117 protein-coding genes and 2 tRNA genes (2 of these 119 running past the window's edge) are annotated in these 110898 nt (G+C 59.1%); 76 read left to right on the top strand and 43 right to left on the bottom strand.

What is annotated here, in order from left to right:
- On the top strand, nucleotides 1–783 hold the 3' portion of the coding sequence (locus J2129_RS06620; RefSeq protein ID WP_209630113.1) for an NDP-sugar synthase. Its footprint begins 396 nt before the window's first position; 783 of the gene's 1179 nt are visible here — the last part of the coding sequence; its start codon lies beyond the left edge, outside the window; it ends in the stop codon at nucleotides 781–783.
- A gap of 724 nt (nucleotides 784–1507) precedes the next feature.
- Here J2129_RS06620 and J2129_RS06615 read toward each other — a convergent pair.
- Both J2129_RS06615 and J2129_RS06610 read right to left on the bottom strand, forming a co-directional pair.
- A complete protein-coding gene (locus tag J2129_RS06615) occupies nucleotides 1508–2296 on the bottom strand; it encodes a CBS domain-containing protein (RefSeq protein WP_209630112.1) in 789 nt (262 codons plus the stop codon).
- A gap of 92 nt (nucleotides 2297–2388) precedes the next feature.
- Entirely contained in the window at nucleotides 2389–2853 is a 465-nt protein-coding gene (locus tag J2129_RS06610; protein ID WP_209630111.1) for an Hsp20/alpha crystallin family protein, read from the bottom strand.
- Nucleotides 2854–2978: 125 nt separating this feature from the next.
- On the opposite strand from J2129_RS06610, the gene J2129_RS06605 reads away from it, so the two are divergent.
- Both J2129_RS06605 and J2129_RS06600 read left to right on the top strand, forming a co-directional pair.
- Complete coding sequence (locus J2129_RS06605) at nucleotides 2979–3680, top strand: hypothetical protein (protein WP_209630110.1); 702 nt, start codon at nucleotides 2979–2981, stop codon at nucleotides 3678–3680.
- A gap of 41 nt (nucleotides 3681–3721) precedes the next feature.
- Entirely contained in the window at nucleotides 3722–4009 is a 288-nt protein-coding gene (locus J2129_RS06600) for a thioredoxin family protein (protein WP_209630109.1), read from the top strand.
- 1151 nt (nucleotides 4010–5160) lie between these two features.
- On the opposite strand, the gene J2129_RS06595 is transcribed toward J2129_RS06600, so the two are convergent.
- Nucleotides 5161–5742: an HVO_0476 family zinc finger protein gene (locus tag J2129_RS06595; protein WP_209630108.1), complete on the bottom strand. Its 582-nt coding sequence runs from the start codon at nucleotides 5740–5742 to the stop codon at nucleotides 5161–5163.
- A 32-nt stretch (nucleotides 5743–5774) separates the two neighbouring features.
- Here J2129_RS06595 and J2129_RS06590 point away from each other — a divergent pair, with 32 nt between their 5' ends.
- Nucleotides 5775–6203 (top strand): DUF371 domain-containing protein, encoded by a 429-nt coding sequence (locus J2129_RS06590; RefSeq protein ID WP_209630107.1) that lies wholly within the window; start codon nucleotides 5775–5777, stop codon nucleotides 6201–6203.
- Here the strand turns inward: J2129_RS06590 and xseB are convergent.
- On the bottom strand, nucleotides 6190–6375 hold the full coding sequence (xseB, locus tag J2129_RS06585) for an exodeoxyribonuclease VII small subunit (protein ID WP_348632303.1): 186 nt from the start codon (nucleotides 6373–6375) through the stop codon (nucleotides 6190–6192). The genes J2129_RS06590 and xseB overlap by 14 nt on opposite strands.
- Nucleotides 6341–7624, bottom strand: coding sequence for an exodeoxyribonuclease VII large subunit (gene xseA / locus J2129_RS06580; RefSeq protein ID WP_245320664.1), 1284 nt, complete (start codon nucleotides 7622–7624; stop codon nucleotides 6341–6343). The genes xseB and xseA overlap by 35 nt, the downstream gene beginning before the upstream one ends.
- Between xseA and J2129_RS06575 the strand changes: the two genes are divergently transcribed.
- The 21 genes from J2129_RS06575 to rsmA all read left to right on the top strand — a co-directional run bounded on the left by J2129_RS06575 (nucleotide 7624) and on the right by rsmA (nucleotide 21049).
- Complete coding sequence (locus tag J2129_RS06575; protein ID WP_209630106.1) at nucleotides 7624–8445, top strand: sugar phosphate isomerase/epimerase family protein; 822 nt, start codon at nucleotides 7624–7626, stop codon at nucleotides 8443–8445. The two genes, xseA and J2129_RS06575, sit on opposite strands and share 1 nt — an antisense overlap.
- A 98-nt stretch (nucleotides 8446–8543) precedes the next feature.
- Entirely contained in the window at nucleotides 8544–9818 is a 1275-nt protein-coding gene (locus tag J2129_RS06570) for a hemolysin family protein (RefSeq protein ID WP_209630105.1), read from the top strand.
- 25 nt (nucleotides 9819–9843) lie between these two features.
- Nucleotides 9844–10455: a phosphoribosylglycinamide formyltransferase gene (gene purN / locus J2129_RS06565; protein ID WP_209630104.1), complete on the top strand. Its 612-nt coding sequence runs from the start codon at nucleotides 9844–9846 to the stop codon at nucleotides 10453–10455.
- A 445-nt stretch (nucleotides 10456–10900) separates the two neighbouring features.
- On the top strand, nucleotides 10901–11224 hold the full coding sequence (locus J2129_RS06560) for a ribonuclease P protein component 4 (RefSeq protein WP_209630103.1): 324 nt from the start codon (nucleotides 10901–10903) through the stop codon (nucleotides 11222–11224).
- Nucleotides 11211–11459: a YhbY family RNA-binding protein gene (locus J2129_RS06555; protein WP_209631281.1), complete on the top strand. Its 249-nt coding sequence runs from the start codon at nucleotides 11211–11213 to the stop codon at nucleotides 11457–11459. Before J2129_RS06560 ends, J2129_RS06555 begins: the two co-directional genes overlap by 14 nt.
- A 137-nt stretch (nucleotides 11460–11596) precedes the next feature.
- Nucleotides 11597–12046, top strand: coding sequence for a 30S ribosomal protein S19e (locus J2129_RS06550; protein WP_209630102.1), 450 nt, complete (start codon nucleotides 11597–11599; stop codon nucleotides 12044–12046).
- Between the two features lie 17 nt (nucleotides 12047–12063).
- Nucleotides 12064–12393, top strand: a complete 330-nt coding sequence (locus tag J2129_RS06545; RefSeq protein ID WP_209630101.1) for a DNA-binding protein — start codon at nucleotides 12064–12066, stop codon at nucleotides 12391–12393.
- Nucleotides 12394–12987 carry an alpha hydrolase gene (locus tag J2129_RS06540; protein WP_209630100.1) on the top strand — a complete coding sequence of 198 codons (594 nt, stop codon included), beginning with the start codon at nucleotides 12394–12396 and terminating at the stop codon, nucleotides 12985–12987.
- A gap of 11 nt (nucleotides 12988–12998) precedes the next feature.
- Nucleotides 12999–13151, top strand: coding sequence for a 50S ribosomal protein L39e (locus J2129_RS06535; protein ID WP_209631280.1), 153 nt, complete (start codon nucleotides 12999–13001; stop codon nucleotides 13149–13151).
- Between the two features lie 4 nt (nucleotides 13152–13155).
- A complete protein-coding gene (locus J2129_RS06530; RefSeq protein ID WP_209630099.1) occupies nucleotides 13156–13419 on the top strand; it encodes a 50S ribosomal protein L31e in 264 nt (87 codons plus the stop codon).
- A 1-nt stretch (nucleotide 13420) separates the two neighbouring features.
- Nucleotides 13421–14086 carry a translation initiation factor IF-6 gene (locus tag J2129_RS06525; RefSeq protein ID WP_209630098.1) on the top strand — a complete coding sequence of 222 codons (666 nt, stop codon included), beginning with the start codon at nucleotides 13421–13423 and terminating at the stop codon, nucleotides 14084–14086.
- Nucleotides 14087–14097: 11 nt separating this feature from the next.
- Nucleotides 14098–14280, top strand: coding sequence for a 50S ribosomal protein L18Ae (gene rpl18a / locus J2129_RS06520; RefSeq protein WP_348632302.1), 183 nt, complete (start codon nucleotides 14098–14100; stop codon nucleotides 14278–14280).
- Nucleotides 14273–14722, top strand: a complete 450-nt coding sequence (gene pfdA / locus J2129_RS06515; RefSeq protein ID WP_348632301.1) for a prefoldin subunit alpha — start codon at nucleotides 14273–14275, stop codon at nucleotides 14720–14722. The genes rpl18a and pfdA overlap by 8 nt, the downstream gene beginning before the upstream one ends.
- A 5-nt stretch (nucleotides 14723–14727) precedes the next feature.
- A complete protein-coding gene (gene ftsY / locus J2129_RS06510; protein ID WP_209630096.1) occupies nucleotides 14728–15900 on the top strand; it encodes a signal recognition particle-docking protein FtsY in 1173 nt (390 codons plus the stop codon).
- A gap of 8 nt (nucleotides 15901–15908) precedes the next feature.
- Complete coding sequence (locus J2129_RS06505; RefSeq protein WP_209631278.1) at nucleotides 15909–17225, top strand: signal recognition particle protein Srp54; 1317 nt, start codon at nucleotides 15909–15911, stop codon at nucleotides 17223–17225.
- Nucleotides 17226–17232: 7 nt separating this feature from the next.
- A complete protein-coding gene (trmY, locus tag J2129_RS06500; RefSeq protein ID WP_209630095.1) occupies nucleotides 17233–17799 on the top strand; it encodes a tRNA (pseudouridine(54)-N(1))-methyltransferase TrmY in 567 nt (188 codons plus the stop codon).
- Nucleotides 17800–19032, top strand: a complete 1233-nt coding sequence (locus J2129_RS06495; protein ID WP_209630094.1) for a tRNA pseudouridine(54/55) synthase Pus10 — start codon at nucleotides 17800–17802, stop codon at nucleotides 19030–19032.
- 1 nt (nucleotide 19033) lies between these two features.
- Nucleotides 19034–19327, top strand: a complete 294-nt coding sequence (locus J2129_RS06490) for a 50S ribosomal protein L21e (RefSeq protein ID WP_209630093.1) — start codon at nucleotides 19034–19036, stop codon at nucleotides 19325–19327.
- A 19-nt stretch (nucleotides 19328–19346) separates the two neighbouring features.
- A complete protein-coding gene (locus J2129_RS06485; RefSeq protein WP_209630092.1) occupies nucleotides 19347–19697 on the top strand; it encodes an RNA polymerase Rpb4 family protein in 351 nt (116 codons plus the stop codon).
- A 9-nt stretch (nucleotides 19698–19706) separates the two neighbouring features.
- On the top strand, nucleotides 19707–20270 hold the full coding sequence (locus J2129_RS06480) for a DUF655 domain-containing protein (RefSeq protein WP_209630091.1): 564 nt from the start codon (nucleotides 19707–19709) through the stop codon (nucleotides 20268–20270).
- Nucleotides 20267–21049: a 16S rRNA (adenine(1518)-N(6)/adenine(1519)-N(6))-dimethyltransferase RsmA gene (gene rsmA / locus J2129_RS06475; RefSeq protein WP_209630090.1), complete on the top strand. Its 783-nt coding sequence runs from the start codon at nucleotides 20267–20269 to the stop codon at nucleotides 21047–21049. The genes J2129_RS06480 and rsmA overlap by 4 nt, the downstream gene beginning before the upstream one ends.
- A 692-nt stretch (nucleotides 21050–21741) precedes the next feature.
- Here rsmA and J2129_RS06470 read toward each other — a convergent pair.
- Entirely contained in the window at nucleotides 21742–22527 is a 786-nt protein-coding gene (locus J2129_RS06470) for a winged helix-turn-helix transcriptional regulator (protein ID WP_209630089.1), read from the bottom strand.
- Nucleotides 22528–23306: 779 nt separating this feature from the next.
- Here J2129_RS06470 and J2129_RS06465 point away from each other — a divergent pair.
- Nucleotides 23307–24266 (top strand): PD40 domain-containing protein, encoded by a 960-nt coding sequence (locus tag J2129_RS06465; RefSeq protein ID WP_209630088.1) that lies wholly within the window; start codon nucleotides 23307–23309, stop codon nucleotides 24264–24266.
- A 754-nt stretch (nucleotides 24267–25020) separates the two neighbouring features.
- On the opposite strand, the gene J2129_RS06460 is transcribed toward J2129_RS06465, so the two are convergent.
- On the bottom strand, nucleotides 25021–25809 hold the full coding sequence (locus J2129_RS06460) for a winged helix-turn-helix transcriptional regulator (protein ID WP_209630087.1): 789 nt from the start codon (nucleotides 25807–25809) through the stop codon (nucleotides 25021–25023).
- 46 nt (nucleotides 25810–25855) lie between these two features.
- Nucleotides 25856–26449, bottom strand: coding sequence for a hypothetical protein (locus tag J2129_RS06455; protein ID WP_209630086.1), 594 nt, complete (start codon nucleotides 26447–26449; stop codon nucleotides 25856–25858).
- 1264 nt (nucleotides 26450–27713) lie between these two features.
- Between J2129_RS06455 and J2129_RS06450 the strand changes: the two genes are divergently transcribed.
- The gene (locus J2129_RS06450; protein WP_209630085.1) at nucleotides 27714–28850 is read left to right on the top strand and encodes a hypothetical protein; all 1137 of its coding nucleotides are present in this window, start codon (nucleotides 27714–27716) and stop codon (nucleotides 28848–28850) included.
- Between the two features lie 81 nt (nucleotides 28851–28931).
- Here J2129_RS06450 and J2129_RS06445 read toward each other — a convergent pair whose 3' ends face one another.
- Nucleotides 28932–29342, bottom strand: coding sequence for a helix-turn-helix transcriptional regulator (locus tag J2129_RS06445; RefSeq protein ID WP_209630084.1), 411 nt, complete (start codon nucleotides 29340–29342; stop codon nucleotides 28932–28934).
- Between the two features lie 141 nt (nucleotides 29343–29483).
- Between J2129_RS06445 and groES the strand changes: the two genes are divergently transcribed.
- The 12 genes from groES (at nucleotide 29484) to J2129_RS06385 (ending at nucleotide 39775) form a co-directional block, all read left to right on the top strand.
- Entirely contained in the window at nucleotides 29484–29765 is a 282-nt protein-coding gene (groES, locus tag J2129_RS06440; protein WP_209630083.1) for a co-chaperone GroES, read from the top strand.
- A 5-nt stretch (nucleotides 29766–29770) separates the two neighbouring features.
- Nucleotides 29771–31381 carry a chaperonin GroEL gene (groL, locus tag J2129_RS06435; RefSeq protein WP_209630082.1) on the top strand — a complete coding sequence of 537 codons (1611 nt, stop codon included), beginning with the start codon at nucleotides 29771–29773 and terminating at the stop codon, nucleotides 31379–31381.
- Nucleotides 31382–31941: 560 nt separating this feature from the next.
- A complete protein-coding gene (locus tag J2129_RS06430; RefSeq protein ID WP_209630081.1) occupies nucleotides 31942–32280 on the top strand; it encodes a dihydroneopterin aldolase family protein in 339 nt (112 codons plus the stop codon).
- Nucleotides 32267–33094 (top strand): TatD family hydrolase, encoded by an 828-nt coding sequence (locus J2129_RS06425; protein ID WP_209630080.1) that lies wholly within the window; start codon nucleotides 32267–32269, stop codon nucleotides 33092–33094. Before J2129_RS06430 ends, J2129_RS06425 begins: the two co-directional genes overlap by 14 nt.
- 44 nt (nucleotides 33095–33138) lie before the next feature.
- Nucleotides 33139–33429 carry a DUF424 family protein gene (locus J2129_RS06420; RefSeq protein ID WP_209630079.1) on the top strand — a complete coding sequence of 97 codons (291 nt, stop codon included), beginning with the start codon at nucleotides 33139–33141 and terminating at the stop codon, nucleotides 33427–33429.
- Between the two features lie 2 nt (nucleotides 33430–33431).
- Nucleotides 33432–34472, top strand: coding sequence for a 60S ribosomal export protein NMD3 (locus J2129_RS06415; RefSeq protein ID WP_209631277.1), 1041 nt, complete (start codon nucleotides 33432–33434; stop codon nucleotides 34470–34472).
- 2 nt (nucleotides 34473–34474) lie between these two features.
- Nucleotides 34475–35344 (top strand): methyltransferase, encoded by an 870-nt coding sequence (locus J2129_RS06410; RefSeq protein ID WP_209630078.1) that lies wholly within the window; start codon nucleotides 34475–34477, stop codon nucleotides 35342–35344.
- The gene (gene coaBC / locus J2129_RS06405; protein ID WP_209630077.1) at nucleotides 35341–36483 is read left to right on the top strand and encodes a bifunctional phosphopantothenoylcysteine decarboxylase/phosphopantothenate--cysteine ligase CoaBC; all 1143 of its coding nucleotides are present in this window, start codon (nucleotides 35341–35343) and stop codon (nucleotides 36481–36483) included. The genes J2129_RS06410 and coaBC overlap by 4 nt, the downstream gene beginning before the upstream one ends.
- Nucleotides 36465–37325 (top strand): pantoate kinase, encoded by an 861-nt coding sequence (locus tag J2129_RS06400; RefSeq protein WP_209630076.1) that lies wholly within the window; start codon nucleotides 36465–36467, stop codon nucleotides 37323–37325. Before coaBC ends, J2129_RS06400 begins: the two co-directional genes overlap by 19 nt.
- The gene (locus tag J2129_RS06395; RefSeq protein WP_209630075.1) at nucleotides 37322–38068 is read left to right on the top strand and encodes a 4-phosphopantoate--beta-alanine ligase; all 747 of its coding nucleotides are present in this window, start codon (nucleotides 37322–37324) and stop codon (nucleotides 38066–38068) included. The genes J2129_RS06400 and J2129_RS06395 overlap by 4 nt, the downstream gene beginning before the upstream one ends.
- On the top strand, nucleotides 38055–39053 hold the full coding sequence (locus tag J2129_RS06390) for an AAA family ATPase (RefSeq protein WP_209630074.1): 999 nt from the start codon (nucleotides 38055–38057) through the stop codon (nucleotides 39051–39053). Before J2129_RS06395 ends, J2129_RS06390 begins: the two co-directional genes overlap by 14 nt.
- Nucleotides 39050–39775, top strand: a complete 726-nt coding sequence (locus J2129_RS06385) for a class I SAM-dependent methyltransferase (protein WP_245320660.1) — start codon at nucleotides 39050–39052, stop codon at nucleotides 39773–39775. The genes J2129_RS06390 and J2129_RS06385 overlap by 4 nt, the downstream gene beginning before the upstream one ends.
- Before the next feature lie 696 nt (nucleotides 39776–40471).
- Here J2129_RS06385 and J2129_RS06380 read toward each other — a convergent pair.
- A complete protein-coding gene (locus J2129_RS06380) occupies nucleotides 40472–41800 on the bottom strand; it encodes an AIR synthase-related protein (protein WP_209630073.1) in 1329 nt (442 codons plus the stop codon).
- A gap of 128 nt (nucleotides 41801–41928) precedes the next feature.
- Between J2129_RS06380 and J2129_RS06375 the strand changes: the two genes are divergently transcribed.
- From J2129_RS06375 to J2129_RS06335, 9 genes are all read left to right on the top strand, one after another.
- A complete protein-coding gene (locus J2129_RS06375; protein WP_209630072.1) occupies nucleotides 41929–42165 on the top strand; it encodes a type II toxin-antitoxin system HicB family antitoxin in 237 nt (78 codons plus the stop codon).
- Nucleotides 42162–42422 carry a type II toxin-antitoxin system HicA family toxin gene (locus J2129_RS06370; RefSeq protein ID WP_209630071.1) on the top strand — a complete coding sequence of 87 codons (261 nt, stop codon included), beginning with the start codon at nucleotides 42162–42164 and terminating at the stop codon, nucleotides 42420–42422. The genes J2129_RS06375 and J2129_RS06370 overlap by 4 nt, the downstream gene beginning before the upstream one ends.
- Before the next feature lie 1313 nt (nucleotides 42423–43735).
- Entirely contained in the window at nucleotides 43736–44530 is a 795-nt protein-coding gene (thiD, locus tag J2129_RS06365; RefSeq protein ID WP_245320659.1) for a bifunctional hydroxymethylpyrimidine kinase/phosphomethylpyrimidine kinase, read from the top strand.
- 419 nt (nucleotides 44531–44949) lie between these two features.
- A complete protein-coding gene (locus J2129_RS06360) occupies nucleotides 44950–45366 on the top strand; it encodes a type IV pilin N-terminal domain-containing protein (protein ID WP_209630069.1) in 417 nt (138 codons plus the stop codon).
- 37 nt (nucleotides 45367–45403) lie between these two features.
- Nucleotides 45404–45796 (top strand): type IV pilin N-terminal domain-containing protein, encoded by a 393-nt coding sequence (locus J2129_RS06355; protein ID WP_209630068.1) that lies wholly within the window; start codon nucleotides 45404–45406, stop codon nucleotides 45794–45796.
- An 80-nt stretch (nucleotides 45797–45876) separates the two neighbouring features.
- Nucleotides 45877–46509 (top strand): hypothetical protein, encoded by a 633-nt coding sequence (locus tag J2129_RS06350; RefSeq protein ID WP_209630067.1) that lies wholly within the window; start codon nucleotides 45877–45879, stop codon nucleotides 46507–46509.
- 848 nt (nucleotides 46510–47357) lie between these two features.
- The gene (locus J2129_RS13045) at nucleotides 47358–49121 is read left to right on the top strand and encodes a glycosyltransferase family 39 protein (RefSeq protein ID WP_245320657.1); all 1764 of its coding nucleotides are present in this window, start codon (nucleotides 47358–47360) and stop codon (nucleotides 49119–49121) included.
- 62 nt (nucleotides 49122–49183) lie between these two features.
- A complete protein-coding gene (locus J2129_RS06340) occupies nucleotides 49184–49387 on the top strand; it encodes a hypothetical protein (RefSeq protein WP_209630066.1) in 204 nt (67 codons plus the stop codon).
- A gap of 1 nt (nucleotide 49388) precedes the next feature.
- Nucleotides 49389–49661 (top strand): hypothetical protein, encoded by a 273-nt coding sequence (locus tag J2129_RS06335; RefSeq protein ID WP_209630065.1) that lies wholly within the window; start codon nucleotides 49389–49391, stop codon nucleotides 49659–49661.
- A 3-nt stretch (nucleotides 49662–49664) separates the two neighbouring features.
- On the opposite strand, the gene J2129_RS06330 is transcribed toward J2129_RS06335, so the two are convergent.
- Genes J2129_RS06330 through J2129_RS06320 form a run of 3 tightly spaced genes read right to left on the bottom strand, consistent with a single transcriptional unit; the run spans nucleotide 49665 to nucleotide 52151 of the window.
- Nucleotides 49665–50234, bottom strand: a complete 570-nt coding sequence (locus J2129_RS06330) for a DUF447 domain-containing protein (protein ID WP_209630064.1) — start codon at nucleotides 50232–50234, stop codon at nucleotides 49665–49667.
- A complete protein-coding gene (locus J2129_RS06325) occupies nucleotides 50222–51043 on the bottom strand; it encodes a triphosphoribosyl-dephospho-CoA synthase (protein ID WP_209630063.1) in 822 nt (273 codons plus the stop codon). The genes J2129_RS06330 and J2129_RS06325 overlap by 13 nt, the downstream gene beginning before the upstream one ends.
- On the bottom strand, nucleotides 51015–52151 hold the full coding sequence (locus tag J2129_RS06320; protein WP_209630062.1) for a methanogenesis marker 9 domain-containing protein: 1137 nt from the start codon (nucleotides 52149–52151) through the stop codon (nucleotides 51015–51017). The genes J2129_RS06325 and J2129_RS06320 overlap by 29 nt, the downstream gene beginning before the upstream one ends.
- A 1187-nt stretch (nucleotides 52152–53338) precedes the next feature.
- On the opposite strand from J2129_RS06320, the gene cfbA reads away from it, so the two are divergent.
- From cfbA to ilvE, 5 genes are read left to right on the top strand one after another with little or no spacing between them, the layout of a single operon-like run.
- Nucleotides 53339–53743, top strand: coding sequence for a sirohydrochlorin nickelochelatase (gene cfbA, locus J2129_RS06315; protein WP_209630061.1), 405 nt, complete (start codon nucleotides 53339–53341; stop codon nucleotides 53741–53743).
- Nucleotides 53744–54925, top strand: a complete 1182-nt coding sequence (gene cfbE / locus J2129_RS06310; protein ID WP_209630060.1) for a coenzyme F430 synthase — start codon at nucleotides 53744–53746, stop codon at nucleotides 54923–54925.
- A gap of 1 nt (nucleotide 54926) precedes the next feature.
- Nucleotides 54927–55997: a Ni-sirohydrochlorin a,c-diamide reductive cyclase catalytic subunit gene (gene cfbD / locus J2129_RS06305; RefSeq protein ID WP_209630059.1), complete on the top strand. Its 1071-nt coding sequence runs from the start codon at nucleotides 54927–54929 to the stop codon at nucleotides 55995–55997.
- A 4-nt stretch (nucleotides 55998–56001) separates the two neighbouring features.
- Entirely contained in the window at nucleotides 56002–57390 is a 1389-nt protein-coding gene (gene cfbB, locus J2129_RS06300; protein WP_209630058.1) for a Ni-sirohydrochlorin a,c-diamide synthase, read from the top strand.
- A gap of 34 nt (nucleotides 57391–57424) precedes the next feature.
- Nucleotides 57425–58291: a branched-chain-amino-acid transaminase gene (gene ilvE / locus J2129_RS06295; protein ID WP_209630057.1), complete on the top strand. Its 867-nt coding sequence runs from the start codon at nucleotides 57425–57427 to the stop codon at nucleotides 58289–58291.
- 553 nt (nucleotides 58292–58844) lie between these two features.
- Here ilvE and J2129_RS06290 read toward each other — a convergent pair.
- Nucleotides 58845–59228 carry a PRC-barrel domain-containing protein gene (locus J2129_RS06290; protein WP_209630056.1) on the bottom strand — a complete coding sequence of 128 codons (384 nt, stop codon included), beginning with the start codon at nucleotides 59226–59228 and terminating at the stop codon, nucleotides 58845–58847.
- A gap of 139 nt (nucleotides 59229–59367) precedes the next feature.
- Between J2129_RS06290 and J2129_RS06285 the strand changes: the two genes are divergently transcribed.
- Nucleotides 59368–59440, top strand: a tRNA-Glu gene (locus tag J2129_RS06285).
- 386 nt (nucleotides 59441–59826) lie between these two features.
- On the opposite strand, the gene J2129_RS06280 is transcribed toward J2129_RS06285, so the two are convergent.
- On the bottom strand, nucleotides 59827–60018 hold the full coding sequence (locus tag J2129_RS06280; RefSeq protein WP_209630055.1) for a hypothetical protein: 192 nt from the start codon (nucleotides 60016–60018) through the stop codon (nucleotides 59827–59829).
- A gap of 139 nt (nucleotides 60019–60157) precedes the next feature.
- Entirely contained in the window at nucleotides 60158–60454 is a 297-nt protein-coding gene (locus tag J2129_RS06275; protein WP_245320655.1) for a hypothetical protein, read from the bottom strand.
- Between the two features lie 462 nt (nucleotides 60455–60916).
- On the opposite strand from J2129_RS06275, the gene J2129_RS06270 reads away from it, so the two are divergent.
- Nucleotides 60917–62746 carry a hypothetical protein gene (locus tag J2129_RS06270; RefSeq protein ID WP_209630053.1) on the top strand — a complete coding sequence of 610 codons (1830 nt, stop codon included), beginning with the start codon at nucleotides 60917–60919 and terminating at the stop codon, nucleotides 62744–62746.
- Nucleotides 62747–62788: 42 nt separating this feature from the next.
- Here J2129_RS06270 and J2129_RS06265 read toward each other — a convergent pair whose 3' ends face one another.
- Nucleotides 62789–63037 (bottom strand): hypothetical protein, encoded by a 249-nt coding sequence (locus tag J2129_RS06265; RefSeq protein ID WP_209630052.1) that lies wholly within the window; start codon nucleotides 63035–63037, stop codon nucleotides 62789–62791.
- A 162-nt stretch (nucleotides 63038–63199) separates the two neighbouring features.
- On the opposite strand from J2129_RS06265, the gene J2129_RS06260 reads away from it, so the two are divergent.
- A complete protein-coding gene (locus J2129_RS06260; RefSeq protein WP_209630051.1) occupies nucleotides 63200–64414 on the top strand; it encodes a PAS domain S-box protein in 1215 nt (404 codons plus the stop codon).
- 158 nt (nucleotides 64415–64572) lie between these two features.
- Entirely contained in the window at nucleotides 64573–64788 is a 216-nt protein-coding gene (locus tag J2129_RS06255) for a hypothetical protein (RefSeq protein WP_209630050.1), read from the top strand.
- Between the two features lie 751 nt (nucleotides 64789–65539).
- Here J2129_RS06255 and J2129_RS06250 read toward each other — a convergent pair.
- The 4 genes from J2129_RS06250 to hisD all read right to left on the bottom strand — a co-directional run bounded on the left by J2129_RS06250 (nucleotide 65540) and on the right by hisD (nucleotide 70030).
- Nucleotides 65540–65950: an acylphosphatase gene (locus J2129_RS06250; RefSeq protein ID WP_245320653.1), complete on the bottom strand. Its 411-nt coding sequence runs from the start codon at nucleotides 65948–65950 to the stop codon at nucleotides 65540–65542.
- Between the two features lie 87 nt (nucleotides 65951–66037).
- A complete protein-coding gene (locus tag J2129_RS06245) occupies nucleotides 66038–67105 on the bottom strand; it encodes an ABC transporter ATP-binding protein (protein ID WP_209630048.1) in 1068 nt (355 codons plus the stop codon).
- A complete protein-coding gene (locus J2129_RS06240) occupies nucleotides 67092–67904 on the bottom strand; it encodes an ABC transporter permease (protein WP_209630047.1) in 813 nt (270 codons plus the stop codon). Before J2129_RS06240 ends, J2129_RS06245 begins: the two co-directional genes overlap by 14 nt.
- An 869-nt stretch (nucleotides 67905–68773) precedes the next feature.
- Nucleotides 68774–70030: a histidinol dehydrogenase gene (gene hisD, locus J2129_RS06235; protein ID WP_209630046.1), complete on the bottom strand. Its 1257-nt coding sequence runs from the start codon at nucleotides 70028–70030 to the stop codon at nucleotides 68774–68776.
- Between the two features lie 114 nt (nucleotides 70031–70144).
- Here hisD and wtpA point away from each other — a divergent pair, with 114 nt between their 5' ends.
- Both wtpA and J2129_RS06225 read left to right on the top strand, forming a co-directional pair.
- Nucleotides 70145–71269, top strand: coding sequence for a tungstate ABC transporter substrate-binding protein WtpA (wtpA, locus tag J2129_RS06230; protein WP_209630045.1), 1125 nt, complete (start codon nucleotides 70145–70147; stop codon nucleotides 71267–71269).
- Between the two features lie 707 nt (nucleotides 71270–71976).
- A complete protein-coding gene (locus tag J2129_RS06225) occupies nucleotides 71977–72138 on the top strand; it encodes a hypothetical protein (RefSeq protein WP_209630044.1) in 162 nt (53 codons plus the stop codon).
- A 604-nt stretch (nucleotides 72139–72742) separates the two neighbouring features.
- Here J2129_RS06225 and J2129_RS06220 read toward each other — a convergent pair.
- The 5 genes from J2129_RS06220 to fdhF all read right to left on the bottom strand — a co-directional run bounded on the left by J2129_RS06220 (nucleotide 72743) and on the right by fdhF (nucleotide 77802).
- Nucleotides 72743–72931 (bottom strand): hypothetical protein, encoded by a 189-nt coding sequence (locus tag J2129_RS06220; protein ID WP_209630043.1) that lies wholly within the window; start codon nucleotides 72929–72931, stop codon nucleotides 72743–72745.
- 232 nt (nucleotides 72932–73163) lie between these two features.
- Complete coding sequence (locus J2129_RS06215) at nucleotides 73164–73619, bottom strand: PAS domain-containing protein (RefSeq protein WP_209630042.1); 456 nt, start codon at nucleotides 73617–73619, stop codon at nucleotides 73164–73166.
- A gap of 197 nt (nucleotides 73620–73816) precedes the next feature.
- Nucleotides 73817–74218, bottom strand: a complete 402-nt coding sequence (locus J2129_RS06210) for a TspO/MBR family protein (protein WP_209630041.1) — start codon at nucleotides 74216–74218, stop codon at nucleotides 73817–73819.
- A 270-nt stretch (nucleotides 74219–74488) separates the two neighbouring features.
- Nucleotides 74489–75733 carry a Coenzyme F420 hydrogenase/dehydrogenase, beta subunit C-terminal domain gene (locus J2129_RS06205; RefSeq protein ID WP_209630040.1) on the bottom strand — a complete coding sequence of 415 codons (1245 nt, stop codon included), beginning with the start codon at nucleotides 75731–75733 and terminating at the stop codon, nucleotides 74489–74491.
- 2 nt (nucleotides 75734–75735) lie between these two features.
- On the bottom strand, nucleotides 75736–77802 hold the full coding sequence (fdhF, locus tag J2129_RS06200; protein ID WP_209630039.1) for a formate dehydrogenase subunit alpha: 2067 nt from the start codon (nucleotides 77800–77802) through the stop codon (nucleotides 75736–75738).
- A gap of 198 nt (nucleotides 77803–78000) precedes the next feature.
- Between fdhF and J2129_RS06195 the strand changes: the two genes are divergently transcribed.
- Complete coding sequence (locus J2129_RS06195) at nucleotides 78001–78627, top strand: transposase family protein (RefSeq protein ID WP_209630038.1); 627 nt, start codon at nucleotides 78001–78003, stop codon at nucleotides 78625–78627.
- 50 nt (nucleotides 78628–78677) lie between these two features.
- Here the strand turns inward: J2129_RS06195 and J2129_RS06190 are convergent, their stop codons facing one another.
- Both J2129_RS06190 and J2129_RS06185 read right to left on the bottom strand, forming a co-directional pair.
- On the bottom strand, nucleotides 78678–79610 hold the full coding sequence (locus J2129_RS06190; RefSeq protein ID WP_209630037.1) for a hydantoinase/oxoprolinase family protein: 933 nt from the start codon (nucleotides 79608–79610) through the stop codon (nucleotides 78678–78680).
- Nucleotides 79607–80497, bottom strand: a complete 891-nt coding sequence (locus J2129_RS06185; RefSeq protein WP_209630036.1) for an ATP-grasp domain-containing protein — start codon at nucleotides 80495–80497, stop codon at nucleotides 79607–79609. The genes J2129_RS06190 and J2129_RS06185 overlap by 4 nt, the downstream gene beginning before the upstream one ends.
- Nucleotides 80498–80582: 85 nt before the next feature.
- Here J2129_RS06185 and surE point away from each other — a divergent pair, with 85 nt between their 5' ends.
- Both surE and rpiA read left to right on the top strand, forming a co-directional pair.
- Entirely contained in the window at nucleotides 80583–81362 is a 780-nt protein-coding gene (gene surE, locus J2129_RS06180; protein WP_209630035.1) for a 5'/3'-nucleotidase SurE, read from the top strand.
- Between the two features lie 1160 nt (nucleotides 81363–82522).
- Nucleotides 82523–83239 (top strand): ribose-5-phosphate isomerase RpiA, encoded by a 717-nt coding sequence (rpiA, locus tag J2129_RS06175; RefSeq protein ID WP_209630034.1) that lies wholly within the window; start codon nucleotides 82523–82525, stop codon nucleotides 83237–83239.
- On the opposite strand, the gene J2129_RS06170 is transcribed toward rpiA, so the two are convergent.
- The 3 genes from J2129_RS06170 to acs form a co-directional block, all read right to left on the bottom strand.
- Entirely contained in the window at nucleotides 83208–83582 is a 375-nt protein-coding gene (locus J2129_RS06170) for an ArsR family transcriptional regulator (protein WP_209630033.1), read from the bottom strand. The two genes, rpiA and J2129_RS06170, sit on opposite strands and share 32 nt — an antisense overlap.
- A 223-nt stretch (nucleotides 83583–83805) precedes the next feature.
- On the bottom strand, nucleotides 83806–84366 hold the full coding sequence (locus J2129_RS06165) for a TATA-box-binding protein (protein WP_209630032.1): 561 nt from the start codon (nucleotides 84364–84366) through the stop codon (nucleotides 83806–83808).
- A gap of 42 nt (nucleotides 84367–84408) precedes the next feature.
- Nucleotides 84409–86304, bottom strand: coding sequence for an acetate--CoA ligase (gene acs / locus J2129_RS06160; RefSeq protein WP_209630031.1), 1896 nt, complete (start codon nucleotides 86302–86304; stop codon nucleotides 84409–84411).
- Nucleotides 86305–86802: 498 nt separating this feature from the next.
- Here acs and J2129_RS06155 point away from each other — a divergent pair, with 498 nt between their 5' ends.
- Together J2129_RS06155 and J2129_RS06150 are read left to right on the top strand one after the other, a co-directional pair.
- The gene (locus J2129_RS06155) at nucleotides 86803–88866 is read left to right on the top strand and encodes an acetate--CoA ligase family protein (RefSeq protein ID WP_209630030.1); all 2064 of its coding nucleotides are present in this window, start codon (nucleotides 86803–86805) and stop codon (nucleotides 88864–88866) included.
- An 842-nt stretch (nucleotides 88867–89708) separates the two neighbouring features.
- A complete protein-coding gene (locus tag J2129_RS06150) occupies nucleotides 89709–89969 on the top strand; it encodes an RNA-binding protein (protein WP_209630029.1) in 261 nt (86 codons plus the stop codon).
- A gap of 565 nt (nucleotides 89970–90534) precedes the next feature.
- Here the strand turns inward: J2129_RS06150 and J2129_RS06145 are convergent.
- The 3 genes from J2129_RS06145 to J2129_RS06135 are packed head-to-tail and all read right to left on the bottom strand — an operon-like array spanning nucleotide 90535 to nucleotide 91543.
- On the bottom strand, nucleotides 90535–90867 hold the full coding sequence (locus J2129_RS06145) for a hypothetical protein (RefSeq protein WP_209630028.1): 333 nt from the start codon (nucleotides 90865–90867) through the stop codon (nucleotides 90535–90537).
- 11 nt (nucleotides 90868–90878) lie between these two features.
- Entirely contained in the window at nucleotides 90879–91238 is a 360-nt protein-coding gene (locus tag J2129_RS06140) for a hypothetical protein (RefSeq protein ID WP_209630027.1), read from the bottom strand.
- Nucleotides 91239–91240: 2 nt separating this feature from the next.
- Nucleotides 91241–91543, bottom strand: a complete 303-nt coding sequence (locus J2129_RS06135; RefSeq protein WP_209630026.1) for a winged helix-turn-helix domain-containing protein — start codon at nucleotides 91541–91543, stop codon at nucleotides 91241–91243.
- Nucleotides 91544–91932: 389 nt separating this feature from the next.
- Here J2129_RS06135 and J2129_RS06130 point away from each other — a divergent pair, with 389 nt between their 5' ends.
- Complete coding sequence (locus J2129_RS06130) at nucleotides 91933–92289, top strand: hypothetical protein (RefSeq protein WP_209630025.1); 357 nt, start codon at nucleotides 91933–91935, stop codon at nucleotides 92287–92289.
- Nucleotides 92290–92636: 347 nt separating this feature from the next.
- Here J2129_RS06130 and J2129_RS06125 read toward each other — a convergent pair whose 3' ends face one another.
- Together J2129_RS06125 and J2129_RS06120 are read right to left on the bottom strand one after the other, a co-directional pair.
- Nucleotides 92637–92885, bottom strand: coding sequence for a hypothetical protein (locus tag J2129_RS06125; protein WP_209630024.1), 249 nt, complete (start codon nucleotides 92883–92885; stop codon nucleotides 92637–92639).
- Nucleotides 92886–92985: 100 nt separating this feature from the next.
- Nucleotides 92986–93204 carry a hypothetical protein gene (locus J2129_RS06120; RefSeq protein ID WP_209630023.1) on the bottom strand — a complete coding sequence of 73 codons (219 nt, stop codon included), beginning with the start codon at nucleotides 93202–93204 and terminating at the stop codon, nucleotides 92986–92988.
- 266 nt (nucleotides 93205–93470) lie between these two features.
- Here J2129_RS06120 and J2129_RS06115 point away from each other — a divergent pair, with 266 nt between their 5' ends.
- Together J2129_RS06115 and J2129_RS06110 are read left to right on the top strand one after the other, a co-directional pair.
- Entirely contained in the window at nucleotides 93471–93953 is a 483-nt protein-coding gene (locus J2129_RS06115) for a phosphotransferase (RefSeq protein ID WP_209630022.1), read from the top strand.
- A 135-nt stretch (nucleotides 93954–94088) separates the two neighbouring features.
- The gene (locus J2129_RS06110) at nucleotides 94089–94637 is read left to right on the top strand and encodes a phosphotransferase (RefSeq protein ID WP_348632300.1); all 549 of its coding nucleotides are present in this window, start codon (nucleotides 94089–94091) and stop codon (nucleotides 94635–94637) included.
- A 752-nt stretch (nucleotides 94638–95389) separates the two neighbouring features.
- Here the strand turns inward: J2129_RS06110 and J2129_RS06105 are convergent.
- Nucleotides 95390–95474: transfer RNA gene (locus J2129_RS06105), tRNA-Leu, on the bottom strand.
- A gap of 54 nt (nucleotides 95475–95528) precedes the next feature.
- Nucleotides 95529–95843, bottom strand: a complete 315-nt coding sequence (locus J2129_RS06100) for a transcription factor S (protein ID WP_209630021.1) — start codon at nucleotides 95841–95843, stop codon at nucleotides 95529–95531.
- 129 nt (nucleotides 95844–95972) lie between these two features.
- Here J2129_RS06100 and artA point away from each other — a divergent pair, with 129 nt between their 5' ends.
- On the top strand, nucleotides 95973–96779 hold the full coding sequence (gene artA / locus J2129_RS06095) for an archaeosortase A (protein WP_209630020.1): 807 nt from the start codon (nucleotides 95973–95975) through the stop codon (nucleotides 96777–96779).
- Here artA and J2129_RS06090 read toward each other — a convergent pair.
- On the bottom strand, nucleotides 96751–97383 hold the full coding sequence (locus J2129_RS06090) for a CDP-alcohol phosphatidyltransferase family protein (RefSeq protein ID WP_209630019.1): 633 nt from the start codon (nucleotides 97381–97383) through the stop codon (nucleotides 96751–96753). The two genes, artA and J2129_RS06090, sit on opposite strands and share 29 nt — an antisense overlap.
- Before the next feature lie 99 nt (nucleotides 97384–97482).
- Here J2129_RS06090 and J2129_RS06085 point away from each other — a divergent pair, with 99 nt between their 5' ends.
- A complete protein-coding gene (locus J2129_RS06085) occupies nucleotides 97483–98172 on the top strand; it encodes a dihydrofolate reductase family protein (RefSeq protein ID WP_209630018.1) in 690 nt (229 codons plus the stop codon).
- A complete protein-coding gene (gene sppA, locus J2129_RS06080; protein WP_209630017.1) occupies nucleotides 98169–98969 on the top strand; it encodes a signal peptide peptidase SppA in 801 nt (266 codons plus the stop codon). Before J2129_RS06085 ends, sppA begins: the two co-directional genes overlap by 4 nt.
- Nucleotides 98970–99558: 589 nt before the next feature.
- On the opposite strand, the gene truD is transcribed toward sppA, so the two are convergent.
- Complete coding sequence (gene truD, locus J2129_RS06075; RefSeq protein ID WP_209630016.1) at nucleotides 99559–100830, bottom strand: tRNA pseudouridine(13) synthase TruD; 1272 nt, start codon at nucleotides 100828–100830, stop codon at nucleotides 99559–99561.
- On the bottom strand, nucleotides 100827–101189 hold the full coding sequence (gene pth2 / locus J2129_RS06070) for a peptidyl-tRNA hydrolase Pth2 (RefSeq protein WP_209630015.1): 363 nt from the start codon (nucleotides 101187–101189) through the stop codon (nucleotides 100827–100829). The genes truD and pth2 overlap by 4 nt, the downstream gene beginning before the upstream one ends.
- An 81-nt stretch (nucleotides 101190–101270) precedes the next feature.
- On the opposite strand from pth2, the gene J2129_RS06065 reads away from it, so the two are divergent.
- From J2129_RS06065 to J2129_RS06040, 6 genes are all read left to right on the top strand, one after another.
- The gene (locus J2129_RS06065; protein ID WP_209630014.1) at nucleotides 101271–102440 is read left to right on the top strand and encodes an NAD(P)/FAD-dependent oxidoreductase; all 1170 of its coding nucleotides are present in this window, start codon (nucleotides 101271–101273) and stop codon (nucleotides 102438–102440) included.
- Nucleotides 102441–102479: 39 nt separating this feature from the next.
- Nucleotides 102480–103118 carry a cobalt transporter CbiM gene (cbiM, locus tag J2129_RS06060; RefSeq protein WP_209630013.1) on the top strand — a complete coding sequence of 213 codons (639 nt, stop codon included), beginning with the start codon at nucleotides 102480–102482 and terminating at the stop codon, nucleotides 103116–103118.
- Complete coding sequence (locus tag J2129_RS06055; protein WP_348632299.1) at nucleotides 103118–103453, top strand: PDGLE domain-containing protein; 336 nt, start codon at nucleotides 103118–103120, stop codon at nucleotides 103451–103453. The genes cbiM and J2129_RS06055 overlap by 1 nt, the downstream gene beginning before the upstream one ends.
- Nucleotides 103454–103485: 32 nt before the next feature.
- Nucleotides 103486–104319 carry an ATP-binding cassette domain-containing protein gene (locus J2129_RS06050; RefSeq protein WP_209630012.1) on the top strand — a complete coding sequence of 278 codons (834 nt, stop codon included), beginning with the start codon at nucleotides 103486–103488 and terminating at the stop codon, nucleotides 104317–104319.
- The gene (cbiQ, locus tag J2129_RS06045) at nucleotides 104316–105128 is read left to right on the top strand and encodes a cobalt ECF transporter T component CbiQ (protein ID WP_209630011.1); all 813 of its coding nucleotides are present in this window, start codon (nucleotides 104316–104318) and stop codon (nucleotides 105126–105128) included. Before J2129_RS06050 ends, cbiQ begins: the two co-directional genes overlap by 4 nt.
- A gap of 709 nt (nucleotides 105129–105837) precedes the next feature.
- Nucleotides 105838–106233: a hypothetical protein gene (locus J2129_RS06040; RefSeq protein ID WP_348632298.1), complete on the top strand. Its 396-nt coding sequence runs from the start codon at nucleotides 105838–105840 to the stop codon at nucleotides 106231–106233.
- 426 nt (nucleotides 106234–106659) lie between these two features.
- Here J2129_RS06040 and gyrA read toward each other — a convergent pair whose 3' ends face one another.
- Nucleotides 106660–109098 (bottom strand): DNA gyrase subunit A, encoded by a 2439-nt coding sequence (gene gyrA, locus J2129_RS06035; protein ID WP_209630010.1) that lies wholly within the window; start codon nucleotides 109096–109098, stop codon nucleotides 106660–106662.
- Nucleotides 109088–110898: the 3' portion of a DNA topoisomerase subunit B gene (locus J2129_RS06030; protein WP_209630009.1), read on the bottom strand. 187 nt of this gene lie beyond the right edge of the window; only the last 1811 of its 1998 coding nucleotides appear in the window; the start codon falls outside the window, past its right edge; it ends in the stop codon at nucleotides 109088–109090. Before J2129_RS06030 ends, gyrA begins: the two co-directional genes overlap by 11 nt.

Below are 110898 nucleotides of genomic sequence, written 5' to 3'. Positions count from 1 at the left end.
ATCTCCATCGACGACCCCTCTGACTACGGGATCGCGGAGATCGACGTGGGCTATGACATCAAGCGGTTCAAGGAAAAACCCGGGCCAGGCGAGATCTTCTCGAACCTGGCCTCGACCGGGATGTACGTCTGCGACCCCGAGATCTTTGACTATATCCCTACAGGGGAGAAGGTCGACTTTGCCCGCAATGTCTTCCCTGCGCTCCTGCAGGAGGGACGGAAGGTCAAAGCATGGCTTGCCCGCGGGAACTGGACCGATGTGGGAAGCCCGCGGTCGCTCCGCCAGGCCGAGCGCTGGAAGCTCCAGGAGATCGAGACGACCAACATCACCGGCGACCTTCATATTAAGGGGGCAAAGATCCTCGGCCCGGTCTCGCTTGGGAGTTCGATCTCGCTTGGCGCCAACTCGCAGATCATCGGGCCGGTCTCGATCGGCCGGGGGACCACCATCGAGAGCAATGTCATCATCGGGCCATACACGAGCATCGGGGAGGACTGCGTCATCAAGAGCAATGCCAAGATCTTCTCCTCCTCGATCTACAACCAGGTCGTCATCGGGAACCGGACGACGGTCTCAGGGGCGATCATCGACAATGACACCATCATCGGCGACGATGGGTCGGTCGAGAACGACACGGTCATCGGCCCACGGGTGGTACTCCAGAACGGCGTTACCATCCACTCAGGGACCAGGCTCTGGCCTGAGGTGATCGTCCCTGACGGCTCGGTGGTCAAGGAACACGTGCTTAACGAGAAGTACGACCTCAGGTGCGAGGGGTCGTAGGGCTTTTTTTTGGCTCTGTAGAAATCCTCTTAATGAATCACTCTGGCGGGGTGCGTGCCGCCCCCCGGACCCCCCGCATCACGATATGCCAAGGACGGCACTATTCTCTTCATGTTCACTGATGTCGCCTTCCCACTCCCCCACGACGAGGATAGATGGTGGTGTCGAATAGAATACAGTCTCAAAAAATTCCTCGGTCTTGAAAAAAGAAAGAGAAAGTGATGATAAATTTTCATCGCGTATGCATGGGGTGTGATTTCGCTTCATAAATAATTTTAAAAATCCGAAAAATCGGCCTTGTAGAAACCCTCACGTATCGCAGGGAGAATGTGTGTCACCTGCCTTCCTACCCCTTTGGCCGGGGGCTCTGCCCCCGGACCCCCGGAACGAAGATAGGGATAGGAAGGCATATTCAAACTCCCTGAAGAGGGTGTTGCCGTCCTCGACCTATCGTGTGGCGGGGGGCTCGGGGGGCGGCACGCCCCCCGCTAGAGAGAGACATCCAGAGGATTTTTACAGAGCCGAAAATCCTTTTAGTGAGGGGGCGCCCCATCTCAGTGCTCGCCTTCTCCTCCCGGTCACGTCAGGGGCTCTCGTCTTTTCCAGGTTCGCTGACGCTTGATCCCATTAATACTTCGGGATCCTGATCGGGGGGAAGGAAAGTTGTTTGCACTCCAGGATAGGGATTCAGCAGAACTAAAAAAGAGATCAGGGTGGCCGGCCCTTAACTCTGCCTCACCAGTCGGTGCGTGACGGCGACGAGGGGGTGGCGGGCATAGTCCATAACCTTGATGTCGTCGAGCGTCTTGAGGTTCTGCGCCTGCGCCGTCCGCTCCATCCCGAGCTCGATCTTCTCGGTGACATTGATGATATAGGCGTCAAGCGTCTTGTGCCCCAGGCGCTTGGCGGCGATCGCCCGGTGGTGGCCGTCGACAAGGATAAACCGTCCCGGGCGTCTCACGACAATCAAAGGCTCTGCAAGCCCTTTTTTGATCTCGTACATCCGTCCCTCCAGCTCGTCCTCATAGATCTTTGGCTGGGTGGGGAGGAGTTCGTCGATCGCGACATATCCCCGTTCCAGACTTGGATCGATATTATGGAGCCTTCGGAGGGTGTCCATGAAGTTGAAAACCTTTTCAGGCGAGACATGCTCGATCTGCGACCTGATCACGTCAGCGTTTGAGATGATCCCGATGAGTCGGTCCTCCTCGTCCACGACTGGAAGTTTCTGGATCCCGGAGCGGAAGATCACCCGTGCAGCATCATTGACACTCATCTCTGGGTCGGCGACGATGAGGTGCCGGCTCATGATCCGCTCGACCGGTGTCTCCGGGTGCACGGCAAGGAGATCCCTCGCCGAGATGTATCCGAGCACCTTCTTCTGGTCGTTGATAACAGGAAATCCGTCATGTCGTGTCTTCTGGATAGACTCGATGACATCACGGGCGGTCTCGTGGACGTTGACGGTGACGACGTCATAGGTCATGTAGTCCTTGACCCGCTTTTTCTCCATTATCATCTCTTGTTACCAAGGCTACATCAAGGGTTCGGTGATAGATAAAGGTTTTCGGATTTGGATGAAGAGGAGGGGGTGCGGCTCCCCATTTATTCGATGGGGATGGCGGTCCCCTTCTCTTCCTCCGTCTTCTTCAGGTGAACCTCGAGGACGCCGTTCTTGAAGGTGGCATGCGCGTCCTCCTCATTCACCTCGACCGGGAGCCCGACGGCCCGCCGCACCGTCCCGTAATACCGCTCACGCATGAAGTAGCCTGCTTCTTCGGTCTCCTGGTCCTGTGCCTGGACCGCAGAGATCTCAAGGAGCCTGGGGTTGATGAGCCGCAGGGAGATATTTCCCTTCTCGACGCCAGGGAGATCGGCGACGACCATTACCTCGCCCTCATGGTCGCAGACGTCCACCCGCATGTCCTCTCCCCTGACCACTGGCAGGTATTTTCCTGCGCCGCTCTCGGTGAGGAGGGACTGGACGCGACTCTCCATGTCCCCCCGCATCTCGTTCATCATCGCGTCGAAATCTCTCCAGAATGGGTAAAATCCTCTTCTCTGTACCATTTACGCTCTTCTCCTTGCACCCTTCTGGTGGTGCTAACCAATAGTTAGTGATTGTTATATATATTGTTTGCTCTCCTGCCGCGGACCATAGTGATTTATGAACCCAGCACGCCATTGAATATTTAATGGTTGCCAAATCTGCGAAGCGCAGTCCAAAAGAGAAGAAATCTAAAGAGAGAAATTGGACGCAGATCGGCATGGTCGTCTTCGGCGTCCTATTTGCCTTCCTTATGGTGGCCTCCTATGGTGTCCCGGCAATGAGCGCCTTCAGGAGCGTCGGGCCTGGCGACTCGGTCCTGGTCGAGTACACAGTCCTGGACAATGACGGCAAGCCGGTCATCACCACCAGCCAGAAGGTCATGGAGAAGACTATGAAGCAGGGCGATATCGCCCTCCTGACCGGTCCGCTCTCTCTGACAGGTGGGGCGAACGCCACCTCCTATGTTGAAGGAGTGCCTGTTGCCCTCGGTGGCGGACAGGGCAAGTTTGCTCTTCTCCAACCCGAGATAGAGGCCATGAACGATGGAGTGATCGGGATGCACGAGCGCGAGACCAAACGGGTCTCGATCCGTGACCTCCCCATTGTCCAGACGTTTGATACCGAGAGAACAGAAAAGATGGGGTTGAACTTCACAGAACTCCAGGTCGGCGACCGCATCTCAATCCAGATGACGATCACTGATCAGCCGACAGTCTTCACCGACCCGGCGAACGACATCTCGTACCTCCGTTTCGGGACGATCAGCGAGAAGAACAATGAGAGCATGACCGTCAACTTTGACTATGCAGAGGCAGAGATGACGGTCCTGCAGATCACCAAGGTGTAAAATCCGGTGGGTATTTATACCCGCCACTCTTCTTTTCCCCCATGCCGGTGCAGGTGCTCTACTATTTTCAGGACGGGTGCATGGGGTGCATGGAGCAGGAACCGATCAACCGTGAGGTGACGGCCCACCTTGGGGTCGAGATCGAGGCCCGCGATGCGCTCAGTCGTCCTGAAGAGATCAGGACCTTCGGGCTGAAAGTGACCCCCACGCTCCTGGTCGTGGTGGACGGCGAGGTCAGAGAGCGGTTTGAAGGGGTGGTGCACGCCGAGGCGCTGGAAGCGGCGATCAAAACATGGCTCACTCACGAAGGAGAAGTGAGCGTACGATGATAGGTGACCGGTCGCCTGGCAGAAAGATGAGAGCGTCTCACGCATTCTCTTGTCCAAGCTATTGAAAATATTTTTTTGGCTCGGTAGAATCTCTTATGGTGGGTCTTGCCACACGATAGGTTCGAGGAGATCTTTGATCTTCGCTGACGACCGAAGGGAGTCTGAGAAAATGGTTCTGTAGAATCAGGCATGAGGGTGGGGTTCAAGCGTACGCGATGAAAATCGTTCTGAGCAGCGCTACAGAGTTTAAGAGGATCTTTCTCCTCGCGATTGGGGATCTGAAAGATCCGGTTTCATCGCCGCCCCCTGCATATCTTCGTCGTGGGGGGTTCCGGGGGGTGCAACCCCCCGGCGTGAGACGGCAGTGAAGGTTCTGCGATTGGGGGCGGCACCCACGATCATCACCCCTTCCCATACCCTCGTGCCGGGGGCGCTGCCCCCTGACCCCCGGGATGGCGATAGGGGCGGGAAGGAAGAGGGTTGATCATGCAGGAGATGGATCTGCACTCTGCATATCAGTCCTGGAGGTGTATGGCGGATTCAAGCCCTTCTATGATCCAGGAGATATGATCTTCAGGATCATTTTCATGGGAAACCCCCTGGACAGTTATCTCTACAGGGGGGCGTGCCCCCCCGTCCCCCCCGCGAACACGAGAGGTCGTGGACTGCAACGCACTCGTCATGGTCATCTATTCTGCCCTCCAGACCTCATCGTAGTCCCGGGGGTCCGGGGGCAACGCCCCCGGCACCGATGTTTGGGGAGGCGTGATGATCAGGACGTGCCGCCTGCCCTCCTGGTGAGGATAGGCAGGAGCGGCAATGGAGTGATGATCCTATGTGGTGTCCTGCTCCGAAGAGGGAATAAGGATCCACTCACTGGAGACCTACAAGAATTTTCATCGCGTACGCTTGAACCTCGAGTTCATGCCCGATTCTACAGAGCTGAGAAAATCTATGATTTTCGGGTTCTGTAGAAACCTTCGCTCATTCCTTGTATGAGCATGACTTACTCCCCTTCCCCCCTCATCTTCGCGCCAGGAGGTTCACGCTCCGGAGACCCATGATAATCTTCATTCCGTATGCGTGAGTTAGGGATTCATGCTGAGTTCTCCAGATCAAAAAAGAAAAAAATCCCGGTCACCCGGGAACCTTCAGATCTTATTCCCATAGATGCGCTTGATCTTTTTTGCAACCGTCTTCCAGCCCTCTTTCCTGAGCATCTGCCCGGTGCGCATCTTGATATGACTGATCCTGAACCTGACATCGCCGAAGGTATAGACCTCGTCCACCACAAAGGGCTCCTCCCCCTCGCACTGCTGGTACAGCGGGATCGTCTTTGCCCCATGGTGGACCGAGGCCTTGACGACGACCTCCTCGATCACGCGCGTCCAGAGCGTTGGGATCTCAGAGGCCTTTGCCAGTCTCACCCGACGGTCGCCGACCTCGATAGAGGTGACCTCGACCGAGACGACCTCCTCTCCATCTCCAAACTCCGCGACCAGGGTGTTCCCGACTGAGACAAGATCATCCTCCAGGAGCTCGACGCTCCCGACTATCGACTCTTCCTCCATGCTCACGATCGCCTTTACGTTGATGAGCCGCTCCTTTGGGACCGGGACATGATAGGTGGCTCCGCAGACGGTACAACGCACCAGGAGGTCGCCCGGTGCCTCCTTGAGGACCTCATGGTCGGTCTCGTCCTCGCACTGCGGACAGACAACGGTGATGTACATTCAATAGCATGGGAGTTCCATGATTATTAATAATGAAGGCACGGGACGTCATCCACTGTCGCGGTCACCCCAATGTCAGGGCCCTCCACCCCTCCACCTTTGAGGTGACGACCGCACCTGATCTCAGTCCGGCGGGCGACTGCATCATCGGAGTCGCGGCCGACAAAGGAGCCGCCGATCTTGACCCCGCACTCAAGCACCTCCTTGCCGACGAGCGGGCCGAGGTGACCATCAGGCTGCGGGCCGGCGAGGTCGAGGAGGTGGTCCATGCGAGGGGGAGCGCCGGGCTTGCCCTCGACCACCCCACCGACCTGGTCTGGCGGAGAAGTTCATTTGTCTGCGGCCGGACCGCCGCCGTCGATGCGGACACCGTTGCAAAGACCCTCGACCGGCGGTTGGTCGCCCTCCTCCAGGCCGGCGCCGACCTCGTCGTCGAGATCGAGGCCTCTATCCCTGAGTGAGGCTGGTGACCCGCACCTCGGCCTCGTCGAGGAGGCGCTCGCACTCCTTTACCAGTTCCTCTCCCTTCTCGTAGAGGGCGATGCTCTCCTCAAGCCCGGTCGAATCGTCCTCGATCTTAGTGATCGTCTCTTTTAGTTCACGTATCAGGTCTTCGTACGTCTCTGTCATCATGCACACACTCCACTATGACCCCGGCCCGCCCGTCGGCGAGGAGAAGGTCGAGGCGGTCGCCTGGCCCGAGATCGCCGGCCGACCGTACCGCCATATGGTCCTTGAGGGCGAGGGCATATCCCCTCCTGAGGGGAGCATACGGGTTTTTCCCTTCAAGCCTTGCCTTCAGCCCCGCAAGGACCAACCGTTCGTGTTTCACCTTCCCCGCCGCCGCCCTGAAGAGTCGCTCTTCCATATCGGCGGTCTGCTGTCTCATCTCGGCCACGCGGCGGCGCGGCCTCCCTGGCCTGATCCTCACCCGCAGGTCCTCGAGCCCGGCCCGCCGCCGTTCGATCGCGGCGAGCACCCCGTCTCCGAGACGTCGCCGGTCGGTCCTGAGGTCTTCGAGAAGTGTTCTCCGGTCAGGCACCGCACATTCGGCCGCGGCCGAGGGAGTCGGCGCCCGCAGGTCCGCGGCAAGGTCTGCAAGGGTGACGTCCACCTCATGCCCGACCGCGCTGATCACCGGCGTCGTGCAGGCGGCGATCGCCCGCACTACCTCGGGGTGGTTGAAGGGGAAGAGGTCCTCGAAACTCCCGCCGCCCCTCCCGACGATCATCACCTCTGCCAGGCCGTCGGCCCGCCTGATCGCCTCCGCGATCTCAAGGTGAGCGGTCTCTCCCTGGACGGCCGTCGGCGAGAGGAGCACCTCAAGAGGATACCGGCGCGAGAGGACATTGGTGATGTCATGGAGGACGGCCCCGGTCGGCGAGGTGACGACCGCGACCCGTCCCGGGAAGGTGGGGATCGATTTCTTCCGCGAGGGATCAAAGTGCCCCTCGGCCGCGAGTTCCCGCTTCCACCGCTCGATCAGCAGGTGTTTCTCGCCCTCGCCTGCCAGGCGCATATCCTCGACATAGAGTTGATATTTCCCCTGCGGGCCATAGACCCCCACGCGTCCGTACGCAAGGACGTCCATCCCCTCGGCCGGTTCGAAGGAGAGGGCGCGTGCGCTCCCCCTGAACATCACCGCGTTGAGAACCGCACGCTCCCTGCCCTGCCCCTCCCCAAGGGAGAAGTAGCGGTGGCCAGACCGATGGTGCGTGTAATTGGTGACCTCGCCCCGCACCCAGAGCCCTGCAAGTTCGGGGAGGTCCAGGGCGTCCCTGATGATCCCGGTGACCTCGGCGACCCCGAAGACCGCCGGACCATCGGGCCCCTCTCCCTGACCCATCACGTTTATCTTGGGGTCGGGGTCTATATCAACCAATGCTCAGCCTCGCCGTCTCCAGTATGTTCTTCCACGAGTACCCGGTCGACGAGATCTTCTCTTCGGTCGAGGAGGCCGGGCTTACGGGCCTGGAGTTCTGGGTCGAGACCCCCCACTTCTGGCTGCGAGGCCACCCTCTCCACGAACTCAAGGCCGCGGTCAGGGCCCACCCCCGCCTCAGCCCGCTTACCCTCCATGCCCCGGCCCTCGACCTCAACCCCTGCTCCATCAACCCGAGAGTCGCCGCCGCCTCCCAGCAGTACGCCGTCGAGGCGGTCGCACTGGCGGGGGCGGTGGGTGCCGACGTGGTCACCGTCCATCCTGGGAGGAGGACGGCCAGGCGTCCCCCAAGCCGGTACGACTATGCGCACTTCAGGACCTACCTGGCGCGCCTGCGGCAGGCGTCCGCGGAGACCGGCGTGAGGGTCGCGATCGAGAATATGGAGCCGAAGGTGAATTCCCTCCTCTGCACTCCCGAAGGGATGCGTGAGACCCTCGACGCCCACCCCTGGCTCTGGTTCACCCTGGACGTCGCCCATGCCATGACCGTCTCAGGGGCGGAGGTCGCCCGATACCTCGAGACCTGCGGCGACCGGATCGCCAACGTCCACCTGAGCATGGTCGCAGAGGGACAGCGGCACCTGCCGGTCGCCGGAAGAGAGGAGGCATGTGAGGTCGTCCGCGCCCTGCGAGACGCCGGATATCGCGGCCCACTCACCCTGGAGATCGAGGACCAGGTCTTTGCACACCCCCTCTCCCTGGAGGAGAAGGTCATGGTCCTCAGGGATGAACATCGCTACATAACCTGCTGCCTCTCCTGAAGCGCTGACTTTAATACCTCTGAGTACCTATCAAAAATCGAATTACAGTTTATGAACGATAGTTGGATTGCGTTATGCTGTAGATCGGCGAGGCAGCAATGACCCCCGATGAAATTGTTTTTATCGGGCTCTTTGTCATCTGTCTCGCCCTGTCTGGTTTTTTTTCCAGTTCTGAAGTTGCGCTGATCTCGATCACGAAAGCGAAGGTCCGCACTCTTGTCAACGAGGGGAGGAAGGGTGCCGAGGCCCTTGCGCATCTGAAAGAGTATCCCGACCATATCCTCATCACTATCCTTATCGGGAACAATGTCGTCAACGTGGCGGCGACTTCGCTGGCGACGGCCCTTGCCATCGAGTACTATGGTGACGCCGGCGTCGGGATCGCCACCGGGGTTGTTGTGATCCTGATGCTGATCATCGGCGAGATCGGGCCCAAGACCTATGCCGCACGGTATACCGACCGGCTTGCTCTCTTTGCCGCACCATGGGTCCTCGTCCTCGCAAAAGTCCTGTATCCTATCCTCTGGGGCTACGACCGGGTCAGCGGCCACTTCTCCCTGGCGCGTGGCCCGACTGAACCCTCGGTCACCGAGGAGGAGATCAAGGAGTGGATCGATGTCGGCGAGGAAGAAGGGACGATCGAAGAGGAAGAGCGCGCCATGCTCTACTCGGTCTTCAAGTTCGGGGACACGACCGCCCGCGAGATCATGACCCCGAGAGTGGACGTCGTGATGATCGAGGACACCAACTCGCTCGACGGGGCGGTCACCCTCTTCAACGAGACCGGGCTGTCCCGCCTGCCGGTCTACCACGACCAGATCGACAATGTCGTCGGCGTCCTCAATGTCAAGGACGTCTTCTCGGCTGAGTTCTCAAAGGAAGATCTTGTCATCAGCGAGATGATGTTTGACGCCTTCTTTGTCCCTGAGTCAAAGATGATCGACGACCTCCTCAAGGAGATGCAGATCCGCAAGGTCCACATGGCCATCGTCCTCGACGAATATGGCGGGTTTGCCGGCGTGGTGACGGTGGAAGACATCCTGGAAGAACTGGTGGGTGAGATCCTGGACGAGTTTGATGAGGAAGAACCGCCGGTCCAGAAGCTCGGCGGCGGGGTGTATATGGTCGACGCCCAGGTCTGGGTCGAGCACCTCAACGAGGAGCTCGGGGTCTCGCTCCCGGTCGGCGAGTCGTACGAGACGATCGGCGGCTTGATCTTCAATCAACTCGGGCACCTCCCGTTGAGGGGCGAGGTGATCAAACTCGAGGACGGAACCTCGCTTGCGGTGATGCAGATGCGGGGGCGGCGGGTGACCAAGGTCAAACTCATCTTCCCCCCGCCCCCTGTGGAGGAGGAAGAAGAGAATTGTTAATGCTCTCTCACGCCGACGTGTGAGCATGAAGCGCATCGCAGTGCTGGCATCTGGAAGGGGCTCGAACTTCCAGGCCGTCCTTGACGCCCTGGCCAGGGGAGAGATCCAGGCCGAGTGTGTCGGACTGATCACCGACAATCCCGAAGCCTATGCGATCACCCGCGCCAGGGACGCCGGGGTCGAGGTGACGGTCCTCGACTATCATGCATACTCCTCGAAGGATGCCTACGAGGCCGACCTCCTGGCGGCGATGCAGGCGTGCGAGGCAGACCTCTTTGTACTTGCAGGGTATATGCGGATCGTGGGGAGGGCGATTGTGGAAAGTTTTGCCGGCAGGATGATCAACATCCACCCGGCTCTCCTCCCGAGTTTCCCGGGGCTCCATGCCCAGCGACAGGCGGTCGAGTACGGCGTGAAGGTCGCCGGGTGTACCGTCCACTTCGTGGACGCCGGGACAGACAGCGGCCCGATCATCATCCAGCGCGGTGTGCCTGTACTTGAGGACGATGATGAAGACAGTCTTGCCGAGCGGATCATCGTGGAGGAGCACCGCGCCCTCCCCGAGGCGGTGGCCCTCTTCTGCGAGGACCGGATCGAGATTGATGGTCGGCGCGTCCGGGTTCTCCCCCCGGCCTGAGTTCTTTTTTTGGCTTTGGAGGACCCTGTAAAATCGGGCATGATCCGTGGGTTCACGCATACGCGATTGAATCTTCCCTGTCACAGGGTTCCGGGGCGTGGAGGGATCAGTGGTCATTCTCCTTGTGACCGGGGACCGGCCAGAAATCTTGCCTCGTGCCGCCCACCCCCTGGAGACCCACGATCATGGTCATCCCATATGCGTGAGCCCGGGGTTCATGCCTGATCCTACAGAACCAGATATCGGAAGGTACCTCCGGACCCCCGGGACGGCAGAGGGGGGACATTTAGAAGATGGCCCTGTCCTCTGCTGATTATCATGCAGAGGCGGGGTCTGGTCGGCCCCCTGATCTCTCCGAGAATGCGCGCTCAGCAGATCCGGCCCAACCCCCATGCACTGCTATAATTATCTTCCTGCATAACATATCTGGAGTACTGATGCACCCATGCGGCGGAGACCCAAGGACCAGAACGCGAAGAAGATCGCACACGAACGGATCGCCCTTCTCTTTGAACGAGCGGCCGAGTTCTACCCTGTAGATCCCGAGGTGAGCAACCGGTGTGTTGCTCTTGCTCGACGGATCGCCATGCGCCAGCGGGTCAGGATCCCCCGCGAGTATGGGACACGCTTCTGCAGGCGGTGCTCGGCGTACCTCGTCCCTGGGTCCAATGCCCGCGTCCGGGTGCAGCACGGAAAGGTGCTCGTCACCTGCCGTGTCTGCGGTCACCAGAAACGCTATCCGGTGGTGAAAGAACATCGAAAAAAATGAACTCTTCCAGGAACTGAAGCCGACCATATGGATCGGCAAACAGGGATGTTCGGATACCCTCATCGAGGAGATCCGACTCCAGCTCAAGCAGCGCAAAGTCGTCAAGATCAAATGGCTCCGGAGCACCGACGTGGATGCCGACGAGATTGCCCGCCGCGCCGGCGCCACACTCGTCGGCGTGCGGGGCCGGACCATGGTCCTTGCCGAAAAGCGGAAAGGAAGCAGGCGGGTCTGATCCGATCCCCCTCTTCTCCGGGCATATGGGCTCAGATTGCCTGAAAAAACCCGGGTTTTGCCGCTCGAAATATATAAAAACACCCATGGCAAATAGATAAAGACTGGTAACATCGATCGTTACAGTGAGGTTAACCAATGACAACTGTATATGACATCCCGGCTGAGATGCTCATCCCGCAGGTGGCCCGTGAGTTAAAGGAGCTCCCTGCCATTGAGCCTCCAGAATGGGCGGCTTTTGCCAAGACCGGGATCCACAAGGAAATGCCTCCTGAAGACCCCGACTGGTGGTATATCAGGACGGCGGCTGTCCTCCGTCGCGTCTACATCGACGGTCCGGTCGGCGTGGAGAGACTGAGGAGTGCATATGGCGGGCCCAAGAACCGCGGTTCCCACCCGAACCAGTTCAGGAAGGGAAGCGGCTCGGTCCTGAGAAAGGCGCTCCAGCAACTCGAGGCAGAAGGTCTTGTCGAGAAGGTGCACGACGGCAGGCAGGTCTCTGCAAAGGGCCGCGCCTTCCTGGACACGATTGCGAACAGCCAGAAGGCCGCGGCGACTGAGGCCGTGCCTGACCTTGCGCACTACTAAGGACAGGGGATACTGATATGAGTGACGACGAACTCTCTGAGATCAGGCGCAAGAGAATGGAGCAGCTCCAACAGCAGGCCATGAGCCAGCAAGAGGATCTGGAACGTCAGAAACGCGCGGAATCAGAGATGCAGTTGGCGCTCATGCAGATCCTTGAACCAGAGGCGCGTGAACGGCTGAATACGATCAAACTCGCCAAACCCGAGTTTGCACAGGCGATCCAACAGCAGCTGGTGATGCTCGCGCAGAGCGGCCGGATCAGGCAGAAGATCTCTGACGAGCAACTGAAGGCGCTGCTGGTGCAGGTCGCCCCCAAGAAAAAAGAGTTTCGGATCACGCGGAAGTAGATGAAAGTCGGTCTGCTCTTCAGTGGAGGGAAAGACAGCGCCCTTGCTGCGATGCTCCTCTCCCGCGACTACGAGGTCGAACTCAACACCTTTGTCTTCGACCCCGACCGGGAGGTGGCGTCTGTCGAGGGTGCGGCCAGGACACTCGGGTTCCCATGGCGAAAACACGCCCTGGGCCTCGAATGTCTGGCGGCGGCCGCAAAAAAAGTGATCGCGGACGGCTATCCGGCCGATGCGATCACGGCGGTCCACCGTCGGGCGGTCCGTCTTCTTGCAGAGGAGTACGAGGTGGTTGCCGACGGCACCCGGTTGAACGACCGTGTGCCGGCGATGACCCGGGGAGATGTGATGCGCATGGCAGACCGGTATGGCTGTTCCTATGTCCGTCCACTCCTTGGCTTCGGGAAAGCCGAGGTGCAGCGGCTTGCCAGGCAACACCTCTGTGTCGCCTATGGTGAGACCGGCACCATCGAAAACGGTGATTATGAATATGAGATCAGGGCTGCGGTCGGACAGATGGGCCACCGGTGTGCGGAACTCTTTCCAGCACACCATCAGCAGTCCCTGGTCACAGGTGCAACCGGCATCGAATGACGGTGATAGCTATGAGCAAAATTACCAAGGGCCGTAAGGTCCGACTGGCAAAAGCAGGCATGCAGAACCGCCGTGTTCCTGCATGGGTGATGATTCGGACGAAGCGCCACGTGGTATCCCACCCTAAGAGGCGCATGTGGAGAAGAAGCACGCTGAAGGTGTAGAGAGATGGTAGAGGCACTCAAAGAGCAGATCTATATTGTTCCTCTCCGCGACGCCAAGCGCGCCCCCAGGCGGAGGCGTTGCAATGTTGCGATTAAAGATATCAGGGCATATCTTGTCCGGCACATGAAGAGCGAAGAGATCAAACTGGACAGCAGCATCAACGAGAAGGTCTGGGAGCGCGGCGCCGGAAAGCCGCCAGCGTCGATCCGGGTCCGTGCCATGAAGTTCGAGGACGGACAGGTCCAGGCCGAACTCGCTGAGGAGTGAAATGGAAAGAACGATCGACTTTGCCGCCGATCCGCATATCGGTGTCTTTGCGCGGGCCTTTGAGGAGTTCGCAGTCGTTCCCCCCATGGCGACCGAGGAGTTTACAGAGAGTGTAGCCGAGGCGCTCGATGTCGAGGTCGTCAGGACGACGGTCCAGGGCTCGTCGATCATCGGTTCACTCCTTGCCGGCAACTCGAACGGGATGGTGGTGAGCGGGCTTGCGACTGATGAGGAACTCGCGGTACTCAGGGAACATGGGGAGGTGATGACCCTCGGGACCTCGATGAACGCGGCCGGGAACGTGATCCTTGCCAACGATTCGTTCGCTGCAGTACACCCAGACATGCCGATAGAGGAGGCAGAGGAGATCGGGACGTTCCTCGGGGTGCCGGTGCGCAGGCTGACCTTCGCCGGTATAAAGACCGTGGGAATGGCTGCGGTCGCCACCAACAAGGGTGTCCTTGTCCATGCCAGGAGTACTGATGCTGAGATCGCCGACCTCGCAGAGTGTGTGGGGGATCTCCAGATCGGGACAGGCACGGTAAATATGGGCGGCGGCCTTGTTGGGACCGGGGTTCTTGCGAACAGCAAAGGATATGTCGCCGGGTTCGAGACCACAGGTTTTGAACTTGGGCGGATTGAGGAAGTGTTTGGCTTTCTGGAGTGAGCAGAATGGAGATGCAGAAGTTTGAAGTTAAAGGCGCCTGTCAGATGGGTGAGATCAGGCAGTCCTTCACGAAGGTCGTCGAGGCCCCGAATGAGAAGGTTGCAAAGGAACATGTTTACGCTGATATCGGTAGTAAACACAACCTGAAGAGAAGGTATATCTCAATCGATGGCGTTACCGTACTAGGTGACTAAGTCCATGGAACATGCCGACCCGAGGGAGCTGCAGTCGCTCCAGTATTATCTTAACGAGTATGGACAGCAGGCGGAGGTCATGGCCAGGCAGCTGGAGATGATGGACCAGCAGAGAGTCGAGACCTTTGCGGCGATCGAGACGCTCCGGTCCCTTGGCGAGGCCCAGGATGGTACCGTCCTCCTTCCGATCGGTGGCGGCGTGAGCGTCAGGGCAGCAGTCCCTGACCCAGAAAAGGTACTGGTCGCGATTGGGGCGGACGTAACTGTCGAACGCAGCAACGAGGATGCAATCTCGTTCCTCGAAGGGCGGGCCCGCGAACTTGAAGCCTCAGAGAAGAAGGTCGCCGAGACGATCGAAAATCTGAAGAAGGAGATGAACGAGATCGCAACCCGCCTGAACGCTGCTTACCGTCAACAACAGCAGACCGCTCCAGGCAGGTAATCCCCATGTTTGAGGGCCTGAAGAACAAACTGCAGAATATCAAGGAGAAGTTTGGCCACTCGATCAAAGACGCCGCCGGCGAGGCGGTCCGCGAGGAGGTCAGGCCTGAGACCACGACCCCTGCTCATGCAGAGGTCAGTGAACCTGTTTTTGAGCCGGAACAACCGGCGGTTGAACCTTCACCCGAGACCAGGGTGCCAGAACCTGAACCCGAACCCGAACCCGTGTCCCGCGCCCCTGCTCCGCCGGCACCTGAGAACCAGGTTGCCGCCGAGCCTAAGAGGTTAGGCGGGATCGTCTCCAGGGTCAAGACACTGGTACTTGAGCGCGAACTGGTGATCTCTGAGAAAGACATCGAAGAGCCCCTGTTCGAACTCGAGATGGTTCTTCTGGAGAATGACGTCGCCCTTGAGGTGACCGACGCGGTCATCGGGTATATGCGCGAGGATCTGGTCGGGAGCCACCGCAAGATCGGCACGCCGGTCGACGAGATCGTGATGTCGGCGCTCCGTGGTGCACTTCTGAACGTCCTTGGCGACGGGTTCGACCTCCTGGAGTATATCCAGGCGCATGAACGTCCTGTCAAGATCCTGGTCACCGGCGTGAACGGAACCGGGAAGACGACGTCCATCGCAAAGATGGCCCACTATCTCGAAGCAAACGGCCATTCAGTCGTGCTCGGGGCAGGGGACACCTTCAGGGCCGGGGCGATCGACCAGATCGTCGAGCACGGTCGGCGGCTTGACATCAAGGTGATCAAGCACCAGGAAGGTTCTGACCCGGCAGCGGTGCTGTACGACACCATCGAATACGCCCGTGGGCACGGGATCGATGTGGTCCTTGCCGATACGGCCGGGAGGTTCCACAACCGCAAGAACCTGATGAACCAGCTCGAAAAGATCAAGCGGGTGATGAAGCCTGACCTGGTGGTCTATGTCGACGAGGCGGTCGCGGGCAACGATGCCGTGGTGCGGGCCAAAGACTTCAACGACCTGGTCGGGACCGACGCCGTGATGCTCACCAAGGCCGACATGGACTCGAAGGGTGGGGCGGCGATCTCGATCACCCAGACGATCGGCAAACCGATCCTCTTCCTTGGGACCGGGCAGGCCTACCACGACATCGTCCCCTTCAGACCCGAAGCCGTGGTCGATGAACTCCTTGGTACGGAGGAATAATACACATGGTGCTCGACTCGCTCAGTTCGTCTCTCAAAGACGCAGTCAAGAAACTCGCAGGCAAGACCGTCGTCGACCGGGCGGCAGTGGAGGAGCTGGTGCGCAGCCTCCAGCGCGCTCTCATCCAGGCCGACGTCAACGTCAAGCTCGTCATGCAACTCTCCCAGTCGATCAAACAGCGGGCCCTGGAGGAAGAACCCCCGCGCGGGATGAGTGTCCGCGAGCATGTGCTGCGGATCGTCTACCAGGAACTGGTCGGGCTGATGGGTGGGGCCGGCATGGTCGACCTTGCCCCGCAGACGATCCTGATGGCCGGACTGCAGGGGAGCGGCAAGACGACCACGACCGGGAAGCTCGCCCGCTATTTCAAGCGCAAGGGCCTGAAGGTCGGGGTGATCTGCGCCGACACCTTCAGGCCGGGCGCCTACCAGCAGCTCGCCACCCTCTGTGAGAAGGTGGACGTCCCGATCGTCGGCAGGCCCGACGAGGATGACGCCCTCAAGATCGTCCGCGAGGGGATGAAACACTTCGAGGGGGCTGAGGTCGTCATCATCGATACCCAGGGGCGTCATGCCCTTGAAGACGAACTGATCGAGGAGATCGTCAATATCAACGAGATCGCTCGCCCCGACCACCGGTGGCTCGTCATCGACGCCGCTCTGGGTCAGCAGGCCAAGGAACAGGCGCGGCGGTTCAACGACGCCATCGGGATCGACGGCGTGCTGATCACCAAGATGGACGGCACGGCCAAGGGTGGCGGCGCCCTCTCTGCAGTCTCTGAGACGAAGAGCGGGATCGTCTTCATCGGCGCCGGCGAGACCGTCGACGATCTGGAGCGGTTCGACCCCGACGGGTTCATCTCAAGGCTTCTAGGGATGGGCGACCTGAAGGCCCTGGTCGAGCGGGCCGAGGAGGTCATCTCCGAGGACGAGATGGACGTCAACGCCATCCTCAGGGGAAAGTTCACCCTGCGGGACATGTACAAACAGCTTGAGGCGGTGAACAAGATGGGACCGCTCAAGCAGGTGATGTCCATGCTCCCGATGGGTGGGATGCAGATCCCCGACGACGCCTATGACGTCACCTCGACGAAGATGGAGCGTTACAAGGTGATCATGGACTCCATGACTCCCGCCGAACTCGACGACCCCCAGATCATCTCAGGCCCCAGGGTCCAGCGGATCTCGCAGGGGTCGGGGGTGCCGCCCGAGGATGTCCGTGAACTCCTCAAATATTATCGGATCATGCAGCGTGCGCTGAAGGGGATGCGAGGGAATAAGTTCTCCATGCAGCGCATGATGAAGCGGTTCGGGAAGATGCAGTAGGAGCAGGATGAGGCGTTTTGTCGTGGTCGGGCACCTGGGGAGCACTGACCCCGGGTTTTCGCTGAATGATCTCCCTGGTGCCGGCCGGATGGACGAGCTCTGCCGGTGCGTGGCGGCTTCCCTCTGTCTCTCTCACGGGATGAGGCGGGACGCCGAGTGCTGGCTTCTCCTGCTGGGCGGACCAAGGGGTCCAAAGACGATCTGTTTTTCCGGGGCGAAGGTGCGAAACCTCAGTCCCGACGAGCGCAATATTGCAGGCCTGATCAAGAAGGCCCTGGGCCTGCCGTGCGGGACGACCTTCCGTGAGGCGAGTCCGGGCGTGTGGGTGCGGAAAGGAGGGCTTGCCGCGGTGCTCGAAGAGTGCTCGTGTGCAGTCCTGGACGAAGGGGGAGAGGACGTGCGGGAGGGGTCGTCCCTGCCCGAGACCCTCCTCCTCTCCGACCACCTGAACTTCACCGAGGAGGAGGAGGCCCTGGTCCACGGGCTTCCGACCTACTCTCTGGGGCCAGAGGTCCTCCATGCCGACCAGGCGATCGTGGTGCTGCACAACGAACGTGACAGGAGAGAGAGCTGAATGGATCTGATCGAGACGGTCGGGGCGGTCCTGGAATATGGTCCGATCTGCGACCACTGTCTCGGGCGCTTCTTCGGGAAGCGCTCGTTCGGGTTGTCGAACAAAGAGCGCGGGCTGGCCCTGCGGATTGCCTATGCCCTCGCAAAGAACGAACCCTTCTCCGGGGAACCTGACGAATGCTGGGTCTGCGACCGGGTCTTTGACCGGGTGGACGAGTGGGCGGGCGGCGTCGTCGAGGCCCTGGAGGGGACCGAGTGCGCGACTTTTCTGGTCGGGACGCGGGTGCCTCCGCTCATCGCCGAGAGCGAGGAGATGGTCTGGTCAGACCTCTCGCTCACCGACCCTGAACCGATCAAGTCGGAACTGAACCGTGAGGTCGGCAAGGCGGTCTCGGCCCTCACCGGGAAGGTCGTCGAGTTCAAGCGGCCCGACGTGGTCGCGATCCTCAACCTGGCCGAAGCGCGGGTGGAGGTCGAGGTCAACCCGGTCTATTTCAGGGGGCGCTACTGCAAGTACGAGCGCGGGATCCCGCAGACCCACTGGGACTGCCGGGTATGCCGCGGCAAGGGGTGCGAGCGGTGCAACTACACCGGCAAGATGTATGCCGACTCGGTGGAAGAACTCATCGGGCGGCCTGCGGCCGAGATCTTCGAGGCCGAGGCGGCGGTCCTCCATGGTTCAGGGCGCGAGGATATCGACGCCAGGATGCTTGGAAGCGGCCGCCCCTTTGTGATGGAGATGCTCAACCCGAAGCGCCGGGAGGTCGATCTCGCCGCTCTGGAGGCACTGATCAATGAGCGTGCTGAAGGGCGCGTTGCGGTCAAATTGACCGGATGGAGTTCCCACACCGAGGTGGAAACCCTTAAATCGAACAAAGCGCATAAAAAATACAGGATTCTCGTTGAGATCGATGGAGATATTTCCCTGGACGAACTCAGATCTGCACTGGACCGGTTGAATGGTGTGACAATCCACCAGCGCACCCCAAAACGGGTCGCGCACCGCCGGGCCGACAAGATCCGAGAACGCAGGGTGATACACATTCAATCTCCGGGGATGCAGGATGGGAAATTCGTCATCGAAGTCGCAGGCGAGGCTGGTCTTTATATCAAGGAACTGGTCTCAGGCGATGAAGGGCGGACGACCCCAAGTCTTGCTGGGCTCCTGGGCAAAGAAGCTCGTGTCACCAGCCTTGATGTAGTGCTGGTGGAAGAACCAGAGAGAGGTGAATGAGATGGCTCATCATAATGGTCTGAGGAAGAAGACACGGTATAAGCTGAAGAAGGATCTCAGGCGCCGGGGCATTGTCCCGCCGACTGCAGCGATCCAGAAGTTCGAGATGGGGCAGAAGGTCCACATCGTCTGTGAACCGAGCATCCAGAAAGGTATGCCCAATCGGAGGTTCCACGGGAGGACGGGGACGGTTGTTGGCCAGCGCGGCCGCGCCTGGCTCGTCGAAGTTCCTGACGGGAACAGTATGAAGATTGTAATTTCCAGACCACAACATCTAAAGCCTCAGAAAGTATAATTTCCACCGAGTGATTGGCATGAAGGTTAAAGGAGTAATTAGCGAGGAGCGGATCACCCTTCCCGAGATGAAGGGTCAGCTCGCACAGGTCGAAGCACGGCGTCTTGATGCCGAGCAGGAGATGTCCTATGAGCTCCGTCAGAGCATCGAGCATGCCAATCACCTTTCCAAGACCTCAGCCGAGCAGTCCCGCGACCTCGTGGACAAACTCCTCACTCTTGAAAAGATGAAACCTGATATCGCGTTCAGGATCGCAAATATCATGCCCCAGTCAAGGGATGAGCTTAGAGCGATCTATGCCAAGGAGCGCTATACGCTCACTGGCGAGGAACTCGATGCTATTCTGGAGATGGTCATCACTCATCTCTGAGGGTTTGTTATGAAGGCTGAGAAAAAGGAGATCTACGCAGTAGTTGTGGATATACTTCTCCAGGGACGCCTTGAAGACCAGAAACGCGGCTTCAAGCGCGAACCTGTCGTGCAGGCGGTGGGGACAGGCCAGTTCAAGCTCCTTGAATTGATCCCGAAGAAAGGCGCGGATATCCAGATCCATGATGCGGTCTATATCGGCGAGAAGGAGCGGGACAAGGTCGAGCGGGTGAAGCGTCGGATCAGTTATGCTGACCTGACCAACACTGCAAAGGTCGAACTCCCCTTTGCGATCGAGGCGATTGTGAAGGAGGACGAGGCACGGTTTGTTGACTTTTTCAACAAGGCGGTACCGGTCACGCCAAAGCTCCACATGTTCCATCTTCTCCCTGGCATCGGGAAGAAGCTTATGTGGGAACTGGTCGAGGAGCGTGACAAGAAGCCGTACGAGAGCTTCGAGGATATCGCCCTGCGGATCAAGTCTATCCCGAACCCGACCAAACTGATCGTCGGGCGCGTGATGGAAGAACTTGAGGATCCAGAGGTCAAGTACCGCCTCTTCACGGCACGATGAAAGCACGGCATGATCAACATTTTCTGATTGACCGGCGGGCTGTCGGTCGGATCGTGGACCTGGCAGGCGACCTTGAGGGTCGGCGGGTTCTGGAGATCGGGCCTGGGAGGGGGGTGTTGACCACCGCCCTCCTTGAGGCCGGCGCGACGGTGACGGCCGTCGAGCTGGACGGTTCCCTGGTCGAGGAACTCTCGTTCATGTTTATCGACGAGATCGAGGCTGGGCAGCTTGAACTGATCCATGGCGATGCGACCAGGGTCGCGTTCCCGCCGTTCGAGATCGTTGTCGCAAATCTTCCTTATTCTGCTTCTTCGCCGATTACGTTCCGTCTGCTTGAAATTGGTTTCGAGCGGGCGGTGTTGATGTACCAGCGCGAGTTTGCAGAGAGGATGGCGGCGACGGTCGGGACACTAGACTGCGGGCGTCTCTCGGTGATGGTCCAGACCTATGCTGATGTGGACCTCTGCTTCAACCTCGGACCGGGTTCGTTCTCCCCGCCGCCGGCAGTCGATTCGACGGTGGTGCGCCTCACCCCCCATGAACCGCCGCACTTCATCGCCGACCGCGAGATCTATGCGGCGGTGGTGCGCGAGCTCTTCTCTCACCGGAGAAAGACGGTGAGGAATGGGCTGCGCGGGGCGAAGCGGGTTTTTGGGAAGGAGGAGCTGGACCGGGTGTTGACCGAACTCCCTGACGAGGTGCTCATGATGCGCCCGGAAGAACTCTCGATGATGATTTTTGCGATGATCGCAAATCTCCTGGTGCCGCGCGAGAACTGAGCGGCCGCCCCTAGATCTCCTTTTTCTGAGGAAAGGTGATTTTTTCCCTTTTCTTTTTTTCAGGCTGCTTTTGTAGGTCTGCGTATCTATTTGGGTTGCAGGCATGAGTTGATCGATTTTTCTCTCTGAATGAATCTTTTAGACAGGGATTGAACATGACCGTGGGTCTCCTGGGTGTGTGGGCTTGTGCTCCCTCTTCAGAGCAGGACACCACGGAGGGAACACTGTCTCATTGCTGCCTCACCCCTACCCGCTTCATGGGGCCCGGGGGGTGCAACCCCCTTATCATTCGGAAGATGGATCCGCACTCTGTGTATTGGTCAGGAAGGTGTGTGGTGAATTCAAATCATTATGAAAACCCGGAGAGATGATATTCAGGATTATTTCCAGGGTAATCTGGCATGGGGCGAGGTCACCCCTCATGCATACGGGATGAATCCCTGGCACGATCAATATGGGAAGGTGGTTGAGTCATCTGCACGTCAGGAATGAGTGTGGGTTTCGAGCCATTTTTTTCCTTTTTTTGGCTCTATAGAACCCCTCACCTCTTGTGGGGGTGAGACGTGTGTCACCCGCCTTCCTACCCCTTTGGCCGGGGGCGGCCAAGCCCCCCGCCAGAGAGAGAGCCAGTGAGCGTGACTCGCTTTCGTGGTTTATCCCGGCGCAGAGATACCAGCCTGTAAGCATCTTCTTCATGCCGTTGCCGGGCCTGTATCCATTTTCTCTTCTTCTGTTTCTTCTTTCATCTCTTTCCCAAGTATCTCCCCGGCGTCGGGTGTGAGTCGGTAGTGCATCGTTCTTCCTTCTTTCCTTGACTCGACGAGTCCGTCCCTGATGAGCTTCTTCATGTGCCAGGTGATCGTCGCCCTCGACACTTTAACCGTCTCGGCGGCCTCTGACTGGGAGATATCTGGTGTCTCCATCAGGAGCGAGATCAACTTCTTCTTGGTCTGGCTTTTGAGGTGGATGAGGAGGTGCTCCTCAGTTGCATTGAGGGTTTCAGAGTATGCGAAGTACCCGAAGGTATTTCCCTGCCCGGTTCGGTGGACAAGTCCCTTCCTTTGCAGACGGAAGAGGTGGTAGTTCACGGTGCCGCGGCTGATCTCGGTTGCCCCGGCGATCTCAGATACCGTGATGCCCGGATTATCGCTGATACACATAAGGATCTGCCTGCGGGTCGAGGTCTCAGGGGAGAGCCGACGCGAGGCACACCGGTAGCCGAAGAATGCCAGGATGCCGAATGAATAGAGGAATTTGATGGGCACGGCGAGGGCCGGGCAGTAGATGAGCATGTAATATGTGAGCAACTGCATCGGCGGGACTGACCAGATCGGTACGATCTCCTCGTCATCAAGATTTATCCCGTCGGTCGGGATCTCTGGGGGTATGGGTTCGACGATGATCTTCGCCGTCGCCTGAATCGGGACAAGAAGGAGTATCAGGATGAGTATAATGATGGCAGTGGGGGTTCGATGCATGAGTCAACTCTTGGTCTCTGGGTGGGGGTGGGGCCACAGCGAGATGCTGTCGGCATACACTGAGTAGGAGATATGGACCTTAAATGGTGTGAGTTGATCCACTCTATGTTCTTAGATCCGTGTATCGGCGACTCAGGAAAAATATGTGGTTTGAAAAATATATTGTGGGGAGGTGTGGTGGACTCCGGGGTTTTGCAGGTTTCTTCCTCATGCGATCTGTTCTGAATGATATTCATGCGGTATGCTTGAGGCGTGCGCTCGATTCATGAACGGGTCTACAGGGTCCGCGAGGAAGGCAGAACAGGAGAGTGTGAAGAGTTCGATGTCATCGATAATATAGTGGGTGTCTGGGGATCAAAGAGATCTTTTCCCTTCACCGTTCGCACTCGATAAAAGGAATTCACAAGGCCACCGTCTGAGATCTTTTTCCTGCGCGCCTGAGATTGTCGAACAGATACCAGAGATGGAAAAAATGGCGGATGGTGGCGCGATATGCTTTTCTTCATTATGATGAGGTTGATGCACATGTCTGTGGTTTGCGGGTCGAGTGATTGATCTGGGGGTCTGGTAGTCCTGTGGTTCCTGAGGATGTAGAGGATCATCACAGAATCCACATATATGTGGAATTATAATTCTTACCTGTGGGCGCTGAAATAGTGTCCTTGTGAGGTTTCAGAATTCGCCTGGTTTTTCTGAAATCTTCAAACCCCCCGATCATATTTTTCCCTGACTGGAAGGTCTGTGTACTGATTGGGTAACCAGGAAAAGGAGGAATAACCATGAAAAGAACACACAAAAATGCCCCGCCCCTTGTGGTGCTCGGGCTGTTAGTGATCGGGATGATGCTGATCGTCCCGGCGGCATCTGCAGAGGCTTCGTCCCTTGCAGTGCCTGGTCTCAAGGCACAGTTTCCAATAGGTCCAGATGGAGATGATCCTCACATTTCAGGGAATATTGTTGTCTGGCAAGCCACGGTTGATGGTTCATGGGATGTTATCGCATATGATCTCTCTACAGGGGTCACCACCCCGATCTGTTCTGGCCCTTCTCGGGCATGGGATCCGGCGATCGACGGCAACAGAGTGGTCTATAGGGACAATCCAAACGGCAATCAGGACATCTATCTCTATGACCTGAAGTACAAGTACAGAGTACCGATCTGCACCAATCCTGCATACCAGATGAGTCCCGCGATTGATGGGGATATTGTTGTCTGGGAGGATAATCGCAATGGAGGGAGCAATGATATCTACATGTACGATATTGCTACTGGAACCGAGCGTGCGGTCTGCACTGCACCTGACTACCAGGGGTTCCCAAGCGTATCGGGAGACCTGATTGTCTGGCGTGACGATCGCAATGGGGAATCAGACATCTATATGTACACTATTTCCACCGAGGTAGAAACTTGTATCTGCAACGCGGCAGGAGGGCAGAACTGTCCGGTCATCGATGGGGATCGGATTGTCTGGGAGGATACCAGAAACGGAGACTATGATATTTACCTGTATGATCTCTCCAGCGGGACCGAAACGGCGATATGCACTGATCCAGGAGACCAGAAATATCCAGATATCTCGGGTGACAAGATTGTCTGGCAGGCCGGTGACGGTACGTATCAGCATGATCTCTCGACCGGGACAACCACATTGATAGTGAACGATGGCTCTTGTCCCTCAATTGATGGGGATCTGGTGGCCTGTGAGAAGAATGGTGGTATTTATCTCTATGCGCCCTAGAGATTCCTCTTTTTGAAGGATGCATCGGTGAGAGGAGATGCATCCTCCTCATCATATTACCTTGAAGTGGTAATAGAAATACTCTATTCTGGGATGATATTAACAGATTATTCAGGATTCTTTTGATGGTCTGTCTTGATTTAGTTTTATTGAAATTTAGAAGTGAGGATAAGGAAGGATGACGTCTTTTTGAAGATTTCTGGATCTCTCAATCTTTCAACACTCACAGTGTAAGTATCAATGATTTTCTACCCCTGTAGAGATCCTCTGGATTGATCTCTTTGCGGTGCCTGGTTCCCTACTCGTCAGGATAATATGAGGTCCCCATGTAGGGAGTGCTCCTGAAAGATCAGTGTTTCTCATGTTCATTCTGCTCACACTCGAAACACTCCATGTCGTGGCACATCGAAGATATGCTCGTTAGAAAATTCTTTGTATTTTTTGTGCTCTCATTCTTGTTGCCGCTCGCATCCATCGAACCCTGCGATGAAGATCAAAGCATGAAGGCGGAGAAAAAGATCCTCTAATGTAAGGTGTTGTTCCTCTCCCTGTCTTTGTGTATGTAAGTCGGGAAAATCTTTGCTCTCAAGATATGAGAGGAATTTACTCGAAACGATCGAAGATCTTTGAGTTCGGTCCCCCGGACAAAATCATCTCTCCAGAGTTTTCAACAAAACCAAAAAAAACCTCACCCGATCTCAAGGGAATGATCGGGTCCAGGAATAGTTCGCGAGAAATTCAGCACGCGCGTTCCTCAGGCCGTGGCCGACCTGGGATCCATTTTTTCCTCTTCCTTTCCTCCTCCCCCTCTTTCTTTGTCGAGCAGTTCGAGGGCGTCATGGGTGAGGCGGTATCGCACTCTTCCCTTTGCTTTTTTTGCTTCGACGAGTCCATCGTTGATGAGACGCTCCATATGCCAGCTGACGGTCGGCCTTGAGACCTCGACGGCCTCTGCAACTTCTGACTGGGAGATCCCGGGAGTCTTCCTCAGGACTGAGAGCAGATTCTTTTTGGTCGTGTTTTTGAAGTGCAGGAGGATCTGCTCTTCGTCGGTGTCGAGTCTGTCGGTGTATGCAAAGTAGCCAACAGCTTTTCCCTTGACGATTTTGTGGATGAGACTCCTGTCCTGTAGGTGGGTGAGGTGGTAGTGCACGGTGCCGCGGCTGACCCCGATTGCGGTGGCGATCTCGGTCGCAGAGATGCCAGGATTCTTCCCGATGCACGAAAAGATCTGCCACCGGTTTTGATTGTCGAAGGGGCGGTGACGCGAGACACGACGGTAGCCAAGGTAGGTCCAGATGCCGATCGAGTAGAAGAGTTCTATGGGGCAGGCAAGGAGGGGGCAGTAGATGAGGGCGAAGCACATGACAATTTTTTCAGGGGTGAGGTGCCAGATCGGGACGATCTCCTCGTCATCAATGAATGCTACGTCAGTGCAAATCTCTGGAGATATAGGTTCAACGACGATTTTTGCCGTTGCTGGGCTCCAGACGAGCAGCAGTACCAGGATGAGTACAAAAATAGTGATGGTATCTCGATGCATGGCTCATCTCTCAGTGATTGTGGTCATGTAGTCAGTTTTCAGGAACTTAATATCCTATATCCAGTGTGTACGAGACCCCTTCTTCGGGCACGTCATCGCCAAAGACGCAGAAAGTCCAGGTGCCGCTCGGGAGGGATGGTGATTCGGAGAAAGAAAAACAAATTTTTTCATCGATCAGGCCGTCGTCACTGTCATAATATGGACCAACTTGTCCGTTGGGTGCTGGGAGTAAGATGTTCAAACGGACTGAGTGGGGGCCATCACCGTGCCCGCTCCAGTCGAGATACACCTTTATGGTCTTAACATTTGATGGAATGTCCTTGTTGATGGAATCCAAACTGTTTGGATAGATAGTATCCCCGATCGAACGGACAGCATTATCAAACCCTTCCAGGTCGATCACCCCATCCGGGATGGGTGAGACGGTGATCTGGTCGGCAGTCTCTGTTCTCAGGTCATGGGCGGTCGCAGCAGACACGAGCAGTGCTGCGGCGACGATTAGAATCAGAATGGTTTTTCTAGGCTGCATGATATCGCCATATCCTGAATCAGAACCTGTGAACTTAAACTTTCTGAGCTGATCCTCTAATTCCTCCTGATAGGGAGAGAGAGGGCTCAGAGAAAATATATAGTATAACAATATGTTTGCGTGATTTATGCCTGGAGGTGATTTCTGATGGAGTGGGAGAGATGACCGCGGCGTGGAACTCCCCGCGATTGCCGGTTGACATCGCCGTCCTCGGATGATATTGATCTTTCAGATAAGATCCTGCGCGCCTGCGCTCATCTCCCCTGGCACGAGAGACCAGGTCTTGACCTCTGTCCTTTGGTCGTCTCTTCATGGCCTACAGCCCTGATCACGCGTGGAACCTGGGCCGTTCTCACATCGGGCATATCCCAAAACTCTCTTGGGTGACCATCCCCTTGAACCGGAGTGCTTCCTTCCAGAGATCTTGAACCATCCTCCACCAGACCCGCAGGAGTGCGAACATACCTGGAGAGTTCTTCCTATGATCCTATGACGCGGATTGCAGTCCGACCCACCTATTGCAGGGTATTTCTAAATGAGGTCATCCCAAAACTCTCCCGCCCTTCTCCTCGCCGATGAAGAGCGATGGATGAGAATAAAGCGACCCCTGCGTTTTCATAACGCACCCATCCATTCATCACCTTCCCCCGCCCCTATGCCGGGGTCGATGCCCTGGATACCCGCAATGGCGATAGGTAAGGAAAGGCAGGAGGAAAAACCATGAAGACAGGACGCAGTCCTCCACCACTCTTCATCCGCAGGGGGTCAGGGGCGCGGCACGCTCCCTGGGGAATGCAATTGTAAGGGACATGGGGGCTGTAGCCCTCCTCTTGATAATCTTCTCCAGGAGCACCAGGTCTGATCTCTGTCGGGGTGGTCTGTGGGGCAAGTCCTGGCGAGAGAAGAGGAGAAGGTGGAGAGATGACCATGAAGAGGGGGTGCTCTCCTCGACCCTATGGTGTGGCGGGGTACGCCTTCAATTCTGCCGCATCGGGCGTATTTTGGACCACTCCGATGACTTCCACTCCTTTCTTCTGTTGGTCGCCCTCTCTCAATCTTCTGATCTGTAGAGGATCCGTACACAACACATATATAAAAAAAGAGATATATGAGGGAGCGTGGATGCCGGAACCGGGTGCCCATCTCTGACCGAGGGCTGATGACACCGGACTTCCCTTCCTGTGCCCGCATCATCTGACCCTTCAGGAGAGCATTCTGCCTCACCCTGGAGGGGCACCCCCCCATTCCCTTGAGGACCGGCATCCCGCGGGATGGCGGGGCGGACCTCTTCTTCTCCTGCGGGGCTTCATGGTCCCCGGCCTGTTGCCTGATATGACATTATCAGGAAAGGGTGTGTCCCTGGAGTCACTGGAACATGGATCTGGAAAATTATCGGAAACCACAAGAGAGAAAAACCCTGGCACTGACAAGGGCGGCACTGATTGGCCTGATTGTTGCTGCAGTGCTTGCCGCAGGGTGCAGCGTCCCTTCTGCAGGGGAGGTGCAGGCGGCGGTCGCGGAGGTCCATGAGAAGACGACCGGTCTTTCTGCACATGTCATTCTGGCCGCACCGGACTGGGACACTATGGTCAGGATCTCTTCTGAGGATCGCGATCGTTACCGTTTTGAGTATCTCGAAGGGATGTATGCCGGGACGCTCGTCGTCAATGATGGGGAGAGACTCTGGGTCTATGACCCGGCTGCAGGCAATGCCTCGGTGATCCCGGCGGAGTACGCCGGCACCCTCTTTTCCGATGCCGTCAGGCAGGCGCAGACTGGATGGGAGGTGTACCAGATGGCGGTGGCCGCCGTCGTGGACGGCCCGATCTCGTCGGTGACGGCAGGGGAGCGCGACGGCCGCCAGGTCTACGAGGTCGTTGTCGAGGGAGACGGTCCGGTCGGGACGGCGCCGACCGGACGGCGTGAGGAGGTCTATGGTATCAGGGCGGTGGTCGATGCCGGGACCTGGACAGTTGTCGAGGCGGCCCTCCTGGATGCAGGAGGGGAAGAGGTGATCGTCGCACACTACGCGGAGGTCAGTCTGGACCCGGCGTTCCCTGAAGATGCCTTCACCTTCGAACCCCCGCCAGGGACGAATGTCACCCTGGCACGGACTTTTGCCCTCACGCCGATCTTTGCCGGGAACCTTGACGACCTGGAGAAATTCGCGGGGCCCGGGACGCCGGTGCCGTCCTGGCTCCCTGGGGGGTATGCGTTTGTCGAGGGCCACCAGATCCCTGCGCTCTCCACCACCGTGATCTATGCACGGGACGATGCCCCTGATCAGATCAGGCTTACTGTCAGGCCTGCCGACCTCCCGGTCCCGCCTGTCCCCGAAGGTGTCGAAGAGGTGGGGATCGACGGGATGGATGGTCGGTATTTCACCAGAGATGGGGCCGCCACGCTGGTCTGGTCTGACGGCATAATGACCTATGAACTGGATGGGCCTGATCAGCGGGAGGTGCTGATCAGGGTCGCCGCCTCGGTCGGTCCCCTGGAGGAAGTGGTGTGATCGAATATGGAGAAGGATCAAGGATCCTTCATCTATTTTTTAGGATGGGGGATATCTCAAACATCTCAAGAGTGTGTACCCCTACCCCCGCCTGATCCCCATCGCTCCATCCAGTACCTCCGCCACCTCCTGCAGGTCGTCAAAGATCCGGTCGGCGTCTTTTCTCATCTCCTCGACGGCGGCGGTGAGGCTTCCGCCGCGCAGGTAGATGAGTTTCTTTTTTCGATACAACAGTCCGGCGAGCGTGAGGTTTCTGACATGATGGTTCACCCGCCCCGGGGTGATCTCCAGGTGCCCGGCAAGGGTCTCTGAGGCGACGCCCCGCTCGGCGGCAATTTCGGCGAGGACTTCGAGGACGACCTGCTGGGCGATATTTTCCAGGTCGCGGCCGTTCGTCAGTCCAAGGCTCTCGCAGAACCAGGCAAGATGTTCATCGACCCCGCTCCCTTGCGGCCGCTCAATGGTGTTGAGGGAGATACGCTGTTCGATCATGGTGATACCCCGTCCATATGGTTTACATTGAAACTATTTCAATCATGTTGAGATCATCTCGATTTAACTGGAAAAGATTATATAGAAATCGCGCCCATCATATGGGATGATCCACTCTCTGTGGACCGCAGGAGGAATACTATGGCAAAAATCCAGCCAATCGGAGAGAGAGTACTGATCAGACAGAAGAAATCAGAGGGAAAAACCGCGTCCGGGATCTACCTCCCTGACTCGGCGCGCGAGAAGCGCAACGAAGGGACCATCATCGCCGTCGGCACCTACGAGGACGGGAGGGCGCTCCCGGTGAAGGCGGGCGACCATGTCATCTATGGAGGATACTCATCTGAAGAGATCGAGATCGACGGTGAGAAGTGCCTCTTTGTCGACTGGAAGGATGTCCTTGCAAAGGTAGAGGAGGAGTGAATATCATGAGTGCCAAGCAGATTATGTTCAATGAAGCGGCCCGCCAGGCCCTGCTCGCCGGGGTGGACAAGGTCGCCAACACCGTCAAGATCACCCTCGGTCCCAAGGGGCGGAATGTCGTCCTGGACCGCGGGTCAAAACCGCTCGTCACCAACGACGGCGTGACCATCGCCAAGGAGATCGAACTTTCCGACAAGTTCGAGAATATGGGAGCCAAGCTTGTCAGGGAAGTGGCCTCCAGAACCCAGGACAACACCGGCGACGGCACCACCACCGCGACCCTCCTTGCCCAGGCGATGCTCGCCGAAGGGATGAAGAACATCGCCGCCGGCGCCAACCCGATCGAAGTGAAGCACGGCATCGACCGCGCCGTCGGCCTGGTCGTGGACCGCCTCAAGGAGCAGAGTATCCCGGTCCAGGAGAAGGAGAAGATCGTTCAGGTCGCCACTGTCTCTGCCAACAACGACGAAGAGACCGGGCGGCTCATCGCCGACGCCATGGAGAAGGTCGGCTACAATGGGGTCATCTCGGTCGAGAACGCCAAGACCATGGAGACCTCTCTCAAGGTCGAGGAAGGGATGCAGTTCGAGCGCGGTTACCTCTCCCCGTACATGGTCACCGACCCTGAGCGCCAGGTCTGCGAGTACGAGGATCCCTCGGTCCTTATCACCGACCGCAAGATCTCGACAGTGAAGCAGATCGTCCCGGCCCTTGAGATGGCGGCCTCTGAGGGCAAGCCCCTCCTGATCATCGCGGATGACGTGGACGGCGACGCCCAGGCGGCGCTGGTCCTCAACGTGATCAGGGGTGCGCTGAAAGTCTGTGCGGTCAAGGCGCCCGGGTTTGGCGATGAGAAGAAGGCGATGCTCGACGACATCGCGGTGCTCACCGGCGCCACGGTCGTCTCTGAGGAGCGCGGTTACAAACTCGAAGAGGTTAGCGAGGCGATGCTCGGCCATGCCAGGAATGTGAAGGTCGACCATGACAAGACCGTCATCGTCGGCGGCAAGGGCCAGAAGTCTGCCATCGATGAGCGGGTTGCACTCATCGAGTCTCAGATCAAGATCACCGACTCAGAGTACAAGAAGAAGAACCTCAAGAAGCGTCTCGCCAAACTCGGCGGCGGCGTGGCGGTGATCCGGGTCGGTGCGGCAACCGAGACCGAGCAGAAAGAGAAGAAGATGCGGATCGACGATGCCCTCAATGCCACCAAGGCGGCGGTCGAGGAGGGCGTGGTCGCCGGCGGCGGGGTCACCCTCTTCAGGGCGCAGTCCGCACTCGAAGATGTCGAGTTCGAGGGCGACGAGCAGGTCGGGCTCCTGATCGTCAGGCGCGCCCTCGAAGAACCGATGCGCCAGATCGCGGAGAACGCCGGGCTGGAAGGCGCCGAGGTCGTCGCACGGGTGAAGGCCGACGCCGATGCGCAGACCGGGTACAATGCCAAGACCGGGGTCTTTGAAGACCTTGCCGCGGCGGGGGTTCTCGACCCGACCAAGGTGGTCAGAAGCGGGCTCCAGAACGCCGCCTCCATCGCCGGGATGCTCCTCACTACCGAAGCGGCGGTCACCGACTTCGATGTGGAGAAGGACGAGAAGACCCAGGCGATCATCATCTGATCCCCTCCCTGGTCTATTTTTTTGTGTACAATACCAGGTCCCCTCTCGATACAGGGTAGAATACCACCGGCGAGGGTCCTGGGGCCTCTGGTCCCGGACCCCTTTTCTCATGAGGATCTGAAGTGGGGGGCGATTTTTTTGCGAGGTGGGGTGCATGTCCTCTCCAGAGAGTTGGGCGGAACAGATAACATACAGGTGAGACGATTGTCGGTCTTTGGTGTGCTTTTTTTGGATCTTTTGGCTCTGTAAAACCTCTCACCTGTTGTGTGGGGTAGATGTGTACCACCCGCCTTCCCCCTCTTTGGCCGGGGGCGAGTGCCGCCCGGACTCCCGGGAGCACGATAGGGGCGGGAAGGCATCATGGGCAACTGTGACGAAAGGACTGCAGACCTCGACCTATCGTGTGGCGGGGGGTCCGGGGGGTGCAACCCCCCGTCGAAGAGAACTATCAAGAGGATTTCTACAGAGCCCATGCCTTCTCATATCTTCTTGCTACCGGACGTTGCCGCCCCCCGTTCCCCTCGCCACCCTATAAATCCCATCAACACCCATGATCCTCCATGAGCAGTGACCGTGAACAGGCGACCTTCGAGGCCGGGATCAAACTCGGCGCCCTGTACCACCAGTGGGTCGGGACGCCGATCTCCCGTGCGACGGCCGCAAGCGTGGAGACCGCGATCGAACAGGCCGTCGGGCTCCAGCCGTACGTCGAGGAGATCCATGTCAGCCTGGACCGTGAGATGATGACCGCCAACCCCTTCGGCTACTCCGAACTGGCCGGGGCGATGTTCTCGGTGGAGATCACCACACAGGTCGGGACGGCACGGTGCGTCGCTGACCTCCACTTCACCGGCGAGTATCCTCTCATGAGCATCAGGTCCATCGATGAAGTTGCCTGAGACCCCGATCACCGACGACCACATCCACTTCGATCCCGTCCATGGCCGCGGGGTGGAGGCGGCGAAAGATTTCAAGCGTGCCGGCGGGACGCACGTCTTCATGGTCGCCCTCCCGGCCTACTCAGTCGGGGTCTGCCCGCGGAAAGGGGACGACTATAGGGCGGCCTTCGACGAGACCCTGCGGGTTGCCGGGATGGTCCGCGAGGTAGGCGTCACGGTCTTTCCTATCCTCGGCGTCCACCCCATCGAAGTCCTGAAATATGCCGAGCAGATCGGGCTTGCCGCCTCAGTCGACCTCGCCTGCGCCGGGCTCGACGTGGCGGCCGAGTATATCGAGGAAGGGAAAGCCGTCGCCCTCAAGAGCGGGCGCCCCCACTTCCCGGTGGAGCCCGACATCGCCGCCGCCTCAGAAGAGGTGCTCGTCCATGCCCTCGCACTCGGCGCCGACCTCGGGTGTGCGGTGCAACTCCATGCCGAGAGCGGGCCGTGCGCCGACATCGTCGACCTTGCAAAAAAAGTCGGGATGGACCCAGGCCGCGTCGTCAAACACTACGCCACCCCAGACACCCCGCTCATGCCCTCCTTCCTTGCCAAACAGGAAGGCCTCGCCGAGATGGCCAGGGCCGGGCGGCGGTTCACCATGGAGACCGACTACATGGACGACAACACCCGCCCCGGTGCGGTGCTCGGCCCCAAGTCGGTCCCGAGAGTCACCCGCAAGATGCTCGAGTCTGGTGCGATCACCGAAGACGACGCCTGGCAGATCCATGCCCGCACGCCGTCTGCGGTCTATGGCGTCGAAATAACTCTCTGAACGATCCACCTCTTTTTTACTCTCGCCGTACAACGTACGTACTGATGTACCTCAAGGTCCACCATACCAGGGAGGGTGCCGTGGTGGCAGTCTGCGACAGAGACCTGCTCAACACCACCCTCAGCCACGGTGATGTCGAGATCACCGTCACCGAGTCCTTTTACGGCTCCACGCCTGTGACCGAAGAGGAGGTGCGGGCCGCCCTGCGGGGTGCCTGCAATGCCAACCTCATCGGTGAGCAGGCGGTCGCGATCGCGGTCGAGATGGGACTGATCTCAGAAGAAGGATGTATGAAGATCGGCAGGATCCCGCACGCCGTCATCTTCTCGGTGTGACCATGGAAATTCTCAGGAGCGTCTGCCCACGCTGCGGCAAACCCTCGGCCGGGCTCTGCAACGAGTGCCGGGCGGCGGAGGTCGAGTGGCTGAAGTGCGAACCCAGGGTGGAGAGCATCTACTGCCCGGTCTGCGGATCCCAGAGGCATGGCAAGACCTGGACCGACACCCTGGTCGACCACGAGACCCTGGTCCATGAGATCGCCTACTCGGCCCTCACCCTCCACCCTGATCTGCGGGGTGCCGAGATTGCGATGACCTTCAAGGACCCGAGTCCGAACCGGACCTTTGTCGATCTGACCGTCACCGGGACTCTTTATGGGGTCGAGGTGACCGGGTCCTGCCAGGTCAAGATCGTCTGGATTAAAGAGCAGTGCGACCGGTGCAACCGGATCAGCGGCGGGTATTACGAGGGGATCATCCAGGTGCGGGCCGTGGACCGTCGCCCCTCTGACCGCGAGATGGACCAGGCGGCGCGGATCGCCGAAGAGACCGAAGACGGGCTTCAGGAGGCAGGCGAACGCCTCTCCTTTGTCTCAAGTATCGAGGAGATGAAGGACGGCCTCGACATCGTTGTCGGGTCCCAGCACATCGGGCATATAGTCGCCTCGACACTCTGTTCGACCCTTGGCGGAAAACTCTCCACCCACCCCAAACTGGTCGGCGAGAAGGACGGCAAGCGCCTGTACCGGGTCACCTATCTGGTCCGTCTCCCGAGATTCCAGATCGGCGACGTCGTCGTCGTCCGCGGCGGATACGTGGAAGTGCGTGGCACCGGGCACGGCCGTCTCCAGGTCTACGACCTCGGGGATGCGTCGGCACATTTTGTCTCCGAGGACGAGGTCGAACGCTTTGTCGGGAATGTCGGCGACGCCCAGAACGCCCTGGTCACCTACCATGACGGCGACGTCATCGGGATCCTCGACCCAAAGACCCAGGGACCGGTCGAGTGCCGGGCGGTCCCCTGGCTCGAGGTCGAGGACGGGGGAACGATCCGGGTGCTGAGAGACGACGAGACCGAACGTTTTGTCCTTGTCGGGTGAGCATGCGGGTACGGAAGGTCTCCAGGGACGACCTCGCCGCAGCGATGCGCGAGGGGTGGGCAGACCGGTCCCGCCGCCCCTATGTCGAGGGGGAGTGGGGCTATGTCCCGGTGCGTGAAGGGTATCAGGCAGACCTCGACCTCCCTGAGCGTCGGCCGTACCGGGGCCGGGCCTTCCAGATGATCGGGGACACCGCGGTCCTCCATGGCCCCCGCCCCACCGAGGAAGAAGTGGCGGCGGTCGTGGCATGGCGCCGCCCGGTCTGCGTGCTCTACCTTGCCGGGATCGACGGGATCCGCCGTCTCCCCCAGACCGAGGTGCTCTATGGCGAGCCCCACCTGGTCTGCCACCATGAGAACGGGTTTCGCTACTGGCTCAACCCGGCAGAGGTGATGTTTGCCCAGGGCAACCTGGATGAGCGGCGGCTGATGGGCCGGACGGTCGCCCCTGGCGAGCGGGTGGCAGATATGTTTGCCGGGATCGGCTACTTCACGGTCCCGATGGCGTCTGCGGGGGCTGAAGTGCATGCGATGGAGATCAACCCGGTCTCTTTTGGGTACCTCAAGAGAAATATCACTGAGAATAACATTGAAGCGCGGGTGCGCCCAGAGCACGGCGACTGTCGCGACCTCCTCGACGGGGTCTACGACCGGGTGGTGATGGGCCACTTCGACGCCCCCGGGTTCTTCGCCGCGGCCCTTGCCCATGCCAGGGCCGGGACGGTCATCCACCTCCACGCCCTCGGGGACGCCGCGGCGGCGGCCGAGGCGGCGGCAAAGGGTGCCGGGTTTACTGCGGCGGTCACAACCCGCAAAGTAAAGAAATATGGCCCGCATATATGGCATGTCGTACATGACGTGGTGCTCTCATGAGTGATGACAGAAGGTTGAGCGGAAAGACGGTGGTCCTGGCGGTCACCGGGAGCATCGCCGCCGTCGAGACGGTGAAACTCGCCCACGAACTCAGGCGCCGCGGTGCGGAGGTGCAGGCGGTGATGAGCGGGGCGGCGTGCGGGATCGTCCACCCTGACGCCCTCACCTATGCCACCGGGCGGGAGACGATCACGAGGTGCACCGGGATGGTGGAGCATGTGGTCTACTGTGGGGAAGGGGGGTGTGCCGACCTTCTCCTCGTCGCCCCGTGCACGGCAAACACGATCGGCAAGATCGCCGTCGGGGTCGACGATACTCCGGTGACCACCTTCGCGACGACGGCCCTGGGCCGCGGGATGCCGGTGGTGGTCGTGCCGGCGATGCATGAGAGCATGTACCGCCACCCCGGCGTGGTGGAGAACCTTGAGAAACTCCGCACCTGGGGGATCGATGTGGTCCCGCCGAGGATTGAGGAGGAGAAGGCGAAGATCGCGGGCATTGAGGAGATCGTCCTCCATGTCGAGCGTGCCCTCTCTGGCAGACCGCTTGCAGGGAAACGAGTGGTCGTCACGAGCGGCGCCTGTGCCGAACCGGTCGACGACGTGCGGGTGCTCACCACCAGGTCGACCGGGCGGATGGGCCGGGCGCTTGCCCTGGAAGCATTCAGGCTCGGGGCCGGGGTGACGGTGGTCCATGCAGGGCCTGCGGTGCCGTGCGTGGAGAATGTCCATGTGGAGACGGCCGCCGAGATGATGGAGGCCGCCCTCTCGGCGGTGCGTGAAGGCGCCGACTATTATCTCTCGGCGGCGGCGATCTCAGATTTCGCCCCGGTGCGTTCAGTAGGCAAGATCCCGAGCGGGGCGCCGGTGCCTCTCACTCTCCGCCCCCTCCCCAAGGTGCTCGACGCCGTGCTCCGAGACTTCAAGGGGACGGCGGTCGCCTTCAAACTCGGGTGGGCCGAGGAGGCACGGGCAGAGGAGATGATCAGGATGATGGGAGTGAGGATGGTGGTGATGAATACCCCGCCTGCGATGGGGGCGACAGGCGGAGAGTTTGAGATCCTGACGGCCGAAGGGAAGATGCAGGTCTCAGGGACCAAAGAGGAGGTTGCAGAGGCGATATGGTCCGCACTGCGATAGCCTTCTGTCCAGGACACATCTCCGGATATTTCAGAAAGGTGACTGGGGAGACGCCTGAGACGACCGGAAGCCTTGGCGCCGGGATCGTCGTCGAGGAGGGGGTGCGCGCCGTGGCATCCGCGGCCGCCCGCCCTGAGGTCGCGATCAGGCAGGTCGACGATCAGGGCAGGACGCACTCCGCCTTTGCAGGCTCGCCGCCGATCGAGTATCTCATGGACGAACTCGGGGTCGCCGCCAGGGTGGAGACGACCTGCCGTCTCCCGATCGGATCGGGCTTCGGGCTCTCGGCGGCGGCGCTTCTCTCTTCGGCGGCGGCGCTCGACGCCCTCTTTGAGATCGGGCTTGGTCGAGAGGGAATCGCCGCCCTTGCCCACCAGGCCGAAGTGGTGCACAATACCGGGCTTGGCGATGTGGCGGCCTGCCAGGGCGGCGGCGTGGTCTGCCGCGAAGGCCCTGGGACCGCTGCCAGGATCACGAGGGTGATGTCCGACGAGACGGTCTACGCCCTCTCCTTTGGTCCGCTTCCGACGCCTGACGTGATCGGTTCTCCTGCGCAACTGGCGCAGGTGGCCGAGGCCTTCCCGTCCGAATGTCCCTGCGACCTTGCCGAGTTCTTCGCCTTCTCGCGTGCGTTCGCCGAGAAGAGCGGGCTGGTGAGGCCTGAGGTGCGTGCGGCCCTTGATGCCTGTGACCGCGCCGGGGTACCGGCAAGCATGACGATGCTCGGGCTCGGGGTCTTTGCGGCCGGCGAGGATGCCGGGGAGGTGCTCGCGGGGTTCGGCGACCCGCTCCCTCTCCGCGTGGCGCGAGAGGGGTTCAGGTTTGTGGAGGTGCATGAATGACAGAAATTCCAGAAGACCACCCGCGGTATGCGGCGTTGATGGTCCGTGACCGCCTGACAAAGGCGATGTGGGCAAAGATCGTCGCCCCCGAGGGGCTGATCGCCCAGGGGCGGGGGGAGGCCTATGACTATCTTCTTGGTGAGCAGACAACCGGGAGCGCCGCAAGGGCCGAGAGGGCCGCGGCGGCGATGCTCCTCTCGGCCGAGCACCCGGTTATCTCGGTGAACGGGAACACGGCGGCCCTCTGCGCTCATCAACTTGCCGCTCTCCAGGAGGCGAGCGGGGCGGCGGTGGAGGTGAACCTCTTCCACCGGACTGAGGAGCGGATGGCCAAGATCACCGCACTCCTGGAGGAGCACGGAGTCGAGGTGCTCGCCGGGACGCCCGAGCGATTGATCCCGCTCTCCCATGAGCGGGCGCTCTGCCTCCCTGACGGGATCGGGAGGGCCGACCTGGTCCTGGTCCCGCTGGAGGACGGCGACCGGTGCGAGGCCCTGCGACAGATGGGGAAGAGCGTGATCACCATCGACCTCAACCCTCTTTCCAGAACGGCGCAGACCGCGACGCTGGCGGTCATCGACGAGGTGACCCGGGCGGTCCCGGCGGTCACGGCGGCGTGCCGCACGCTCTCTCAGGAGGAAGCACGGGCACTCGCCGTCGGGGTGGACAACACGGTCTTCCTTAAAGAGGCGCTCGTGACGATGGCCAGACACCTGGAGGAGATGGCCGATGCTCTGGAGTGAGAAATACCGGCCGACTGAGTTCTCTGAGGTTCTGGGGCAGGACGAGGTGGTGCGGGTTCTCTCCTCCTTTGCAGAGAGCAGAAATGTCCCGCACCTCCTTCTCGTCGGTGCCCCTGGCACCGGCAAGAGTGTGGCAGTCGAGGCGCTGGCACGAGGACTCTACGGCGCCCACTGGCAGGAGAACACCACCGTCCTCCCGACTGCCGACCTCTTCGAGGGGGGGAAGAAATATTTTGAGGCTGAAGAACGGTTTGCACACATCTACCGGAAGGACGAGAGCGTGATCTCGAACTTCAAGAATGTGGTCAGGTGGTATGCCTCGATCCGTCCGCTCGACGCCGAGTTCAGACTCCTGGTCTTCGAGGGTGCGGACACCCTCACCCGCGAGGCGCAGCAGGCCCTCCGCAGGACGATGGAGCGCTACTCGCGTACATGCCGGTTTGTCTTCCTCACCTCCAACCAGAGTGCGATAATCCCGGCGATCGCCTCGCGGTGCCTTCCTCTCGCCTTTGTTCCCCTCCCTGACCAGGTGGTGAGGCGGCGGCTCGAAGAGGTGATGGCGGCCGAGGGTGTCGGTGCCGACCAGGTGTCGTCGGCCGACCTCGATCTCATTGTCCCGGTGGCAGGCGGCGACCTCCGCAGGGCGCTCCTTCTCCTCCAGGTCTGTGCCGGGGCCGAAGGGGGGGTCGACCTTGCGGCGGCGTCCACCTCTGAGACCGAGACCATGGCCGCCTCGGTCTTCGAGGCCCTGGCACAGAAGGACCTCCAGGGCGCCAGGCAACGGGCCGAGTCCATGCTCATCGACTATGGCCTGACCGGGCGTGAGGTGATCAGGGAACTGGCGCAGGCGGCTGAACGGGCCTATGCCAACCCGCAGACCGCCGTCGCCCTGGCCGATGCCGACCTCAAGGTCCTGAGAGGCGGGAACGAATATGTCCAGATCAATGCCCTGCTGGCAAGGATCAGCAGGGAGGTGTTTTTTTGAAAGAGAACCTGGAGAAGGTGCAGGAGCACTATGACCATGTCGCGGAGGTCTATGACTCCCGGTATGGGGGCGATGTGGGGGAACGGTATCACGGGCATATCAGGGAAGAGGTGATGTGTTGTCTCCCAAAGGGCGGCGATCTCCTCGACATCGGGTGTGGGACCGGGTTGTTCATGAACTATTATCTCTCGTACGGCGGACGGGCGGTCGGACTCGACCTCTCCCCGGCGATGGTGCGGGAGGGACGGTCCAGGAACAAACTTGACCATCTCATCACCGGGACGGCCGATTATCTCCCCTTCAGGGACGACTCATTTGATGCGGTCTCAAGTATCCTGGCATTCAGTTATGTCCAGGACCCGGCAAAGGTGCTCGACGAGGTCTACCGGGTGCTGCGGCCAGGGGGCCGGGTCGCCATCTGCACCCTGGGACACAACCTCTTCACCGCCGCACTGCCCGCGGTCTACAAGATCGGGGAGAAGGTGCACTGGGGCCGGGTCGGGGTCGGCGACTTCGACGAGCACTATTATACTGACGAGGAGATCAGGGAACTCTTCGTGTCGGCGGGGTTTGTGAAGATCGAGACCCACCGCTGCTCTTTCGCTCATGTGAACCTCTCGAAGCCGCTCTTCAATGCGGCACAGCGGTTTGAACCGTTTGTGGAGCACCGGGTGCCGTACCTCGCTTTCAACCTCTGTGCCAGCGGGAAGAAAGAAGAATAATTTTTTTGGGCTGTTTAGAATTGGGCATGAGGCGATAGGGCTCCTCAAGCATGCGGGATGAAAATTTATCGTCGTTCAATCGCTTTTTTTCAAGACCGAAGAACCGGTGGGGATCGTGTTCCATCGCCGCCCCCACCTATCTTCATCGTGGGGGTCCGGGGGGTTTCCCCCGGCGCGAGATGGCGGTGAAGATTCGACGATGGGGGGCGGTACGTCGGATCGACGTGCCTTCCCGCACCACCATGCCTGGGGCGTTGCCCCCGGACCCCCCGGGATGAAGATAGGGGCGGGAAGGCGCTATTGATGCACCTGAAGAGGGAGGTGGCGTCCGCCACCTATCGAATCGCGCGGGGGGACCGGGAGGCGGCGAGCCCCTCGCAGAGATGGCCATCAAGAGCATTTCTACACGGCCCAAAATCGGCGACTTTATGGCTCAAAAACGGTCTGTCGCCCTTCAAAATCGCACCGATCTCCGGGCATTCACAACGCCCCCTGCTCGCTGTGCCCGGCCCCCCCGGCCGGAAATATCACTCTCATTCATATGGGTCGTCAGGGGGCGTTTATGGGCCTGGTTTCCTCGGGGTGTTCTGGAAAAGAGGATTATTCTGGGGAGATCGCTCGATCTCCCCGATCCGGGCCAGAATCGGGGCCCCCGATCCCGGAACCGGGCCAGATCCTGGCAGATCTCTCTCTCCTTTACTCGGTCTTCTGGAGTTGTCTGAGGATCCGCTCTTTCTTTTCGATGGCGGCGTCGGCGGCCCTGCGGACCTGCTCCTTCATCTCCTCGAAGTCGCGCGGCTCTCTGTCCACGACCTTCTTCACCGGGGTGTAGGCGGACTCCCTGAAGCGCGGCTGGAAGTCCCGCTCCTTGCCCTCAGAGAGGAGGACCGAGTCGGCCGGGCCTTCCTCGACATACCCGATCTCCGCGATCGGGACACCTACGGACCTGACGACGGCCATGACCTCCTCGGCATGCTCTGGCGGGACGACGATGAGGAGAGCGTCGAGGGAGACGCCGAGATAGTCGATCTGGAGGGCGTCGAGCATCTTCAGCACCCGCGGCTGCACGAGTTTCCTGAGGTTTTCGTCGTCGACGACGATCTTACAGTCGGCGGTCTCGGCCATCTCGTAGACGTCGCCGCGCAGTCCGCCATTGGTGACGTCGGTCATGGTGTGGATATGTTCGAGGACCGGGCTCCTGAGAAGGGCCTCGCAGGCCTTGAGGAAGTGGAGGTTGATCGTCTCCTCGACGACCTCGGGGTGGCCGAAGTAGAGAGCGGTGGTGGCGATGGTCCCGCCGCCCGCCCCGGCGGTCATGAGCAGGACGTCGCCAGGTTTTGTCTCGGTGCGGGCGGTGAGGTGGTCGGCGACTCCGACGGCCCCGACGCACCCGGTCATCCGGTCGCCGAGGACCATGTCCCCGCCGATGCGGAGGGTCGACCCGGTGACCAGCGGGACCTTCATCGCCTCGGCGACCGCGGCGATCCCTGCCGTGTAGTCAAAGATCTTGGCGACGTCGCCGTCGTCGGCGACATGGATGTCGGAGAGGAGGGCGATGGGGTGCGCGCCCATTACGTAGGCGTCGCGGAGTGTCGCCCTGGTCACGTGGAACCCGGCAAGAAACGGGAAGTCGGAGAGACGCGAGTGCATCCCGTCGACGGTGGTGATGATATATTCCCCGCCGGCCCTGACAGCCCCGGCGTCGTCCATCTCGTCGACGCCGACCGCGACCGCCGCTTTCCCGATGATCCTCGGGAACTGACGGTGGGCGAAAAAGTCGCCCCGGCCCCTCGACCCGACGCCGAACTCGCCCATCGTCACACCGGCGTGCTCGTATTCGAAGAGGTCGCCGGTCAGCCCTGAGGTGTTCTCGACCTCCTCGACGACGGCCGTGGCGAAATGCCTGGCATATGCTCTGGAAACGCCTCTCTTGATCTCAAGGATCCTGTCGGTGAGGGCTTCAACCACGTCCTCCCTGCTCCTGCCTGCCGCATGTTCACGGCGAGCGAATCCCTCAATGTCCATGAAAAGAGGTCGACTGGAGCCATGTTAAAGGCAGTGATGTACGACCGTCCTGGAAGGGCAAGGGTTGATATTGGAGGGGTTCCAGAGGGGAGGTGCCGGGTCTCCGGCACTCAGGGGGGAGATGAGGAATGAAGAGATATATCCTGACGGCGGCACTCTGGGAGGAGGGGGGCGTCTATGTCTCGAAGTGTCCTGAAATAGGAGTCGCAAGTTGCGGCGATACGCCTGACCGCGCCCTTGCCCATCTCAGGGAGGCGACAGAACTCTATCTGGAGAACGCGAAGGTGCTCGGCCTGACCGAAGACATGCTCCCTGCACTCCGCTCGCCGCGCAAGTTCTCGACGACCTTTGAGGTGTCTGAATGACCCGTCTTTCGGTGATCTCTTCAGACCGGGTTATCAGGGTCCTGAAGAAGATCGGGTTTGACTTCGCACCGAAGCGGAGCAGAGGAAGCCAGATCGCCCTCTCACGTCTCGACGAGTCCGGCCGCCCGCTCCTGGTGGTCGTGCCGCGCCGCGGCGACCTCCCGGTGGGGACGCTTCTTTCGGTGCTCCAGCAGGCCGCTCTCCCGAAGGAACGCTTTCTCCTGCTTGTCCGCGAGGCGGTCCCGGTGTCGTCCTGAGCGGGGGATGTTCAGGGGAATTGGTTGGGCTAGTTTTGTTGAGATCTCTAGTGTATCCAGGAATGAAAATGTAGATTCAATTCTGTAGAATCAGCTTTATAGAATCTCTCACTTATCGTGGGGAGCATGCGTGTCATCCGCCTTCCTATAGCCTCCCGCCGGGGGCGAGTGCCGCCCGGACAGCGAAGATCGGAGATCTTCTCGACTCCCTCCAGTCGTCGCCCAGGAGCACGATAGGGGCGGGAAGGCTGAATAGATGACCATAAAGAGAGTGCTGCCGACCTCGACCTATCGTGTGGCGGGGGGTCCGGGGGGTGCAACCCCCCGCCAGAGAGATTCATCAAGAGGATTTACCATGAAAATGATCCTGACGATCCTCTCTTTTGGTTTGCATGAGATTTTGAATTCGCCATACCCCGTTGAAGTCAATACGCAGAGAATAAAATATTCCTCTGATGGATCGGCCGCCCCCAATCGTCGAGATTTCCCTGCCATCTCGCGCCGGGGGGGTTGCACCCCCCGGGCCCCCACGACGAAGATAGGTGGGGGCGGCGATGGAACACGATCCCCATTGATTCTCCTCTCTTGAAAAAAGCGATCAAGCGACGAAAAATTTTCATCCTGTATGCGTGAGCCAGAGGTTCATACCCAATTCTACAGAACCAAAAGATCGGTATTTTCTTCGTGGAGGGGGATGGGCATGCGGTTATTCTTACACAAAGAGCAGTACAGAAATATTTTCAAGGGTAAATTTTCGACTCTGTAGAGATCCAATCCTATCGATGTTTCTCTCCGGGTGGTGGAGAGCACCTCGAAGATCAAAGAGTCATCTCAGCGGCCCGAAAGCCTCAGGATTTCTCGACTGCTCATAAATTGAAGATCATCTCGCCTCCCTCCGGTTTTCAAAGGGTCCCTTGTTGCACGATTGGTCCTGGACGCTACAACTCCATTCTGATACTTCGTTCGATGGTGCCTTCCTGGTCCACTCTTCGTTCCTTGGGATGCGAGTGAGAACAAGGTTGAGATGATCTCTGATCTTCGAGATGTGAGCGGAGCGAAGATGAGACAGTCAGTGGCTTTCGAGGAGCCCCTGATGAGAAGTGATGGGAAGGCAGGTGAGTCACGCTCGCGTTGGGAATAGGCAAGGGTATCTGCAGAGCAATCATACAACATGTGCCTGCCCGTGACCTGGTGTTCCTGACATACGCCAGTGGTGGCCCGGCCGACGGAGGTATCCGTCCCCTGGTGCGCCACTTACTTCTGCACAGAATGTCCATCTTCACGGGATGACCGAATATTTCTCTCCCTGTGCCATGACGATCGCGGGATCAGACTCAAGTGGGGGTGCAGGGGTTCAGGTCGACCTTGCGACCTTCGCGGCCCATGGGGTCTGGGGGACGGCGGCGGTGACGGCGGTGACCGCCCAGCACCCGGGCGGGGTGCAGGGCTCATGGCCCCTCCCGCCCGAGGCCGTGGCCGCCCAGGTCGAGGCGGTCACGGGTGCCTTCAGGGTGGGGGCCTTCAAGACCGGGATGCTCGTGGACGCATCGGTGATATGGAGGGTGGCCGACGTCCTGCCAGAAGGTGTCCCGCTCGTCGTCGACCCGGTGATGGTCTCGACCTCGGGCACCCGTCTCCTCTCAGAGGACGCACTTGAGGCGCTTGTCGCCGCCTTGATCCCAAGAGCCTCGGTGGTGACCCCGAACCTCCCTGAGGCGGCGGTGCTCGCCGGGATAAAGGTCGACGGCCCTGAGTCGATGCGGGAGGCGGGCAGGGCCCTCCTTGCGATGGGGGCCGGTGCGGTGGTGGTGAAGGGGGGGCATCTCCCTGGCGAACCGGCAGACCTCCTGATGGACCAGGACGGCGAGGTGCTCCTCACCGGCACACGCCATCCCTACTCAGCCCACGGCACCGGGTGCTGCTTCTCGGCGGCACTTGCTGCGGGTCTTGCCCGCGGGGATCCGGTGAAGGCGGCCTTTGTGGAGGCCAAGAGATTCATCGACGGTGCCATTGCTCATGCCGTCCCCGACCTGGAGGGCCGCCGCTCGGTGAACCCCCTCTGGCGGTGCGGGGGGGAGGTGAGCGGCCAGGAAAATATTTCTGGTTGATTTTGAGATCACTCTCCAGAATGTTCTTTTTTTAAATGTTGTAACAAATATTTCATTGTATGATCTGCGGATAGTTCTTATACCAGAATCGTGCGATATTTTTTTGCCCAGACCTGGTGCTCTTCAAGGTCGACAAACCCCTGGCTCATTTATATATATTCATAGAAGTTCGGACCGATTTCGCCGCGTATTTCCAGGGATTATGCCTGTGGATCTGGGGCGCAGGCCCGGGTATCATCGCTGCATCTCATCGGCGCGTAAATTCTGGATTTTCTGGCCCGCAGGTGTGTTTTGAAAAACTCAAATCAAAATATATATATAACGACCACTGGATCTAAGTCCGATGAAATCAAAATGTTCATATACTGTGCCATGAGAGCATGTACTATCCTACCTGTAAGGGTAGGGTGGTGAAACCGATGAAACTGTTTGAGAAGTTTGAGAAGAATGACGAGGCTGTGTCGCCGGTTATCGGCGTCATCCTCATGGTCGCCATCACGGTGATCCTCGCGGCCGTCATCGCCGCGTTTGTCTTTGGCATGGCAGGCAACATGTCTGGCACCAAGAGCGTCGCTGCTACTGCATCACACAGCGTTGATAATAATGGCAACCAGATAATCACTGTCACATATCAGGGTGGCAGTGATGCTGGTCTTGTCCAGAACGTCACTGTAAATGTCAATGACGGTAATAAAGTCCCGTTCCCTGGAAATATTACAGTGGGTGACTCAATGAAAATTAATAAGAGCGTCGAGAAGGGCAACCGGAACCATGTCGTTGCAACTGCAAAGTTCACTGACGGTTCCGACCAGGTCATCCTGGACACCTACATCTGAACCCCTTCCCCTTTTTTCTTTGTGAAGGTGGAGGCCCATGGTTCAGTCTGTACATGACGACGCGGTCTCCTCGACCATCGCCACAATCCTCATGGTCGCTGTCGTGGTGACCCTTGCCGCCATCGTTGCCTCCTTTGGTTTCGGCTCTACTGGAGATCTCCAGGAGAACGGGATCGTCGGGGCGACGGCAACGCAGTACGAAGACGGCACAATCAGCGTGACCTATGTCGGAGGCATGGGGGACCGGGAGATCGATCACCTGAACTGGACGATCGATGGGGTCGAACAGACAAACTGGCTCGATCACGAGGTCGGCGCGTCTGCAACCAATGCCACGCCGATCGCCGACCCGTGGGGAACGCACCAGGTGATGGTCATGGCGACGTACCTTGATGGATCGTCGCAGGTCATCCTGAACACCCAGATCTGACCAGAAAAAACGATGCTTTCCATCTCGTCTCCTCTCCTATCATGAGAGAGAAGACTGTGAATGACTCAATTGGACACTCTATGGAACCCATACCCATGCCGGGCGGAGAGGGAGTGGCGCACAAGATCACGAAATCCACGCTCTCCGCCCTCATTACCCTTATACTCGTCCTGCCTGCAAACATCTATCTCATCGGAGATGGCCTGGGTGCAGGCCTCCAGTTCCCGCTCCTGCGCTACCAGCAGACCTATCTGGGGACAAACCTCATCACTCTCGTGCGCGACTTCGAGTATGTCTCATCTGGCATCCTTGGGGGGAAGACCGCCCTCTCGGTCCTGTTATGGATCGGCGGTACCCTTCTCCTGGTCGCTGCGGTCATGTATCTTGTCTGCAGGTGGTATGAGGAGTATGCGTCCATCAAAAAACTCCTCTCCCTCCTCATTGCGGGAGCGGGGATCGCCTATCTCGCCTCGGTCGTCGTCCAGTACGGCCCCCTTCTCCATGGGCCTGCGGGCTTCTCGATTCCGGTCGGCGTGCCTATGGTCCTGGGGGTCGCATGGCTGGCATACCATGCCGAGATCGAGGAGGAGTATCTGGAAGAAGAAGATCCTGATGAGGACGATGCTCTGGAAGAGACTTCAGATGAATCACCTCGACCAGGAGAAGACTTCTCCTCCTCGACAAGTCCCTCGGAACCAGGGCAGGAGAGGTGAACTGGACCCCGGAAATTTTTTCCTGGACCTGGTCGGTGAATCAGGTCCCTGAACCTTTTTTGCGATTGGATGGAGGCCACGTCCCTGAAAATCGTCCCTGAGATTAGGGAAGGCAGGCGATTCGTGCTCACTTCTGGGACTGGTGAGATATTTTACAGGGCTCAGAGCATGCCTTCGTATCATTCTCGCCGTTGGATCCTTCTGGCGGGAGGGGACATGCCACCCCCCGAGCCCTCGCTGATGGGGATTTGCGGGGGATTGCATCCTGTCGTCATGATCATCGCTCTGCCTTCCCGCCCCTATCGCCATCCCGGGGGTCAGGGGGCAGGACCCCGGGCGTACGCGTGTGGGAAGGCGTGGTGATCAAGCGTGCCGCCTTCAATCGTAGAATCTTTCCTGGAATCTTGCACAGAGGGTCCAACTCCCCCGACCCCCTACAACGAAGAGAGGTGGCGGCAATGAAGTGGTGGTCCCATATAGTGTCCTGCTCCAGAGAGAGAGCAAGGGTCCATAACCCTGAGACCACCTAATATTTTCATCCCGTATGCGTGAGCCCCAGGTTCATGCCAGATTCTCCAGGGCCGAAAATTGAAAATGTTCTCAAGCATGAAGTCAGAGGGAGTCTCTCTCTTTTCGCACGGTGATCAGAAGTTGTGCCCTCCCTTTCTCTCCTGGACTCTGATTTCATTCATGGAGGGCGGGAGAATATCAAAAATAGTATATATCCTCCAGGAGATGAGCATAGAATCATAGACGGTGTGATCGAGAGTATGGAGGGAGATACAACATGCAGAGAATCCTATTCACGTGATCTCCCCTGCAGTCCCCCTGAAGAAGGGGACGGCGAGGTGACAGAGAGGACGCATGCCCTGAAATTGGACCTCGTGATCCTCCTTCTCTCCTTTCTCCTCGCCCTCACCATCTCGTACCCGGCCATCTACATCACCGACGAATGGATCTCCGCAGACCAGGTGAACCACCTGGTCGAGGGCGACGACCTCCTGTACGGGTATCACCCGTACGGTTCTGCCGCCTATGCTGCCTCGCACCACGACTGTCTCTGCTACACCCTGGCACTCCCTACCCTCTCCCTCCCTGCATACTACTTCTTCGATCTCTTCGACGACTCCTTCCGCCTCTTTGTCATCCTCCTCTGGTCGGCACTCCTCCTTGCCGTCGTCCTCATGATCGAGTGGTGGTACCCCAGATACGCACGCTGGCATGGGATCCCCTGGACCTATGCCGCCATCATCTCCTGGGGCATCCTCTTTGTCCTCAACATGGCCCTGTACCACCCCTTCTGGTTTGTGCGCGGGGTGCACCCCGCTGACGTCAGCGTCTATCCTGAGGTCGCGGCCATCGTCTTCACCAACACTATCGCCTTCGCCCTCTTTGCCCTCCTCGTCTATCATATCTTCCTGGAGGTCTTCGGGTCGGTCCGCTGGGGGATCTTTGGCCTCGTGGCAACACTTGCCTCGTCGTCCTATCTCTTCTGGTCCGGGAATGCCAAGGACCACATGCTGGTGATGCTCTTCTTTACGATCGCGATCTACTGCTTCGTCCTCTCCCTCACCAGAGACCGCCCGCTCTATCTCTTCTCCGCGTTCATCGCCGTCGGGTGGACCGCATGGGCCAGGCCAGAACTCGGGCCCTCGCTCCTCGTGGGGTTTGCGCTCTTTGCGCTCCTCCTCTCGGTCAGGAAGGGGTGGCGCGAGTCAGGAAAGACCGCCCTCGCCATATCGGGCGTCCCGCTCGGGGCCCTCCCGCTCTTTGTGAACAACCTCGGCCTCACCGGACACCCCCTCCTCCTCCCCTGGGTGGCCGGGTACGGCGCCGCCGCCCCTTCAGGCCTCCCGTCTGCGGCCGGCACCCTCAGGGCGACGGTGGCCAGACACTATGCCCCGCCGGCCGGCGATCTCCTCTCAGGATTTTACGGCACCTTCTTCGATCCCTCGTACTCAGGCTCGGCCGGGATCTTCCAGGTCTCCTCTTTCGGCTTTTTCGCCCTGCTCCTCCTCGTCCCGGTCGGCTACCAACTCTACACCTCCGGACGCTCTTCCTTCTCCTCTCGTGACGGCCGACTCATCGCCTTCTTCGCCCTTACCGTTCTCATCGTCCTGGCCGCCTATCTCAAGTCCATCCCCTGGATGGGAGGGAGTCAGGGGATCGTCCCTGACATGCGCTATCTCAGCCCTATCTATCTCCCGCTGGTCGTGCTCGGGACCTATGCCCTCAGGTATGTCGGGTTTGGCGAGGTCGAGATCGCGCGCTCCTTGAAAACCCTCTTCTGGCTGATCGTCATCGACCTCCCCCTCATCTACCTCGTCCTCCAACTTCTCTCAGGGGGAGAGATAAGCGGCCAGGTGGCATTTCTCATGCCCCTCACCTATCTCTTCCTCGCCCTTGCCGCTCTCCTCTACTTCCTCACGGCCGCAGGGAAGACCCGGCCCATAGCCCTTGCCTCCCTCCTCCCGGTCCTGATGCTCTTCACCCTTGCATGGGGAGCGGTGGTGGACTTCCGCTTTGCCACCCTCTGCTGGGAGGGGTATCATTTCTGGATCCCCCTGGTGCAATATCTCTGGTACATCCAGTATGCGGTCTTCCCGTTTTAGTGGGGGGAGACTGGTCATCATTTATATCAACAGACGCGAAAGAGTGTATCGGGGAGAATCTTATGCTTGATATTAAACGTCAGTATGTGATGTCCGAAGACAATACCCCGGTCGGCGTCATCATCGATATCTCTACCTTTGAACGGATCGAGTCCATCATTGAGGATTACGGCCTTTCACACTACATTGAGGAGGCAGATGATGATGAGCCCCTCGACCGTGCAGAGGCGCGGGAATATTATAAAAAAATGAAGGAATCAGTTTGAAATGGTTCAATGCCTCTATAAAAAGACATTTTTAAAAGATCTCACAAAGGTGCCGATTCCCCTCAGAAAAAATATAGAAGAACTGGTATTTTCTGCTATACCAGACTCCAACGATCTCTACACTGATTTTGATTTCAAAAGGATGAAAGGGCATTCGGATTTCTACCGGATACGGGTGGGAAGATACAGGATTGGATGCAGACTCACCAGTTCAGGTGCCCTGATCTTCTACCGCGTAAAATCCAGAGAAGAGATCTATTCCGTATTCCCGTGACCCTCACTCCTTTTCCTCAGAGATGAACCCTTCCAGCACCCGTGCGGCCTCCCACTCCCGCGGTCCACCGCAGCGCTGCACCAGAGCGAGGTGGTGGTCGATGAGGGCCCGAAGACCTGGATCGCGGGTGCGGACAAACCTGGTGGCATGCACCGTCGCCTCGATGATCCCGGCAAACCCGCGGTTCACCGGGCAGACTCCCTTCTCCAGGGCGACCGGGGCGGCGAGCGGGGTGAGGGCGACCAGGATCTTCTCGGCGGTCTCGTGCTTCACCTCCACGGCAAATGCCGCCCATGCCTCGCAGGTGCGGAGACGCTCGACCTCCCTGCCCGCCACCACCTCGGCGACCAGGTCTTTCTGCGGCAGGTCCTCGAAGGCCGTCCGCACCCAGACCACCGGGTCGGCGGTGAGGTTGGCGACCACCCATCCGTCCCGCCTGATATTCGCCTCGGTGTGGGAACCCTTGAAGAGGACCATCGAGAGGGTGCCGTTGCGGGAGATGATCCCCATCGGTGCGGCATTGCCGCGGGTCGTGGCGATCACCTCGTTGATCCCCTCTCTCAGGAATCCCATTCCCACCCCTCATTGAGCGCGAGATAGATCCCCGCGATCATGATGTCGGCCAGCGAACCAGGGTTCACCCCGGCGGCCAGGCACTCCTCGTCGAAGTCCTCGAGCGAGACCTTTCCTGCCTTCACCTCGCCGGCCCGCGCCATCGTCCGGGCGGCTCTCTCCACACCAAACTTCTTCGCGACAAAAGTGTCGGGGTGGGTTGCAAGGAGATCGAGGAACGTCTGCACGATCGCCTCCTTCCCTGACCCATGGGCAAAGAGGAGGTCCCTCGTCTCCTGCGAGAGGGCAAACCCGTTCGTCCACTCCCGCGCCACCATGTCCCGCGGTGCCGAGTAGGCCATCACGTCATAGAGCGTCATCCCTTCATCACGCAGGGCTTGAATGGCCGCGGGATCGTTCACGTCCAGGGCGTCGCGCTCCAGCACCCGCACCTGCGTCGCCCCGAAGGCCTGGTAGAAGGCCACCGCGTCCTCGACTGTGGTGGCCCCGACCTCCCGAATGGCCCCCTCGACCCCGCCGCCCCGGACCAGCGGGACGAGCAGGATGAACGCCCCAAAGTGTGTGTTCCCGCCGGCATGGCAGTTGGTATCCTTTACCGCTTCCAGGATCACCTCGCCGATCCCGGGCTCCCCCTTCTCGGCCAGGGCGAGGGCACGGCCTGCAAAGATCGTGGAGGCCAGGAAATGTTCCAGGCGGGTGTCCGGATAATCGTGCCCGCGGTCCACGTTCCCTGGCTTTGGGGAGGCCGAGACCTCCAGGGCCATCGCGAGCTGCGCCAGTTCAGTCCGCGTCTTCCTCCGGCACTTCATCAAAGACGCACTCCATAATCCTGTCGGCGAGATCGCGCTTCAGGTGCATATACTCCTGGTCGGTGATCCCGGCCGTCTTCGCCGCGATCCCGCGCAGCATGCACGGTGAACTCGACTTGCAGCACCAGGCCATACTCCCAAAGCAGGTCATCTTCCCCTCAGCAAGGGGCGTGCCCGTGACCGCCCTGGCCTTTAGGTCCATATACTCCTCCCTGGTGAGTCCGACCTTCTCCAGGAACGGGATGAGCGGGCAGTGCTTCACCGGCAGACAACAGAAGGCGAGCGCCCTGATGTCGCCGCCCCGGCAGAGTTGTTTGGGGGCGTTGTACCACCCGACCTCGTCGGCCCTCCGCCTGATGGCGGCATCGATCCCGGCCAGGGTCCGCTCGTCCGAGCGTCGTGCAAGGGAGACCATGTCGGCCCCATGGGCGAACATGTCCATTGCCCGGTCGAACGAGGTGATCGAGTTGTTGGCGATGAGCGGCAACGGGCAGGCATTCCTGATCTGGCGGATCCGTGCATAGCCAAAGTCCATCAGGTCCACGTGGAGGATGTCGGCCCCGGCCTTCCAGAGGAGACGGGCAAGTGCGGCGTCGTCGTCCGCGACCCCGGCACGGATCTTCACCGAGACGGTCACACCCTGGGCCTTGAGCGCCTCGACGATCTCGACGATCCGGTGCGGCTCGTGCAGCAGGGCCTCGCCGCACCCGAGCGCCGTCATCTGGGGCTGGCGGCAGTGGGCGTCGACCTCATAGACCACGCCGTCCCCGATCTCCCTGGCGACCGCCGCGTACGACGCAGGCGTGCTCCCCCGCAGGTTCAGCCCGACGAGAACTCCGCACCCTTCAAGGGCCTCAGTCTGCGTCTTCAGTTCGGCGACGGGGTCATCGTACACAAACTCGTCCCGCCCGGCCGCCGCCATTGCACGGCTCGCCTCCATCGTCTCCGCGTCGATGGAGTATCCCCCAATGAACGCGGCACCGATATGCTCTTTTCTGGCCAGCACATACCCGGCGTCGGTGATCCCTGCCATCGAAGCAATGACGACCGGGGTCTTCACCACCTGGCCGTTGAGAATCAATCCGCAGCGCTCGTACCACTCGATCATGCTTCCAGAAATGTTGTCACTGCCATCACAAAGCCCTTTTGTTACTGGTCGTTGAGGGCGTACGTCTCGCCGGTACGTTCACGCGAGGTGCAGTGCTTGAGGTCATCGCGCCTGATATCCCCCTTTCCTGGAGGGGTGCACCTATTTTCAGGGCATCAGGTAGGCCCGGTTCTTCCGGCACGATCTCTCGCGGCACTCGACGGGAACTCCGTGGCCGCATCGACCTGCGGGAATGGCGGGGGTCAGGGGAATTCTTGATGCTGTGGACGATATCCAGGTTGAAATCGAGGTCATCCAAGAACTCTCCTGAGTTTCCCCTCTGCCAGAGATAAAGAAAGATGATGGTGTCAAACTCTCCTGTCTTCGTAGCGAGAACATCCATTCATCGCCTTCTTCTATCTTTTCGCTGGGGTCCTGCCACCTGACCTCTATCTTCGTCGCGGGGGTTTCGCAGGGTCTCCCCCCGGCGAAAGAAACCAGGAAAACATTCATTAGTCTCTATGTGGGGCAGCACGTCGATCGGTCTGGTCTGCCATGCCTTCCTCGAACGATCGCATCCGGGCCGCCGCCCCCGGACCTCCAGGATGGCGAAAGGGCCGGGAAGGCAGAGAAAAAACCATGAAAACGGGACGCAATCCTTCACCTATCTTCATCAGTGGGAGGACAGGGGGGGCGGCACGCACCCCGGTCGAGAAGGGAGTTTTGAATTTCTGGAAGGAAGCACTCTGGTTCAAGGGAATGTTCATCCCAGGAGAGTTTTGAGATATGCCCTTCATCAGAATCTCACGGGCCGATATTCTGGATCACTTTCATGGAGCATATCCCATAAGCGCCCTTGGCTTGATCGGTCATCAGGACCGAGGACTCTCTTCATTCTCATCCATCGCCATCATCAGGGGGGAGGAGGACGGGAGAGTTTTGGGATGACCTCGAAGATCGAAAAACCCGCGCCAGGCGTGACTCCATACACAATGAGCAATCGTCTCCCTGTCTTCCAGCCTCTCTCCTCATTTCATCCAGACCCCTTATGGGGAGAGGATATGCGGGGGCGGCGGGTCAAGAGATTTGTGTGACCCCAAGTTCATTTTGAATTCTCCAGAGCCGAGTATTGAAATGTACTGCGCCAGGGGCGGCCGAAAAGCCAATCAGTAATACATTTATGCTACGAACGTAGTACTCAATAGTGTATGTCACGAAAGGGATTACTACTCGTCGGACACGGCAGCAAACTCTCCTACAACAAGGAACTCATCGAGAAGACCGCCGCCCATATCGCCGAAAAACACCCCGAATACCTTGTCAGGCCAGGATTCATGTCCATGAACACCCCGACGGTGGAGGACGCCCTGAACCTCTTCAAGGACGATGATATCGAGATGCTCGTCGTCGTCCCGCTCTTCCTTGCAAAGGGCGTTCACATCCTCAAGGACATCCCGGCCCTTCTCGGCCTGCCTGAGGGCGGGACCAGAGGCACCTTTGCCCACAACGGCGGCGAGATCCCGCTGGTCTATGCCGGCCCCATCGGGCCCGACCCCCTCCTGGCCGACCTGATGGTCAAGAACGCCGAGGAAGCAATCAACGCAGACGCCTGAATGAAAATTCTTGTCCTCGACACGATCCACGGCGGCACCGAGATTGCGGGGGCGCTTGAGAAGGCCGGACACACCGTCGATGCGGTGGATGTCTACCGCGGCGAGGGCGGGATCCCCGCTGCCGAGGCGGCGCGACGGTCCTATGACCTGGTCGTCGCCCCGGTCCATCTCGATCCCGATCATCCCCTGCTCGGGCGGGCGCCGGAGTGCGTCACGCATCATGAGGCGGTCCGCCGCCTCCTTGCCCCATGCCGCCCAAGGATGATGGTCGAGGTCACAGGGGCGAGGGGGAAGACTACCACGGCGACGGCCCTGGCACATGTGCTCGGCGGCCGTGGGGTGCTTCACACCTCGATGGAAACTTCTCTTTTTCCTGCGCGTCAACGTCTCTGGAGACGCTCGATCACCCCTGCTTCGGTCCTGCCCGCGGCAAAAGAGGCGGTCGCGTGCGAGGGCTGGCTCGTCGCTGAAGAATCTCTTGGAGTCTCTGGCGCAGGCGACCTTGCTATCCTCACCTCGGGCGACGACTATCCCTGTGCCGCCGGGAAGAAGCGGGCTCTTACCGAGAAGGTCCGCTCCCTTGCGGCAGCGCCACTGGTGCTCGTCCCCAAAGGGGTGCGTGTGCCCGGCGGCGTCGTCGCCGACGAGGTCGCCGCCGTCGAAGGGACGCGCTGCACCTACCAGTACGGAAAAGTGCAGGGTTCATTCGAGAACCCCCTCCTTGCCCTGCGGGGCTACCGGACACCGCTGCACCTGGCCGCCGCCGCGGCCTGCCTGCTCGGGTACGACCCGGCCGGGCTTGCGACCTTCGCCCCCCTGCCAGGCAGGATGGCGGTCTCGCGTGAGGCTGGCGGCCTCACCGTCGACTGCGCCAACAGCGGTGCCTGCCGCGAGGTCGCCCTTGATGCCGCGGCGTACGCCAGGGCCCTGGGGGGCGGCGCCCCTCTTGTCCTGGTGATCGGGACCGAAGGCCAGACCATCTGCGAGGGCTTCCCGGCTGCGGAGGTGCAGGCGGCGGTGGCGGCGATCAGCCCAGACCGCCTGGTCGTCGTCGGCGACTACGATGCAGCCGACCTCCCTCCCGACGCCGTGACGGCCACCGACCTGGAGGACGGGATCCGCAGAGCAGAGCAGATGAGCAACGGTGGGACTATTGTCCTTGCCGTCAAGACATGGAGATAGAATGGAATACGTACAACCACGGCCAAGTTCGATCGTCGCCTCCCTGTACACCGCCCGCGACCTGGGAGTGGAGGTGGCCATCCTCCACGGCCCGTCGGGGTGCTCGTTCAAGCATGCCCGCCTCCTTGAAGAAGACGGGATGCGGGTCCTGACCACCTCGCTCGGCGAGAACGAGTTCATCTTCGGTGGCCAGGGTGTTCTGGAGCGGGTGCTCAGGTACGCCGAGGCAGAGTTCTCTCCGACGCGGATGGCAGTGATCGGGACCTGTGTCTCGATGATCATCGGCGAGGACATCGAGGCGGCCATCGAAGGCTCAGGGGTGGAGACCCCGACCATCGGGGTCGAGATCCATGCCGGGTTCAGGGAGAACATCGACGGCGTCCTTGCGGTCCTCGAGCCCGCCGCACGGGCCGGGTGGATCGCCGGGGACGAACTCGAACGGCAGCGCCGTCTCCTCGCCGCGGCAAACCAGGTGGAACGTCTCAGGGGTGCGGCCTCGCAGCCGTACATCGAGCCTTCACGGGGCGACCTCAAGCACCGTGCCGCCCATCGTCTCCTCGACCTTGCGAGGAGCGGGAAGAAGGGGGTCGCGGTGCTCAATGCAAAGAAAGAGACGGCGTACATGTTCGCCGACGAACTCTGCGCCCTCCACGAGGTCTGCCCTGAGGCCGAGATCACCTATCTTGCCAACCTCGAAGACCGCGGCCTCCCCAAGGTGCGGGCCGACGCCGCTCGTATCCTGGCCGGGATGAAAGAGCGGGGGATCGACCCCGCACTCCTCGGCGCCCTCGACGAGTATGGGGAGAACGGCGAGGCCGTCGGCGAACGGATCCAGGAGATCAAACCAGACTTCGCCTTCCTGGTCGGGGTGCCCCATGCCGTCCCGCCAGAATACACCGACGGTATCGAGACGATCTCGGTCACCAACGGCCCGCGCCAGGTCGCGCCCCTCAAGGCGATCGGCCATGCCATGGTCGTCGTCGAGGTCGACCTCCACCCCAAGACTCTCGGAGTGAGGGAGATCGTGGAGAGCGAGTTCGGCGCGGTGTTGCGGAGCATGAACGGAGAGTGAACTGATGAAAGCCCTCCTCATCTCAGGCGACCGGTCTGGCAGCGGGAAGACGAGCATTACCCTCGCCCTCGCCGCTCTCCTCTCGCGGGAGGCCTCGGTCCAGACCTACAAGGTGGCGATGGACTACATCGACCCGTCATATCTCACGGCGGTCACCGGCAGGCCCTGCCGGAACCTGGACTCCTATGTGATGTCTCCGGCCCAGATGCAGGGGGTCTTCGAGCACGGGGCGGAGGGCGCCGACCTCGCCCTGGTCGAAGGGGTGCGGGGGCTCTTCGAGGGGGCCGAGGCCACCGGCGATGCAGGCAGCACCGCCTCGGTCGCCAAGGCCCTCGGGCTTCCTGTGGTCCTGGTCGTGGACGCCAGGAGCATCACCAGGAGCGCCGCCGCCATCGTCAACGGGTATGCCGGATTCGACCCCGACGTCAGGGTCGCCGGCGTCATCCTCAACAACATCAGGACCGAAGGTCACCGTGACAAAACAACCAGAGCCATCGAACACTACTGCGGGCTCCCGGTGATCGGGGCGGTCCCGAAAGACGAGGGGATGCGGCTTGCGATGCGCCACCTCGGGCTGGTCCCGTACCGCGAGGGCCAGGAGGGCGACGAGTTCCTGGCACGGGTCGAGGCCATCAAGGAGGTGGTCGCCTCATACATCGACCTCGACACCCTGAAGGGACTGATGACCGAGTACACCCCGCAGGGGCGTGTCAGGGAGATCTTTGCGCCGGTGCAGGAGGCGCCAGACCTCAGGGTCGCGGTCGCCTATGACGAGGCCTTCAACTTCTACTACCACGACCTCTTCGATCTCCTTGGGGCGCTCGGGGCCGAGGTCGTTCCTTTCAGCCCGATCCACGACTCGTTCCCAGAGGCCGACGGGTATATTCTCGGCGGCGGGTATCCTGAACTCTATGCTGAAGGGCTTGAGAAAAATCTCCGGATGCGAGAAGGACTCTGTGCCGCGGCCGGAGACGGCGTCCCCATCTATGCCGAATGCGGCGGGCTCGTCTACCTCACCGACCGTCTCACCCTCCGATCAGGATGGCAGGGGCGGGAGCACGAGGAGGTCTACGAGATGTGCGGCGTCCTCCCTGGCGACGCCGCTATCCCGGGCCGCCGGACCCTGGGCTATGTCGAGGGGCGTGCCGGTCCGGCATGTCCCTTCGGGGACTGGGGGTTCCGCGGGCACGAGTTCCATTACTCTGAGGTCGACCTTGCCGAAGGGACGACCTATGCCTACCGCCTCTCCAGAGGGACCGGGATCGCCGGCAGGAAGGACGGGGCGGTCCGAGGCCAGGTACTCGCGAGTTACACCCATCTCCACCCGGTGGCAAGCGCCGCCCTGTACCGTGGATTCGTCGCCAGGTGCAGGGAACGGCGGAACGAACCATAAACTTCTATACCCACATCGCGCCAACAGATAATTCATGATCATTTACCTCAACGGTGAGTTTGTCCCCGAGGAGGAGGCGAAGGTCTCAGTCTTTGACCACGGCCTGCTGTACGGTGACGGTGTCTTTGAGGGGATCCGGGCATACAATGGCCGGGTCTTCAGACTGGACGAGCACATTGACCGGCTCTATGACTCGGCCAAGACGATCGACCTTGAGGTGCCCCTCTCCAAGGAGGAGTTCAAGGAGGCGCTCCTTGAGACCCTGCGCAGGAACGACCTCAAGGACGCCTATATCAGGCCGGTGGTCACCCGCGGCAAGGGCAACATGGGCCTGGACCCCAGGAGTTGCGCCACCCCGACGGTCTTCATCATCGCCGCCGGGTGGGGCGCGATGTACGGCGACCTCTACGTGAAGGGGCTTACTGCCGTCACGGTCTCGGTCAGGAGAAACGCCGCCGACGCTCTCCCGCCGAATGTCAAGAGCCTCAACTATCTCAACAACATCCTTGCGAAGATCGAGGCCAACTACAAGGGCGGCGACGAGGCAATCTTCCTCGACACCCACGGCAACATCACCGAGGGCTCGGGCGACAACCTCTTCCTGGTCAAAGATGGCGTCCTCATCACCCCGCACACCCTCAACAACCTGCGTGGGGTCACCAGGCATGTCGTCCTCGAAGCGGCGGCGGCCCTCGGGCTCACCGTGATGGAGCGCGATGTCGGCTACTTCGACCTCTATACTGCCGACGAGGTCTTTGTCACCGGCACGGCGGCCGAACTTGGCCCGATCGTCACCATCGACGGCCGGACCATCGGGACCGGTACCCCCGGCCCGATCACCAAGCAGTTGATGGCCGGGTTCTCCGCCATCACCGCGAAGGAAGGCACCCCGATCTACTGATCGGGTCCCCTTTTTGTTCTTCTTTTCTGGTGATTGAGGGGCTGTGTTAAGACCTCTCTTGATGCGTATCCCTGCGTTGATGCCGCCCCTGGCCTTTCATGTCCTGCCCTCTCTTCATCCGCGGAGTCCTGGAGCAAAGCCCGTGGTGAGAGACTATGGGAAGGGGGTTTGAGTCTCATTCACACAAAAAGCAGATCCCAGAACTCCCTGAGGCTTGACCATCGTCTTGAACTGAAGTCTTTCGTTCCTGAATGTCCGGACCCTACCCACCGTGGGGTGTGCCGCCCCCTGAACCCCTGCTGATGATGATTGACGGGGGATCGCATCCCATCGTCATGATCATCGCTCTGCCTTCCCGTCTCTCTCTCCGTCCCTCGGGTCCGGGGGCAGCACCCCGGCGCGGTGGCGTGAGAAGGGATGAATGCATGGATGTCTGGGTAGGAAGACGGAATCAAGGGTCATCTCCCCTCTGGGGAGCAAGAGCGTCAGCACCTCCGGTCTTCTCGCGTTATCTTCGTTTGCCCGGGAGTGCAGACGGTCCAGGGATCCCTCTTTATTTGATCTCGCTCTCCCAGGGGGGACTGTAGTCGTAGAACCGGTACACCCGTTCGAACCACGAGAGGTCGTCGGCCTTTGGCCAGTGGCCGTGGTCGAAGTTCGGTGCCGTTTCCATCGTTTCCTTTCTCATCTTCAGGAGAAAGTCGTCCTCCTCTTCGGTGAGTGCCTGCCAGGGTACAGGATACAATTTCTCTCCCAGGCCCATGATCCCGCCCGAGGAGAGGACGGCAAAGACGATCGAACCCGAGCCCATGTCTATCATCAGGTGGTGGATCTCGCCGAGGTCTTCACCGAGGGCGTTCTTCACTCTCCTGCCAAGGATCTTTTCGGTGGCCACAATCCGCGGGTGGACTATCGTGACCGGACTTGCAAAACTCATCTCTTCTGCTCCCCCCTTTTGTGCGCGTGCGTCTGTGGCTATCCCATTATTTGAAGATTGTGGAGGAGTGGAGGGGCGGTGCCCCGTGACCGCCCGAAAATTTAAGTACCAGGATTTTTATATACAATATGGCACTTCTGCTGCCATAGTGTAGTGGCCAATCATGTCGGCCTTTCACGCCGACGACTGGGGTTCGAATCCCCATGGCAGCATTCCGGGCAACATTCCAGATGCCCTTTTTCAAAACCAATCATTTCGTAAATTCATTTTCTCAAAAATTTCGTTCCTGTAGAATTTTGCATGAACCCCTGGATCACGCATACGGCAGGAGACCATAGTGACCACCACTTCATTGCCCCCCTCGGTTATCTTTGTCGTGGGGGTCCGGGGGGTCTCTCCCCGGTGCGAGATTCCAGGAAAAATTCTACGATTAGGGGCGGCATGCTTCCGCCACAGAGAAACATCAAGGAGATCTCTCTAAAACTTTTTACGAGCAATTTTTCAGGCTCGCTCATCTCACACTCACGAGGCATACTCCTCCGGCGCCCTCATCCCTGTATGTGGATTTTCGGTCGATAGGAAGCAGTCACAATAAAGTTTACTCTTCCTTCAATGCCAGGTAGCCGCTGAGCAGCACCCCCATCATGGCGATGATCAGACCGAGCGTCCCAATGCTGAACCCGGTCGGTGCCGCACCGAAGAAATAGTACTCGCTCCCGATGAAGTGCAGGACGCATGCGATCCCGAGGAGAGAGAGGGTGAGGGGCAGTGAGTTGAGATGTTGTTTCATAGATTTAGTATACACTCGGGCCTATTATCATTTTTGAGGGGAGCGCATGGGAAGGATCGCCTCTGACCGCTCTCTATACGAGATCGTGCGCCCCCTTCAGTTCTGGAGAGAGGGTCTCGAAAAATCAGATGAGATGATTCTAATCCATCATCTCGAGGTCGATCTCGATCCCGCCGGTGGCCGCGAAGACCAGGTTGTAGATGAGCGCAGCGATCGCCCCGCCGATGAACCCGCCGATCGCAAAGAAGATCACGCTGATAAGGATCCCGGCGATCCCGGTCCCGATGGTCTGGAGCATCCCGGCCCCCTGGCCAAAGTCCCCGAATAAAAATACCATGATCCCGAGGATCAGTGCATAGAGTGCCATCAGCACGGCAAAGAAGAGTCCGACCGAGACCACCCCAAGACGCTTCACCTTCACGGTCCGTTTTGCCATCATTTCATTCCCCCCCCTACCGCGGCCTCTATCCACCATGAATTTAAAAATGTTGCCGTCGTCCGACCTGAGACAGGGCCTTCACGTTACGCCGCACTCCTCCCTGCATGATATCGACATCTATCTGGAGATACCATGCATTTCCTTCCTGCATCGCCTGTATGATCTGATATTCCACCTCATATCTCGGAAAAATATCGGTGAACCCCGGGTTCTCATCATGGCCGAGAAGGAGAACGAAGTACGGTGGGAGCACCTCACCCTGACCCCGCACCCGACCCTTTGAAGCGCATGGGAATACCAGGGAAGAATGTGCCGCAGAAAAGACGACTCTCCGGCCGCCATGCCTGACACCGAGGAAAGACATATATGTCGTCCTCTGCAGTAGAGAGCAGAGTCGTGCTGGCAGGAGCGGGGACCACCGCGCCGGTGCTGCCAGGACGAAGAGGGGGACTATCTCGGATGGACTGCCGGGCATTGCTCGTGGTCATATGCCTCATGCTTGCCGTGCCGGCCCTGGTCTCTGCAGAAGAGGTGCAGGCCCTCAAAGGCAGGGTGCTCGAAGAAGGCGGTGTGGTCTATCTTCTCCCTGACTTACAGGCCGGGGAGACCATCTCGGTGCGGGTGAACCGGAGTTCAGGAAACCTCGACCCCTTCGTCGCGATCGCCCCGCCCGAGACAAACCGCACCACCCTGGGAGAGGAGTTCTGGACCATGGTCCAGACCGGGGTCAGGGGTGGCGGGGAACCGGTCGCGGAGATCACCGGGGCCGCCGACCGGTTCTTCCTTGCCTGGGACGACGACAGCGCTGAAGGACATACTGCCGTCCTCAAGTGGGTCGTCCCGAAAGACGGCGATTATCCACTCATTGTCACTTCGTCGCCGCTGACCGAGACCTTCGGCGAATATAGCCTTCTGCTCGGGATCGATGCACCTGGTGTACTCTACGGCACGGCGACACCGACGCCAGGCGTGGTCCTTGCCGTCCCAGACCCTGCGATGCCGCCGGCAGGCAAAGGTGCCGAGGAGCGGAGCGGCAATCTCACCGCCGACAAGACCTCGACCTTCTACCCGCTCGAGAACCTCGAGGCCGGGGACACCGTTCATGCTGTGGTGGACTCGGTCTCCGGCGACCTGAGACCGGTCCTCATCCTTGAGAGCGTGGACGGGAAGCCCATGATGGCGGCAAACTTTCTGGACCATGGGACCAGGGCGGCGCTCTCGTATCAACTCAGGGCCGACGAGACCGAGGGCCTGGTCCTCCGTGTCGAGGCGGGGGAGGGCGAAGGTACATTCAGGCTCCGCGTCGGGATCAACGATCCCGAGGTGCTCGACGGCACCGCCGTCCTCGGTGGGAGAAAGGTGATCCGGGAACCGGTCACCGTCCTGGCCGCGGTGGAGTTGGACCAGATCACCAATGTCGATCAGAAGGCTGAGAACTACGCTGCCGTCGCCAACATCAGGATGCAGTGGAACGACCCTGTGCTTGCCTTCGACCCCCAGGAAGAGGGCGTCCCATTCAAGATCTACCGGGAGATCGACGACTTTGTCGAGGCCGAAGGGACGAGGTGGCCTGAGTTCACCCTTTTCAACCAGCAGGGGAATAGGTGGACCCAGAACCAACTCATCACCATCACCTCGAATGGTACGGCGACCTACTTTGAGCGTTTCTGGACAACCTTCCAGGCCCCTGACTTCTACTTCAAGGACTATCCATTCGACACCCAGACCTTCTACATCAGGATCCAGGCCCTGTACCCGGAAGAGTATTTCAGGTATGCCGACTGGGAGGGCGAGACGATCGTCGGCACGCAACTCGGCGAGGAGGAGTGGTATATCACGGGATACTGGACCGAGGTCGACACCGTCGAGCAGAACCAGGTCCATTCCAGGTTCTCGTTCGGCTTTGATGCGAAGCGGCACCTTGAGTATTATATCCTCAGGATCTTTGTCCCGATCTTCATCCTGATCATGCTCGGGTGGGTCACCTTCCTCCTCAAGGACTACAGCAAGCGTGCCGACGTGGCAAGCGCCAACCTCCTCCTCTTCATCGCCTTCAACTTCACCATCGCCGGCGACCTCCCCCGCCTTGGCTATCTCACCTTCCTTGACGCCGTCCTGATCACCACCTTCGTGGTCAGCGGGCTCACGGTGGTCTACAACCTCTATCTCAAGTGGCTTGCGACCAAGGAGCAGAAAGAGGTGGCCGAACGCCTCGACCGCGTGCTGGTCTGGTTCTACCCGATCGCGTACATCGTCTCGATCGTGCTGATCACCACGGCCTTCTCGTGAGGGGACGGTCTCCTGGAGAGAGGAGACTTTTGCGTGGATCTTTCAAGCATACCTGAAGAGAATTCCTGTATGGTTATGGGGTGTGCGTGGATCCGTGCTCGTCCTTCTGAGCAGGACAAATGGTGGGAACACCACTTTCTCTCTCTCTCTCGAAGTCCGGGGATCTTCCCCCAGAACCCTGGGGAGAAGATATGGATGAGAGGGCAGAAGCCAGACCTCTCTCTCTCTGGCGGGGGCTGGCTTTGAAGAGGGGCAGTGGGCGGCACCCTCCTCTTCAAGAATTGTGATCATGCCTCCCCTGTACAGTTTCGGTTTTGGCGGATACCTGGAAGGATCTTTGGGTCCCTCATATCTTTACCAAAAGATAGAATGGAATGGCATGATTTCAGCGAAAAATATTTCCATACTCCTTCGAATCACCTGGCCCTCCGCTTCTCGAGGAGTGGGGCGGCGATGATGCAGGTTCTCCATGTCGACGACGAACCGGTCATCCTTGAGATGACGCAGTTCTTTCTTGAACGCAGCGGCGAGGTGCAGGTCACCACCTGCACCTCTGCAGAGGAAGCCCTTGGACTTATCGAGAGCACGGAGTTTGATGCGGTCATCTCCGACTATGAGATGCCTGGCATGAATGGGATCGACTTCCTCTTTGAACTGAGATGTGCCGGGATCACCGTCCCGTTCATTATCTTTACCGGGCGGGGGAGAGAAGAGGTGGTGATCGAGGCGCTCAACCAGGGGGCCGACTTCTATATCCATAAGGGGGGAGAGGCCAGGTCGCAGTTTGCAGAACTGCGGAACGCAGTCAGGCAGGCCGTGGAGAAATACCAGGCCGACCAGGAGGTCCGTGTATCTGAACGCCGGATCTCTGAGATCTTTCACCACCTCCCTGATGCGACCTTTGCCGTCGACTGTGGCGGCAGGATTCTTGCCTGGAACCGAGCGATGGAGGAGATGAGCGGGGTGGCGGCACGCGAGATTGTCGGGACAGGCGGCCACGTCTATGCGTCTCCCTTTTACGGCATCTCCAGGCCGACACTGGTGGACGCCCTCCTTCATCCCGGCGAAGAGGTGGACGCCGCCTATACCGTCATTCAGCAGGAGAAGGGGCTGATCATTGCAGAGACCGAGGAGGCGTCGGTGGACGGGCGACCGGCGGTGCTCTGGGCCAAGGTAACCCTGTTGTACGACCAGAACGGAAATGTCGCCGGGGCGATCGAGTCGGTCCGCGATATCACGGCACAGAAACAGGCAGAGAAAGAACTCATCTTGGCCGGGGAGTACCGCCGCACCCTGATCGAGGCACATATCGACCCGCTGGTGACCATCGGTCCTGACCGGCGGATCACCGACGTCAACGCGGCGACCGAGACATTGACCGGCCTGGGACGGACCGCCCTGATCGGCACTGATTTCTGTTCGCTCTTCACCGATCCAGGGCGTGCAGAGGACGTATGCAAGATGGTGATGGCCGATGGCGCAGTCAGGGAATATCCCCTCGCAATCCAGGGTGCGGATGGAGACGTGTGCCCGGTGCTCTTCTACGGCACCATCTACCTGGGAAGGGACGAGGAAGCGAGAGGGGTCTTTGCCGAACTGCACGCTCCTCTGCCTGGTGGCGGGGAGCAAGGCATCTGCCGTGTCATGGCCCCGTCTCTCCCAGGCTAGTCTAGGGAATTGTCCTCGTCGCAGTGGCGAGGGCAGAATGGTGTACTCGTGGTCCCGGAGACCTCAGGCAAATGATCATCATTAATAGTGAGCGAATATACATGAGATCTAATGAACATTCAGGAGGTCTGTCGGTGCGATATATCGTGGTCGACCAGATGACAAAAGAAACCCTCTGCCTCACTACCGACCTGGAAGAGGCATATGCTGTCTGGCAGGGACAACTTGGTTACTCTGCCGAGGTCCATGCCGTCCCGGTCAGGGCGCGGGCGATCATCCTGGGCCGGAGGAGCAGGGATGCCGGGATGAGAGCGGTGGAAGCGGCGCGGTGCAGGGTCATGTATCCGTGCCTGGGGATGTCTGGGATGGTATAAGGCCCCCTCGCAGAGGAGAAAGATGGCAGAGGGGAAGGTCTTATCTTCCTCTCTCCATATGCCCGGGGCGTAACCTTTGTCTCATGACCATTGTCCCCCAGTTATTTTTGGTTCTGTAGAGATCCTCTGGATGAATCTCTCTGGAGGGGGGCCTGGCCGCCCCCCGAACTCCCCTGCCACATGATAGATCGAGGACGGCATCACCCTTTTCATGTTTGGTTGTTCTGCCTTCCCAACTTCATCATCATCCTGGGGATCCGGGCGACCCTCGGTCCCAGTCGAAGAGGGGGGAAGGCGGATGAGTCGCGCTCACACCAAGAATGGGCGAGGGTTTACCATGAAAATGATCCCAAAGATTGGTTCTGGAGGGTTGAGAGAGGACTTGAAGCCGTCTGATTGCCTTCTGAGCGATATGCAAAGTATAGAAACACCTTCAGAATGATCGGCCCTCTGCCTTCCCGACCCTATCTTCGCCCCGGGGGTCCGGGGGCAGCGCCCCCGGCCGATGGTGTGGGAAGGCACTTCGATCAGAATGGCCGCCCTCCATCGTAGAATCTTCCCTACCATCTCGCGCCGGGGGGTTTCACCCCCTGGACCCTCCACGGACCGAAGATAGCCGAGGGGCGGCGATGGAACACGATCCCCATTGATTTTCCTCTCTTGAAAAAGAGCGATCAAGCGACGAAATATTTTCATCCCGTATGCTTGAGGCGTGTTCTCGCGTCATGAGCGATTCTACAAAACCCATTTTTCATTTTTTTCCGGCCGCCACCAGTTCTTCAAGGAGGGCGTTCGTCTTTCTCTGCTCGGCGAGCATCTCCTGCTCGGTCTTCAGGAGCGCCTTCAGCAGGTCGAGGGCAAGCATGCTCCTCCTGAAGAGTTCTTCCTTCCGGTCTCCAAACCGCGCCTCAAACCCGGTGAACTCCCCGGTGGGTGCCGAGACCTCGACCACCAGGTCCTCGACTGCGATCACCGGTTCGCCCTCCGCCCGCACCCCCTCGAAAAAGGCGGCAAGGTCCGCGGCATCTCCCTCGGCCACCATCTCGACCGTGCCGTCAGGGAGGTTCTTCACATATCCCTCGACACCGATTCTCGCCGCGCACCCGGCGACATAACTCCGGTAGCCGACGCCCTGCACCCTGCCGCGTGCGATGGTCCGCATGCGCAATCTGCCTGTCTTCCCTGCAAGGGGGCTCTCGCTCATCTGCATGGAACAAAATATGGAAATAGAGTGTTATGGGAGTGACGGTCAGTCGGCAGGGAGGGCAAGGACGGCGCTTGCCTTGAACCTGACCGAGACCCTGTCACCAGGCGCGAGACTACTCTCCTCTGCCGAGCGCCTGGTGATCATGGCGACGAGCGGGAACCCGCAGTCGAGCCTGACCATGACGAGAGGGCCGCCCCTCGGGATCACCTCGGTGATCACGCCGTCGAAGTGGTTGCGCGCCGTGCTCTCCTCTGCTCCGGCGCGGGCAAGGACCACGTCGGCCGCCCTGAACGCCGCCGAGACCTTCGCCCCTGGGTGTGCGCCTGAGAGGGCGAAGAGGACCCGGTCCCCGACACGGACCGAGACAAGCCCGTCCTGGCTCTCGTCCACGACGCCGTCGACGATATTCTCCATCCCCACAAACCGCGCCACCTCCACGCTGTGCGGGGCGTCGAAGACTCCCTCCCGTGTGTCCTCCTGGACCAGGCGCCCGTCGATGATGACGGCGATCCGCGTCGAAAGCCGCAACGCCTCTTCACGCGCGTGCGTCACCTGGACCACGGTCAGCCCGGTCTCCTTCCTCACCCTCACAAGTTCGTCCATCAGCGTCTCCTTCGTGACCGGGTCAAGGGCGGCAAAGGGTTCGTCGAGGAGGAGGATGTCGGGCTCAGTCGCAAGCGCCCGCGCGATCGCTACCCGCTGCTGCTCGCCCCCGCTCATCGTCAGAGGATGGCGGTCGGCAAGGTGGGTGATGGAGAAGCGTTCCAGCAGTCTGTCCACCCGCCTCTCGATCTCGGCGTCAGGGACCTTCTTGAGACGCAGCCCAAAGCCGATGTTCTTCCTGACCGTCATGTGGGGGAAGAGCGAATAGTCCTGGTAGACCAGGGCCACTCCACGCCGCTCTGGCGGGATGTCGCCGACGTCCTCGCCGCGCAGGAGGACGCGCCCCTCTCGCGGCGTATGAAGCCCGGCGACCGCCTCAAGGATCACAGTCTTCCCTGCTCCAGAAGGCCCAAGGATACAGTAGTGGTCTCCCTTCTGGATCGAGAGGCTCACGTCTTTCAGGGCAAAATCTCCAAGTTCCAATGATACATGCTCAAACTCGATCATCGTACCTCCCCACATGCTTCATTATGATCCTGAGTCCTGCAAAGACCGCGAAACAGACCACGATCATCACGAATGCCACCGAAGTGCTCTCCTTAATCCCGTCGGTCGTGAAAGTGTTGTAGATGAGCGTCGAGATGACGAACGGATAATAGGCGATGAAGACAACGGCGGCAAACTCTCCGATGGCCCGGCCCCATGCGAGAATAGAGCCGTTGAAGATATGGCGTACGCTCAGCGGGAGCACCACCTTCGTGAATGCCTGGAACCTGGTGGCCCCCAGGGTGCGGGCCACATTCTCCAGGTGGACCGGCACCTTCTCGAACCCCTCCCTCACGGCGTCGACGAAGTACGGCGCCGAGACAAAGAGCATTGCGACGATGATCCCGAGGAACGCCTCCTCGAAGACGATCCCGACTTCATAGAGGGGAGCGCCGATGAGCCCGCGCCGCATGAAGAGGATATAGACCATGATCCCCGCGACGGTGTGCGGGAGCATCAGGGGGATGTCGATGATCGCTTCCACGAGTCCTTTCCCCCTGAAATCAGTCCTGGCCAGGACATATGCCAGCGGGGTCCCGATGAAGAGGAGGATGAGGACCGTTGTCAGACCCGCTCCCATGGTCGTGACGATGGTGTCGATGACCTTCTCGTCGGCCGCCACCCGCAGGAGGTGCGGGATGTCGGAGAGTTCTCCCACTGCCATGTTGAGGAGTGCAAGGAGCGTGAAGAGAACGATCAGGCTCCCGATGAGGGCAAAGGAGATGAGACAGCGGTCGGCGAGGTGGCGCCTTCTTCCCATGATCATATTCTGGACGTTCCAGACTGTTTGTTCTTTTGTTTTTTATCTGGAAATGAGCGATATTGTTGTTCTGGTGAGGACCTTCTCTGGAGAACTCTGTTGGGTCGGTCATGACGCAAGAGCACCCCTCAGCCAGACCAGGGGTTTTCATCACCTCATTGCCTCCTCCCTGTCTCTCCTCATCGAGGAGGTCAGGGCGTAGAACCCCAGGCACGTGGATGTGGGAAGGCACACCGATCAGGCGTGCCCGCCCTCAATCGCAGAACGTTCACCGTCATCTCGCGCCGGGGGGACCCCGAGGATCCCCTACGAGGAGGATAGGCGGGGGGGACCATTCGATGATGTTCCCACGTAATGTCCTGCTTTGAAGGCGGGGCACGGGTCCAGACACCCCGGAGAATCATAATTGTTTTCATTATGAGCATATCCAGAAGTTCTCTTTGGGTGAACATCTCTTCGAACCGAAACGCTTCCTTCCAGAAATTTTGAACTTTATCCTCCACCCGGGGGGCGTGCCGCCCCCCCCGGTCCCCCCCGCGGATGAAGATTGGCGAGGGACCGCATCCCGTCTTCACGATCATCGCTCGCCTGCCCGCCTCCATCTTCATCCTGGGTCCGAGGGCAGCGCCCCCGGCACGTGGGTGTGGGAAGGTATGAATGGATGCATGAGTGCACAACGAAAGGGGGAGGCTCTCCTCACCACATTCAATCGCTATTTTCTGGGAGGGCGGGAGAGTTCTGGGATGTCCTCCAGGCATGAGGCATGCCCGGGGCCTGAGGGTCATGCCTGATTCTATAGGGTCACAAAGCCGTTCGCTGGTTCCCTCTGGGAATGAATGACATGAACCAGGCCCGGAGAAAAAAAGAATTCAGTCCCGCCGCTGTCGGCGGAGCCGCACTGAGTTGGCATGGGCGTGAAGCCCCTCGGCGGCGGCAAGCGACTCGACGATATCGCCGAGCGCCTCGGCACCCTCTTTGCTGAGCATCTGGACCGATGAGGTCTTGCAGAAGTGGTGGATGTCAAGGCCTGAGTAGGTCCTGGCATAGCCCGCAGTCGGGAGGACGTGGTTGGTCCCTGAAGCATAGTCCCCGAAGGCGACGGCGGTGTACGGCCCGACAAAGATGGATCCGGCATGGTGCACGGCGTTGAGGGCCGCCATCGGGTCGGCGACCTGGATGGAGAGGTGCTCAGGGGCGATCCCATCCATCGCCTCGACGGCCTCGTCGAAGTCGGCGGCGACGACATATCCTGAGTTTTCGAGAGCGGCCTCGATGATCTCCCGGCGTTCGGCCGTCTTGAGCTGCCGTTTGATCTCGGCCCCGACCCGCTCAGGGAGTGAGGAGTCGGTGGTGACCAGGACACACCCGGCATGGGGGTCGTGCTCGGCCTGGGCAAGCACATCGGCAGCGACGAAGGCGGGGTCTGCGCTCTCGTCGGCAAGCACCCCGATCTCTGAGGGCCCGGCCGGGAAGTCGATCTCGGCGTGGTCTCTCAGCATCATCTTGGCCGCGGTCACAAAGACGTTTCCTGGCCCGACGATCTTCTGGACCGGGTCGATGCTCTCGGTCCCCAGGGCCATCGCGGCAATGGCCTGCGCCCCGCCGATCCGGTAGCACTCGTCCACCCCGGCCAGGTCGAGGGCGACAAGGGTGAGGGGATGGATAGGAGGCGGCGAGCAGACGCAGACCTCCGCCACCCCTGCCACCTGCGCGGGGACCGTGGTCATCAGGGCTGTCGAGGGGTACGATGCGCGTCCGCCAGGGACATAGGCCCCGACCCGATCGAGAGGCGTCGTCTTCACGCCGAGCACCACGCCGGGTTCCACCTCTTCGAGCCAGAGCGAACGGTTGCGCTGCAACTCGTGGAAACGCCTGATATTGGCCTCGGCATCGGCAAGGGCGTCGACCAGAGCGTCGTCCACCTCGTCGTACGCCGCCTCGAACTCCTCGGGGGCGACCGCAAGATCTTCAAGGTCGATATGGTCGAACTTTTTGGTGAGGGCGTAGAGCGCCTCGTCCCCGTCTTTCTGCACCGCATCGACGATCCCGGCGACGGCCTCCCGCACCCCGGCAAGGTCGGCCCGTCGCTGTTCCTTCCATGCAGCAACATCCAGCGCCTTCCACATAGTGCGAAAAGATTCGACACATGAAGGCATTAAGGCTTGCTGTCATTCCAGGAAATGACGGATCCAAAAATATGGATACAGAAGAATTATTTAAGGGGGATACCAATTTAAAATATGATGAAATCGAAATCCCTGCTGGTAGCTGCGGTGCTGCTTGTATGCGCCGCAGTCTTCCTCTGTGGGTGCACCGGCACCCAGACAGATGTCACCGACGACGGAGCCACCACTCCGGCGCCTGGCGATGAGAATGGTACCACTGCACCGTCTGAGACGGGCACCCCGGCAACAAATGAAACTGTTGCCCCGGTAGAAGGAGAGGTGCTGAACGTCTTCCACGCTGGCAGCCTTGCCAAGCCCTTCGAGGAACTTGAACAGACCTTCGAGGACGCCCACCCAGGTGTCGATGTGAGGCTCTATGCCGGCGGCTCGACCAAGCTCGCCCGTGAGATCACCGAACTCGGCAAGAGCGCCGACGTCTATGCCACGGCCGACTACTCACTCATCCCTAACCTTATGGTCCCGGCAGAGAAGGCCGACTGGTATCTCACCTTTGCCAAGAACCGTCTTGTCCTCTGCTACACCAATGAGAGCAATTACGCCGATGAAGTCGACGACACCAACTGGTACACCATCCTTGCAAAGGACGACGTCAACTGGGCCTTCTCCGACCCCAACCAGGATCCCTGCGGCTACCGCGCTCCCATGGTCATCCAGCTTGCCGAACTCAACTATGGCGACGACCAGATCTTTGAGAACACGGTCAGCGCCCACAGCAACATCACGGCGACTGAAGAGAATGGCACCTACACCATCCACGCCACTGAGCCGGCACCAGAACTCCCGCTTCAGATCCGTCCGAAGAGCGTCGAACTCGTGCAGATGCTCCAGGCCGGCGGGCTTGACTATGCCTGGGAGTACAGGAGTGTCGCCGTCCAGCACGGTCTGAACTTCATCGAACTCCCAGAAGCCATCGACCTCTCGTCTGTCGAGTATGCCGACACCTACAAGCAGGTGCAGATCGAATGCACCGGCGGTATGAAGACCGGGAAACCGGTTGTCTACGGGGTGACCATCCCGACGAACGCCGAGCACTCTGAGACGGCCCTTGAGTTCGTGAAGATGCTTGTCGGCGAGGAAGGCCAGGCCATTATGGACGCCCAGGGCCAGCCCCCGATCGTCCCCGCAAATGCCTTCGGTGATGTCCCTGCCGCACTGGTAAACGTCACCGCCACCCCCTAATCTCTTTTTTTCTGTCAGGATTGTGTCGCCTATGTGGAATTCTTCTTGATGACTCTCCGTATGTACATAAGGTCGAAGACCGTGCACTCTTCTCCAGGAATGCCGATGTGCCTCCCGGTCCACCCTCTGTATCCTGAAGTCGGGGGGCCGTGTATCGCGTCGTGAAAAGGCAGGGTTTTTTGCAGGGTTTATTGTTCTGAAAGTGACTCTGTAGAGTTCTGATCCTCTCTGGCCAGGGGCGGTGCCACTCCCCCACCCCCGTGCTACACGATGAGGTTGAGGACGGCGATCTGGTCAGGTTCATGCCACGAAAAGGGCTCTATTTTTATGAAATATTGGTTCTGGAGAAATCCTCTTGATGAATCTCTCTGGCGGGGGGCTTGGCCGCCCCCCGAACCCCCCGCCACACGAGAGGTCGTGGACGGCAGCACTCTCTTTATGGTCATCTATTCAGCCTTCCGACCCTATCGTGGTTCCCGGGGTCCGGGGGCAGCGCCCCCTGCCAAAGGGGTAAGAAGGCGGGTGATACATGCCTCCCCCACACAAGAGGTGAGGGTTTCTACAGAGCTGAAAAATTAGGTTATAAGTTTAGGAATTACATTAAAATCGAATCTATTTCGAGTGAAGTTCTTTGCTCCCTTATCCTGTAATTAAATGATGTGGGGAGTCTCCTCCTTACAGGATCATATACAGGAGAGGGCAGACAGATGACAGAGGCAGAAAAGCTTGTGGATTACATGAAAGTCGAACTCGATAATGTGCATGACGATATCGAGCACGTGGGAAGAGTCATTGAAGCATGCAACGCGCACATCACCCACCTCGACGTTCATCTCCCCCCCTCCTTGAAAAAACCGGGGAGGGGATAACCAGATAGACTGTCGTTTATGATATCGTGCAATCAGATTGGATCTGATGATCAATCCTCCGCGTGATGAAACCTGGAGGTATTGAGAACACCTGCCCCTATGAGGGGGCGTCCTTGAATAACGTAGTTCTCTGCTTGAAACAGGAGATATCCGCGATCGCTGATACACTGCCAGGGTATCTCATCCTGTTTCAACTTTCATCCGACTTTTGAACGATCATTGATGAATATGAGAGGATGCGAATCCTCGTGAGTACCCTATTCTCCGCGTGGTCGGTTCATCTGAGGAGTATGATTTATGAGTTGCGAGCATCAGCGAGATTGAGAAATGTTTCGACTCTGAGCCCTGTGAACTCCTCTGGATGGTATCCTGAGGTATAGGGGGTGCCGCTCTGGTCAGCATAATCCTCTCCCAGGAAGGAATATGGTGCTGCTGTCCTTGCCTTATCTTCATCCAGGGACCATGATGGAGTTTGGAGGACAGAATAGATAACCATGAAGAAGCGCGTTGCAGTCCTCGACCGTATCGTATTGCTGGGGCCCTTGAGCGGCACGCCCCCTGGTAGAGGACAGGGCGTAGCACTCCAGGACGGAAAGACTTCAATTCAAGACGAGGGTCTGGTCCCAGGGAGTTCTGGGATATGCTCCGTGAAAATGATCTCAAAGATCGGCTTTTTCGGTTTGCATGAGAGTTTGAACTCCCCAAATTTTTTTGAAGCCGATATGCAGAGGATAGAAGCATCTTCAGCGTTATCCAGCTCCCTCTCACTCATCGGTTGAATCTTAACCTCCATCTCGCGCCTATGATGAGGATAGGCAGGGGGTGGTAGAGTGGTGCTCCCGCATGGCGTCTCGCTTCAGAAGGGGCGCATGGATCCCTCAACTCCAGAGAACTCCAGGAATTTTTATCATGTATGTGTGACCCAGGGGTTCATGCCTGATTCTACATGGCCGAGAATCTCTCACCCACATCCATTGCCAGTTTCTGCAAAAAGAAGGCCGGAAAGTTTTTAGATGGCCCCACGGTCACCAGGAATCAAAAGGCGTCCCCGAGGGAGTGGTCGACGAGGGGACAAAGATCGGCACCCAGTAGCCCCCGCCATTGACGGCGCGGACCGGGGCAAGGTCCCGTGCCGGGGCTGAGGGAGCGGACGGGCCGATGACGATGACCGCACCGATGACAGATCCGTCGCGTACGTGGGGGGCGGCGAGGACTGCATGGTCCCTGCCTGCATGGGTCAGGGTGGCCCGGGAGACGACGCAGAATTCAGCAGAACGCCGCGCAATTTTTCTGAGGATATAGGCACATGCCGCTGGGATGACTGCCTCTGCGGATTGGCCGACGGCATTGTCCTGGTCGACCTTGAAGAGATCTGCAGCGGCCCGGTTGAAGACGGTGAGGTCTCCTGTGCGTGAGAGCGCAACAACTGGTGTCGGGAGTGATTCAAGGATACAGGAGTCGTCTATAATAGACTTTTCCATGCTGTTACCACAAGATTTCAGAGCGGCAAGGTTTTTCAGACTCTCTGACGGGGCAGAATTCATATACTCCATCTCCAGATAAAGATCTCCCGGATAGGAGATAAATGATATGTATTAAACCTCTTTTCCTGCCATTCATGGGCGTGCCGCCGAACTCCTTGCGCGCCTTTCTGCCCGCCGGTCACGCACTCATCCCGTCACCCGGACGGGGCGGGGTTCAACCGCCAGATCGCCCCGCTGAGAAAGGCGGCCAGTGTCACCCAGAGGAGATAGGGAATGAGGAGGACGGCGGCCAGACCGGAGACCCGCGAGAAGAGGACGATCGTTGCGAGCACTGCGACCCAGAGGAGGAGGATCACCCCCACACTTCCGGCAAGGGAACGGCGTCGCCAGAAGACCATGGGCCAGAGGAGGTTGATGACCACCTGCACCCCGAAGGCGATGAGCGCCGGCGGGGCGTGCGGCCCGCCCTCGAAGACCACGAGGAGTGCCGCACCCCCCATCAGGAGATAGAGCACGGCCCATACCGGGCCGAAGATGCTGGCCGGCGGGGTGAACCACGGTTTCTTCAGCGAGGCGTACCATGCCGAACGGTCCATGCATCCCCCTCCGCCGTGTGACAGATAGAGTTTTCTCTTCTTGCCGGGAGCCACCAGGTTCATCTCCAACCGTACGATCAGGCATGCATGCCTGATCCCTATCCTCCACCAGAGGACGTGCCGCATGGCCCCTGGATGAAAATGTGCGGTGACCACCAGGGTAGACTTGGCCCTCCCGGAAAGGGCAAGGGATTTTACACACCCAAAATGTCAGGAGGAATGTCCCTCAGGGCGGGAAGGAGAATGAAAACAAAAAAAAGGTGAGGAGATTTACTCCTTCTGGAAGATGTTGAAGATCTGGTCGCTGCCGGTGGCAGAGAGCCTGTCCCTCTCCTCGTTCTCCTCGACAAGCGCAAGGACCGGGAGAGTCATGTCGACACCAGGCACAAACCCGAACATCTCCTGGAGATCGACCTGGAGGGCGTGCATGAACAGCGAGTTCGGGATGTCCATTGCACAGAGTTCCTGGCACTGACCACAGTTGACACAGGAGTCAGAGATGTGGGCGAACCTGATGAGGTGGAACATGAAGTTCGGCGGGACCTCACCTGGCTTGACCAGGTACGGCTTCTTGGTGGAGCACTCGACACAGTAGCAGATCGGACAGTTCTCAATGCACTGGTAGCACTTGATACACCGGGAGGTCTCCTCGATGATCTTCTTCAGGCGGTCGCTGCCTTCGCCGAGCGCGGCGAAGTCCTTTGCACGCCAGGAGTCGCCGAGCTTGAGCATGGCGTTCTCGACCTTGCCGCGGATCTCGATACCCTTCGGGTTCGGAGCCTCGGTGGAGAGTTTGCCTGCCTTGATGGCCTCGTCGAGGAGGTTTGCGCCCTTCTCGGAGCAGACCTCGATGAAGGTGGCCTTGCCGGCCTTGTCCCCGATGACACCCCAGTTCCCACAGGCAAGGTCGGCCTGACGTGGAACCTTGGTCTTGCACCGGCGGCAGTTTGACCTGCGGCCATAGCCTTCCTCTTCGAGCTCGTCCATCTTGATGCCCTTGTGCTCGCCGTCGGCAGTCTCGATGATGAACTGACCCTTGTCGATCTCTTCCTTCACGACAGTGTCAGGGTCGGTCTCGAACTTGTCGGCGATCATCGTGCGGGCGGTGACCGGGCTGACCGTACCCCCACAGTTGAGGCCGATCATCACGACATTGTCGAGGTTGATCTGCTTCCTCTTGGCAAGTTCGTAGATACCCATTGCGTCGCAGCCCTTGACGGTGACCGCGATCTTCATGTCGTTGGCACCGTTGAGGTACTTCTTGAAGAGCTTGGAGAGCAGGAGCGTCCCACAGTGGAGGGATCCTGCAGTCTCTGCGATCTCTTCGGGGTCGGTGATGATGGTCGGGACCGCATCGTAGATATCCGCACCCTTCTTCACGGCCAGGACCGCGTCGACCATCTTGCTCTCAAGGGCGAACTTGAGGAGCGAAGAGACTGCGCCGCCGCACTCTCCCTTTGCAAGGAGGTCCTCGTCGGTTGACCATGCGTAATACATATCGCCTTTTGCTGACATTTTCAGGCCTCCTGGATCTTCTCAACCTTCACCGCACATGCCTTGAACTCCGGGATCTTGGCGATCGGGTCGAGGGCATTGTTGGTGAGAACGTTTGCTGCGCACTCGGCAAAGTGGAACGGCATGAAAGTGACACCCTTCATGATATCCTTCGTGACCTTTGCCGGGACATTGACGGTACCACGGCGGGAGGTCGCCTTGACCATCTCACCATCGACGATGCCGAGTTCCTTGGCATCCTCGGGGTTGAGTTCGATCCAGCCGGTCGGGACCTCGGCGTGGAGGTGCTCGGAACGGCGGGTCATGGAACCGGTGTGCCAGTGGAAGAGGCACCTGCCGGTGGTGAGGACAAGCGGGTACTCCTCGTCAGGAACTTCCGCCGGCGGCTTCCACTCGATTGGGTGCATGACACCCATGCCGTCTGGGTGGGAGCACTTGCCGATGTGGAGGATCGGGGTCCCGGGGTGGTCCTCTGTGGGGCACGGCCAGTGGAGTGCTTCAGGCTTCTCGAGCCGCTCGTAGGTCATCCCTGCATAGGAGGGAGTGAGTGAGCGCATCTCGTTGAAGACATCCTCTGACGTCTTCCAGGAGAACTGGTCGGCATAGCCCATCTTGGCGGCGAGTTCGGCGAGGATCTGCCAGTCGAGCTTGGCGTCGCCTGGGGCGTCCTGGGCCTTGTGCCACATCTGGACACGCCGCTCAGTCGAGGTCTGGGTGCCGGTCTTCTCTGCATAGCAGGTGGCCGGGAGCACGACGTCGGCGATGGCGGCGGTCTCGGTCATGAAGATGTCCTGCACGACCAGGAACTCAAGGCTCTTGAGTGCCTTCTCGACGTGGGTGAGGTCAGGGTCGGAGAGCATCGGGTTCTCGCCCATGATGTACATCGCCTTGAGCTCGCCAGGGTTGTCGGTGAGGACGTCCATCATGACGGTGACCTCGTAGCCGTTCTTCGGCTCGCAGATCCCGTCGGGGAAGCCCCATGCGTCGGCGAACTTCTTGTGGACGGCTTCGTCGGTGACCTTCTGGTAGGCGGTGAAGACGACCGGGAGTGCACCCATGTCGCAGGCGCCCTGCACGTTGTTCTGGCCACGGAGTGCGTTCACACCGCCTCCGCGCTTTCCGATGTTGCCGGTGAGCATCTGGAGGTTTGCGGTGGACTTCACGTTGTCGACACCGACGGTGTGCTGGGTGATACCCATCGAGTAGAGAAGGGCAGACGACTCGGCGGTCCCGATCCACTCTGCCGCGGTCTTGAGCTGATCTGCCGGGATGCCGGAGATCTTCTCGACATTCTCGGGCAGGTAGTCGTCCTTCAGAACAACTTCTTTCAGTTCTTCATAGTTCTTTGCACGGTTCTGGATCCATTCCTTGTCTTCCCAGCCATTGCGGATGATCTCGCCCATGATACAGTTCAGGATGGCGACATCGGAACCAGAGCGGAACTGCATGTACAGGTCGGCCTGCTTGCCGGTGGCGGTGAGACGCGGGTCGGCGTAGATGACCTTTGCACCGTTCATCTTTGCCTGCATGATCTTGCGGCCGATGAGCGGGTGCTGCTCAAAGGTGTTGGACCCGATGATAAAGACGCACTTGGACTCGGCGATGTCCAGGATGGAGTTGGTCATCGCGCCTGAGCCGAAGGAGGCGGCAAGCCCTGCGACGGTTGACGCGTGGCAGAGACGGGCGCAGTGGTCGATGTGGCGGGTCTTGAGGGCGCCACGGGCGAACTTCATCAGCGCGTAGTTGTCCTCGTTGGAGGTACGGGCTGAGGAGAGGCAGGCCATCTCGTCAGGCTTGAAGGACTTGAGCTTCTGGGCGATGAGGTCGTAGGCCTCTTCCCAGGTCGCTTCGACAAACTCGCCGTCCTTCTTGATGAGCGGCGTGGTGAGGCGGTCCTCACGGTTCACAAATTCCCATGCATAGGTGCCCTTGGGGCAGACCTTTCCCTCGTTGACAGGGGAACGGTGGTACGGCTGGACGCCGCAGACCTTTCCGTCCTTGACCACGAGGTTGAAGGAACACCCGGTACCGCAGTACGGGCATGTCGTTCGAACATACTTTACGTCCATGGAAAAACCTCGGATGGAAAAATGTCACAGAGACGGCATATAAGGTTACCCCCTCTCGCGATCGTATTTGGTGAATAGTGGTGGACGGACGCCCTCATGTCTCCTGATTTTGGAATCACACCTCATTAACCTGCATGGGTTTTGGTTTACCTTCCCATGCTGATAGATTGAAAAAGTGGGGGAGCGCAGGAGTAGAGTATGCAGGTGCCTGTGCCGCCCATGCTCGCCGACCTTGTCGCGACCTCGTTCTCGGCGCTTGACGGCGTGGAATTCTCAGACCTTTCCAGTTGTCCGGAGTGTGGCGGGGAGGTGCGGGGGCATGACATGAAGAAACGGCGGTTTGCAGTGATTAAAACCGCAAAAGGACGCACTGAGATCTCGGTCTGGGTGCGGCGATATTATTGTACCCGGTGCAGAGCGCTCTGTTCGGCCCCGGCCCCTTTCTATCCTGACACCAGGGTGGGGGCACCGGTCGTCGACCTCTGCCGGGTGTTTGCCAGGGAGTATTCTTTCAGCCGGGCGGCACGGGTTCTTGCCGCCATGGGCATCGTCCTCGACCGCGGCTCGGTCAGGAACTATGCCGCTCTCGAACTCGGGTCGATCCCGTCCATCGAACTCTGGGGACTGCACCTGCCCGGATCTCTCCTCTCACTCATCTCTCTCACCATCGGCAGGAGCCAGGTGACTCCCGTCCCAGGGGCAGAAGTCCTCGCGGCCTGTGGTCTCCCAGCCGCAGACCGGGCACCGCTTCACCTGCCGCGGTCTCCGTCCAAGGAAGGGGATGAGCGGGATGAAGAGGAAGAGAATGAAAAACGGGAGTCCTGAGAGAAAGCAGACTGCCGTGACGAGGAGTGAGCCTGCAAGGAGGAGCAGGCTCAGCGTGACGGATCGCGTTCTGCCACCTCCAGGACGGCATACGCGGGCAGGGCGTCGGCCATCCCATTGAGCTCACGGTTCAGGTCGGTGCCAGAGAGCATCCCGGCAAAGACCGGCGACCCGATCCCGCCGCAGAGGACCTGGTTGCACCCGTGGGTTCCCATGCAGGTGCCGACCGCCCTGACGATCATCCCGGCCTGGGCAGACCAGCACTGGACGGCGATCCCCCGTACCGCCTCTTCGCCGATCTCTTCGAGGTCGGCGCAGACGACCCTGGCAAGCCGGCGCATCGCCGCTTCCACGGTGACAGGGCCACCGTCCGGGGTGGGCGCAGTATAGTCTTCTGGTTTGATCTGGCCGAGGACCAGGTGGACGTCGCCGCTGCACGCGAAGTATTCGGTCGAGACCGGGGTGAAGACTCCTCCCACCTCGACGGCCCTGACCAGGGTGGCGACATTTGTCCTGAGCATCCCGGTGTAGACCAGGTAGCCCTGCTGGAGGCGGAGGAGGTCGGTGAGCCCGCAGAGGTCGTCGAAGGTGTTGAGCGGGATGATGTCGGCGGTGGTGCTCCCGACGTCAAGGAGGGTGGCGTTGGGATAACGGCCGCGGAGATAGTCTGCAGAAGCCAGCCAGTTCGCGGCGGCGAGTTCGGGCACCGGACCTTCATGGAAGGTCCCGTCGGTCCCGTAGAAGAGGGCGTCAGGGAAAGACTCCTGCACGGCATCCACGATAAATTTGATCCCCTCGGCCTTGGACGAGAAACTGTCGGCAAGTTCGCCGCTCATCACGACCGCGGCGTTCACGCCGCCTTTAGCATAGGGAGCAAGCAGGTCGGTGAGCGGGGCCTCCTTCCAGAGGGGACAGTAATGGATGTGGGCTCCGTCTCTGTCCACCACCTTCAGATTCGCCCCGCCGATGTCGATGCCGATCATAGGGGCGTCACCCGCCCCTCGCGGTCGAACTCCACTCTTCCTTTGAGATGCACTCCGTCGGCCGGCACGTCCCCGTGGGAGGCGTCGACGAGGAGGGCGGCGATCTCTTCCTCCATGCAGGCGGCGATCCCGACCATGCTCGTCGTCATCCTGGGGTTTACTTCCAGCACATAGGGGCGGTCGCCGACGACGAGGTCGACCCCGACATAGCCCTGGCACCCGAGTACCGTCGCCGCCTCCACGGCGGTCCTGACGATCTCGTCTTTCATGGAGTGGTCGACCGGGGTCTCGCCGCCATGGTAGGCGAAGTAGCCGTCCTCGCCGAGGGTGATCTTCTGCCGGTTGAGGGAGAGGACGAGCGGTTCTGCTCCTGAGAAGTAGAGACAGGCTTCGCCGACGATCCGGCTCCCGATGAGGCTGACCGACATGGGTTCGCCCTCGATATATTCCTGCCCGATCTCGTCGGGGCCTGGCGACGCCTCGGTGAGTCTGGTGTTGTAGGTGTCGCACCCACGGATCGGTTTCACCACCTTAAGTCCGTCGGTCTTCTCTGCAGGGACCGGGATGCCGTGTGCGGCAAGCACCTGGAGAGACCGCTTTTTGTTGGCGCAGAGGGCGATGTTCATCGATCCGCATCCGATGTTACGTGTGCAGTCTTCGAGTTTTTTAGTGAGGGGGGCGAGGAGGTGGTCGGGGGCGATGATCAGTCCGACGTCGCAGTCAGGAGCGAGGCCCTCGATCTCGGCCATCAGGTCTCCGTCGCGCGGATAGACCACTTCGTAGCCACAGCGTGCAAAACTCTCAGAGAGGATCTTCAGCATGGCCCGCCCTTCCACCGCGAGGTCGGGGTCATGGAAGACTGTGTATTCAGCAAGAAATGCCCTCATTCATTACTGGATTGGCACCGACCGAAGATGTAGATATTGATCGCAAACGACTATCAGGGAAGGGGGTACACTCATTCAACCAACGATGGACCGGAAGATTCTCCTCACCAATGATGATGGTGTATATTCCAACGGGATCTGGGCGGCATATGAGGCGCTCTCCGAGATCGCCGACGTGACGGTCGTGGCTCCCGCGACCCAGCAGAGTGCGGTCGGACGCTCGATCTCGATCTTCGAGCCGATCAGGGCGACGAAGATCGCGGTCGACGGGGTGCCGGCCTATGCGGTCGGCGGTAAACCGACTGACTCGGTGATCATCGGGCTCTTTGCCCTTGACCTCAAGCCCGACCTGGTGGTGAGCGGGGTCAACATCGGCGAGAACCTCAGTTATGAGTCGATCATGACCTCGGGCACGATCGGGGCGGCGCTGGAGGCCTCGAACCAGGGGACGCCTTCGGTCGCCTTCTCTCTTCAGGTCTGGGACCAGGGCGACAAGTTCGACGACCCGCGTCATGTGGGGAGCAGTTTCGAGGAGGCGAAGACGGTGGTGCGGGACGTCTGCGAACGGATCTTTGCACGCGGGTTTCCGGAGGCGACTGATGTCGTCAATGTGAACATCCCCTCGAAGGTGCAGGGAGGCTACGAGGTCACCCATCTGGCGCGCAAGCTCTTCCACACCGGGGTGGAGCGGCGCCTTGACCCGCGCGGGAGGCCGTATTACTGGATCAATGGACCGCTGGTCGATGATGCGGAGGAAGGGACCGATGTCCATGCGATCAGGAAAGGGAATGTCTCGGTCACCCCGATCACCCTGGACTGCACGGCAAGCGGGGCCGAGGCCGGCATCCGCGACCTCCTGAAGTGAACGCCCCTGTGTCACACCCTGGGCAGGGTTTTTCTTCTTTTTTGGCTTTGTAGAAATTCTCACCCTTTATAGGTGCACGCGTGACTCACCCTCCTTCCCACCTCTTCGTGCCGGGGGCCCTGCCCCCGGACCCCCGGGATGATGATAGGACCTGGGAAGGCATATTCGACCTCCCTGAAGAATGATTGCTGTCCTCGACCTCTCGTGTTGCGGGGGGTTCGGGGGGACGACTGGAAGGAGTTGAGAAGATTGGAAATCTTCGAACGGCCAAGCCCCCCACCAGAGAGAGATCCAGAGGGTTTCTACAGAGCCTCTTTTTGGCTTTGTAGAAATCATCTGGATGGAGTTCTGTGGCGGGAGGCGTGCCACCCCCCACACCCCCGCAGCAAAATTGGGAGAGGAAGGGTGCCCTACTCATCATGAAAGTTTATCTTCGCCTTCCCGACTCAATCTTCCTCCTGGAGGTCTGTTGGCTGTGAGCAGGAGTGGACTTGAGGAACTTTTGGCCCTGTAGAAATCCTCTTGATGGTCCTCTTTGACGGGGGGCTCGCCGCCCGCCCACCCCCCGCACCCTCGGCGATTGCGATTGGCGGGGGACGGCACCTCTCTCTTTATGATCGTTGGTTGTGCCTTCCAGTCCCTATCTTAATCCCTGGGGATCTGGGGGCCGCGCCCTCGGCACCGGTCTTAGGGAAGGCGTGATGATCGGGTGTGCCGCCCTCAATCGCAGAACCCTCCCCGTCATCTCGCGCCTGGGGTAGCCATTCGATGACGTTCCTGCGTAGTGTCGTGCCCAGAAGGAGGAACCCAGTTCGGTGCATGACCCAGAGACTCAGATCATTTTCATCCTGAAGTCATCCTGAAACTCTCCGGCCCTTGCTGTGTGACCGGAGAAGATTGTGATTGAAGCGGGGAAGGCAGAAAAATGGCAGAGATGAATCTCGAACCACGTGATTGATCGAGCGGTGGATATTTTTGGGATATGCTCCCTCTATGCCTGGACCCTGGGGTGTGTGCCTGATTCTACAGGACCGAAAATTCGCCTGTTCACCCGGAACTTCGGTCCGCCATTGGTCTGTCCTCTCCAGACTCCACCCCTCGCGTGGCACTCGGTCCCCGGCGGCACTCCTTATCTGTCCAGGCTTCCATACTTTTTTTCAATGAGCAAACAGGACAACCTCGAAGTGAAACGAGTCGCGGGCCTCGCCGCCGCCGAGGAGGTGCGGGACGGGATGGTCGTCGGTCTCGGCACTGGGTCGACGGCGCATTATGCGATCCTCAGGATCGGCGAACGGGTCAGAGAAGAAAGGCTCTCTATCGTCGGGATCCCGACCTCGTACCAGTCGGCGATGCGGGCGCGGGCGGCCGGGATCAGGGTGGCCGACCTCGTAGATTACCCTGAGATCGACCTCACCATCGATGGCGCCGACCAGGTGGACGCCGACTTCCGCCTCATCAAGGGCGGCGGTGCGGCGCACACCCGCGAAAAATGCGTGGCCGCGGCATCAAAACGGATCATCACCGTTGTGGACCCATCAAAACTCTCCGAACATCTCAATGTCCCGGTGCCACTTGAAGTCGTCCCCTATGCCCTCGCCCTTGTGGAAAAACAGGTCGCGGCCCTCGGCGGCACGCCCGCGTTGCGGGAAGGCGTGAAAAAAGACGGCCCTGTCATCACTGACAATGGAAACTTTGTCCTGGACTGCGACTTCGGGACGATCGCCGATCCTGAAGGACTTGAGACAAAACTGAATGCCCTGCCAGGTGTCCTGACCTGCGGGATATTTACGGAATTTGCAGAAAAAATATGGGTTCTGGTCGGGGAGAGCGGGGGGTGCAAGACCCTTACGAGATCAGGCCCCTGGCCTTCTCAATGAGCGCCAGCTGGTTATCAACCTCTTTTCTTTTATTTTTCTCGATAATGTCGATGATCTCGTTGATCGGTTTGGAAAGTGAATAGATCTTGACCGGGCGCCCCTTGCTCTCGGCCTTGCTCTCGCGAGTGTTGATCCACTTCTTCTCCTTGAGGTAGCGCATCGCAATCGAGACCTCAGGTTGCCTGAGGTCGGTGCCACGCTCGATCTCCCGGGAGGTTGCCTCATCGGTGTTGGCAAGATATACAAGCACCTTTGCAACATTGCGCTTGATCCCAATGTCGATGAGGAGTGTGGCGAACTCTTCTTCTTTCTGAGTAAAGTACAGGACTTCTTCTGCTTTCATGATTGTTCACCCAGTTGACCAATATTAGGTTTCGTATCTGGACTATATGAATATTGGTGCTCGATATATATCGCGCACGATAATCACAGATACAATATCATCTCTCAAAATAGGAGCTCCTTGCAGTTGGATCCTCATGGCCGCCCGTCGATATGAGGTTCCCGATGGCTGAAGGGGGTTCTCTTCTCAAATATATTGACTCAATAATTAAAAAAGGTATAGCTTAGAGGAGGCCAAGATTTGAGAGATCTGTCATGATCTTCCTGACCGCGAGGCGCGCATCTTCAGGTTGCTTGCCGCCGGTGATGATCAGCTTCCCTGACCCGAAGAGGAGGACAACCACCTTGGGTTCATCAAGGCGGTAGACAAGGCCAGGGAACTGCTCGGGTTCGTACTCGATCCTGTCGAGGTTGAACCCGATTGCAATCTTGTTGAGGTTGATCGGTTTGCCGAGATCGGCGGAGGTGACGATGTTCTGGATCGTATAGGTGAGATGTTCATCGATCTCGATCTCCAGATCGCGGAGTTTGTTCCCCAGGATCTCAAGACCCTTGTTGAGGTTGTCCACACTCTTTGCACCAGTAAGGACGACTTTCCCTGATCCAAAGACGAGCGCAGCGATCTTTGGATCTTTCATCCTGATGACCACGCCGGGGAAACGTTTTTTGTCATAGTCAGCACCCGGGATGCGTGATGATATCGTTATGAGGTCAAGGGAGTCGGTTACCTTGGCAGAGGCAACGATATTTTCTATTTTCAGGGATTCCTCTGGGCTACCGTGCATGTTTATAACTGACGTAAAAAAGGTATATAAAGAGTTGGTCGGTCACTCTTCCAGGGTCGAGAGGTCGCCCAGGTCCATCCCGAGTTCTTGGGCCCTCAGTACCCGGCGCATGATCTTGCCGCTCCTGGTCTTGGGGAGCGAGTCGACAAACTCCACCTCGCTTGGCATGGCGATCGGTCCTACTGTCATCCTGACATGATAGCGCAGGTCGGAGACAAGGCGCTCGCTCGCAACCTGTCCATTGCGGAGGATGACGAAGGCCTTGATCTGGTTGCCCTTCACCGGGTCAGGGACACCGATCGCCGCCGCCTCGGCGACGGCCTCGTGGGAGACCAGGGCCGACTCTACCTCGGCCGTGCCGATATTATGGCCAGCGACGATGATCAGGTCGTCGGCGCGCCCGATGACCATGATGTTGCCGTCATGTCCTTTCACCGCGAGGTCGGTGGCAGTATAGACATGGTCGATGGTGGTCCAGTATTTCCGGTAGCGCTCGTCGTTGTTGAAGACCCCTCGCAACATCGAGGGCCAGGGGTGCTGGATCACGAGGTACCCACCATTCCCTGGTTCAACCGGGTTGCCGTCGTGGTCGACGACGTCGGCGATGACGCCGGGGATAGGCCGCCCGGCAAACCCGGGGCGCATCGGTTCGCCGACGGTCGTGGTGATCATGTGCATCCCGGTCTCGGTCTGCCACCAGGTGTCGATGATCGGGCACCGGTCGCCGCCGATATGGTGGTAGAACCACTCGAATGCCTCAGGGTTGAGAGGTTCTCCGACCGATGCAAGGATCCGCAGCGAACTGAGGTCGTACTTTGCGGGCCACTCCTCGCCCACCCGCATGAACATCCTGATCGCCGTCGGGGCGGTGTAGAAGACTGAGATGCCGTAGTCGCGGATCAGTTTCCACCAGATCCCGGGGTTCGGGTAGTCGGGGGTCGCTTCGGTAAAGAAGACCGTCGCCCCGTTGAGGAGGGGGCCGTAGACCACATAGGAGTGGCCGGTGATCCATCCGGGATCGGCGGTGCACCAGTAGACGTCGTCCTCCTTGACGTCAAGGACATATTTAGTCGTGTACTGGGTCCCGACGGCGTACCCGCCGCAGGCATGGACGATTCCCTTGGGGGCCCCGGTGGTGCCGCTGGTGTACAGGAGGAAGAGTGGGTCTTCGGCGTCCATCACCTCTGCCTCACAGGTGTGCGGCTCGTTCTCCATCAGTTCCTCGAAGTCAATCTCAATCTCAGAGTGGAGCTCGACCCTGGGGTCGTCACGGCGCAACACAACGATCGTCTCGACGCTGGGTGCGTTGACCACCGCCTCCTCCACGATCGGTTTGAGCTGGATCGCCTTGCCGCGGCGCATCGAACTGTCGGCGGTGATCACGATCCTGGAGCCTGAGTCCCTGATCCGCTGGTTGAGGGCGTTGACCCCGAACCCTCCGAAGACGACCGAGTGGACCGCACCGATCCTGGCACAGGCCAGCATGGCGATGACCTGTTCTGGAATGACCGGCATGTAGATGCAGACCCGGTCCCCCTTCTTCACGCCGATCCGCTTGAGACCGTTGGCCAACCGGCATACCTGCCTGAGAAGCTGGCTGTAGGTGTAGGCCTTTTCTTCGCCCTCCTCTCCACGCCAGAAGAGGGCGACTTTGTTTGCCCGGCCGTTTTTGACGTGCCGGTCAAGGCAGTTGTAGGTGATGTTCAGTTTTCCGTTCAGGTACCACCTGGCGTACGGGAAGTCCCACTGCATCACCTCGTCAAATGGCTCGAACCAGTCGAGTTCGGCGGCGCGTGCCTTCCAGAAGGCCTCGGGGTCGGCGATGTATTTCTGATACGCGGTCTGGTAGTCCCCGACCCATGACTGCTCCTTGTAGGAGGGGTCGGGCCGGTAGTACTTCGGGGCCTCGAGAGGCACAGCAAAGTCTCGCTCTGTCATGGGGCACCTCAGATCTCCATGGAAAAACCCCTGCGGGATTCCCATGGACAGATCTACACGATCAATAGTGAACATTAGATATATATTTTGTGGTACGCTTGATTCATGCTTTATTTCTAAATCTACGACCATACTTCGACGATCTGCGAAAGGTAGATAAACTCACATGATCGTACGTGAGGGATCGCGCAGATCTGGGAATTCAGCATTTATGGACGAATTAAGGAAAAGATCTCATCAATTACGTCTGTTTCGCGTGTCCCTGGATGAAGGGCGGGCACGGATCTTCGGCGATTGCCGATAGGGTCTTCAACAAATTCAAAAAGAACTTAAAGCCAGGAGTACACCACTATGGTATCAATCCAATACTTATTTCAAATCAGTGCATATACCGAATGTTGTCACATTTGAGAGCGCTGTTCCCTGATCCTGGCCGTCAAGATGCCTCAGATGGCTGCTTCGGGTCAGTTCGTTCCTAGTATCTGAGAGGAAATTTCCATGGCAAAGAGAATGCTGAGTGAGGCAGAGGGGTATGATCTTCTCCGGGAATATGGTGTCCCAACCCCTGGCTTCGAGATTGTTACGAACGCCGATGCAGCCGCGAAAGCGGCGTCAGCCATTGGCTTTCCGGTCGTCATGAAGGTAGTATCCCCCCAGATCGTCCACAAAAGCGATGCTGGCGGCGTGGTTGTGGGGATCTCAGGGGCTGCCGAGGCAAAGAAGGCATTTACGCAGATCGTGGACTCTGCGAAAGAATATGATCCAGAAGCCGAGGTCAAGGGCGTCATCGTCGAAGAGATGGCACAGCCAGGTCTTGAACTCATCCTGGGCGGGAAGACCGACCCGGCCTTCGGGAAGGTGATCACCTTCGGAATGGGCGGCACCCTTGTCGAGTTGATGAAGGATGTCACCCTCAGGATCGTCCCGGTCTCCGAAGAGGAGATCAGGACGATGGTCAGGGAGATCAACGCCTACCCCCTCATCGCGGGATACCGCGGGATGAAGCCGAGGGACGAGGAAGCCCTGGTTGAGATCATCGCCGGGGTGGCGCGGTTCTTCGAGGAGAACCCCCAGGTGACCGAGTTCGACATCAACCCGTTGCGGCTGTACGAGTCTGGCGCCTGTGCGGTGGATGCCAGGATCATCGTGGACGAGGATCTCAAACCTGTCGAGCGCAGGGAGCGGACTTTTGTCCCTCCCGAATACTTCACCCCGCGCTCGGTGGCGGTCATCGGGGCCTCGTCGAACCCGCAGAAGATGGGGTATGCTGTCCTCCACAACCTTCTCCACTTCCCCGGTCAGATCTACCCGGTCAACAACAAGCGGACCGAGGTCCAGGGGTTGAAGGCCTACCCGAACGTGACGGCGATCCCCAACCCCATCGATCTTGCGGTGATCACCGTCCCGGCGGTCCATGTCCCGCGAGTGATGCAGGAGTGCGGCGAGAAGAAGATCCCGCTGGTCGTGGTCATCACCGCCGGATTCAAGGAGGCCGGAGAGGAGGGCAAGGTCCTCGAAGAGCGGATGCTTGACATTGCCAGGCACTACCACATCAGGGTCGTCGGCCCTAACTGCCTGGGCCTGATCATCCCACCGCGGGGCCTGGACACCACCTATGTCCACGAGTCACCCAAGCCCGGCAGTGTCGCCTTCATCTCACAGAGCGGTGCGATCATCAACACGGTCGTCGACTGGAGTCTCAAGCAGGACATCGGGTTCTCGGCGGTCTTCTCGGTGGGCAACCAGGCCGACCTCGACTTCCTGGACTATCTCCGGTTTGTGGAGCAGGACAAGAGCACGAGAGCGATCATCCTGTACATCGAGCAGCTCACCAATGGCCGTGAGTTCATGGAGGTCGTCTCCGAGGTGGCGAAGAAGAAGCCGGTCGTGGCGATCAAGTCGGGTTCTTCACAGAAGGGGCAGAAGGCGGCGTCGTCTCACACTGGTTCGCTCTCGGGATCGTATGAGGTCTACATGGAGGCGTTCAGGGAGGCCGGGGTCATCCCGGTCAGGGCGCTCAGGGGTGCCTTCGAGGTGGCCGAACTCTGTGCGTCGCCTGGCGGGTACCCGAAGGGCAGGCGTGCGATCGTGATCACCAATGCCGGTGGGTTTGCGGTCCTCTCCTCGGATTATGCCGAGATGTACGGTCTTGACCTCATTGACCTGCCGCCTGCGATCCTGAACGAGCTCAATGAGATCCTCCCTGACTACTGGAGTCATGCAAACCCCCTCGACCTCCTCGGCGATGCATCTGAGAAGCGTTTCCAGCAGGTCTTCGAGGTGCTTGCCCGTCACTCCGACCTCTGGGACATCGCCTTTGTGGTCGGGTTCCCGAACCTCGTCCTGGACTCTGAGAGTCTGGCCCACCAGATCATCAACTTCAGCGGGAAGACCGAGAACCTCGTCGTCGGCACTCTCCTTGGCGGCGAGTGCATGGACGCGGGGATCAAGATCCTCAAGGACCACGACATCCCCAATTTCGACGAACTTGAACAGTGTTTCAAGGTCGTGGGCCGCGTCGTCTGGCAGCGGTGCAGGGCAAAGTCCATCGGGCTCCCCTGAACTTTTTCCAGACTCTTTTTTTGGCGAAGTTGGGATGCCGCCGGCTTGATGTTCTCTGGTACAGAGAGCAAATAAGAATTAATCGGTTCTGTAGAATCGGGCATGAAGGTGGGGCTCAAGCATACGCGATGAAAATCGTTCTGAGCAGTGCTACAGAGTTTAAGAGGATCTTTCTCCTCGCGATTGGGCATCTGAAAGATCCAGTTTCATCGCCGCCCCTCGACTATCTTCATCGTGGGGGTCGGGGCGGCCATTCTGATCGACGTGCCTTCCTACAACCCCGCGCTGGGGGCAAGTGCCCCCCTGACCTCCTGGACCACGTGGACCACGATGAGGGGTGGAAAGGCAGAATAGATAAATATGAATGGGGTGCTGCTGTCCTCGACCTGTCGTGTCGTGGCCTTTCCCATCCAGAGGGTATTTACAGAGCCAGATGGGGTTGCTGCTCCTACTGACATGCCTTCCGTGCTTTACGCCGGTGGGTTCAGTCGAAGATCAGAAATCTTCTCAATTCCCCGGTTTGTCCCCAGCCCTCCTGGCGGTGATTGGCCGGGGAGGGTAGGGCAGTGAACCTGGTGGGGAGACCTTCTCTTGTCAAACTCCATCAGGATAAGAGGCCCAGGTTCCTCTTCGAGTGATGAGGGATGATTGAGGAGAGTATTTGAGGGGGACCTGTCTTGTGGACATCACGAAGGTATCTACAGTCCCTTCCTGACATTTTGATCTCTGACCGCTCGCTACTGCAGACGAGGTCCAGTTCACCTGGATCATGTTCCTGTCCTCCCAGCGCACCAAACTATTATCTTCTTCGACTGACATCTCAACACCGAGGGGGACCAGAGATGGAAACCAGCAGATTGTATGTCGGAAATCTCACCTATTCGGTAACTGAAGATCAATTGGAGGAACTCTTCGCCAACTACGGGGGGGTCAAGAGCGTCAGGATCATCGGGGATAAGGGGTTCGGGTTTGTCGAGATGGACTCTATCGAAGAGGCTGAGGCGGCACAGGAAGCCCTGAACGAGACCGAGTTTGTCGGACGGACGATGCGGGTGGAGGAGGCACAGCCCCCCAAGCCGCGTCGAGAGTACCGGGGATATTGATCTCTTTCATTTTTTTGGTGCACCGTTGCGGCGGGGTGCAGAATTTTTCCTGTCGGGCTCTGGGAGGTCAGGGTGCCGATGGAATAAACCTGCGCTCCGGCACACTAGTGTCGAGTCAAGAACGAAAAGTCGTCAACACGATGCAATAGGACGAGAAATCTCTCTCCTCGCGTGAAGAGAACGTAGGTCTCGCCACTATCCTCTTCATGTTCTCGCCCCTGCCTTCCCGCCCCCATCGTCATCCCGGGGGTCGGGGCGGCACCCGCCCCCGGCGGGGGCGAGGGGGAAGGCGACCAATGCGTGGGTGCGCGATGAAAAAGCTGGGATCTCTTCATTTTTATCCATCGCTCTTCATCAGTGAGGAGGAGGGCCAGAGAGTTTTGGGATATGCTCATGGTAACCCCTCCCTCATTCCTGGAATGAGTGTGACTCGCCCGCCTCCCTCCCTCCCTCCCTCCCTCCCTCTCCGCAGAAGAGGAGGAATGCACTCCCCTCATCATGATCATCAGATATGCTTTCCTGCCCCATCACACAGGACCAGAAGAGTGGTCACCCTTGGCCCGCATCATTCAGAGACCTTCACCAGCATCTCCTCGATATGATCGATCCTCCTCCCCATCTCCTCGATCCGCTCACTTGCCTTCTCCAGATTTTTGTCATCCTTCTTCCCCACCATGGCATCCAGATAGTCCTCGACCCAGGCCTTTACCCGCCCGGCACAGACACAGAGGCCAAGATACCCGTATGCCAGGAGGAAGAGGTAGAGAAGTCCGGGCCAGAGGGCCCCTGCGATCTGTGGGTTTGCCAGGGAGACGAGGACGGCGAAGACCAGGGCCACTGTGACCGCCACCGTCGTCCAGGCAATCCAGCCCTCGTCTGATATCTTCTCAAGGTCCATACTCTCCCTCCTCACTCAGAGACCTTCACCAGGATCTCCTCGATATGGTCCAACTGCCTCTCCATATCTTCGAGTCTCTTGTTCATGACTGCCATCTTCGCGCTCGTCTCTCCTGAACCGGTCTTCTGTTCCACCATGGCGTCCAGGTAGCGCTCAAGCCAGCCTTTCACCTTCACGACGACGATGGAGAGGATCATGTAGATCAGGATCAGCGGGATCAGCAGATAGGAAATCGTTGCCAGGGGGATGATGAAGACACTCAGGTCGACAGGGAGAATGTACATCAGGACCAGAGAGACGATCATCGCTATCATCAGCCCGATCACCAGCCAGGTCAGCCAGTGAAAGGTCCGCAGTCTTGTGCAGTGCATATTTACTCCTCACGCAGGTTTTTGATCAGGTCCAGGTCCACAACCAGTGTAAAGGGGACGGCCCGGTAATATCGTCTCATCAGGGGCGGGTCGTCGGTGACACGAGCGGTCCCGACGGCCAGCCCTCGCTTCTCCAGTTGTTTGAGATAGATGGTGACGAGCGGGCGTGAGATCCCGAGTTCTTCCGAGATCTCCCGCGCATACTTCTCCTTCTCTGCAATCGATTTGAGGATCCTGAGCCTCTGCTCATTTCCCAGGAAACCGAGCAGGTCGGAGAGTGCTCCGAGGGTGGTGGTCGTGAACATCAACAGGTGTAAATTTTGTTTTACATCCGATAGTATTTTTGATCTAATATTTTTACTATTTGATCGTCCAGGAATTATCGATTGATCTGAATGCCGGGTGGTGCCATCTCACCTCTACGATGAATTGCGCCGTTACATCGATCAGAGATCCCTGTTGCGTCCTGGTACAGGCCACTCATTTCTCTCACTACGCGACCGGATAGCAGGTGAGATGAACGTAAAGATCTGGAATTCTCCGGAGAGATTACATCGGCGCCAGAAGAGAGGCGCCCGTTCTGATCACACCGTGCCTGCACTCAAGGTGCATGGCACACAGGCCAAAGTATTAATACCAGATCACTGATCATCCGCCCATGGCTGGGGTATCTCGACCTCTTGGGGTCACAATCGTGGGTCTGTTGTACCTGTTTCTTGGGGTAATCGGACTGCTTGCCGGGGCTACGATGTATATGGCCGGGAGCGCGCTTGAATTGCCCGGGGTAGGGGCATTTACAGGCGCTATCGTCATCCTTGTTGCCATCATCAATCTTGCACTCGGGATCGGGTGCTTCATGGGTTGGGGCTGGGTATGGACACTCGCCGTCCTCTTTGCCTTCATCAACATCGTGATCGCCTTCTATAACTGGTGGATAGCGGGTCACACCATGGCAGGACTCACCACGACACTGGTAAGCATCATCATCCCGGTGATCATCCTCTGGTACCTCTTCAGGGACAACGTGAAGGTCTACTTTGGGAAGGCCTGATCCCCTTCCCTTTCTTGCGGGGGTGAACGCAGTCAGATCACGTCATATTGAACCTAGATTCAGGAATATACCCATCTAAAATCGGTCAGATCGGCTTGGGATTGTGATCTGGTCAGAATGTGGGGGGTTCGTGAAATCCAGTTCATCGCAAGGGATATATCGGGCTTCTGTTGGGGTAGTATGAGAGAAGGAGATACAATGGTCCCCTGGTCGGATTGGAAGGACGGAAGGGGTCAGGAATGTGCCTGAAACCTGGCGCGATATGAAGAGAAGTTGTGTCTTCTTCTGGCTCTATCGCAGCTTTCAAGCCGTTGATTTGCCCTCCCTTAATATATATGTCGCCAGAGTCAAGTATAGAACTCTCTTGAAAGCCCGAACTCATCACATTCTCGCTCAGAGAGTGACGTTGAGAACTCTACGTCAGGGTTCTCTTCTCTCGCCGAAGGGAAGTCATCGAGTATCTGGACGGCCATCGTGACCACCGCTTTTCTGAGATAGTCCTCAAGAGACATGTACCTGCTCTCGACGGCGGACGCATAATACTGCTCTATAACGTTGAACTCATGGTCGGAAAAGTCGATTTCAAGTGTTGGCATAGATGTGGATATAGCGTATGTCATTATAATCGATCCGAAATGATCTCAGACTCTGTCATCACTCGCTCTCCAGTTCTCCTTTCGTAAGAGGTCGAAATCCTCACCTCTTCGTCACGTACTTCACTATCATGAAGCATGGGGAACGGCACGCCCCCCCGGCGGAGAGCATTTCCAAGAGGATTTCTACAGAGCCAAGTAATGCAAAAAAATTGTATCTGGAAAATTCAACTCCATAGTTCTCTGTGGTGAGGTGCGTGCTGCTCGAAAATTGGGTTCTGTAGAAATCCTCGATATAGTTCTCTTTGTGGGGACGTGCCACCTCACGGTCTCCCCGCGCAAAGATAGGCGGTGGACGGCATTACGCTCTTCATGGCGATTGAGTGTGCCTTCCCGGCGAGATGATGGGGAAGGTGGGTGAGTCACGTTCACACCAGGAATTGGTGAGGGTTTCTACAGAACTTCATCAAGATGATTTCTACAGAGCTGAAGGCAGTACTTTGGTTCGCAGAGTAATTCACCTCAAGAGAGTTTTGGGATATACTCATGGAGAATATTATGGGATAGTTTGAAAAAATTCGAGAAAGAGTGCATGAGATCACCGGATATCTCTATGTGGAAGAGATCGAGGAAGGCTATTCAGGTGAGCAAAAATATGTTCTCGGTCTTCCTGGCGATGAAAAACGTCTCCTGCGGATCAGTGAACCGGCGAATGACGTGGTCATCCTGAGAAAAAAAGCTGAATTCAATCTCCTCCAGGATCTCAGAGATTATTCTGACAAGATCCCGGATGCACACTACTTCGGAGTTTCTGAAGAGAATGATCTCTGTTTCATGATCGTGCGCTTTATCGAAGGCACAAATGCAAAGCAGTCACTTTCCAATTATTCTGATGAAGTTCAGTATGCGATCGGTGTCGCCGCCGGAGAAGAACTGAAAAAAATGCATGCCTTGAAAGCGCCTGCATCGTATCCTGGTTGGTACGAGACAAAAAAACGGCTCTGTAGAAATCCTCTTGATAGTTCTCTTCGACGGGGGGTTGCACCCCCCGGACCCCCCGCCACACGATAGGTCGAGGACGGCATCCCGTCTTTCAGGATCTTCTATTCAGCCTTCCCGCCCCAATCTTCATCCTGGGGGTCCGGGGGCAGCGCCCCCGGCGGGAGGCTATGGGAAGGCGGATGACACACATTCTCCCCACGATATGTGAGGGTTTCTACAGAGCCAAAAAAACGGAAACACGAGTATTATCTCAGGGCACTTGAGGAGTGCACCACAAAATTAGAGGGCGTCGACCTTGACGCCATTACCACATACGTCGAATCCCGGATGGATCTTATGAAAAATGTCGAACCCTCATTTCAGCATGACGACTATCATCCTGCCAACATCATCGTCGACGAAGGAACATTTGGCGGGGTGATCGATTTCAACCGCTGCGACTGGGGCGATCCGATTCATGATTTTTACAAAACTGCGCTCTTTTCACGAAATGTCAGTGTCCCCTTCTCTGTCGGACAGATTGACGGGTACAACGGGGGAAACGTCCCAGACGAGTTCTGGAAAAAATATTCCCTCTATGCCGCAATGAGCATCGTCCCTGACATCGTCTGGTCATATCGGTACTCGATCCATACCGGCACCTCCGAACAGATCGAACGATCACAAAGGACCATCCGGACGATCCTCTCCGACCACGAGGGGTTTGAACTGGACGTACCTCTCTGGTATCGCGAATTGAAAGAAAGAGCATAATCCTCAACTCTCGATCAGGAGGGGGGTGCCTTCCCGGCTCTATCTTCGTCCCGGGGGTCCGGGGGCAGCGCCCCCGACGCGTATGATGGGGGAAGGCACGTCGATCCGAAGTGCCGCCTCCAATTGTCGAATCTTCCCCGCCGTCTCGCGCCGGACCCCCCACGGACTGAAGATAACCGAGAGGCGGCATGATGCTTGACTTCTTTTCGCTCCTCGATCACAAGGGGTCAGGAATCGATCCAACTCCGATATGAAATTTTCATCGCGTATGCTTGAGGCGTGCTTTCGCTTCATGTTGAATCGAGCATGAACCTCTGGCTCACGCATACGGGATGAAAATTTTTCGTCGCTTGATCGCTCTTTTTCGAGAGAGGAGAACCGATGGGGATCGTGTTCCATCGCCGCTCCCACCTCTCTTCGTCCTGGGGGTCCGGGGGAGGCCCCCGGCGCGAGATGGCAGGGAAATCTCGACTATTCAGGGCGGCCGATCCATCAGAAGAATTTTCTCTCCTCTGCGTATTGGCTTCAACGAGATATGGCGAGTTCACACTCTCATGCAAACCTGAAGAGAGGATCGTCAGGATCATTTTTCCATGAAAACCCTATTGAAATCCGAAATAGAATCCAATGTGTCGGTTTTCATTGGTTCAGCATGAGGCGTTCGCCTCATCCCCTTTCATGGTAATTCTACAGAGCCACAAAAACACGAAACCAGATTCAATCTTCATACATTGAATCAATTTCAGAAGAAGTGCGAGGGGAGCGATTCGAACGCTCGAACACCTACGTGACAAGGCCCTCAACCTTGCGCCTTTGACCTGGCTCGGCAACCCTCGCCCAAAAATATGGGTGGAGAACGATGTTCCCAATACCTATGTGCGTTCCTGAGATTTAATCGTATTCCCGCCAGGTGTGCCCACACTTGGTGCAACGGAAGAAACGGACCTCGCTCTCATCAGCACTCCGCAGCTGGCGCAGCCACCAGAAGGCAAGGGTGTTCCCACACTCAGGGCACAGGACATTGGTCGTCGGGAGAGTCTGCGCCTTCTCCTCATCGTCGACGATGGTGATCTCCTTCTCGATGCGAGTGGCCGTGATCTTCATATCTTCCTCGCTCTCGATCGCCTGAACATACCCGCACCTACGGCATTTCATCTGACCACCCGATGAAATCATCAGGTTGTTGCACTTCGGGCAGAATAACATCTATCACTTATTGGGAAGCCATGCCTGATTAAGCCTTGTATATCTGACAATCCCGCACAGGGAGCAGAAGACATCAGATTTTGATCCCCTTGAGAACGGTTAATTATATGGGCCGGCAAATAATGAGTGATGGAAGCACTCCTCCTCACCGCCGCCTTCGTCTCCTTCATTCTCTTCCTTATCCCAGGAAGACATAGTGCATATGCAGGGATCGCAGGCTGGCTCTCGATGTCGCTCTTCCTCTTTGCCGAGGTACCCTATTATCTCTCGATCAACAACTTCCTGTACCCCACCATGGCGGTCCTCTCGGTCCCCTTCCTGTATGTGACCGCAAAGAGACTGCGTGCCGGGGACAAGAACGTCCAGTACCTCACCCGTGCCGCGGCGGTCGCTGTCCTCGTCTACCTCCCCTTCGGCTACACTTCCCTTGGCGACTGGCTCATCGAGGTCGTTACCGGGGAGGTCGGGTGGCTTCTCAACATGGTCGGCATCCAGTATTCGATGTACGACTGGAACATGTTCATCAGAAATGGGTTGCGGGTCGAGATCGTGCTCGGGTGCACCGGGATCCAGAGCGTCGCCATCATGCTCGGCGTGGCCGCCGCGGTCCCGACCGAACTGCGCCAGAAGATCCTCGCGGTCCTCTTCATTGTCCCGACGATCTATATCCTCAACCTGCTCAGGAACGTCTTTGTGATCACCGCCTACACCGGGCAGTGGTTCCCGTACTTCCCTGAGATTGCAAGCAATGGTGAGTACGGCTACGAGAGTTTCTTCTGGGCCCACAATGTCCTCTGCGAACTAGGGGCCCTTGTCGCCCTCGTGATCATCGCCTATGCCCTCTTCGCTCTCATCCCCGGCCTCGCCAAAATGGCCGATGGGCTGTACAGGGCCTATCGCGACGACCTCACGGGAGCGTTCTCGAGAGATAGATGATCCGCTGGATCGCCGAGAGATTGGTGCAGACGGCGATGACCAGGACCGAGAGCCAGGCATACCCGAGCGAGGCCCCGACGATGAGGACGATGAGAGTCTCGGGCCTGCCAAAGAACCCGACCCCCTCGAGGGGGTCGTGGATCTTCCCGCCGACGCGGTCTGAGAACCCGACCTCGGCATAGACCACCGGTTTGATGAAGGTGTTGATCATCGAGCCAAAGATCGCGATCGCCACGACCGCGAAGTCGGCTTCAGGCGGGACAGGGAAGAATCTGGAGAGGATCGCTGTCCCTGAGAGTCCGACGCCGAGAATGGCCAGGGCGTCGACATATTTGTCGAAGACCCAGTCGATCACTGCACCGAAATCGGTCTGGCATCCCTTCTTCCTTGCCACGGTCCCGTCCACCAGGTCGAGGACGGCTGAGACGAACAACAGAAGACTGCCCAGCAGAAAGGATTCCTTTGCATAGGCGATCATGCAGAAGACCCCGAACAACAGGGAGAGATAGGAGATCTGGTTGGGGCTGATGCCGGCCTTGATAAAAATGTCGGCGATAGGTTCGAGTTTGGAGATGAGACGCGGCCTCAGCGCCGTAATATTCATATCAATAGTAAGGGCCGCTCAAAGGCATAAGGGTTGCTTCGGTGTCGGCGTCACAGACCCGACCCTCTTTTAAATCTCAGACGTAATATAGAGACAGAGATGACAGCGATACCGACGCGACCACATGTGCTGATGATGTCTGAGATCACCGTGGACGGGAAACTCACCCTGAAGAGGGGGGCGTCCAGCAAGATCCTCATGCAGCATATGGCCCCAGAGACCGAGGTGCTCCTCCACCAGACCCGCGCCGACTGCGACGCCATCATGGTAGGGTCAAGGACCATCGCGATCGATAACTCCTATCTGACTGTCCGCCTTGTCGAGGGGAAGAGTCCACTCAGGGTCATCCCCTCAGGCATGGCTGCCATATCCCTGGATGCCAATGTGCTCAACAGTGATGCGCCCACCCTGGTCGCCGTCTCCGAGGCGGCGCCCGAGGAGCGGGTCGCCGCGATCCGGGCGAAGGGTGTCGATGTCGTCGTCTGCGGGAGCGAGCACGTCGACCTGCCCGCGCTCATGCAGGTGCTCCGCGAGGACTACGGCGTCGAGAAGATGATGATCGAGGGCGGGCCGACCCTGAACTGGCATATGCTCAGGCACGGCCTTGTCGACGAGATCAGGCTTATCCACCTCCCCTTCATCGTGGGCGGCGAGGACACCCCTTCCCTGGTCGGCGGGATGCATATCGAGTCTGAGGACGAGATGATCTGTCTCGGTCTCCAGAAGTATTATATGTGCGGGACCAACCTGGTGACTGAATATACAGTCCGGTACAGGAACAGTGAATGAATTTTCTCAGGGAAGAACTTGAACGGGTGCAGAGGAGACGGAGACAGAAGAAGTGGCTCGTCGCAGCAGGGGCCATCATATTCATCTTTTTTGTCGTCATCGTTGCCGGAGTCATCGTCTCGTTGGCCCTGATGCCCACGGTCGCCGGCGATGAGGTCGCCGTGATCAGGGTGGAGGGCGAGATCCTCACCGGCGACTTCTCAGGCGGGGGGTATGTGGGGAGCGAAGCCGTCGGACGAGACCTTCGCGCCGCCGCCGACGACCCCTTTGTGGAAGCGGTGGTGCTCAGGATCAACAGTCCTGGCGGGAGTCCGGCCGCCGCCCAGGAGGTGATCCGCGACCTGGAATATACGAGGGCGAAAAAGCCGGTCGTCACCTCGATGGGAGAGATGGCCGCCTCCGCAGCGTACCTCATCGCGGCGCACACCGACCGGATCTACCTCTCCCCTGATACGTTCACCGGGAGCATCGGGGTGATCTGGTTCTTCCCTGACGAGAGCAAGTGGATGGAAGAGGAGGGCAGGCAGGTCGAGGTGGTAAAGTCGGGCGAGCAGAAGGACATGACCTCCCCGTACCGTCCTCTCACCGAGAACGAACGCGCCTATGCCCAGAAGATGGTGGACGAGAGTTTCGAGACCTTCATCGCCGATGTCATGGAGGAGCGTCCGGTGAAACGCGCCGACGTTGAGACCGCCAGGGTGATCCGGGGGGAGGAGGCCATCTCCATCGGGCTTGCCGATGAGGAGGGGAACCTCTTCGACGCCATCGAGGGTGCACGGGGCCTTGCCAACACCTGATACCCGGCCTTCACTCAGGACCTGAGACTATTGTCTGGGTGGTGCGGTACGCGGCCTTGCAGAATCTTCACCAATTCTTAGAGGTCATCCCAAAACTCTCCACCCCTCCCCCTCCCGGAAGAGAGCAGTCGATATGGTGAGGAAGTCCTCCCTTTTTCGTCGCGGATCCATGCATTCATTCATGCCTTCCTGCCCCTTTGGCTGGAGGCTCTGCCCCCAGACCCCCGGGACCGCGATGGGGGGGTCGGGAAGGCAGAACAGATGAGGGTGCTGCCGTCTTCGACCTATCGTGACGTGGAGGGGTTCGGGGGCGGCACGCCCTCAATCATCGAATCTTCATCCTCCTCTCGCGCCTGGGGGTAGTGCTCGCGGACTCGAAGATTTCCTGAACTCAATGACGCTCACACTCTTCTCGATAAGGATAGACGGGGGCGGCCATTGATCAGAGCCTCCATCAATTCGATCGTCTTGAAAAGAGATAGAAAGCACGCGACGAGAGATGTTCATCCCATATGCATGAGGCATGCCCTTGTTGCTTCACGAGTGATTTTACAGACCCTGCAAAAAAGAGATGCAGGCTCTTGAGGCCCTAAATCATCGCGTGCGGGTCGGCCTTCATGAACTCCCGGCAGACAGTGGTGGCATAGTGGCCTGGGGGGAGGGAGAAATCAAGGTTGACATCCTGGCCGACGACCTCGGCCTTTACTTCGGTCCTGACAGCGATGGGCCTGAGGGTTCCATTATATCGGAGTCCGACAAACTTCGCCGCCCGTGCAAAGTCTTCCGTGGTGATCCCGTCCTCTTCAAGGAGGGCGGCCATCCGGTCGTCGTCTTTCCCGAGCGACGCACGCGGCTCAGCACCAGGCATGAAAAGCGCGACCGCGCAGCGCCCCCTTTTCATATGGACCGAGACGACCCGTGTGTTCTTCTCGGTCACGGTGTCCTCGCGCCCGTTTGCAAAGATGAGCCTCTCGCCAGGGAGGGGTTCGTCGAGGGGTGCACCGTCGGCAAGACGCATCGAGAGCACCCGGTTGAAGAGCCAGGACTGGTAGGCCGAGACGAACATGGAGAGGAGTTTTGGCGGGAGGTTCTTGAGGGCCGCGGCATAGTCCCCGGGTGTTTCGGCAAGCCCTGAGAGTATGGAGCGTTCAAATCCGAGGTGGCGGGGGAGGGCGGCGATCGCCGGGCCAGGTTCGTGGGTCTCAAGGAAGGTCTGCCTGATCTCCTGCACCTCTGGCGTCTCGTCAGGGAAGGCGAGGCCGACATAGGTCTCGACCGCCGCCTGGTAGTCGCCGCGCAGGATCTCGCGGCCCACCAGGTGAGTGACCGGCCTGATTACCCCGAAACGCTGGAGCCCGAAGTAGTTTGGGAGCCCGGCGGCGGCCGCGGTGGTGCAGGCCTCGACGGTCTCCTGGAGCGCCGGGCCTGTGCACCCCCTTACCATGATCGAGAAGCGGTTCCCCGCAAGTTGGCCTAGAGCGAGCGGGTGCTGGTTCCGGCCGATCGGTTCGAGTTCGATCTCCTTGAGGTGCACGCCCTCGACCATCTCTTCGTCTGCATTGTAGATGGAGATGTACTGGGTGGTGACGGCGTTCTTGTCCTTGGTCCCGGCCCAGGCGATCCGCCGGTGGGAGATCCCCATCGCTGAGGCGATGGACTTCATGGCATGCTGGTGCTCCCAGTTCCGCGTGGTGAGTCTGCAGATGAGGTACGGCCCCTCGCCTGCGGGTTCGGCAAGCGGGATCTCTTCGACCAGGAAGTCTTCAGGGGTGGCGCGCAGCACCCCACCGATGCCAGGGGCGTCGGTGACGTACCACGCCATCCCGAGGTCTGCCTCCAGGGGGTAGGGAGTCTGCATCATAGGAGTTTGAGGTCTCTGGTGATCTGGTCGAGGTCTTCGCTCTTGGCCGGGCCAAGCCCCAGGGCGGTGATGGTGCCCGGCGGGATCTCGGTCATCCCGGCGTCCTGGATGAGCGAGGTCGAGATCCCGGCAAGTTCGGCGGCGGCCTTCAGGTCATAGAGGGGGCGCTCGCCTGAGACCTTGAGCACGACCTTCTTCTGCCCTTCGGAGAGCCATGCCTTCTTTGCCTCTTTCCCGGCGTGTTCGTAGGCCATGATCGCTGCATGGGCGACCTGCGCACACTTCTTCCCGCAGCTCATCTTGATGTCAGTCCTGATGACCAGACACTGCTTCCACTTGAACACTGGCTCTTTGGACATCTACACTCTGTTGGCGCGGGAGAGCAATAAGGCATGGGCATAGGGACATTCATGTAGGGGAAAGGGAGAGATTACCACCGCATGTATGACGTAGCGGTGGTGGGGGCCGGGCCGTCCGGATCGTCGGCGGCACGGGCCTGTGCAGAGGCCGGGCTCTCGGTCCTCTGCATCGAGGAGCATGCCGCCCCAGGGTTCCCGGTCCAGTGTGCAGGTCTCCTCTCGTCTCGGGCCTTTGCCGGGTGTGAGGTCTCCGACCATTCGGTTCTCAACATGGTGCAGGGAGCGCGGGTCGTCTCAGACCTCGGTGCCGAGGTCTTCTTCGACGCCAGGGAGACGAAGGCCTATGTCGTCGACCGCGCTCTCCTCGACGAAGAGATGGCCGCCGACGCCGCCTGCGCAGGGGCCGAGTTTTGGCCGAAGACCGCGGTCGTCGGGCGCGAGGAGGGGCGCCTGGTCACCTGCGGTGCTTCAGGGCGCCGTGACGTCGAGGCACGGATGGTCATCGCCGCCGACGGGCCGCGCAGCGGCATGGCGCGGATGCTCGGGCTTGCCCGTGCCCCGGTCTATCTTTCTGGCGTCCAGGCCGATCTCCCCCTCGACCTCGACACCAGGTATGTGGAGGTCCACCCGAACGCCGCCCCGCAATTCTTTGCCTGGGTGATCCCGACCGGCGCGGGCCGGGGGCGGGTCGGGCTCTGCGGGACCGGAGGGGTGCGCGAGGCCTTTGCACGTTTCGCGGCCCGCTACCCAGGAGGGTGCACCCACCTGGTCACCGGCACCATACCCCTCGGTGCGATGCCGCGGACCTACGGGCGGCAGACTCTCTTTGTCGGGGACGCCGCCGGGATGGCCAAGCCCACCTCTGGGGGCGGGGTCTATACAGGAGTGCGGGCGGCGCGGCACGCCGCCGCAGTCACGGTCTCGTGCTGCGAGGCTGACGATTTCTCTGACCCCGCCCTCGCCGCCTATGAACAGCGGTGGCAGGCAGACTTCGGCAGAGAACTCGCTCTCGGGATGCGCCTCTTCAGACTGAGACAGGAACTCACGGCAGAGAAAGTGGACGCCCTCCTTGAGCCCCTCTCAGACCCTGATATCACCGATCTCATCGTCAGGTACGGGGACATGGACCGTCCCGGCGAACTGGTCCGCAGGCTTATGACGAAACCAAAACTCCTGCGTGGGCTTGTAACCGTTGCCGGGCCATCAGTACGCGTCATTTTGAAAGATCTTGCCTTTGGAGTGAACGAGTAACACTTATATCCAATAGCGTGCTACGATCACATGATAGACATGCATATACCTGATGTGTTCATCCCACTCTGGCAGAGTGCGATCTACTGGGTGATCGCCCTTGTATTCATCGCACTTGCGCTGCGCTGGGCACGAAATGAACTGGACGACGAGAAAGTCCCCCTTATCGCCGTCCTGGCCGCCGGGATCTTCGCCATCCAGGCGTTTAACCTCCCGGTCGGCATGGGCACGACCGGCCACCTGGTCGGTGGAGCCCTTGCGGCTATCGTCCTCGGATCACCCTATGCGGCGGTATTTGTCCTCACCCTCGTCCTCCTGGTCCAGGCAGTCGTCTTCGGCGACGGCGGGATCACCACGATGGGCGCAAACATCATCAACATGGGCGTCATCGGTGGGTTCGTCGGCTACTACTCCTTCCAGGGCATCCATAAGGTCGCAAAAAATCCATACCTTTCTGCAGGGATCGCTGCGTGGCTTGCCTGTTTCATCCCGTCCCTCGCCGCCGCGATCGAGATGTTCGTCGCTGGCATCTGGCCGCTCGTTGAGGGCATGATCTTCATGGGTGCTTATCACGCTGCCATCGGGATCATTGAGGCATTCATCACGGCCGGTGCGCTCTACCTCATCGCCTCGGCGCGCCCAGAACTGATAGAATCTTCAACGGGGGCGACAGCCTGATGGAGACCAAACAGTTCCTGGCGATCGGACTCGTCGTGGCCATCCTTATCGGTGTCACGGCCGTTTTCTTTGCTGCAGGCGATCCCGACGGTCTGGAGAGCACGGCCCTTGTCGTCCAGGGCGAGAAAGATCTCTTCGGCCCCTCCCCTGAGGACGGCGATCCTGAGGCAATCGGTCATGACATCGGTTTCGAGTATGAGGCCCCGATGCCCGATTACTCGATGGGGGATGACGCCGGCAAGATGGGCGAGGTCATCGCCGTCGTCGTCGGTATCATTCTTGCGCTTTTCATTGTCTTCGGTGTTGGCAAGGCGGTCACCGCCTCAAAACACTGAACATTTATTCTTTTTTGGAGAAACTCTGTAGAATGCATATCATCGAGACCCGGGATCTCACCTATGCCTACCCGAACCGTCCTCCTGCCCTCAACGGCGTGAACTTCACCGCGGGCCGGAAAGAGAGGGTCGCGGTGATCGGGGCAAACGGTGCCGGGAAGAGCACGCTATTCAAACACCTCAACGGGATCCTGAAGCCTTCTTCGGGTGAGGCGCTCGTCCACGGCGAGGCTGTCACGAAAAAAAATCTCCGCGAGGTGCGAAAGACCGTCGGGCTCGTCTTCCAGAACCCCGACGACCAGGTGTTCTCACCGACAGTCGAACAGGACATCGCCTTCGGCCCGACAAACCTCGGGCTTGACGAGGAGATGGTCACCCACCGGGTGGAGAGCGCCATCCGACTCATGGCCCTTGAAGACCTGCGCGACCGTCCGCCCCACCACCTCTCCGGCGGGGAGAAGAAGAGGGTGGCCATCGCAGGGGTCCTGGCGATGGAGCCCCAGGTGCTCGTCCTCGACGAACCGACGGCCGGGCTCGACCCCCAGGGCGTTGCCGACCTGGTCAGGTTCGTGAACACCCTGCCCGAAGAGTTCGGGATGACCGTGATCTTCTCCACCCACCACCTCGACCTGGTCCCAGAACTCGCCGACTCGGTCTATGTGATGGACCACGGTCAGGTGGTGGCCCATGGCTCGGTGCCCGAGATCTTCTCACGGCCAGCCCTCCTTGAGCAGACCCGCCTCGACGTCCCGGCACTCCAGCGGTTGATGCACGACCTGCGCGATGCCGGGGTGCCGATCGGTGAGGGCTACACCTATGAAGAGGTCGTGGAGGCCTTCACCGAAGCATACCGGGGCCGGGCATGATCGAGAAACTCTTTGATATCGAGGAGTCGGCCCAGGGCAGCAGCATGGTCCACCGCTGCGACGCACGGGTCAAACTCATCGTCACCTTTGCGGTGATCATCGCCGCCGTGGCCCTCCCCTATACCACCGCCGCCTACCTCCCGTCCGTGCTCTTCATCGTCTTCTTCGCACTCCTCTGGGCGGCGGCGCGACTCTCCCCGACAGTCTACCTCAAGCGTCTCCTCCTCGTCCTGCCCTTTGGGTTCTTCCTCATTTTTTTCCAGATCTTTTTCACCAACCCGCACTATGCCGAGTTCCACTCTCTCGTCACCCTCCCCCTCGGGATCCATATCTATGCCGAGTCGGTGGAGTTTGCGTCCATCCTCGGGATAAAGTTCCTGGCCTGCATCTCTTTTATCATCCTCCTCTCTTCGACGACGACGATGCAGGGGATGCTCAAGGGTGCGGGCAGGCTTGGTTTCCCGGCTGAGTTCACCCTCATCATCGGGATGATGACCCGCTACCTCTTCCTCTTTGCCAGGATGTATCTGCGGATCGGGGCGGCCCTCCAGACCAGGTACTTCGACGCCTTCGACCGTTCCCTCCCATACCGCTACCGCATGAAGATGCTTGCCTACACCATCGGGACGGTCTTTCTCCGCTCCTTCGAGCAGGGGGAGCGGACCTATACGAGCATGCTCTGCCGGGGGTATGGCCGGGACTCGCACCTCTTCATCACGAAAAAACCGCTCCAGAAGGGTGAGTGGGTCTTCCTTGCCGCGAGTCTTGTGGTCGTCCCGGTCATCGCACTCCTCGGATGGGTCGTCTGAGGAGAATGGTTTTTATTGGTTCTCTAGAATCGCTCATGAAACGAATTTTCAAGCGGTTCTTTGAGATCCACCTCCAGGATCAGGATGCGAATGAGAAGGGAGGGACCTGATCATTCTAAAGAATATTCTATCCTCTGCATATCGTCCACACCAGGATCCGGTGAGTTCAAATTCTCATGCAAACCTCAAGGGCTGATCTTCGAGATCAGTTTCATGGGAACCCCTTGCATGTCCTGGGCGTAAGCGAGAACCACCAACCCCGCATAACTTCTTGCTCGGGGCTTATGAAGATCCTGAAGGTTTTTGGCATGCTTTCTGATGTCTCGCTCCGGGGCCTGCTCTCGAACTTGTACAATGAAGATTGGACCGGAAAGCACCTTTGATGTTCCTGGAGAGAGAGGTGCAGTCCTCATCACTATCTCCTGAGATACAAGCGAGAGCGAGCACGAGAAGATCTCTTTGAAGGATCGGAGTATACAGTGCGAGAAGAGGAGAAGAAGTGAGTCCAGGCTCTGTAGAAATTATCTTGAGTCATGGACGGCGCCGCACCTTTCATGTCCCTCTATTCAGCCTTCCCGGCGCAATCGTGGTTCCTGGAGGTCTGGGGGCAGAGTCCCCGGCGAAAGTGTATAGGAAGGCGGGGGACACACGTTCCCCCCATGATAAGTGGAGGTTTCTACAAAGCCAGAGTTCTGAGATTCACACCACGGTGGTCGACGGGAAAAAGACGGTGAATGATCAGAGTGCCGGGACGAACACCACATCTTTTTTCAAGACCCGCGGCAATCCCCTTCTCATGGAAAGCAAATTTGGCAGGGGGTTTGTGATCCCGCTCGTCGCTCTGAGCAGACATTTCGCTCTTCCACCTGAGAAGGCATTCCTCGGGGCGGCCGACCACCTCACCGAACTGACCCTCCCCGGCCAGTTCAAAGGCACCAGGGTCGAGGAACTGCTCACCCATCTCCGCACGCAGGTGATCTGGCACCAGCCAGGGGTCGCAGACGCTAAAGATGCCGAGGCGGTGAAGAAGACGCTGAACCGTTTGCTCGTCGAGATCGACCGGGGTCTCGGGATCGACGATCCGCAGGTCGGGGTCTATGAATAAGTGAATGCCGTCTCCTTTATCCCTCGCGGACAAACGGCTTCGCGGCGCTGGAGAACCAGGCATGAACCTCTGACGCATACGCGGTTGGAAATGAGTGGAGTTCTCTAAGAGTGCTTTCTGCACTATCATGCCTGGGGCGGCACGCCCCACACCCCTGAGGGGGGATATGGGAGAGGACAGCGTCTTTCTCTCTCTCTCTTCTGGATCGCTGAAGATGCCTTCCCGGCACCGGAGTGGGGGACGGTGGATGGTTCGCACTTGCACCTTGGAAAGATGAGGGTTTCTACAATGCCAGAATTCTACAAAACCCACATCTCATGTGTAGAAGAAGTCACACCAGGTCTGCCCCTCGCTCTTCCAATTCATATATCCCCTGAAAAGGACACAAAAAAATGCGGGGGCTCCCTGGTCTGGGAGCGTTCCCTTTTATTCTTCGTCTTCATCTGCCTGGACAAGGGCAAACCCGACAAGTTTGTCTCCCTCGCCCATCTTCATCACCCGCACGCCGCGGGTGTCCCGCTTCTGCACCGAGATCTCTGATACCCTGGTCCGCATCGCGATCCCCGACGCGCTCATCAGGATGATCTCGTCCTCTGCCGAGACCGCCCTGGCCGCGACCACGCCGTCTCCATAGGCGGCCCTGAGATTCCTGATCCCCATCGTGCCGCGGTGACGGTTCCTGAACTCGTCGAAGTGGATCAGTTTGCCGGCGCCCCTGCCGGTGACTGCGAGCAGATAGTCCTTCTCCACCAGGGCAAGCGAGACCAGACAGTCTCCCGGCCGCAACCTGATCCCGATCACGCCCTGACTGTTGCGGTGGAGACTCCTGATCTCCTCTTCCCTGAACCTGAGCCCAAGCCCTTTCCAGGTCGTCAGGAAAATTCCCTGCTTCCCATCGGTGATCTTCACGTCCACCAGTTCGTCGCCCTCTTTCAGTTTGATCGCGAGGATCCCGCTTGACCTGGGCCTGGAAAACTCTTCGAGTGGGATCTTTACGACCATACCCTTCTTTGTTGCAAAGAAGAGGAACCGTCCGGGCTCAAAGTCCCGCGTCGGGATGATGGTGGTGACCCGCTCCTCCCCGCTCAGGTTGAGGAGGTTGACGATCGCCTTCCCCTTGCCGGTGCGGACCGCTTCAGGGATGTCCCAGACCCGCATCCAGTAGATCCGGCCCAGGTTGGTGAAGCAGAGGAGATAGTCATGGGTCGAGGCCACGAAGACATCGGTGACCACATCGTCCTCCTTGGTCGCCATCCCGATGATCCCCCGGCCGCCCCGGCGCTGCTTGCGGTACGTCTCCAGCGGGAGACGTTTGATGTAGTTGGTGGCCGTAAGAGAGACCAGGGCTGGTTTGTCCTCGATAAGGTCGGCCTTGGAGATCTCGCCTTCTGCCGCCGAGATCTGGGTCCGGCGCTCGTCGCCGAACTCCTCCCTGATCGCCGCGATCTCTTTCTTGATCTCCTTCAGGATATGGGGACGGTCAGAGAGGATCTCCTGCAGACGTGCGATCTCTTTGCCAAGGGCCTCGCGTTCATCGAGCACCTTCTGCTGCTCAAGGGCCGCAAGACGGCGCAGCTGCATCTGGAGGATGGCGTTCGCCTGGACCTCGTCGAGCCCGAACCTGGTGATCAGGGCCTTACGTGCGTCGTCTGCACTCTTCGACGCCCTGATCGCCGCGACGACGTCGTCGATACTTTCGAGCGCAAGGACCAGTCCGTTGAGGACATGGACCCGGTCCTCTGCCTTGCGCAGGTCAAACTCGGTCCGCCGCCGGACCACCTCGACCCGGTGGTCGAGGAAGTGCCCGAGCATCGCCGGGAGACTGAGCACCATCGGCCGCCCGTCGACGATGGCCAGGTTGTTGATCCCGAAGGTGGTCTCAAGGGGCGTGTGCTTGTAGAGCTGGTTCAAGATCACCTGGGGCATGGCGTCACGCCTGAGGTCGATGACGACCCTGATCCCCTCCTTGTCAGACTCGTCGCGGATGTCGGTGATCCCCTCGATCCGCTTGTCCTTGACCAGGTCTGCGATCTGCTCGACAAGGTTTGCCTTATTCACCTGGAAGGGGATCTCGGTGATGATGATCCTGGGGCGTTTCCCCTCGTCCTCGATCTCCGCAACTCCCCTGACGACGCACTTGCCCTTCCCGGTCAGGTAGGCCGAGCGGACCCCGGCCGTGCCCATGATCACCCCGCCGCCCGGAAAGTCCGGGGCCGGGATCTTCTGCATCAGTTCCTCGACCGTGACTCCTGGATCGTCGATATAGGTGCAGAGGGCGTCGCAGACCTCGGTGAGGTTGTGCGGCGGCATGTTCGTCGCCATCCCGACCGCGATCCCGGACGACCCGTTGACAAGAAGATTTGGCATCTTCCCTGGGAGGACGGTCGGCTCTTTCGTCGACTCGTCGAAGTTCGGGATGAAGTCCACCGTCTCCTTCTCGAGGTCGTCGAGCATTGCCTCGGCAAGAGGCCTGAGCCGCGCCTCGGTATATCGCATTGCTGCTGCCGAGTCGCCGTCGATGGACCCGAAGTTGCCCTGCCCCTCGACTGGCATGTAGCGGTACGAGAAGGGTTGCGCCATCTTCACCATCGTGTCATAGATCGCAGCGTCGCCGTGCGGGTGATATTTCCCCATCACATGCCCGACGATGCTTGCGCTCTTCTTGGTAGGTTTGTCGTGGGTGTTGCCCATCTCCCACATCCCATACAGGATGCGGCGGTGGACCGGTTTGAGACCGTCCCTCACGTCAGGGATGGCCCGGCCGATGATGACGCTCATGGCATAGTCGATGTACGAGGACTTCATCTCGTTCTCGACCGTGACCGGGATCACCCGTCGTCCTTCGGCCGCTGTCTCAGATGTCAAGGTTCTTCACCTCCTGTGCATGTTTCTTGATGAACGCACGCCGCGGCTCGACGTTGTCGCCCATCAGCTTCTCAAAGATCTCGTTCGCATAACTTGCGTCCTCGATCTGCACCTGTTTGAGCACCCGGTGCTCGGGGTCCATGGTGGTCTCCCAGAGCTGGCCGGCATTCATCTCGCCAAGACCCTTGTAGCGCTGGACGCTCACGCCCTTCTCGCCCATCTCGGCGAGGGTCTCTTTCATATCTTCCTCGCTGAAGGTGTAGCGCTCTTTCTTGCCCTTGCTCACCCTGAAGAGCGGTGGCTGGGCGATGTAGACATAGCCCCGTTCGATGAGTTCAGGCATGTACCTGAAGAAGAAGGTGAGGAGCAGGGTCCTGATGTGTGCCCCGTCCACATCGGCATCGGTCATCAGGACGATGTGGTGGTAGCGTGCGCGGTCGGCGTCGAAGTGTTCCCCGACGCCGGTGCCGATCGCGGAGATGAGTGCCTGGATCTCGGCGTTCTTCAGGATCTTGTGCGGGGAGGCCTTCTCGACGTTGAGGATCTTGCCCCGCAGTGGGAGAATGGCCTGGAACCGCCGGTCACGTCCCTGCTTCGCAGAACCGCCTGCCGAGTCACCTTCCACGATATAGACCTCGCTCTTTGCGGGGTCGCGTTCAGAGCAGTCGGCAAGTTTGCCAGGGAGGCCGCTGCTCTCCAGGGTGTTCTTGCGCCGCGCCAGTTCGCGGGCGCTATGGGCGGCCTCGCGTGCCCGTGCGGCAAGGAGAGCCTTGTTGACGATCGCCTGGAGGACCTTCGGGTTCTCCTCGAAGTACTCGGTGAGCGAGGCATAGGCAAGGGAGTCGACGATGCCCCGCACATTGGAGTTGCCGAGGCGCATCTTGGTCTGTCCCTCGAACTGGGGGTTGGCGATCTTGAGGGAGATGACTGCACAGAGTCCTTCCCTGACGTCCTCCCCCCGCAACGACCCGCCGTTCTTGAGGAGGTTGTTCTTCTTGGCCGAGGAGTTGATCGCGCGGGTGATGGCGCTCCTGAACCCTTCGAGGTGCGTGCCGCCTTCTCTGGTGTTCACCGAGTTGACAAAGGTGAAGATCTGCTCTTTGTAGGTGGAGGTGTACTGGAGGGCGACTTCCACCTCGAGTTTGTTCTCCTCGTCCTCGCGGTCGAAGGCGATGACCTCTTCGTGGACTTTTTCGTCGCTTGCGGTGAGGTGTCTGATGAACTCGCTGAGTCCACCCTCGTAGCAGTGGCGTTCCTCTTCGCCGGTCCGTTCGTCCAGGATCGAGATGGTGATCCCTGAGTTGAGGAAGGCGAGTTCGCGCATCCGGTGGGCAAGCACCTCGAAGTCGAAGATGACGGTCTCGAAGATCGCCGGGTCAGGGCGGAAACAGATCTTTGTCCCGGTGATGTTTCTCCCGAACGTGTCGAGGAAGCGGTCCCGGTCTTCTCCGATCTCGTCCCAGTCGCCCTCTGTGCCGTAGACCTGGACGTACCTGGCCTTCATCTCCTCAAGGCTCTCGTCCCGCCTGGTAAGCCGTTTGGTGACGATGCCGCGGGAGAATTTCATCTCGTGGACTTTTCCGTTCCTGAATACGGTGGCTAAGAGTTCGGTCGAGAGGGCGTTGACTACCGAGACGCCTACGCCATGGAGGCCGCCGGAGACCTGGTAGGTGTTCTTGTCGAACTTGCCGCCGGCGTGAAGGACGGTGAGCACCACTTCAAGGGCGCTTTTGCCCCCGTCCATCCTGTCGACCGGGATGCCCCGGCCGTTATCCTGGATGACGCAGGTTCCGTCGGCAC

Source organism: Methanofollis sp. W23 (assembly GCF_017875325.1).
Taxonomy (GTDB): Archaea; Halobacteriota; Methanomicrobia; order Methanomicrobiales; family Methanofollaceae; genus Methanofollis.
Note: the sequence above shows the minus strand (reverse complement) of the source record. Positions and strands in the feature narration are given on the sequence as shown.

What these genes read in the sequence shown, in the direction of transcription:
- J2129_RS06090 (WP_209630019.1), bottom strand. Translation starts at nt 97,383, where the DNA reads ATGAATATTACGGCGCTGAGGCCGCGTCTCATCTCCAAACTCGAACCT.
- J2129_RS06340 (WP_209630066.1), top strand. Translation starts at nt 49,184, where the DNA reads ATGCTTGATATTAAACGTCAGTATGTGATGTCCGAAGACAATACCCCG.
- J2129_RS06425 (WP_209630080.1), top strand. Translation starts at nt 32,267, where the DNA reads ATGAAGTTGCCTGAGACCCCGATCACCGACGACCACATCCACTTCGAT.
- J2129_RS06165 (WP_209630032.1), bottom strand. Translation starts at nt 84,366, where the DNA reads ATGCACGGTAGCCCAGAGGAATCCCTGAAAATAGAAAATATCGTTGCC.
- pth2 (WP_209630015.1), bottom strand. Translation starts at nt 101,189, where the DNA reads ATGTCCAAAGAGCCAGTGTTCAAGTGGAAGCAGTGTCTGGTCATCAGG.
- trmY (WP_209630095.1), top strand. Translation starts at nt 17,233, where the DNA reads ATGAGGCGTTTTGTCGTGGTCGGGCACCTGGGGAGCACTGACCCCGGG.
- J2129_RS06220 (WP_209630043.1), bottom strand. Translation starts at nt 72,931, where the DNA reads ATGGAGGTTAAGATTCAACCGATGAGTGAGAGGGAGCTGGATAACGCT.
- J2129_RS06245 (WP_209630048.1), bottom strand. Translation starts at nt 67,105, where the DNA reads ATGATCGAGTTTGAGCATGTATCATTGGAACTTGGAGATTTTGCCCTG.
- J2129_RS06150 (WP_209630029.1), top strand. Translation starts at nt 89,709, where the DNA reads ATGGAAACCAGCAGATTGTATGTCGGAAATCTCACCTATTCGGTAACT.
- coaBC (WP_209630077.1), top strand. Translation starts at nt 35,341, where the DNA reads ATGAGTGATGACAGAAGGTTGAGCGGAAAGACGGTGGTCCTGGCGGTC.
- J2129_RS06085 (WP_209630018.1), top strand. Translation starts at nt 97,483, where the DNA reads ATGACAGCGATACCGACGCGACCACATGTGCTGATGATGTCTGAGATC.
- J2129_RS06375 (WP_209630072.1), top strand. Translation starts at nt 41,929, where the DNA reads ATGAAGAGATATATCCTGACGGCGGCACTCTGGGAGGAGGGGGGCGTC.
- purN (WP_209630104.1), top strand. Translation starts at nt 9,844, where the DNA reads ATGAAGCGCATCGCAGTGCTGGCATCTGGAAGGGGCTCGAACTTCCAG.
- groL (WP_209630082.1), top strand. Translation starts at nt 29,771, where the DNA reads ATGAGTGCCAAGCAGATTATGTTCAATGAAGCGGCCCGCCAGGCCCTG.
- J2129_RS06215 (WP_209630042.1), bottom strand. Translation starts at nt 73,619, where the DNA reads ATGGAAAAGTCTATTATAGACGACTCCTGTATCCTTGAATCACTCCCG.
- J2129_RS06615 (WP_209630112.1), bottom strand. Translation starts at nt 2,296, where the DNA reads ATGGAGAAAAAGCGGGTCAAGGACTACATGACCTATGACGTCGTCACC.
- J2129_RS06350 (WP_209630067.1), top strand. Translation starts at nt 45,877, where the DNA reads ATGGAACCCATACCCATGCCGGGCGGAGAGGGAGTGGCGCACAAGATC.
- J2129_RS06185 (WP_209630036.1), bottom strand. Translation starts at nt 80,497, where the DNA reads ATGAGGGCATTTCTTGCTGAATACACAGTCTTCCATGACCCCGACCTC.
- J2129_RS06280 (WP_209630055.1), bottom strand. Translation starts at nt 60,018, where the DNA reads ATGAAACAACATCTCAACTCACTGCCCCTCACCCTCTCTCTCCTCGGG.
- cfbB (WP_209630058.1), top strand. Translation starts at nt 56,002, where the DNA reads ATGAAAGCCCTCCTCATCTCAGGCGACCGGTCTGGCAGCGGGAAGACG.
- cbiM (WP_209630013.1), top strand. Translation starts at nt 102,480, where the DNA reads ATGCATATACCTGATGTGTTCATCCCACTCTGGCAGAGTGCGATCTAC.
- J2129_RS06320 (WP_209630062.1), bottom strand. Translation starts at nt 52,151, where the DNA reads ATGATCGAGTGGTACGAGCGCTGCGGATTGATTCTCAACGGCCAGGTG.
- J2129_RS06190 (WP_209630037.1), bottom strand. Translation starts at nt 79,610, where the DNA reads ATGATCGGCATCGACATCGGCGGGGCGAATCTGAAGGTGGTGGACAGA.
- J2129_RS06600 (WP_209630109.1), top strand. Translation starts at nt 3,722, where the DNA reads ATGCCGGTGCAGGTGCTCTACTATTTTCAGGACGGGTGCATGGGGTGC.
- hisD (WP_209630046.1), bottom strand. Translation starts at nt 70,030, where the DNA reads ATGTGGAAGGCGCTGGATGTTGCTGCATGGAAGGAACAGCGACGGGCC.
- J2129_RS06290 (WP_209630056.1), bottom strand. Translation starts at nt 59,228, where the DNA reads ATGAGTTTTGCAAGTCCGGTCACGATAGTCCACCCGCGGATTGTGGCC.
- groES (WP_209630083.1), top strand. Translation starts at nt 29,484, where the DNA reads ATGGCAAAAATCCAGCCAATCGGAGAGAGAGTACTGATCAGACAGAAG.
- J2129_RS06480 (WP_209630091.1), top strand. Translation starts at nt 19,707, where the DNA reads ATGAAGGCTGAGAAAAAGGAGATCTACGCAGTAGTTGTGGATATACTT.
- J2129_RS06540 (WP_209630100.1), top strand. Translation starts at nt 12,394, where the DNA reads ATGAAAGTCGGTCTGCTCTTCAGTGGAGGGAAAGACAGCGCCCTTGCT.
- J2129_RS06275 (WP_245320655.1), bottom strand. Translation starts at nt 60,454, where the DNA reads ATGGCAAAACGGACCGTGAAGGTGAAGCGTCTTGGGGTGGTCTCGGTC.
- ftsY (WP_209630096.1), top strand. Translation starts at nt 14,728, where the DNA reads ATGTTTGAGGGCCTGAAGAACAAACTGCAGAATATCAAGGAGAAGTTT.
- J2129_RS06380 (WP_209630073.1), bottom strand. Translation starts at nt 41,800, where the DNA reads ATGGACATTGAGGGATTCGCTCGCCGTGAACATGCGGCAGGCAGGAGC.
- thiD (WP_245320659.1), top strand. Translation starts at nt 43,736, where the DNA reads ATGACGATCGCGGGATCAGACTCAAGTGGGGGTGCAGGGGTTCAGGTC.
- J2129_RS06415 (WP_209631277.1), top strand. Translation starts at nt 33,432, where the DNA reads ATGGAAATTCTCAGGAGCGTCTGCCCACGCTGCGGCAAACCCTCGGCC.
- J2129_RS06590 (WP_209630107.1), top strand. Translation starts at nt 5,775, where the DNA reads ATGAAGGCACGGGACGTCATCCACTGTCGCGGTCACCCCAATGTCAGG.
- J2129_RS06135 (WP_209630026.1), bottom strand. Translation starts at nt 91,543, where the DNA reads ATGTTCACGACCACCACCCTCGGAGCACTCTCCGACCTGCTCGGTTTC.
- J2129_RS06490 (WP_209630093.1), top strand. Translation starts at nt 19,034, where the DNA reads ATGGCTCATCATAATGGTCTGAGGAAGAAGACACGGTATAAGCTGAAG.
- J2129_RS06525 (WP_209630098.1), top strand. Translation starts at nt 13,421, where the DNA reads ATGGAAAGAACGATCGACTTTGCCGCCGATCCGCATATCGGTGTCTTT.
- J2129_RS06195 (WP_209630038.1), top strand. Translation starts at nt 78,001, where the DNA reads ATGCAGGTGCCTGTGCCGCCCATGCTCGCCGACCTTGTCGCGACCTCG.
- J2129_RS06355 (WP_209630068.1), top strand. Translation starts at nt 45,404, where the DNA reads ATGGTTCAGTCTGTACATGACGACGCGGTCTCCTCGACCATCGCCACA.
- wtpA (WP_209630045.1), top strand. Translation starts at nt 70,145, where the DNA reads ATGATGAAATCGAAATCCCTGCTGGTAGCTGCGGTGCTGCTTGTATGC.
- xseB (WP_348632303.1), bottom strand. Translation starts at nt 6,375, where the DNA reads ATGATGACAGAGACGTACGAAGACCTGATACGTGAACTAAAAGAGACG.
- J2129_RS06370 (WP_209630071.1), top strand. Translation starts at nt 42,162, where the DNA reads ATGACCCGTCTTTCGGTGATCTCTTCAGACCGGGTTATCAGGGTCCTG.
- J2129_RS06420 (WP_209630079.1), top strand. Translation starts at nt 33,139, where the DNA reads ATGTACCTCAAGGTCCACCATACCAGGGAGGGTGCCGTGGTGGCAGTC.
- rpiA (WP_209630034.1), top strand. Translation starts at nt 82,523, where the DNA reads ATGAGCAAACAGGACAACCTCGAAGTGAAACGAGTCGCGGGCCTCGCC.
- artA (WP_209630020.1), top strand. Translation starts at nt 95,973, where the DNA reads ATGGAAGCACTCCTCCTCACCGCCGCCTTCGTCTCCTTCATTCTCTTC.
- J2129_RS06240 (WP_209630047.1), bottom strand. Translation starts at nt 67,904, where the DNA reads ATGGGAAGAAGGCGCCACCTCGCCGACCGCTGTCTCATCTCCTTTGCC.
- fdhF (WP_209630039.1), bottom strand. Translation starts at nt 77,802, where the DNA reads ATGGACGTAAAGTATGTTCGAACGACATGCCCGTACTGCGGTACCGGG.
- J2129_RS06570 (WP_209630105.1), top strand. Translation starts at nt 8,544, where the DNA reads ATGACCCCCGATGAAATTGTTTTTATCGGGCTCTTTGTCATCTGTCTC.
- ilvE (WP_209630057.1), top strand. Translation starts at nt 57,425, where the DNA reads ATGATCATTTACCTCAACGGTGAGTTTGTCCCCGAGGAGGAGGCGAAG.
- surE (WP_209630035.1), top strand. Translation starts at nt 80,583, where the DNA reads ATGGACCGGAAGATTCTCCTCACCAATGATGATGGTGTATATTCCAAC.
- J2129_RS06390 (WP_209630074.1), top strand. Translation starts at nt 38,055, where the DNA reads ATGCTCTGGAGTGAGAAATACCGGCCGACTGAGTTCTCTGAGGTTCTG.
- J2129_RS06605 (WP_209630110.1), top strand. Translation starts at nt 2,979, where the DNA reads ATGGTTGCCAAATCTGCGAAGCGCAGTCCAAAAGAGAAGAAATCTAAA.
- J2129_RS06470 (WP_209630089.1), bottom strand. Translation starts at nt 22,527, where the DNA reads ATGCATCGAACCCCCACTGCCATCATTATACTCATCCTGATACTCCTT.
- J2129_RS06560 (WP_209630103.1), top strand. Translation starts at nt 10,901, where the DNA reads ATGCGGCGGAGACCCAAGGACCAGAACGCGAAGAAGATCGCACACGAA.
- J2129_RS06145 (WP_209630028.1), bottom strand. Translation starts at nt 90,867, where the DNA reads ATGGACCTTGAGAAGATATCAGACGAGGGCTGGATTGCCTGGACGACG.
- J2129_RS06265 (WP_209630052.1), bottom strand. Translation starts at nt 63,037, where the DNA reads ATGATCACAATTCTTGAAGAGGAGGGTGCCGCCCACTGCCCCTCTTCA.
- rpl18a (WP_348632302.1), top strand. Translation starts at nt 14,098, where the DNA reads ATGCAGAAGTTTGAAGTTAAAGGCGCCTGTCAGATGGGTGAGATCAGG.
- J2129_RS06575 (WP_209630106.1), top strand. Translation starts at nt 7,624, where the DNA reads ATGCTCAGCCTCGCCGTCTCCAGTATGTTCTTCCACGAGTACCCGGTC.
- rsmA (WP_209630090.1), top strand. Translation starts at nt 20,267, where the DNA reads ATGAAAGCACGGCATGATCAACATTTTCTGATTGACCGGCGGGCTGTC.
- cfbD (WP_209630059.1), top strand. Translation starts at nt 54,927, where the DNA reads ATGGAATACGTACAACCACGGCCAAGTTCGATCGTCGCCTCCCTGTAC.
- J2129_RS06545 (WP_209630101.1), top strand. Translation starts at nt 12,064, where the DNA reads ATGAGTGACGACGAACTCTCTGAGATCAGGCGCAAGAGAATGGAGCAG.
- acs (WP_209630031.1), bottom strand. Translation starts at nt 86,304, where the DNA reads ATGACAGAGCGAGACTTTGCTGTGCCTCTCGAGGCCCCGAAGTACTAC.
- cbiQ (WP_209630011.1), top strand. Translation starts at nt 104,316, where the DNA reads ATGATCGAGAAACTCTTTGATATCGAGGAGTCGGCCCAGGGCAGCAGC.
- J2129_RS06395 (WP_209630075.1), top strand. Translation starts at nt 37,322, where the DNA reads ATGACAGAAATTCCAGAAGACCACCCGCGGTATGCGGCGTTGATGGTC.
- J2129_RS06460 (WP_209630087.1), bottom strand. Translation starts at nt 25,809, where the DNA reads ATGCATCGAGATACCATCACTATTTTTGTACTCATCCTGGTACTGCTG.
- J2129_RS06255 (WP_209630050.1), top strand. Translation starts at nt 64,573, where the DNA reads ATGACAAAAGAAACCCTCTGCCTCACTACCGACCTGGAAGAGGCATAT.
- J2129_RS06335 (WP_209630065.1), top strand. Translation starts at nt 49,389, where the DNA reads ATGGTTCAATGCCTCTATAAAAAGACATTTTTAAAAGATCTCACAAAG.
- cfbE (WP_209630060.1), top strand. Translation starts at nt 53,744, where the DNA reads ATGAAAATTCTTGTCCTCGACACGATCCACGGCGGCACCGAGATTGCG.
- J2129_RS06225 (WP_209630044.1), top strand. Translation starts at nt 71,977, where the DNA reads ATGACAGAGGCAGAAAAGCTTGTGGATTACATGAAAGTCGAACTCGAT.
- sppA (WP_209630017.1), top strand. Translation starts at nt 98,169, where the DNA reads ATGAATTTTCTCAGGGAAGAACTTGAACGGGTGCAGAGGAGACGGAGA.
- J2129_RS06065 (WP_209630014.1), top strand. Translation starts at nt 101,271, where the DNA reads ATGTATGACGTAGCGGTGGTGGGGGCCGGGCCGTCCGGATCGTCGGCG.
- J2129_RS06330 (WP_209630064.1), bottom strand. Translation starts at nt 50,234, where the DNA reads ATGGGATTCCTGAGAGAGGGGATCAACGAGGTGATCGCCACGACCCGC.
- J2129_RS06465 (WP_209630088.1), top strand. Translation starts at nt 23,307, where the DNA reads ATGAAAAGAACACACAAAAATGCCCCGCCCCTTGTGGTGCTCGGGCTG.
- J2129_RS06055 (WP_348632299.1), top strand. Translation starts at nt 103,118, where the DNA reads ATGGAGACCAAACAGTTCCTGGCGATCGGACTCGTCGTGGCCATCCTT.
- J2129_RS06050 (WP_209630012.1), top strand. Translation starts at nt 103,486, where the DNA reads ATGCATATCATCGAGACCCGGGATCTCACCTATGCCTACCCGAACCGT.
- J2129_RS06270 (WP_209630053.1), top strand. Translation starts at nt 60,917, where the DNA reads ATGGACTGCCGGGCATTGCTCGTGGTCATATGCCTCATGCTTGCCGTG.
- J2129_RS06530 (WP_209630099.1), top strand. Translation starts at nt 13,156, where the DNA reads ATGGTAGAGGCACTCAAAGAGCAGATCTATATTGTTCCTCTCCGCGAC.
- J2129_RS06205 (WP_209630040.1), bottom strand. Translation starts at nt 75,733, where the DNA reads ATGTCAGCAAAAGGCGATATGTATTACGCATGGTCAACCGACGAGGAC.
- J2129_RS06450 (WP_209630085.1), top strand. Translation starts at nt 27,714, where the DNA reads ATGGATCTGGAAAATTATCGGAAACCACAAGAGAGAAAAACCCTGGCA.
- truD (WP_209630016.1), bottom strand. Translation starts at nt 100,830, where the DNA reads ATGATGCAGACTCCCTACCCCCTGGAGGCAGACCTCGGGATGGCGTGG.
- J2129_RS06250 (WP_245320653.1), bottom strand. Translation starts at nt 65,950, where the DNA reads ATGCGGACCATCGCACGCGGCAGGGTGCAGGGCGTCGGCTACCGGAGT.
- J2129_RS06400 (WP_209630076.1), top strand. Translation starts at nt 36,465, where the DNA reads ATGGTCCGCACTGCGATAGCCTTCTGTCCAGGACACATCTCCGGATAT.
- J2129_RS06360 (WP_209630069.1), top strand. Translation starts at nt 44,950, where the DNA reads ATGAAACTGTTTGAGAAGTTTGAGAAGAATGACGAGGCTGTGTCGCCG.
- J2129_RS06410 (WP_209630078.1), top strand. Translation starts at nt 34,475, where the DNA reads ATGCGGGTACGGAAGGTCTCCAGGGACGACCTCGCCGCAGCGATGCGC.
- cfbA (WP_209630061.1), top strand. Translation starts at nt 53,339, where the DNA reads ATGTCACGAAAGGGATTACTACTCGTCGGACACGGCAGCAAACTCTCC.
- J2129_RS06325 (WP_209630063.1), bottom strand. Translation starts at nt 51,043, where the DNA reads ATGAAGTGCCGGAGGAAGACGCGGACTGAACTGGCGCAGCTCGCGATG.
- J2129_RS06610 (WP_209630111.1), bottom strand. Translation starts at nt 2,853, where the DNA reads ATGGTACAGAGAAGAGGATTTTACCCATTCTGGAGAGATTTCGACGCG.
- J2129_RS06535 (WP_209631280.1), top strand. Translation starts at nt 12,999, where the DNA reads ATGAGCAAAATTACCAAGGGCCGTAAGGTCCGACTGGCAAAAGCAGGC.
- J2129_RS06100 (WP_209630021.1), bottom strand. Translation starts at nt 95,843, where the DNA reads ATGTTATTCTGCCCGAAGTGCAACAACCTGATGATTTCATCGGGTGGT.
- J2129_RS06485 (WP_209630092.1), top strand. Translation starts at nt 19,347, where the DNA reads ATGAAGGTTAAAGGAGTAATTAGCGAGGAGCGGATCACCCTTCCCGAG.
- J2129_RS06260 (WP_209630051.1), top strand. Translation starts at nt 63,200, where the DNA reads ATGATGCAGGTTCTCCATGTCGACGACGAACCGGTCATCCTTGAGATG.
- J2129_RS06550 (WP_209630102.1), top strand. Translation starts at nt 11,597, where the DNA reads ATGACAACTGTATATGACATCCCGGCTGAGATGCTCATCCCGCAGGTG.
- J2129_RS06170 (WP_209630033.1), bottom strand. Translation starts at nt 83,582, where the DNA reads ATGAAAGCAGAAGAAGTCCTGTACTTTACTCAGAAAGAAGAAGAGTTC.
- J2129_RS06140 (WP_209630027.1), bottom strand. Translation starts at nt 91,238, where the DNA reads ATGCACTGCACAAGACTGCGGACCTTTCACTGGCTGACCTGGCTGGTG.
- J2129_RS06155 (WP_209630030.1), top strand. Translation starts at nt 86,803, where the DNA reads ATGGCAAAGAGAATGCTGAGTGAGGCAGAGGGGTATGATCTTCTCCGG.
- J2129_RS06495 (WP_209630094.1), top strand. Translation starts at nt 17,800, where the DNA reads ATGGATCTGATCGAGACGGTCGGGGCGGTCCTGGAATATGGTCCGATC.
- J2129_RS06210 (WP_209630041.1), bottom strand. Translation starts at nt 74,218, where the DNA reads ATGGACCGTTCGGCATGGTACGCCTCGCTGAAGAAACCGTGGTTCACC.
- J2129_RS06445 (WP_209630084.1), bottom strand. Translation starts at nt 29,342, where the DNA reads ATGATCGAACAGCGTATCTCCCTCAACACCATTGAGCGGCCGCAAGGG.
- J2129_RS06125 (WP_209630024.1), bottom strand. Translation starts at nt 92,885, where the DNA reads ATGCCAACACTTGAAATCGACTTTTCCGACCATGAGTTCAACGTTATA.
- J2129_RS06595 (WP_209630108.1), bottom strand. Translation starts at nt 5,742, where the DNA reads ATGTACATCACCGTTGTCTGTCCGCAGTGCGAGGACGAGACCGACCAT.
- J2129_RS06430 (WP_209630081.1), top strand. Translation starts at nt 31,942, where the DNA reads ATGAGCAGTGACCGTGAACAGGCGACCTTCGAGGCCGGGATCAAACTC.